This window comes from Runella sp. R5_40 (assembly GCF_057652295.1).
Genome location: NZ_JBYFCH010000019.1, coordinates 1 through 115343, shown reverse-complemented (window position 1 = coordinate 115343; position 115343 = coordinate 1). Strand labels below are relative to the sequence as shown.

The window sequence follows — 115343 nt, the reverse complement described above, 5'->3', positions numbered from 1 at the left end:
GACGTTGCGCCATCCCATGTCATTACTATGTGCGTCCATGTACCGCCAAATTTTGCGGCTTGAACACCTCCTTTGGTAGGTTCGTTGCGCGAGTCTTGCCAAGAGTCGTTCCCATTCACTTTAGTAACAACCAGTCCTTTCAACACCAAAGTATCAGAAGCTGCTTTTCTCCAACCTGTTTCGGCCATCAAGTTGATGTTTCCTGCCCATTCGTTGGGGCGAGTAAGTGTAAAAAATACCGATGGATTTGAACCGTTGTTTTTCACGTTAGCCCAAAGACTAATGGTGGCATTGGGAAGGCTGTTTAATGAAGCGATGGCATCGTATGCCAAATAACCCGCGGCAAAGTTAGCCGCTTGCCCTTTGATACCTGTCGAATAAGACACGTTTTGAGACTTGGTAGGAGCGCTTCCTGATTTTGCTTCTTTAGGGTCGCCATTAAGGCCCCAATACGCCACTAAGTTTGAGCTTGCTACTTCGTCGGCGCTGTTATAACCACCGATTGGCGGTAAAGCTTCTTCTTTGCTGCAAGATGTCAACATACTTCCTGTGATGATGGCACTTGCTAATGCTCCTAAAAGGATTTTGCTAGTTTTCATGTGATTTTTAGATGTGTTAAAAAAAAGTTGAAACAATGATTATAAAAGATTGAAAGTAAGATGCTTGATGTGTTTTTGGGTGCTTAGTAGCCGCTGTTTTGGATTAACTTTCCGCCACTTAGTGCAATTTGAAGCGCAGGAATTGGCAATAGCTCATGCGTGCCTTTGACGAACTTTTTGCCCGTTTTTTGCAATGTTTCAGCCGCACGGCCTTGGCGAACTAGGTCAAAGAAACGGTCGTGTTCCATGGCCAATTCAACGTGGCGTTCTTGCCAAATGGCTTCGCGAAGAGCCGTTTGAGCAGTAGAGGTAGCAACTTTTAGCCCTGCTCTTTGGCGAACCCGATTCAGCGGAGTAAGTGCTTCGCCGCTTCTGCCTAGTTCGTTGGCCGCTTCGGCGTGGATAAGTAAAACCTCGGCAAAACGCAGCAAGTGGACATTTTTTTGCTTGCGGTCGCGGTTGCCCAGCCAGCTTTCTACGTTTTTATTTTCGCTGTGGTACGCTTTGTAGTTGTATCTGAGGTTTTCAACGGAGTCGGCACTTGGGACACGGAAACCATCAAATAATACGGTGCCTTTGTACGTCCCGCTGTTATCGATAAAAATGATGGTTGCATTTTTTCTCAAATCACCTGCTTCGTACGAATTTGCCAAGGTCGTGGTGGGGTTACAAAAGCCCCAACCTAAGTCTGTCCAGCCGCCTTTTCCACCTACCCGTGGCCCTTGAAACATTGAATAGTTGCTGATTCCAAAATCTGAATTATTGAATTGACCCGTTTGAACTTCCAAAATAGCTTCTCTGCTGTTGTCTCCTACTTGTCGCCAGATGGTCGAATAGTCCGCCAGCAAGTCATATTGACCCGAATTGATTACTTCTTTGGATAAATCATACGCCTTCTGCCACTCTTTTCGGTACATATATACTTTTGCCAAAAGAGCTTGTGCTGTTCCTTTGGATATACGTCCCGCTTGGGTTTGGCTGCGTAGAGGAAGGGTGCTGACACCATTTTGCAAATCGTCGATAATCACTTGATAAATCTCTTCCGCAGACGCTCGGGTTTGGAAAACGGGGTCATTGTTGGCATCGGCGGCGTCTTTAGGCACCCGAAGAATTTTGGGTACCCCTCCAAACCAACGCACGAGGTTGAAATAATAATAGCCTCTAATAAAGCGCACTTCGGCACTTAAACGGGCTTTGGTGGCCTCGTCGAGGGTTGAATTACTGATGGCAACGAGCGATTGGTTCACTTTGGCGATTCCGTTGTAATAACCACTCCAGAGTGCTTGGACGAACAAATTGGTTGGGGTGTGGGTAAACTCATCCAAAACGCCTACAGTTCCAGCTTGGTCGCTGGCAGTGCTGCCTTTGTCGGCGTCGTCAGAGAGGATATTGGTCGCCGAAACGAAAGCGATACCGTGTACATCTCCTTCTGCGCCAAATGCTTCACCCAACATCAGGCTGTTATATACCCCAACGACGAGGTTTTGGGCAAAATTTGGATCCGTATCAGCCGTAGGTTTGCCTTGTAATGGAACATCTAAGAAGCTGCTGTTGCAAGCTGTAAGGCTCAATAGCAAACTCACTATACCTACCGAAATGTTATGCTTTTTCATGTCTTTTCTTGGTTGGAATACCACTGATTTAGAAACCTACATTGATACCTACCGCCAGCGTTTTTGTGGTTGGATAGGCATTTAGCTCAATCCCCGCTCGGGTGGGGTCCCCTGGGAGTTCGGGCGTAAAACCAGAGTATTTTTTTAACGTGAAGATATTTTGGGCAGTAATAAACACCCTAGCCGTGCCGATATGGGCTTTTTGAAGGGTAGCAGCTGGGAGCGAATAACTCAGCGTAACGTTGTTGAGACGAATGAAATTTCCTGACTCAATAAAGTAAGTAGAAGCAGGAAGGTTGCCCGCATTGGCAGCAGGTTCGGTTTGAATGCCACTACCACGGGTCCAACGGCCGTAAGCCATTGAGCGCTCAACATTGTCGAGCAATGCTTGGCGGAAGGCTTTTTTTCCGTTGTAAACTACATTCCCGAGGTTTCCGATGGCATCAGCGCTGAAATCAAAACTTTTGTAGGTGAAGCCAAGGTTGATTCCAAAAAATACCTTGGGTTGATACGAACCCGCAAACACGCGGTCAGCGTCGTCGATTCGTCCGTCATCGTTGGTATCTTGGTATTTAAAGTCGCCTGCCGAAGCGCCTGGCTGAATCACTTGTCCTTTGGAGTTTTTATAGCCCGATATTTCATCATCCGTTTGGAAAACCCCGAGTACTTGAAGCACGTAAAAACTTCCAACGGGGTGGCCATTATCGGTTTTGGTTGTGTATTGTTGGGCGGCTCCAATCCCTCCGTCAAGAATTGGTTGTCCGCCGTTAAGGCCAATCACACTATTTTTGTTGAAAGTGGCATTGGCTCCGATGCGGTACGAAACGGTCGAACTGATTTTGTCTCTCCAGTTGAGCATTGCTTCTAAACCCGTGTTGCGAATCGAAGCGGCATTGGTCAAAACGACGCCGTCTTTATCGCCCGTAACCGACGGAACTTTGACGTTGATGAGTAGGTTGCGGGATTTTTTATCATAAAAACCAAATTCTCCCTGCAAACGCCCGTTCATGGCGCTAAATTCTACGCCTAAGTCCATTTCTTCGGTGGTTTCCCACTTCAAATTTGGGTCTTTGATTTGGGTAATGGCCGAGCCTAACGTGGCAGTTCCCCCACCAAAAGCATAGGCAAGGTTCGGCTCAACGGTCACAAGGTAGCCATCCGAATCAATGCGGTCGTTGCCTACACGTCCCCAGCTTGCTCGCAGTTTGAGGGTTTCAAACAAGTGTTGACCTTTCATAAATGATTCTTCTGAAAGAACCCATCCAAGCCCCACCGAGGGGAAATATCCCCAACGGTTTTGAATAGGAAAACGAGAACTTCCGTCGGCACGTAAGGTAGCTGTTAATAGGTATTTGTCTTTAAAATTGTAATTAGCACGGCTGATGTAAGAGTTGCGCGACCATTTATCACCTTCGCCTGAGTTGGTGGAGGTGTTGGCATTTCCCGTGTTGATATACCAAAGGTTGGAAGCCGCAGGGACGTCTCTTCGGTAGGCACTGAAGGTATTCATCGAATAAGCTTCGGCAGTTGTACCTACCATTACGCCAAAGGTGTGGTCGTTCCATTGCTTATTATACGATACCGTATTGTCCCAAACCCAACGAAATAGGGTTGTTTGGCGACTGGTTAGGTTACTGTTGGGATTTCGTTGATTTCCACCAGGCTGAATAAACGTCGTGCCGTCGTTGTTGAACTGATAGTTGTAAACACGCTGGTTAGCGAAAATCAAATCGCCTCCCATGCTGCTGCGAAATGTCAGAAAAGTAAGGGGTTTAAACTCGACATATCCCGCACCTTGCAAACGGTTGTTGAGGGTTAAATCATCGTTGTTTTTGATGTCTAAAACGGCATTTCCTACGTTTTGATAGAGCGAGGTATTTCCATACAAACCATTTTCAACCGCAGGAATGATAGGAGCAGCCCGATAGGCATTGTTGTAGGCCGCTCCTAAGTTGACATTCTGATCTCGACTGTTGGCGTACGAGGTCATCAAGCCGATTTTTAGTTTGGGATGAAGTGTAAAGTCGTTGTTGAGGCGGGCAGTAAAGCGCTTAAAAATGTTGTTAATCACAATCCCTTCGTCGGTCAAATACCCCAAGCTCAAATAATGGGTTGCTTTTTCGGAACCACCCGAAATCGACAGGTTATGATTTTGCATCATGGCCGTTCGCAAAATTTGCCCATACCAGTCGGTTGAGACATTTCCTGCCTGAATTGGCCGCCCGCTGGCGGCGCTCAAATAGTTGGCATATTCGTTTGCATTGGCCATTTTGACCAAGTTTGCTGCTTGACGCGCCCCAATTTGATTGTTATAGTTGACCGATAATTTGCCCGATACTCCTTTTTTAGTGGTAATGATGACTACCCCGTTGGCACCACGCGAGCCGTAAATAGCGGTAGATGAAGCATCCTTCAAAATATCGACATTGGTGATGTCGGCTGTGTTTATGTTACTAATGTCGTCGGTCAAAACCCCATCAACCACAAACAGCGTGGCGGTTCCTGCCAAAGCTGTGCCTGTTCCACGGATACGGATGTTGGGAGAGCTTCCTGGGCGGCCACTACTGATGATTTGAACTCCCGCCACTTTTCCTTGAATGGCTTGGGTAGGCGTCATCACAGGCTGCTTGGCGAGGTCTTCTCCTTTGATACTCGATGTTGCTCCCGTAATATCAACTTTGCGTTGGGTGCCATAACCAACCACGACCACTTGCGCAAGCTCGTTGGCGGCTTCCGATAGGCTAATGTTGAGCGTTGCTTGTCCAGTATAAGCAACTTCCTTGGTTTCGTATCCTACACTCGAAATGACCAACGTGGCAGTTGAAGCAACGGCCAACGAAAATTGACCGTTCATGTCGGTGGTTGCGCCTAGGTTGGTTCCTTTGATGGCTATCGACACGCCTGGGATTCCTTCTTTGGTTTTTTCGTCAGAAACCTTACCAGTAAGTTTGTTTTGGGCCAAGGTCGCAAATCCTACGAACAGCAGGAAAAGCGTATTCGTAAGTGTTTTCATCGTTAGCTGTTGTAATGTCATCATCATAGTTTAGTATAGGCTAAATAAAACCGTCAATTGTAATAAAGTAAGATATAATGGTGTAATACGAAGGCAAAGGTAAGGCTGTTTGCGAATCGAATCCTAATTATTAGATACATCAATACCACATCATATCTTAGAAATTTTCAAATAAATGCGTATTTTGCCACATCATTGTCGATTTTTTGATGTGAATCACCCTCTTTTTTATGAGTAAAAGGTTTTTGCGTAGTATGTGCTGGCTTGGGTTTTGGGGATGCTTTTTTTTGACTAAAACAGCCCTCTCTCAAACGCTAGAATCGCTCTGTTTGCCTGCGCTGTATAACCATAGCCACCTGACTTATAAGGCCGATAGACAAAACTGGAAGATTACCCAAAGCCCCGTGACACAGTTTATGTACTTTGCCAATTCAAAGGGGCTTTTGGAGTTTGATGGCGCACGGTGGCGGGTATATGAGCTGCCAAATAAGCAAATTGTACGCTCGGTTTGGGCCGATACAGATGGGCTAATTTATACGGGAGCGCTTGGCGAATTTGGTTATTGGAAAGAAAACGCAAAAGGTGTTTTGCAGTATCATTCCTTGAAGAAATTGGTGCACGACCAAGCGTTTCAAAACGAAGAAATTTGGCACATCTTGGAAACTCCCGCGGGCATTCTTTTCCAATCTTTTGCTTTTATGTACTTGTACCAAGGGGGAAAAGTAAAAAAACTCACAACCCCTGGCAATATCTTGTTTACGTTTCAGGCAGGAAAGGCATTCTACCTTGAAGTCATCGACAAAGGCTTGTTTGAATTAAAAGGGGAGCGCTTTCAAAAAATAGCGGCCAGTGAGTTTTTGGGAAAGGAAGCGATTTATACCGTTGCTACTACTGCTATTCCTAACGAACTGCTGATTGGAACCAACAAGGGCCTGTATCGTTTTGATGGAAAACAATTTTCGGTGTTCAACCAAGAATTGCATGATTTTATCCGAACCAACCAGTTGAATGCAGCTACCCGACTTCGTAATGGCAATTATGTGTTTGGAACCATCCGACAAGGCTTGGTCTTGACCAACCAGCGCGGGGAGATTTTGTACAAGATTAACCAAAAAAATGGCCTTCAGAACAATACGGTTCTTTCGCTTTTTGAGGATGAAAAGGGCAATGTGTGGGTTGGGTTAGACAATGGTATTTCGATGCTTGCGTTGAGTTCGCCCTTTAAATATTTTGAAGACCTAGAAGGTAAAATCGGTACCGTGTATGACATCATGACGTTTCAGAACACGCTTTATTTGGCCACAAATCACGGGGTTTTTGCCAAATCACTCACTTCCAAAGTCGAGTTTCAGCTCATTCGGGGGCTACAGGGACAAGCGTGGGATTTGGAAGTGTTTGACGATCAGCTTTTGTGTGGACACAACAACGGAACGTATCGGATTGAGGGAGATAAGGCCGTTCAGTTGTCTGACATAACAGGTGGATGGCAACTAAGACGTGCGCTCCATAAACCGTCGATGCTGATTCAAAGTACTTACACCAAGCTATGTGTTTATGAAAAAGATGCGCAGGGAAAGTGGGTGTTCAAACATACGATGGAGGGTTTCTCAAATCCAACGGCGCAATGGGAGGAGTTGCCCGACGGTCGATTGATTCTTAACACTAAAAATGCGGGTTTGGTGTTGCTTCAACCTGCAAGTGATTATAAAACGGCCAAAAAGGTAACCAACCTGGGGCTGAGGGCAATCAACTTACTGAAACAGGACAAAATTTACGTTACGTCAGAGAAAGGTGTGCAGGAGTTTGACCAAAAGCAATCAAAATTTATACCATCAGCTCGTTTTGAGGAAAGTAAAGCACAAAAACTCTTTGCCTTTTCGGATAAAAGTTGGTGGGAGTTGACGATTTCGGGGGGGCTACGTTTATTGAAAGAACCCAACCAATGGCAAGTGGTACCGCTGCAAAACAATTTTTTGGTGGATGATTATGAGACCATTGTCTCGCATGATTCGGTTGCAAGAATTTTTGGTAGAGAAAACGGATTCGCTTTTTTGGCTTCCACCGACTTGTTGACCCAAAATAACGTCCGCCCGTTGATTCGAGGTTTGGAAGTAGAACAGTTTCCAGAACTAACGCAGTATTACTCCAAAAATGGCCGCTCGGGCGAAATAGCGCTGAAATACAACCAAAATAATCTTAGGTTTAAGTTTAGCTCTACTGATTTTGCTTCTAGTGTCAAATACAGTTATTGGTTAGAAAATGCGTCGAAAGATTGGTCAGATTTTTCTGATAATTCGGTGAAAGAGTTCAATAATTTGATGCCAGGGAGTTATACACTGCACCTCAAAACGAACACAGGTTTGCAAGAAGCAACCCTGAATTTTAGTATTTTGCCACCTTGGTACTGGAATTTGTGGAGTAAATTGGTTTATTGTCTATTTTTCTGCTTGATTTGTTTTTTCTTGTACCAATGGCACAAAAGACGTTTAGCGGCTGAAAATGAACGTTTGCAGCAGCAAAAAGCCCTTGAGTTGAAAGAACAGAAGGAAAAAAATCGACAGGAAATTATTAGAATTAGGAATGAACAATTGGAGCAAGACTTGGTGAGAAAGTCGGAGGAGTTGGCCAATTCTACCATGGAATTGATTAAGAAAAATGAGCTTTTTCAAGAGATTCAGGCCAAGGTAAGTGAGATGCAGGTTCATTCTAAACCCAATGATTTTCAGCAACTTTCCAAATGGATTGAAACCCACATTTCAACTGGAAAAGATTGGCAGGTTTTTGAACAAAATTTCAACCAAGTACACGAACAGTTTTTTAAAAAATTGATGGAAAACTATCCAGATTTGTCCAAAGGTGATTTGAAACTTGCGGCTTATTTGCGCATGAATCTTTCATCAAAAGAAATTTCTCAGTTGTTGAATATCACCTATCGAAGTGTTGAGCTTAAACGCTATCGACTGCGGAAAAAAATGAACCTTGGGCAAGACGAGAACCTTGCCGAATTTATGATGAGTTTTTAGAGCCTTTAATTACTTTTTTTGTGGAAATCACCTTGAAAATCGAACCTAGCTCCTTTATTGACCAACTTAATTTGTTTGGACTGACGGTACTGCCCACGGGTAGAATTCGTTTTGCCAATGCCTACACCACCCGTATGCTGGGCTGGAGCGTGGAGGAGTTGCAACGCTTCAATTTTTTTGAAGATTTGCTAACCGCCGACCACCGTAATGCAATCCAAACGTTTATCAATGAATCTATCGAACGGGGACGGGTGGCCGAATTTCGAGAAATACCACTGGTTTCAAAAAATAAGCACCTGCGAACGATTTTGCTTAACTCCTTGATTTTGAATAAAGATGAGGCAGGTCTTGTTGATTTTACCTTGATTGGAGACGATGTGACAAATAAGCTTCGCGTCGCCAATGCTCTCGATAAATCGAATGCCCAGTTGCAAGATTTGGTGGACAATACCAGTGATTTGATTCAGTTGGTGTCGTTGGAAGGTAAATTTTTGTTTGTCAATCGGGTCTGGCGCGAACGCCTTGGCTACGATTTGGAGGATTTGGCAACGCTTCAATTGAAAGATATTTTGTGGCCTGAAGCCGCCGATGCAACGCTTCAACTCCTGAAACGCATCCAAGAAGGTGAGCAAGTGCCTGATTTTGAGACTGTTTTTTGGGATAAACAACACAAAAAAATATACTTGACGGGCAGTGTAACTTGTCGGTATGAAAATGGAAAACCGACTGCTTTTCGTTGTATTCTTCACGATGCTACCAGCCGAGTACGGGCCGAACGCTCCCAGAGTTTGTATTACAGCATCGCCAATTGGATGATTAAAACGCAAGACTTGGATGAGTTTTATGAACGCGTACACGAAGAATTGGGAAAGGTAATTGATGCCAAAAACTTTTTTATTGCGCTCTACGACCCCACAAAGAGCTATATGTATTTTCCGTATTATGTCGATGAATACTTCAAAGGCAATGTGCGGTTTACAAAACGAAAAATTGGAAATGGCCTGACGGAATATGCCATTCGCGCCAATAAATCACTGTTTTTATACGAAAAAGACATTGAAGAACTCGCTGAAAAGCAGGGGCTTTATATGTACGGAAAAATACCAAAAGTGCTGCTGTGTGTCCCACTCCGCATTGGTGATCGGGTGACGGGCATCATTGGCGTAAAATCATACACAAACCCCAACCAGTACCGTCATCGTAACCTCGAAATGTTGGAGTTTATTTCGGGGCAAGTTGCCTTAGCCATCGCGAGGAAGCAAAACGAAGCCGAACTCAACCGCCAAACGGCCCGATTGAACGCCATCTTTGACAGTAGTTCGTACTTAATTTGGTCGGTCAACAAAGCGTTGCAGTTGACTTCATTCAATAAAAACTACGTGTCGTTTTTGCAGCAACACCTTAGAACAACGCCCGCGATTAATACCACAACCGAGCGATTGGGATGGCAGCTGATGACGATTGATAACCGTCGTTTGATGGAAGAGCGTTATCGTCAGGCATTTAGAGGGACGCCGCAGGGTTTTGAAATGAAAATTGAATCCAGAAATGGCGACATGGACATGTGGCTTGAGTTTAGTTTGAGCCCCATCCGTACCAACGGCAGCGCCATCGAAGAAGTATCGGGTATTGCACGCGACATTACGCCAAGAAAACTTGCCGAGCTTTCGATGCAGCAAAGCGAGGAGAAATTTAGGGGTATCTTTATCAACCTGCAAGATATTTACGTGCGAGCCGACCGTTCGGGAAGAATTACCATGATAAGTCCGTCGGTGCTTAAACGTACTGGATATACCATTGAAGAAGCCCTCAATACCAAAGTTGCCGATTATTTTGTAAACAAAAAGGATGTTCATAAAGCCCTGGTTCGCTTGTCACGGGATAAAAGCTTACGAAATTTTGAGGCCGAACTGCGAATAAAAGACGGGACCGCACGTCAGTTTATGTTTAACATGCTTTTGTTAAATGACGAGGACGGTGCGCCAATTTTTGCGGCGTTGGCACGCGATATTACGGAACTTAAACGTAATCAAGCCGAATTGGTCAAGGCCAAAGAAGAAGCCGAACGGTCGTTGAAGGTCAAAGAACGGTTCTTGGCCAACATGAGTCACGAGATTCGTACGCCTATGAACGGCGTGATTGGAATGTTGGATCTGTTGAACGGAACGCAACTGGACGTGGAGCAAAAAGACTACGTCCAAACGATGCGGCGTTCGTCGGAAACGTTATTGAATATTTTGAACGATATTCTGGACCTTTCTAAAATTGAAGCAGGAAAAATGGCGCTCAACGAAGCCCCTGTTTCGTTGGAAGAAATTTTTGAGAAATTAACGGCGCTTTTCTCGCAAGTTGCTAAAAATAAGAACAATACACTTGTTTGTAAGTTTGACGAAGGGCTGCCTCAGTACATCATTGCGGACCAAACGCGCCTGCTTCAAATTTTGTCAAACCTCACTTCAAACGCCCTCAAGTTTACTGAGAATGGGGAGGTAAAAGTGGACGTGTCGCTGGTTTGGTCAAAAGGTAAGTTTCACAAAATCAAGGTCGAAGTGCGGGATTCTGGAATTGGAATCACGCCCGAAAATCTCAAATTGTTGTTCAATGCCTTTACACAAGTCGATAATTCGTCACGCAAAACCTTTGGAGGAACGGGGCTTGGTTTAGTGATTTCCAAGGAGTTAACTCGTTTGATGAAGGGCGAAATAGGGGTGGAGTCTGAGCTTGGCCATGGAAGTATGTTTTGGTTTACGTTTGAGACCAAAGAGACGGTTATCAGCCCGATTCAGCAACAAAAATCGTCGTCGGAAGAAATTAAACTTGAGAATTATTTTAACGAGTATCGCCCCACTATTTTGCTGGTTGATGACAATTTTGTGAACCGAAAAGTAGCCAGTGAAATTTTGAAAAAAGCGGGTTGTATTGTCGATACGGCTGATAGTGGCAAAAAAGCGATTGAACTCGTTGCCGCTACATTTTCACCCGAAAAACAACATTATGATGTCATTTTTATGGACATCCAAATGCCAGACATGGATGGCATCGAAACCACCCAAAATTTGAGAAATCAGTTTGGGAAAACCCTGCCAACCGTAGTGGCCATGACGGCCTACTCAATGAAAGAAGATCGGGAGCGCTTTTTGAGTCAAGGAATGGACGATTATGTGCCCAAACCTATTCGTGCTCAGGTGCTTATTCAAAAAGTAAAAGAGATTATTGACGCAGGAAAATCCCTAAAAGACACCATTGCCCTTAGCCAAAAGCAAAAGGAAATAGCCCAAGAAATCAAGCTTCCTATCATTGATTTAGACATTGTGGCGCAATTGCGTGATTTGGGAGGAATGGAGCTAATTAGTTCTATTTTTGAAGACTTCGTCATCGAGTCCTCGGAGTTGGTAAGCGAAGCGGTGGCGGCTTTTGCTGAAAACGATATACCAGTTGTCAAAAGCAACATGCACACACTCAAAGGAAGTGCGGGCACGATTGGGGTGTCGCGGGTGGCCGAAATTGCCAGAATAGGAGAGGGCAAACTTAAAACAAACGATACCAGTACATTGGCAGTGGATTTGGCCAACCTCGAACGAGAGTTTAACGTGTTTTTAAAAGAATATCAACAGATTTTAGAAGAATTTGCTCAAAGTTAGCATTTAGATACCATGTCGCACCGCACTTTTTCTTACAGCCTTTTGAGGGCTTACGTTCGTTTTTGGCACAATACTATTTTTTATCGTCAAGTAGAAATTAAGAATTTTCCGTCGCATTTATCGCCAGATGCGCCGTTGTTGATTATTTCTAACCACCAAAATACCCTGATGGATGCTTTGGCGATTGTGCTCAACGTGGGCAAACGCCAACCTTACTTTTTGACCCGAGCCGATTTGTTCAAAAAAGATACCGTTCGGAAATTATTGATGTCGCTAAAAATGCTACCCGTGTATCGTTTGCGGGATGGGGTAGATGAAATGCAGCAAAACGACGAGATTTTTCAAACCTGTGTTACTATTTTGAGCACTGGAGGTACATTGGCGGCATTTCCTGAAGGAAACCATGGCGTTCAATATCACCTTCGGCCGTTTAAGAAAGGACTGGCGCGTATCGCTTTTCGGGCAGAAACAGAGCACGATTGGAAGGTAAATTTGCAAATCCTTCCCTGCGGATTGTACTATTCGCATTGTCAAAAAATGGGAGAGAGGCTAGTGCTAAATTTTGGTGAGCCCTTTAAAGTAAGCGACTATCGGGCTGATTATGAGCAAAATCAGCCACGCACATTGACCCAAATTACCCGTCGAATGTCGGACGAAATCAAAGCATTGATGTTACACATTGATGATTTGCCCCACCACGATACGATCAAGTGGCTAACCGACAAAGAAAGCCGTAAAGCGGGGGATATGTTGACCCATATTTTACAAAAATCGGAAGAACTTTCGAGTCTAAAAGCCAATGAACCAGAGGTATATGCTAAAAAAATAGAAGATGCATCGGCAGAGAGAAAGCGGCTTTCGAGCCAAGGAATTGAGGCTGAGATTGCGGGGCAACCCCAGCCTTCGTTTATTGCTTTGCTGTTGAAAACCTTGGGGATGATTGGCACGTTGCCAATTTGGCTTTATGGCACAATCAACAGCGGTATTGCTTACGGGATTCCTTTTTTGATGACAAAAAAACTAAAAGACCCGCAGTTTTCGAGCGCATTTCGAATTGTACTTTTTGCCCTTGTTACATTCCCTTTGGTATGGTTACTCCAAACAGGTATTGTGTGGGCATTAACTGATTTGAAAACCGCCGCAGTTTATGCTCTTTTGCTGGCACCTACAGGATATTTTGCGCACCGTTGGGCGCGTTGGTGGAGCGAAACGATGCAGCAGTGGAAACTTCGCTAGAAGTCGGTGGATGACTGGCTGATGTCCATTTTTTGAATCCAAATATTTCGATATAGCACGTCGTGGCCTTCGGCTTGTAGCTTGAGGCCACCAGGCGTATCGGTAATGCCTTTTCCGCCGTCGTTCCCTCCGTCAATTCCTGAGTTAGCCCCGCCCCACACTTGGTTAATGCGCTGATTTTTATGGACTTTCTTGCCATTAAAATACATCGTTACGAGGGCTTTTTCGACGAGTTTTCCGTCTTTAAAACGAGCTGCTCTAAACACAATGTCGTACGCATTCCATTTTCCAACGCCATTGTAGGCATAATAAGGGGAAGGCGTTTCGTTGATGACGGCTGCCATTCCGTGCGAAGTAGTGTCACCGTCAAGCACCTGAATTTCGTAGCGATTTTGAAGATAAACCCCGCTGTTTCCCCCAGGTTTTTGAATTAAAAACTCAATATGCAAACGAAAATCGCGGAATTTCTCCTTCGTCACAATGTCGGCCGAACCATATTTCCCACCAGCCGCTGCGGGGTCATTGGTGTTTAAGGCCGTTCCTTTATTGACAGGGTCATTGACGATAAACCATTTGATGGGCAGGGTAGCGGCTAGGCGTGGGCCATCCCAATACGTCCATTTCTCATCCAACATTTGGCGAGAACCATCAAAATAAACCTCCGCTTTTTTGGGAGCTTTAACGCCAACCCCTACTTGGGCCGCCGATTGGTAAGAAATAAAAGCAGTCAGTGCTGCGATGACGATGGGTTTAGAAAATTTAAAATTCATGTTGAGAGGTAGTTGAATTACTTTCAAAAGCGCCAAATCACGCTTTCTACTTCAAAGTGGCTTCATAGACAAACAGGGTAGAGGCGGCATCGTCGTCGGGGACAAAATAGGCGCTCAGGCCCTTTGCCGTTGATTCGATGAAAAATGGATTGTTGGTCATGGGCGCACCCGTAGGCGACCAAAGTAAAAGTGGAACCTGGAAAACGGGTCGATTGTCGGTCAAGTTGACAATCTCTAGTCCTCCCAAACTAAGCGTTGTCCCGTCGTTTTTTTTGAATTTTTGCAAACCGCCGCAGAGCATAAGGTTGGGGCTTATTGAATGGCAATCTTGGTAATCAATGTAAAAAGAAGGGTTGCTAATGCGCTGTTTTTCAGGGGTATTTGTGGGGTTAATTACTGCCCCGGTTTTATCTAAACTCCAGTGGTAAAAATGGCGAGAGCCCCAACTGGCACCCAACAGCGTTTGGGAGGAGGGCGGATGTACAATAGCGCCAATGTGGTCATCAAACCGCATTACTTCTTGGGCGGTTAGTGACTCGGGCTCTACTTTATAAATGATGGAGCGGCTGTTGGGGCGGTATTCGGCCACGGGCACCCAGAGGTACTTTCCGTCAAAATCAATACCACCAGGGTGATACATCGCGCCTTCGCCGAGGGTGATTTTGCCCAATAATTTACCCGTAGCGTCAAACTTAAAAAGGTGCCCAATTCCTTCGCCACCATCACTTGAATCGCGGCGTTTTCGGGTTACTTCGACCGAGCTCATGTAAAAAAACTCCCCAATTTTAACCATTCCTTGGGGGTGAAAACTAGGAAATTGGAGCCGAATCGCGGCGGTTTGCGACCATTCGGTGGCTGGGCGCAATTGTTTGATTTTTTCGACAAGGGAATGTTGGGCAAAAAGCGGGCTCGTGATGAGCCAAAAGGAGACTAGGTATTTCATGCGCGAAAACTTTACCAATGAAAGTATGTCGCCAGCGAAATCTTTGCACTATTTTTGGAAAAAATCAATCCAATGATTCCAGAAACAACCCTAGCACTTGCCCAGCAACTTTGGGACTATCACCATGTTAATCAGCATCTACAAAAATCAGACTGTATTTTGGTATTAGGAAGTCACGATTTGCGCGTGGCTGAGCGGGGGGCCGAATTGTATTTGCAAGGTTGGGCACCTTTGCTTATCATGTCAGGTGGGCTTGGAAGGCTTACCCAAGAAATGTGGTCGGAGCCAGAAGCCGATAAATTTGCAAAAATTGCCCTCGAAATGGGTGTTCCTGCGGAAGCGATTTTGATTGAAAACAAGTCAACCAACACGGGAGAGAATATTTTATTTACCCAGCAATTACTACAAAAAGAAAACCTTGCTCCAGAGCGGTTTATTGTCGTCCAAAAGCCCTACATGGAGCGCCGAAGTTTTGCTACGTTTAAGAAACATTGGCCAGAAAAAGAGTTGATTGTGACCTCCCCCCAACTTTCGATGCAAGCATATCCCACTGCCGAAATTACGTTGGAAGAAGTGATACATATCATGGTAGGAGATTTTCAACGCATCAAAGTTTACCCAGAAAAAGGATTTCAGATTGAACAAGAAATTCCCAAAGAGGTGTGGGAGGCGTTTGAAAAACTCGTTTCGTTAGGCTTCAACAGCCACCTTATTGGCAGTTGATTTACGATTTTTCCACTTCTTTTTTATCCGTTCTACCCAAATGATGTAAATGTCTTTATCAAACAATCGAGAATCTTTGAGGGCGCGGTCGGCAAAATACATGCCTACAAAAAATAGGATGGTGTTTGAAAACCAAGCCCCCACAGGTACCCAAACTAGGCCATCTTTGGCCCATTTGTCGCCCTGAAGGGTAAGTACGTAGGATAAAATAAACAACAAAACCGACACTAAAACGGGAATACCAAAGCCTCCTTTTTTGATAATAGCACCAAGCGGAGCACCGAGCAAAAACATGATGAAACACGACACGGCTTGGGTGTATTTGTGGTGCATTTCTAGGTCATAGCGGTACCATGCTTTCCCTTTTTCGGTGATGTAGGTTTTGTTACTTTCGGCGTAAGAGCGGATGTTTTGGGCTTGACTCAGGGCAGTCGCTACTACTTGTTCTTTCTCCGCAGGAAGTACAATGGCTTTTTTCTTTAACAAAGAGTCCACCCATTTGCCAAATTTTGGCGTGGTATTTTTCGCCATGGTTTCAGCACGGAAAGCGTAGCTAAAATATTGTTTTGACTGAGGCAGGAGGCCATCCCTACTTTTGCGGTATTCTTTTTTGAGCGAATCGGCTACTTTGCGAAGTTCCTTCGCGTCTTTCATGTACTCGTGGTACTGAAATTGATTCTCGTCGGTCCGTTTGAGACCAAACGATTCTAGGCTAACGACCATTTTATAGTGCCCAAAATGGGAACGGGTAAACTGGCCTCCACTATTGGGGGATGAAAAAGAGTTGGCAGTTTGGGCAGCCTCCGAGTATTGAGTGCCGTTGAAAAGCTCAAATACCAAGTAACTTTTGTCGTTGATGGTGTACATCAAGCCCGAATCGGCTAAAATCACTTCACGGTTACCTGCGTTGTAATCATTGACGTTGTGACGATACACGACCAATCCTTTGAGGCTTCGTTCGTTGGGCGCGGGGAATTTTTTGTCCACCTTAATATTATGTCCTGGAAGGTCATTGTAGAAAATACCTTCTTTAATATTAAGCGTAGCTTTGGCTGTTTTAATATCATAGAGCAGACTGTATCCTTTCAAATTGGCCCAAGGTGCTACCTTATTGTTGTACCAAAATGAAAAAAGGGTGATGGCAATCACCATGACCATGACTGAGCGCATGGCACGCCAAGTAGAAATGCCCGCACTTTTAATGGCGGTTAGCTCAAAAAACTCACCCAAGTTTCCGAAAGTCATGAGCGAAGAAAGGAGCACTGCCAAAGGAAGCGCGATAGGGATGGTTATGAGGCTAAAAAAGACGATGAGTTTAACATAGTTTAACAAATCAATGTCTTTGCCGACGAGTTCATTGAGGTATTGGGAAATGAGGCGCATCAAAAAAATGAAGACCACAATGCACAACGTCAACGCAAACGGCCCTAGAAATGACCGTAAAACTAGCTTATCAATCTTTTTCATGCACTTTTAACTGAACCTCGGCTACAGATACCTAGCTTCCTACAATTTCTTTGAGACTATCGATTAAACCATCCCAAAGGTCTTTTAGTTCTTCGCTGTCGGTGTTTGTAGAGTAGTCGGTAATGCGCAGATAGGTTGAACCCGTCAGGTCGCTTACCTCTACTTTAAATTCGATATAATTGTTATCGCGGTTATTATCGCTTGTGTTTAAGAACTCAAATTTGGCACTTTTATTGAGCCGAAGCGAGGTTTGTTCGGCGATGTGGCTTTCTTTATCCCAAATAAAATCGAAGCTATGGTTAGGTTTTACATTTACTTTTTCACAAAACCATTCAGAAAGTCCCGATGCTGTACTCAAGTACGGGAACAACATTTTAGGCGAGGCGCGGAGCTCGTATTCGTTTGAGTATTTGAATTTTTGCATAGCTTTTTTTTTTGTTCGGTCTTAAAGGTAAGAAAAGTCTTTTACTTAGGTAATTACCTTCCCCAACAAAGAGGCAAAATAGAAACTTCTCACAATTATTCAAAATGTGTTTGCGTAATTAAAATATTTATTCTACTTTTGCACCACCAAAACGATGGCGGGGTAGCTCAGATGGTTAGAGCGTAGGATTCATAACCCTAAGGTCGGCAGTTCGATCCTGCTCCCCGCTACGCTGATTGTCAGGCCGTTACGATGAAAATTCGTAGCGGCTTTTTTCTTTGGTACAACATAGGTACAACAATTTATTATTTTATTTTTATTTGGCTTTTGATGCCTGCTATTCTCCGCCAAGCTACGCAAAATATTATTTTTACAAAGAGAATTCACGGCAGTGAAAATGATTTTTGAAAGAAATCATTTTCTAATAAATTCGTACAATACTTCAAAAAGTTACGTACCTATGCAAGTCATCTGCTTAGAAGAAGCCGCCTTTTATGCACTCGTTGAACAGGTCGTTGCCCGTTTGAAAGAAACCCATGGCGAAGAAAAAGAAAAGTGGATTTCTGACCAGCAGGCCATGCAGTTACTTAATATCAAGTCAAAGACCACGCTGCAAAAACTGCGGGACGAAGGGAAAATCCGTTTCTCGCAACCCCAAAAGAAAATTATTCTCTACGACCGCGATTCCATTGATACGTATTTACAGCAAAACGCCCGTAACACTTTTTAATCATGGAAGACAACACCACTGTTTCGCCCGATTACCAAAAACGTTTTAACGAAGGCTACACCATCGCCAAATACATGCCCGAACTGGCACAGCAACTCACGGAGGCGATGAAAGACCGTGAAAATAACGGTTTTCAGGACGGCCGTCAGCAGTTTTTGAGCGAACAGGTCAAAGACAAACGTCCCGCTTGGCTCAGCGGTAATCGTCTGGCCAAAGCACCCCAATCACCCGACAAAACCAAAGGCCGTGACATTGAACCCGAACGCGATTAATCTTTGTCGGGTGATTTATCCTCTTTCCCTTTTGTCGGCGTGGGTTTCTCCGCTGATTTTTCCAATGCTTTGGTGTAGCTGAGCGATTGCGAAAACCGTTCCGACATCGACAGCCTTGGTTGCTCTTTCGCTTCCTCTTTAGGCGGTTCCTGCGAGGGCTTATCTGCATTACGCGCTCTAAAAACGTCGATTTGTCGCTGCATAAACTCCTGTGAATTGCCTAGCTCCTTGTCAGTCTGGTCTGACTCTTTTTGAATATCTTCGGGGGACTTGGGGTCTTTGGGCGTCCCTTCCCTAAAATTCTTTAATTGAACGCGCATGTAATCCTGGGAGCTGCTGATGTCTTTTTCTACTTTCCCCACCCGCTGCAATTCCTTTTCCCCCTTTCCTTCAAAAGGGTTAGGATACATTTTATCCATCAGCGTCTGACGAATTTGGGTGGCCGTCTCGGGGTCGGTCTCCAAAACGTGTATTTGCAGTTCTACACTTTCGTGAATATCCGCCTCAATCTGCGTTTTTTCGGCTTTCCATTGTTCCACCTGCCGTTCTTTATTGCCCGAAGGTCTTGTGGTAAAACCAGGCGGGGAATACTTGAGGGTGTGGTGGTTGGGCTTTGACGCATCTTTCGAAGCTGTTTGCAACTGCTTATCAATTTCCGCCCGACGGTTCAGCTTTCCTTTGATTAAATCATCCAAGTATTCATATCCTTCGGGAAAGGTGGGTTCCTTCTTTTTGCCTTGGTCGTCATTATCCCCTTTGTCGCTCATGTTATTGGTGATTTAAGACTTGATTTATGGATGGATTATGCTAAAATGATGAATCTTTTTGTTAGCGGAGGCTTCTCATGGAGTGGCGAGAAAAAACCATTCAAAACGTTTTTGGGGGAGATGAAAAACGCTTTGAACAGGCCTATCAAGAAGCCGTCAAAGAAGCCATTAGTGAAGCCATATCGTGGAAAGACTTGGCGCTGAATGCTACCGTACTCCCTGAGTGGGAAAGCGCGACCAAAGACCTCATCGAACGACGATTAGGGTACTTGCCTCATCCCGCTGTTAGTCTGCCCTTTGAGCCTTATCTGCGGGCTTTATTGCAACAATATCACCAAGGAGTATTATCGTCGGAAGCATTCACCCACGAAGCCGAAGCACACATTCAGCTCATTCGCAACGCCGACATGGCGCATTACGCTTCCACCGAAGCAGCACCTCACTTTGTACAAAGTTATCAAAAAATGGTCGAAATTTTTGGGCTAAAAGCCAAAGAACGATTAACGCGTTTCTTGGGCTATGAACCGCGTTTGGAACACTCACTGATGGCTGAACTTTGGCTGTACGACCTGATGATACGAGATACCATTCGTTTGCCAGCGCATCTGACAGCGGTTGACTTCAAAGCCCTGACTATCGTTCGTTACCGTGAACATTTACTTACTCAAGGCCAGGCCGCCGCTGAAGTCTCTCCCTTGTTGGGGGCCTTTTCCGCCGTTTGATAAATAAAATCTACGTTTTTGGGTGAATTGTTTGGTAGTCAGGCAAAAATGAATAAATTTGAGTACCATTTCTATGCCTTTTATTACCTATGGAGTTGTTCAATTTAGACCGCCCCATTATTGAACTGGCTTCCTCGCAAGAGCGCGGAAGTTGGAACGTGCGTCACGCCTTGGAAGGCGTACAAATCTTCGGTGGCATCGGTTCGGGGAAAACCTCGGGTTCGGGTCGGATGCTGGCGCTAAAATACCTCGCTCAAGGTTTCGGGGGCTTGGTACTGACGGTCAAACCCGACGAAAAACAGGCTTGGCAGGAGTACTGCCGCCTAACGGGGCGCGAGCGGGATTTATTGGTGCTTGAACCCAACGGAGCCCACCGCTTTAACTTCCTGCAATACGAATCCCAGCAATCCCAGCATTCCATCACGGAAAATATCGTGGAGGTCTTGAAAACGGTCATACGCGCGGGAGAAGCCAAAGACAGTGGTAAAAGCGACGATGCTTTTTGGGAAACGGCCCTGGACATGCTCATTTTTAACGTCATTGACCTGTGCCAACTGGCCTACGGCAAACTCTCCCTGCAACAAATGTACGACATTGTGCAAACCATTCCCAAAAGTCACGAACAGCTACAAACCTCAGCGAACGAAGGAGAAGCGAAAGCATTTCAACAGGCTTTTGAAGCGGCGCGTAAGCGCGTTACCGAAAACATGGACGAGTGGTTTAACCGCCTGCCCGCTCCCAAGCAGGCAGCCTTGCAAAATGAACCCGACTTTGAGGCCGAACTGCTCCAAGCATTACCCGAAGCGCGACTGCTGAAATTTCTCGACCAATTCTTCTTTGACAGCTTCATCAGTCTTTCCGAGAAAACCCGTTCTATCATTGATTTTACCTTCTCGGGTTTTTTGTTTCGGTTGCTGCGCGAACCCGTTTATTCTTTGTTCTGCCGCCAGGACTCCACCCTGACCCCCGAAGACTGCTGGCATGGCAAAATCATCCTGCTTAACTTGCCCGTTAAGCTTTACCACAAAGTGGGGCGCGATTGCCAAATTTTGTTCAAATACATTTGGCAACGAGCGATGGAAAAACGCCCCATCACGGCCAGTTCCCGCCCCGTGTTTCTGTGGGCGGACGAAGCGCAAAACTTCCTGCACGAACACGATTCCGACTACCAAGCCACAGCCCGTAGTAGCCGCATTGCCACGGTGTATATTTCCCAGAACTTGCCCAACTACTACGCCTGCATGGGCGGACAAAAGGCGGAGTATCGCGTCAAAAGCTTTTTAGGTACGTTGGGTACCAAAATCTTTCACGCCAACGCCGATATTGAAACCAATAAATACGCTTCTGAGCTATTCGGAGACGCCTATTTTGAAGAAGAGTCCCACAGCGTGACGGTTTCTCAAAACTTTGGACAAACCAAGTCCAAATCACTGAAACTGGAACGGATGGTGCGGGCTGAAGAATTCGTTCGTCTGCGAACGGGAGGCCCCCTGAATAATTTTCGGGTGGAAGGTTACGTACACCGCCAAGGCGACCCGCTCTTGAAGGGACTGAACCACACCAAAATGGTCTTTAACCAGCAGTATTGCACTTAAACGGGAATTACTCACTTATAAACTTAACGCTTTACGTCTATGAAAAAGAATATTTACTACCGCACAGTCTTTATGCGTACCAATGCCATGAAAGAACTAATTTTAGTGTTTTTTCTAGCTATTTGTTCTTGGCCTCGCTTGTTGCTTGAAGTATTTCTTCGAAAGAACATGGGAGAGCGCTACTTTTCATTTTCTACAGCGATTATTATGAGTGGTTTACTTGCCATTTTTCCATTGATTTATGCTGGAATAATGGAACGTCTTACGGGTCAATCTTATTCTGTTCACCTTATTGGCTACTATACGACCTGGTATGTTTTTCTGGCGCTATTTCTGTACACCTGCTGGGAGCGCTGGCAAGAGATTCAGCGACTGCCATCGGTGTTCGATTTTGGTCGTTTCAGTTTATCGTCTGGCGTTATTTCTTCTCGTTTTACTAGTCTCAAATTCAAAGGTAAACCTGTTGATGTACGAACAATTGAAACGGTTTTAGAACCAGGATTTTTTTTCATAGTGGGTTTTGTTTTATGGATGGCAGCTCAGCCTATTGGCCTTCTATTGGCAGTATCGGCTTTATGTTATTCCTTTAGCTATGTCGGGGCTTACCACCAAGGTGACCACTTTATCATGGATAAAATCGACGAAATGATTTGTAATGAAGAGATGGTTAATTCTTTTGTCGAGGGACGGGATGCGTCCCAAACTAGAGGGGTTAGCTTCTACGGACGGCGGCCCGCCGACCCCGATACCCGTCGTAAATTGGTGACCACTTTTATCGACGATGATACGGTCGAAGCCCTGTAAAAATACCGATTCAAAACCACCTAAGCTGTGCTTAGGGAAGATGTCTGATGGAAAAAGTTTAACCGTCCCCCCGTGCTCGTTCTGCACAGCTTGGGCACTGCCGAGCTTACCCGTGATGTACCCGCAGTAACCAAACGCAAAAGTGCCCCCAAGGCGCTCCAAACCCCCGTACACTTGGTGTCATGATCCGCATGATTCAAAGCAGCAGCGCTGCCCACGCCAAAGCCTATTTTTCCGAAGCCCTCGCCAAGGCTGATTACTACATCAACGACCAAGAACTTAGCGGTCGTATTGAGGGAAAATTAGCCGAGCGGTTGGGGGTGACAGGAAAGGCCACCAAGGAGGCCTTCTTTGCCCTGTGCGAGAATACCCACCCCCTGACGGGTGAGCCGCTGACGGCTCGCACCAAAGACGAACGCACGACGGGATACGACATCAACTTTCACTGTCCTAAATCGGTGTCGATTCTTCACGCCCTGTCGCAGGATGACCACCTGTTGGAAGCCTTTCGGCAGAGCGTACAGGCGACCATGCTCGACATCGAAGCCGACGCTAAAACCAGGGTGCGTAAAAATAATACCTACGATGACCGCGCCACGGGGGAGCTGGTTTGGGCTGATTTTATCCACCAAACCGCCCGCCCCGTAGAAGGTCATGCCCCCGACCCCCACCTGCACGCGCATTGTTTTGTGTTTAATGCCACTTGGGACGAAACCGAACGACAAATCAAAGCCGCCCAATTCCGCGACATCAAACGCGACATGCCCTACTACCAAGCCCGTTTTCACAAACGGCTCTCCGACCAACTGATGGCATTGGGCTACGAAATTCGACGGACAGAAAAGTCCTTTGAAGTGGAAGGCGTACCGCAGCGCGTCATTGACCTGTTCTCCAAACGCACCGATGAGATTGGGCGGGTCGCTCAGGAAAAAGGCATTACGGACGCCAAAGAACTGAGCGAACTCGGCGCAAGAACTCGCGCCAAAAAACAGGCGGGACTCAGTATGGCCGAATTAAAGTCGGATTGGAAACGTCAAATTCACTCCTCAGATACCCGTGAGCAAAACGAAGGCCAACGGGTGGTTCGCTACCCATCAGGGGACAAACGGCCTATCAAAGAAAAAGTACTTAACCCGCAGCAGTGCCTTGACCACGCCCTGCACCACGGTTTTGAACGGGCCTCAGTACTGCAAGACCGTCGTTTGTTGGAAACGGCCTACCGCCAAGGCATTGGTCATATGTCGGTTTCCTTGGCGCAGATTACCGATTGTTTCCAAACGGACGAGCGGCTGATTCACGTCAAAGAAGCGGGGCAAACCCTGTGCACGACCCGAGAGGTACTTTCCCAAGAGCAGCGCATGGTACAATTGGCGCGGGCGGGTCAGGGCAAATTAGTTCCCCTGTACGCCCAATCGCCCGAGCTTGCCCTGAGTGGTCAACAGGCTGAAGCCGTCCGTCACGTACTGACAACGACCAACCGTGTATGCATCATTCGCGGAGCGGCGGGGTCGGGTAAAACCACCTTGATGCAAGAAGCCGTCAAACACATGGAAGCAGCGGGCAAAAAAGTAACGGTGGTGGCTCCCACGGCCCAAGCCTCACGGGGCGTATTGAAAGAAGAAGGCTTTGAGCAAGCCGACACGGTGGCCAAACTGCTGGTGGACAAAGAAATGCAGCACCTGCTCACGGGACAAGTGCTGTGGGTGGACGAAGCGGGACTACTGGGTACCAAAGACATGAGTGCCCTGCTTGAGTTGGCAAGCCAAAAGAACGCTCGCCTGATTTTGGGCGGGGATACTCGCCAACACGCCGCCGTCGTGCGCGGGGATGCTTTGCGTATTTTGAACACGGTAGGCGGCATCAAATCGGCAGAAGTGAGTAAAATTTACCGCCAGCGGAATGAGAACTACCGTTCGGCGGTGGAGGACTTGGCACAGGGAGAAGTCAAGAATGCGTTTTCAACCTTGAATGCGATGGGCGCTATTCACCAAGTTGATGTCCTCAACCCCCACGAGCAATTGGTTAACGCTTATACGGCAGCCCTCAAAGCGGGTAAATCCGCGTTGGTGGTTTCTCCCACTCACCAGCAGGGCGAGGAAGTCACCCAAGCCATTCGGGAGAGACTGCGGGCATCCAAGCAGTTGGGCAAGAAAGAAATCACCCTTCCCCGTCTGATGAACCTCAATTTGACGGAAGCGGAAAAAAGTGATTGGCAGAATTTTAAGCCTGGGATGCGGGTTCAGTTGAACCAAAACCGCCCAGGGTTCAAACGGGGTAGCGTGTGGCAGGTGGAAAGCAGCAGCGAGAGCGGGGTTCGACTCAAAGACGAAAACGGTGAGACAGCGCTACTGCCCTTGCACCGAAGCGGAGATTTTGAGATCTACAAACAAAGCGAGATTGCGCTCTCCAAAGGGGATAGGATACGACTGACCCGCAACGGTTTTGACCAGCACAAAAAGAGGCTCAATAACGGCGAGTTACTCACGGTAAGTTCGGTGAACAAAAAAGGCGAGTTGGTGCTACAAAATCCCGTTAGTCGAACCAAGTTTCATCTGGACAAAGACTACGGGCATTTGGCCCACGCCTATTGCATTACCTCGCACGCTTCGCAGGGAAAAACGGTGGATGAGGTGTTTATCGCCCAACCCGCCGCGACGTTTCCCGCCACGGACGCCAAGCAGTTTTACGTTTCGGTGTCACGGGGTCGGAGTGGAGTGCATATTTATACCGACAACAAAGAAGAATTAATGCAGCACGCCCAGCGACTTGGTGACCGACAATCGGCCATGGAGCTGGTGGGCAAAAAGAACCGCACGCACGAACTGGCGGAACAACAGCTGCGAAACCAGCGTAGTAAGCTACCTGCCCTTGCTAAAAATAAAGCTACCCTGAAGGACAAGCCCTCACCGCACAAATCCAAAGACCGACACTATGAACCCGAACTTTAAGCTACGTTTTGACCAGATGAAAGAAAGCAATCCCGCAGATACTGCTTCCGAAAAGGAGGTGGGGGTTGCTTCCAACGAGTATGCCTTGGCTCGCCCGTTGAATTTGTGTTTGGCATGGCCCGACGGCAAACGCTTTTTTCTAAATTATTCTTACTTGGTGGCGGGGGAGCTGACGACCAGTGGAGCGCAAAACGAGGTCATTCTCTACTTTTCGGCCTACACGGTCAGGCTGAAAGGATACGAATTGGAGACGATGTTTTTAGCGTTGTCTGACCATGTCATCGCCCAGGTAGTGGTCACCGAAGCCCGCTACCTCACGACGAAAGAGACGGGAGTGCCCGTCGTCACCGAGATAAGGGTAGAATTAGTGGATAAATAAGAGGACGATCAATCGCTGCTAATAACCAATTTTTACGTTCTGTATTTCTTGTAGGTGGTTAATTATAGGCAAACTTTATTCTGAAAACAATCTACGATCAAAATACACCAAACCATTGCGCGATTTAAAGCAAGGTATCAGCATCCGCAAAGTGGCTAAGATACATGATTTATCCGCCGATACAGTGCAGCGGATAAAGAAGCTAATATAATATTGATACTTTGTAGCGATAACTTATACAAATTGTATAGCCTAATATTCCACATGATAGGCGGTTGCTTTCATGATATTTCCTGCGTGCCCTGGAGTCATCGAAACGTTTATATAAAGTATATTAGAAGATGTTATTGACGGAATCGCATAGTTCTGTACTTTTATTCGTGTAAAACCAACATTTCCAGAAGCGTTATATACCATAAGCTCTTCAGCAATAGTTGCGGCTGTTGTTGTAGTAGCTCTGATAGTTGCTCGATATACAAAACTTCCCTCTGCAATTGTCGCACTAACGGGTCCTCCATCTACCCCTGAAGATGTTGTTGCACCATAGCTAATACTTAGAGCTATATACCTAGAAGTACTTACATTAGTTTGACTATAGTTACCAAAAACAACTACTTCAAATGGTTTGGTGGTAGAAATGGCATTTGCAGGAATAGTCAATCCACCTGCAGCGCTAGGACTAACTGGGTTGATAACATTTGTTCCTGACCCCGTTAAAAAAGTCGAACCGCTGCTGACACCACTAAGCGATGTCCAAGCCGTGCCATTGCAATATTCCATGTTAGGGCTGTTATAGCGGATATAACCTGCATAGGTTGAGTTACAGGTTGGGTTACTATAACCAACGCCCAAAATACCATCAACAAACAGTTGAGCCTCATTATCGCCAAAGGCATACACGCCATCAGTATCATATGTACCATAGAAAGCACCGCCAATATTCATAAATCGAGAACTAGTATCTGTTAACCCACGTGCAGAGTTACCAATAAGAATGTTCTCCGTTGGTGCTGTGAGGGGTGTTGTCCCATTGGCAATATAAGACCCAGCTTGATGGCCTATGAATGTATTTGATGCACCAATAATATTATATCTACCAGCAGATGAACCAATAAACACATTCTGTCCCCCAGTAGTATTATCTCTTCCGCTAAAAGTCCCTATAAATGTATTGGCCATTCCATTATTATTTTCACCAGATAATGCCCCCACAAATGTACTAGCGCCCGCAGTGGTGTTATTACGACCACTACTTGCACCAACAAAGGCATTATTAGTTCCAGTGGTATTAGAAAGCCCACTTCCCCCGCCAATAAATGTATTAAAATTACCTACAGAACCAGTAGCTGTACTTGCTCCTGCTTGGTAGCCTATAATAGTGCTTTCCGTTCCTAAAATATACCCCGCACTAGGGCCCATTGCCGCACCCGTACCTAGCACAACACTATTAGTACCAGCTGTGTTATAAAGACCTGATTGGTGTCCGATAAAAGTATTCTGACTTGCAGTATTATTGCGTCCCGCATAAGCTCCTACAAAGGTATTTTGGCCTGCTGTTGTATTTTGTGTACCAGCTTCATTGCCTACAAAAGTATTAGCAGACCCCGTGGTATTTGATTGTCCGACCCATGAGCCTAAAAATGTGTTACTATTGCCTGTTGTATTGCCCATACCAGTTTGTACACCAAGAAATGCATTTGCACTACCACTAGTATTAGCTAAACCCGTTTGAAAACCCACAAATGTATTATATGAGTTTGTAGTAACAGTACCCGCCCGATAACCAATAAAGGTATTGCCAGTAAGAGTAGTAGCAGAATTGCCTGCTTCACGGCCTAAGAACACGCTTGTATTACTACCATCAGTGCTAAATCCCAAAAAGTTGTGGTTACTTCCTGTAATTTGGAAAACATCCCCGCCTGTAGCACTGGTCACACTTTGCGGCCACGAAAGTGAGCCACCACCCGTAAGCGATGTCCAAGCACTGCCATTGCAATATTCCCAAGTGGAACCACCTGCGTAGCGCAGGCGACCCGATCGCGCACTGTTACAAGTACTCGTATCATTGCCAAATTTTATACTTTCCCAGCCACTAAAATTACGCCCACTGAGGGTTGCATAGGCCGAACCATTACAAATTAATCTTTCACAAAATCCCGAAGCACAACTTTCATAGGCATTACCTGCATCGCCAGCGACTGCACAAGGCGGGTTTTGTGCGTGTGCCGCAGGGCTATATAAAACCGCCCACAAGCAACATAGGACAGCAAAAGCTATTTGTTTGTAGGTTGTGGTAATGCCCATAACGTCCAAACTCCTTTATGGTTACAATAGTGCCAAATGTCTTTTTGGGTGTGATAACGCCAAGAGCCAGTTTGGCATGTGGGATTGTTTTTTTCTTCGGCGATTGTTTTGAGTTCAATAGTTGGTTTTTGATAAATCCACGGCGATAAGGCAGGTTCTTTGGCATACCCAAAAGAGGTTGAACATAGTAACATCGCTAAACCGCAGAGATAACATAAGTAACGCATGATAGAAATCTCTAACTCCCTAAAACTTTGATTACTAAGTCATAAGCACTTTTTGAGATTTATCAAGCCTGCCTATGAGGTAGAATTATTGTAATGCTACGGCTTGGACGGATAGGTAAGTATTCATTCGAGGCATTTTCTACTTCATTTTTTAGCAATGGTTTTTCCAAGAGCAATGTACATTGTTTTTACCAACGGCTTATTTCGCTCATCATCTCAAGCAACGATACGGCAGTGACGTTTTTGGAAATAAGAAACTTTTCTGTCCCCGAATAAACGACAAATTGTTTGGTTGCCTGTAGGTCTTCACACCCTAAATAAAACCCTTTAGACACAGAAGGTGCCTGTGAGCGTTTTATTTCAATCGCATAACGTTGTTGGCTATTTTTTTCGATGACCAAATCAATTTCTGCTCCTGCGGATGTACGATAAAACCAGGGCGTTAGTCCTGGCGGCAACACGGATAACAGATTTTCAATGACAAATCCTTCCCAGCTGGCTCCAACCACAGGATGTCCCAATAAATCATCCAATGAGGTCAGGTTCAACAGTGCATGGGTCAAACCACTGTCTCGAATGTAAACTTTAGGCGTTCTGACAAGGCGTTTTCCGATATTACCCGACCAAGGACGCAGGGTTCGAATGAGTAGCAAATCTTCTAGTAGCTCAATGTAACGTTTGGCAGTCGGGGCTGCAATATCCAAATTGGCTCCCAGCGCAGCTACGTTCAACTGCCCTCCTTGGCTGTGGGCCAACATAGTCCATAAACGCCGTAAGGTAACCGCTGGAATGCGGGGACCAAATTGAGGCACCTCTCGTTCCAAGTAGGTATTGATAAAATTCAGTCGCCACCTCAGGCTGGCCGCATCACTTTTGGCTAGAAAACTATCGGGAAACCCGCCCCGTAACCATAGTTGGTCACGGGCGGCAGGGGTTACTTCAACTTCTGAAACGTTAAAACCAGAAAGCTCCCGATAGGCTATCCTGCCCGCGAGTGATTCCGACGATTGTTTCAACAAATCCAAAGAGGCCGAGCCTAAAATTAAAAACTGTCCTGTTTTCTGTCCTTGCCTACGTCGTCGGTCGATGACGCCCCGCAGAATGGAAAATAACTCTGGTATCCGCTGAATTTCATCCAAGATGATGAGTTGATGTTGATGTAATTCAAAATAAGCCTCGGGTTCGCTGAGTTTAGCGCGATCTCGGGGACTTTCCAAATCAAGGTAAACGGGCTGGGGGCTTATGGTATCAGCCAATTCCTGCGCCAGCGTGGTTTTCCCCACTTGGCGAGGCCCTAATACGCCAACGGCGGGAAATTCCTCCAGCAATTGCGCGATTTCTAAAGTAGTATTACGTTTAATCATCCTTGCAATTATAACACATTGTGTTTGATTTGCAAGGATAAAATTTAAAGGTTTTTATTGAGAATTGCCAAAATCGGCTTAAAAAAACGGGGTTTAGGGTATTGGAAAAGACAAAACGCCCTTTCGCATCGGTACTCGTCGGCCCCTCAATTGCAGAAATTTGCAGGGGTAGTGTCTGGTGGTATTCATCGGGCAAATAGGCTTCTAATTATCTTTCCAACGATTAATCATCGCTCTCTGCGTTCACTTCAAAAATTGAAATAGACATACCCACTAAATATCCCCTATGTCCTTGATAGGTAGTCTCATACCGTTTGATAACTTTATTACTACCCTAAAAAAATGCGTTGTATTTTTAGGGTAAAACTCTTACTCTTATGAAAATAGCTTCCTTCAACGTAGAAAATTTATTTGACCGACCTAAGGTATTTAATGAAACCCAAGCGGTAAGTGATCAAGTCAACGACCAAGTCACTCGGTTGAACAATCTTTTGGAATTAGACCGATATTCCGAGCAGGACAAAACACAAATAAAAGCCTTGCTGATTGCCTTAGGACTGGAAAGGTCAGACGAAAGTACCTTTGTTCTTTTGAGGCAAAACCGAGGTAAACTGTTGTCTCGTCCCACCAACAAGCCCATTGAAGTAGTAGCCGACGGGCGCGAGGATTGGATAGGCTGGTTAGAATTAAAAACCGCCCCAGTCAACCAAATCGCCATTCGCAACACGGCCCAGGTACTGCGTGACGTAGATGCAGACATCATGGTGGTCATCGAAGCGGAGAATCGAATTGCGCTGAAACAATACAGTGAAATTGTCCTCAAAAGTGTTGAGGGACACCCTTATGAGGAAATCATGATCATTGACGGGAACGACCCTCGCGGCATCGATGTCGGGGTAATGACCAAAAATGGTTTTACCATCGGACGAATGCAGAGCCACGTACACGATAAAGATGTCGCAGGGCGACTTATTTTCAGTCGTGACTGTCCTGAATACCTCATCAAGACACCTTCGGGAGAGTCCATTTGGGTGTTGCCAAACCACTTTAAGAGTAAGTTTGGCGGTGACGATGCCGCTTCGCGTCGGAAACGGTTAACCCAGGCCAATCGAGTCAAAGAAATTTACCAGCGGCTTACAGCCGAAGGAGAAACCAACGTCATTGTTTTGGGCGATTTGAACGATACGCCCACGAGTCAGGCACTGAGGCCATTGTTGGAAGAAACCGACCTACAAGATGTTTCAACGCACCCCGATTTTGATACTGGGGAGTTTGCTGGCAAAGGCACGTTTGGTTTGGGGAATGACAATAACAAAATAGACTATATTTTGCTTTCCCCCGCCCTTTTTGCCCGAATTACCGCTTGTGGATTATTTCGCAAAGGGGCGTGGCCAGGTAAATCGCCCAAACGTTGGACAGTGTATCCCGAATTGAAGGAAGAAATTCACGCGGCGAGCGACCACCACTTGATTTGGGTGGAACTTCAGTAAATAGCCTCAAAAAAAGCTGGGCCGAGGATAGCCTCGACCCAGTTCGAGCTTAGATTTCTTTGGGCTTATTTTTACGAACCACCAGCGAGACAGGTTGCCCCAAAACGGTCAGGGACAGGTTAAATCCGTCTTTATCGCCGTGTTCCCAAGCTACCCCAGTAATAATCCAATCTTGTTTTTCACTCCCTTCTTTGGCTTTCAGGTAGTAAGCCGTATGCGTAGGTGATTTTTTCGTAGTTTGGTTTTCAGTAGTCATCATCCATTCTCCTTTGTTGTGTGGTAGATGATGGAAGCAAAACGGGCTCAAAAAGAACCAGATAGCTCCCCGAAGTAACCATTAGTGTTAGATTATGGAAGTATTTTTAGCTTGTTGTTTTTCAATAGTCATGGGCACTTATGAGATGATCCAATTTAATCAATAGATTAGCTAAAAAAAATGAAGTTATAGTTGAAATATTTTTAATTTTCAAATTATTGTTATAAATTTTCGATTAAGTATTAAAGTATCACAACATTTTAAACAATAATAAGATGCCACGAAGCAAAAGTCGGTTTAAACGAAATAAATCCGAAAAAGAAAAAAAACGTTCTAAAGCAGAACTTCAGAAATCTGCAAGCCAAAAATCTATAAAAAATAATGGGTTTGAGATGGTAACTAAAGGAAATTTTGTACATCTAAAAAACACGAGAACAGCGGAGGAACATGAACGTATTCTGGAAAGCATGAGAGAAAACAGGCCTCAGATGCTTGTTTCAATACAGAATGAGATTCAAGAAGTTGTGAATATTTTTGAAGAGTATGATAATTTGAAATTGCTAGGTGGGCTAGCTTACAATCAACTTAAGGAACAGAATAATCCTGGTAGTGATGGCCTAGGAGAACTAATATTAGACTACGGACTTAGTTTTTCTACATCAATCCAAGGTACCCCACAAAAGGCTCCTACGATTCAAATAATTGAAACCTTGATTAAAAGACTTGAAGCTATTAGATTTTACTATCAATGGTATATATTGTCAGAAGGAGCAACAGATCAATATCTTCTGGTTGAACATAAACTTAGATTCAAGATGGTTGTGGAGTCTCTATTTATAAGAGGAGATGGATATTCAGAACATATTTATACACTTTATACAGAATTGTTTTCAGGCCATGATGATTTTTTAAAAGAGAAATATGGATTTACTTCAGTGGATATATTAGAAACGATACTTCAGCTTGAAAATTCTTTTGCGACTAGACTTACTCTGCCAAACAATATACCACATATAGCAAATTATAACAGGTTTATGGAATGGTCGGATAGTAAAAATGTAGATGAGGTTATAGCTTCAGGTGTGCATTTTATTGATGCTTTCGGTCACGACAATCCTGATATAGTTATAAAAGATTCCAAGGTTGTTTCATATCCATTAAACCAAATCAGTACTTATCCCGAGTTATTTAAGATTAGATTTAGAAAAAACATTCACCGACTAGTAGTTGATGCAATTTCACAAGAATTTGGCGATAACACTGAATTTTTGAACCCAAGCATTAAGTGTTTCCCACTTACCGATTCAAAAACTACAACGAAGCCAGTTATTAAAATGGGTAATGACTATTATTTGTTTTCTTTTACATTACCTACTAGAAACCTATTGAATATTACTGAATCACTAATAAAAGAAGCTGACATAAATTATTACAAGAATAAATATATAGGCAATGATTATAATAAATCAAGAGATAATTACTTGGAAGAAAAAGCCGCGATGCTTTTTAAAAAGATGATTCCAAGTTCACAGATATTTTCCGGCTTGAAGTATAGAGCACCTGATGCAACCGGTAAAACTGCTGAAACAGAACTGGATATATTAATAACTTCTGGTCATGCAAACTATCTTATTGAAGTTAAGGCTGGAGGATTGTCTGCTCCTGCCAAAAGAGGGGCTTTAGAAAGACTGACAGGGCAACTTAAAAAAGGTGTAGGAGTAGGTTATGGCGCATTCCAAAGCTTTCGTGCTCTAAATTACATTCTTTCTAACGATATGCCGATATTTAAAGAAAAAAATAGAACAATAACACCTGTTGATAAATCAAAAAAAATATTTCGAATAACAGTTACAATGGAGCACCTTTCTGGAGTAATTGCAAATATGTATGATCTTAAGGAAATTGGTGTAATCGATAATAACGTTGATTTTGCATGGACTTGCAGCATTTTTGATTTAATGATATTTTCTGAAATCATTGAATCTGAAGAAGATTTTATTGATTTTCTTGAGAAAAGAATGGAACTATATCATAGGCCAAAGATGGAATTTAATGATGAAATTGACATTCTTGGGCATTTTTTGAAACATAACCTTGAATTTGATGAAGATAAAATAGACCCTCAATCAACCATAATAATGAGTAAATTTTCTAGAGAAATTGATGCATTCTTTGAAAAAGGAGAGCAAAAACCAAAGAGAGCAATGAAAAAACAATAGCATCTATATTTGCACCATGTAAATGGTTCTATATGATTTGCCTGTGACTAAGCCGTCGCGTAGCGACGGGGTGACTTAGAATCCCACAAACTTCACATAGAGCCTATTTTATTCTAAGAAAATTCTTACTTTGATAAATAATTTTCTTGATTTTGTCAGATTCAAGTTATAAGTGTGTCAAATTAAAACCCAGTTGATTTTCGACACATATGAAGTTTATTAAAGCTATTACTGAAAAGATTGCGGTAAATAAAGGTTGTTTTGCTATCAACTAAAAAATAGTTAAAAATTTGTGCAGCAAAACAAATTCAATAGACCCTAATAAATGCATTTTTTCTTAACAACATTCATCAATATAGTTGCAAAGAGAGATATTGTATGAACGTTTCATCAGTTACTTACGGAGCTGGGAGGGTGTGAATGTACTCCATGGCTTTTTGGGCATGGGAAGCGGCGGAGAAAATAAAACGCTTGTCGTTTTGCAATACTTGCAACCACGATTGAATGTAAGCGGAATGCTCTTGCTCGGGAATAGGTTCAAAACCTAAATCGACTGCTAAGAAACACGCCCCTAATTCGGCCACCAATTCTTCTTTGGCGTAGCCTTCATCGCCGTACTGTTTGCGGCCTAAATCACGGTTTAGGCGAGAAGGATGCTTGGTCCAGTGGGTCAATTCGTGCGCCAATGTTCCATAGTAGGCCACGGCACTTTCAAAACTCTCCAGCGGCGGCATTTGAATGCGGTCGGTCAACGGATGGTAAGCGGCCTTCGTACCCGTGTAGATGTCCGCTTTGGTTTGAGCAAAAAAATCTTCCAACGTTTGTATGCGTTGCGGCGCGTTGTCAGGTATGATGGTTTCAGGAACCGCATAGTAAGAAGTGGGTAGCCCTTCGATTTGGGCGGCGTTGAACACCGTGTAAGTTTTGAGGAAAGGAATTTGACGGGAATTGGTTTCGCCATCGGGTGTTTCTTTATCCCGAACTATTTTATCGGCATACACTACTTGCTCGCCCTTCTCACCCTTGCGAACGTTGGCTTTGAGTTCAATGGCCTGATTAAACGTCATCCAATGAGGTAATTGATAGCCTTTTTCGGCGGCGGTTCCCCACAGCACCAAGGTGTTAATACCCGAATAAGGAATGTTGTTCCAACGCAGCGGGCGCATCACCTGCCCCGCCATTTGCTGAGAATTCCACGGCTTGCGCCAGGTCAGGTGTCCCTTCTCCAAATCGGCGAGGATTTTATTGGTGACGCGGGCGTAAATATCAGGTTGTGATGTCGTTGCTGGTTTCAAGGAAGCCTCCGTAAAAGTTGGGTAAAAAGAGCGGGTTGGTTGTTAGTTTTCAGGAGTTGATTTCCTTTCTTTTCCTGGGAATGACGGGGATTGCCTTCCCGACGTAAAAGCGAAGAAGCCCACTTGAATTTTGGTTGGGCGGGGAATGCGCCAGCAGGCGAAAATTATGGTTGGCGGACTGAGTGGCGTCGGGTACATCCCCTTGTTGCATTCAGAGGAATAGAAAGGTGATAAAACAAAAAACAAACGGAGCGTTTCCAACGATCAACTGGGCATCAAACCATCATCTGCCAACGAACAATAACGGTGCGGCGTAACAATCAGGTGGTCGATGACGGAGATTTCCAGCAGTTTGCCCCCTTGCATTAATTTGCGCGTCAGGTCTAAGTCGGCTTCGCTGGGTTTGAGGGTTCCCGAAGGGTGATTATGGGCCAAAATGAGGCTACTCGCTCGGGTCTTTAGGGCGGTGGCAAAGATAATTCGAGGGTCAACCAGACAGCCCGTAATGCCCCCCGTGGCAATATCAGACACCCCCAAACAGGTATGTCGGCGGTCGAGCAACAAAATTTTAAACTGTTCGACGAGTTCAATGCGATTGTCGTCCCAACTTTGACGCAAAATGTCATAGGCCGTCGAAGAACTGGTAATTTCAATACGGTCTTCGAAGGGAATCCTGTTTTTATAAACGATCTCGACTTCGTTGACACGGTAAAGCGCTCGAATATCTTCCTGTGGCATGACAAACCCTCCCTACATGGACAAATTACGTTGGTGCATGTGCCAAGCATTGACATCTTTGTGTGGCGCATAAACGGCATTCATGGGTTGATGGGTGAGTCCTTGCTGCGTTTTACAAAAGTCAGCCAAGGTGGCTGTTGCTTTTTCACCCGCAGGGTCGTTGTCCATCCAGCTGTAGGCCAGTTGATACCCGTAGTTGTGGAGGTAAGGCAGGGCTTGTTTGAGGCACGCTAACGAATTGAGGACAATGGCATCGCCATTCAGTCGGTGGTGATTGGTCTGGGCAAGGGCCGACAAGTAATCCATAAACCCCTCAAAGAGGTGGATGCTGTTGGGCTTGGGCGTTGTCCCGCGAATAAAACTAATTGCCTTGGGGCGCAGGCAGCCTTTGAAAAAAGGGTTTCTGAGCTCAAAACCGCCCTCTTCGTTTTCAAAACCCAAGGCAAAAAAGCTTTTTTGGGTCTGTGGATTGCGAAGGTGAAGTTCTTTGAGGTGCTGGCGGGCGAGTGCCAGCGCTATCCCGCGTTTTTTGAGGTAATTAATGAGCCCCAAATGTTGAATGGGTTTCTTGGTTTTTAGCAGGAGAGCGGGATCGGGTGGGTTTTCTTCTGGAAAGGCAATGGGAGTGATTTGGTAGGCGGCTCCCACCATGTTTTTAATCCAGCGCAGGGCATCGGAAACGGTATGGTCTTGGCGGTGGGATTTGAGGTAGAGGCACACAAAATGCACCAAGTCGCCCCCGATACCCTCGCCGAAGTCGTACCAAAGGTTGGATTTTAAATCGACTTGAAAACTGGCCGTTTTTTCTTGGCGCAAAGGCGAAAGATACCACGCTTTGAGTTGCGTGACGCGTCGGGGAGGTGTTCCAAGCCTGTCCAGAATTTCAGTCATGGGAATGGTTTTGGCATCGGCTATGTTCATAGCGGTGCTCCGTTCAATAAGGGATGGAGGGGAGTAGAAGAAAAGTAAGCGCGGTCAGCTGCTGAGTCGTTGCTCAATGAACTTGTCTAAGTCGGAGCGACGGTAACGCACGGCGCGTCCGATTTTGATGGGCTTGAGGTCGTAACGTTTGGTACAATCCCAAACGGCCAATGTACCAGGGGATACCCGAAGGTACCGAGCTGCACTTTTTCGATCCAGTAACGGTTCGTTCGTATTCTGCATACACCCTCCTCGTGGTTCAAAACCAATTACCTGCCTGACGCGATTTCCGTCACAGGAATATAGTCATCTTACGATAGGAAGATATTCACAGTCAATGGATAAAGGATTCCATTAATGATAAATAAGAAGGGAACGGTGACGATGGCAACAAGATTACCCATTCGGGTAATGCTGTCCTATCGTACTTTATCAATGTAATCCGCGTATTCTTGCATCATTTGGATACGTTGGGGCAAAAACTGGGCTCGGTCGTAGGCTCGGTCAACGCTGCTTTTGGGTACGTGTGCCAGTTGCCTGTCCGCAATTTCGTGCGAATAGCCCAGTTTTTCTTTTAATATCCCCAACGCCAAAGCTCGGAATCCATGCCCCGTCATTTTGCCATTGTACCCCATTCGTTTGATGGCAACGAGCATGGTGTTTTTGGACATGGGTTTTCTCGGGTTGTAATACCCAGTAAATATAAATTCTCGACCAGCATTGATTTCTTTTAGCTCCTGAAAGAGGGCCAGTGCCTGCCGTGATAACGGCACAACGTGGGGGAGGTTCATCTTCATGCGTTGGGCAGGAATAACCCACATGGCTTTTTCAAAATTTATTTCTTCCCATCGTGCTTCCACTAGTTCGCAGGTGCGAACAAACGTTAAAAGCAGTAGGTGGAGGGCTAAAAACGTTTGCCGATGAATATGGCGTTGATAATCGTTGAGGCACGTTAGAAATTCGGGAAACTCATCGACCGAAATAGAAGCATAGTGTCCTCGTTTAAATTTTTTAAGGGCGGCTTCTAAACCATACGTAGGGTCATTCTCGGCCCTGCCCGTCGCAATGGCATATTTAAAGACGTGGCTACAGGCGGCCTTCATCCTGCGGGTTAAGTCAGGCGCTGTTTTCTCCATCTTTTGCAGGCAGTTCAGCATCTGCAAAGGTTTTATCTCTGTCAGTGGAAAGTGACCTAAAAACGGGAATACGTATTTTTCAAAGCGGTGTTTGATGATTGTTGCGTGTTTTGGTTTCCACAAGGGAACTTGTTTCCAGTACCATTCCATTGCCATCGACTTAAAGTCGAGCTGTTGGTTCAACGCATTTATTTGAGCCGTCTGCTGGCGTTTTAAAACGGGGTCAATGCCCGCCTTGATTTCTTTTTTTATTTCTTCTTTGGCCTGACGAGCTCCCACGATGGAGACATCGGGGTAGGCACCAATCGAAATCCGTTTTTCTTTGCCATAAAGTCGGTATTTGAGCCGCCAGAGTTTGGTGCCCGCTGGGGTGACTTCAAGGTACAAGCCTTCCCCGTCTGCGATTTTATAGGATTTGATTTTGGGTTTGGCGGCCTGACAGGCCCTATTCGATAAAGCCACTTTAAACCTCCTGATTCTTGATAATGAGGCTGCAAACAGCCGCCACGACCAGCCATTTCATGCCCCCAATCATGCCCCCACTTTTGGTTAGTGTGGGTCTATGACAGGTAGTGAGGGTTAAACCAAGGATAGCTTTAACGTACTGCGAAAATTGAATAATTTTCGCAGCAGTAATGAGAAATAATGTCAGTAAAAAAAAGAATGGTGCCGGATGTCGCATCGCCATTTTCCTTTGAAGTACTTGAATTGAGTATAATTATGATGGGCATTTCGGTGGGATGCCCCCAATCATGCCCCCAACGGCTGTTAATGCCCGTCTAACATAGATTATCATTGCCCTATTGTTTGTGCAACTAAAGCTTGCGATTTGGGTGTTATTTTTGATTCGTTTGAAAATCTGTCGCCTTACAGAGGTAATCTTTAAACATTTATTTGTCCAGTTTTTTTACTAATAAACTGGACAAATCTAGTATGTTTGTGATAATATATTCTTATGAAAACATCTGATTACATAGTGTCTGCAATAGACAGATTGCCCAAGGGCTATGTTTTTACCTACGCTGATTTTATGGCGGAGGTAAGTCAAAAGGAAGCGGTGATAAAAGCCCTCAACCGTATGGTTCAGGCAGGCAAAATCGCTAAACTCTCAAAAGGCAAATACTATAAGCCCGAAAATACTGTTTTTGGTCCGCTGCTTCCCAACCAAAATCAGATAGTCAAAGACCTGCTCGAAGAGGATGGAAAGATTACGGGATACCTGACGGGTTACAGCATTTATAATCAATTGGGTTTAACTACCCAAATCAGTAATACCATCCAAATCGGCAAAAGAGATATTCGCCCAGCTTTTCAAAGGGAACGTTATACGATTTCGTTTATGAAGCAGAAAAATACGATTACCAAAGAAAATATTCCTCTACTACAAATTTTGGATGCCATTCGCACGATCAAAAAAATTCCTGATGCCAGTTTGCAATCCTCGGCAAAGCGCCTACTCGCTATCTTGAAAGGACTGTCAGACAACTACTTAAACACCCTAGTTCGTCTGGCGTTGAAATACCCCCCTGCGACCAGGGCCTTATTGGGAGCACTTTTAGATGAATTAAAGAAGGAATCACTGACCCTTTCTCTGTACAAAACATTGAATCCCATTACTAAATATAAATTACCTGGCTTGAATAAGTCCCTAAGTACCACCGAAAAATGGAATATCGTATGAGATTGCACGAAAATAAAACCCTTTTCAGGCAGGCGGTGCAATTCACAGCTGACCAAATGCAAATAGCAGCGATTTATGTCGAAAAAGACTATTGGGTGACCTATGCGTTATACGTTATTTTTCAACACTCCATTGGAGAAGATACTATTTTTAAAGGTGGCACCGCCTTGTCCAAATGCTTTAGCATGATAGACCGCTTTTCCGAAGATATTGATTTAGTCGTATTGAGAAGAGAGGGAGAAACGGATAGCAGACTTACTACCAAGCTTAAAAAAATTGGATCGGTCGTCAACGAAATCCTACCCGAAACAGAAATTGAGGGACTCACTCATAAAAGAGGGATGAACAGAAAAACAGCCCATGCTTTTCAGAAAGAATTTAACGGGATTTATGGACAAATAAGAGACGTCATTGTTTTAGAAGCTACTTGGCTAGGCTATTTCGAGCCCTATACATCCAAAAAGCTGAATTCATTTATCGGTAAAATGATGTTTGACAACCGCCAAGAGAATATTGCCGAAGAATACGGGTTGCTTCCCTTTGAAGTGAAGGTGATGGAACCTATTCGGACGCTCTGTGAAAAAATAATGAGCCTTGTCCGTTTCTCCTACGCAGAGAATCCCATCAGCGACTTGAAAAAGAAAATTAGGCACACCTACGATTTACATCAGCTACTGCAACAGCAAGAGTACGCTGCGTTCTTCTACTCACCTTCATTTGATGGAATGCTTTTAAAAGTAGGGCAAGATGATGTCACCAGTTTCAAAAATAATAATCAATGGCTGGCCTTTCACCCGAAAGATGCCTTGATTTTTTCAGATACAGAAAATGTCTGGAATGAACTCAAAGGGGTCTATAATGGCGAATTTAGAAATTTGGTGTACGGAGCTTTGCCAAAAGACACGCTGGTAGCAGAAACCTTAAAAAAGATTGCCAAAAGACTTTCGGAAGTGGAATGGCATATTGAGTTGCCCCCAGCTGTCCACTGAAATCTGTATTTTTAATGATAACTCATTCTTGTGGCAAAGCGACAGCATGAGTATGTCTCACAAACCACCGAAAGTCCCTGGAGACTTTGATGTTATGTTGATAAATATCCTTGGCTTTTACTTGTAATCGCAACGTAGCTAGTTCTGCCCTCACTTGGGCTTGAGCGCTTTCCTCGTGTGGCTCAAACATCATTCCCTGATTTTTTAGCAACTATTATGGCTAATTAACAATATCGTTTCCAAAGTGATGAGGCTAAGAAAGAAATGGGCTACCTTTTCAGTCCTGCATATACATGTCTCACAGCGTTAGATAATACATTCGTTGGACATTTTCTTCATATTATTACCACAATAGTGCGAAAGCTTCCATTGCTAAAAGTCATATTAAATATCTGAGTTAAGACATTTTTTGCCGCTTAATAACTTTTTTGCAAGGTTCCCTTTAAATACTTGGCAGCTACATTATTTGTTTCTAAGATTGTAAATCAAATACTTTATTATAAATTTTTATTGCAAAACAGCATAACACACCATGATCCTCAGTGATAACGAAACAAAAGTCGATCTACTTAACAGTGAGGCAATTGCCCAAACCATTGTCAAATTAATCAGAGAACGTCCAGAGCGTCCAGTAACCATTGGAGTTCACGGGGATTGGGGAGCAGGAAAATCAAGCGTTCTTGAAATGATTGAAGCAGGTTTGGAAAATGATAAGAAGGTTCTGTGCATTAAGTTTAACGGCTGGCGTTTCCAAGGTTTTGAAGACGCTAAAATTGCATTAATTGAAGGAATTGTTACTGAACTTGTCGATAAAAAATCATTATACAGCAAGGCAAAGGATGAAGTTAAAGACATTTTTAAACGGATTGATTGGTTAAAGGCTGCAAAAAAAACAAGCGGTTTGCTACTTACCGCATTTACGGGAATTCCTTCCTCTGAACTTGTTGAAACGTTAGTGACAGGAGTACAAAATATCGTATCGGACCCAATGCAATATGCTACAAAAGAAAACCTAGATGCTTTAACTGAACAGGCCAGCGCACTGCTTAAAGAGAAAGAAGATGGGAAAAATATCCCAAAAGAGATTAATGAATTTCGAAAATCGTTTGATAAGCTTCTAAAAGCTGCAGGTATTGAGCAGTTGGTAGTGCTTGTTGATGATCTTGACCGATGTTTACCGGATACTGCCATTGAAACATTGGAAGCCATTCGGTTATTCATTTTTACGGATAAAACAGCCTTCGTAGTAGCGGCAGATGAAGGAATGATTGAATATGCCGTCCGCAAACATTTCCCTGATTTTCCTGATACATCCCTGCATCAGGCATATACAAGAAATTACTTGGAAAAGTTGATTCAAATTCCTTTCAAAATACCTATTTTGGGAGAGATTGAGACAAAAATTTATGTGACATTACTTTTAGTCGGCTCAGAAATCGGTGAATGCTCTGAGTTTGATAACTTGATTAAAATAGCACGTGAACGCCTTAAAAAACCATGGGAAAGCCTGCCGCTGAATTCTGAAATTATAAGAAGCACTCTCGGAGATAAAGCATCAAAGGTTCAAAATGCTTTATTGCTTAGTGATCAGGTAGGACCAATTTTAGCCAGCGGAACCAAAGGTAACCCCCGACAAATCAAGCGGTTTTTGAATACTTTACTATTGAGGCACCTTACAGCGGAAGCCAGAGGGTTTGGTTCATCCATCAGTTTACCGGCTCTGGCAAAATTAATGATTGCTGAGCGTTTTATCCCTCGTCTTTTTGAGCAAATTGCCTCGATAGCGGCGAGCGCTCCGAAAGGAATTTGTAAAGAACTCAAGCTTTTGGAAAATCTTACGCTGGAAGTGACAACAGAACCTAATCCTAAATCTGCTCTTGAGTCGGACAATAAACAATTCGCTGCAAAGAAAAAAGAAAAGTCGCCGGAAGAGACCGAAAAATCACAGCCTGTCAATCCGATTGTGTTGGAATGGTCAGCATCTGATAATATAAAAGAATGGTCTAAAATTCAACCTTCTTTGGTAGATGTGGATTTGCGCCCTTATTTGTTTGTTTCTAAAGATCGGAAAGACTTTTTTGGGACCTCTACCTCTTTAGGACACCTTACACTACTGGTTGATAAATTGTTTGGAAGTAGGTTTTCCGTACAAACGTTAGAGGTGGACATCAAAGCCCTTCCTAAAACCGATGCTCAACGCATTTTTGACGAGATGCGCTCCCGAATCATCAGTAGTTCCAGTTTTATGACAGAACCGGACGGTATCGCCGGCCTCACCTTAGTCGTGAAATCACATCAAGAGCTTCAGGACAAATTGGTTGATTTCTTAGAAGGGTTACCAAAACAAAATTTAGGAGCTTGGGTGGTTAAAGGCTGGGATGGAATTATCACCGGAGAGGCTAAAAATCGATTTGATATATTACTTCAAACATGGGCAAAGAGTGGAGACATTGTTTTAAAAGCTGCAGCCGTTAATGTTCAAAAAATATCTAAAGTAAAATAATGGGCACATCAAATTCATATGGCGGCCCAGGAAGAAAAACACCTCTTGTTCCAACGTGGCTCGGAGGAGATTTAGGGCCTCTTCCAGTTCCGCCGCTGGATGAGAATCCACTCAATAAGCCGGACAATACTTCGGGCAAAGAAGAAAATAAGCCTGTTCCTGACCAAAGCAAGCCTTCGATTTCTCCTTTAGATCAGGTTTCCTCTCCGACTTCATTACCTCCTCCCTCATCTGACCGCTACAGGCAGCCCCGTATAAATTTTAACCGATTTGCAAAGTCGGGCAGCAATTCAGGCGGTTTCTTGGGGAAAGCCGTTTCCGGGTACATCTCTAAATCTTCCGGCGGTCCGCGAACGGCAGCAAAAAAAATGGGTTCTTCCCGGCGAACAACCGTCGGATTGGTTAATTTCCTCAATACAGTTAGAACTCAGGGAGAAGAAGCGGCCTTATCCGGCTATAATTTAGGAAATCTGGTCGGTCAATCAATAGAAAATATTTTTCTTGGTCTGATCGATTATATATGTCCTGCAGGAGGAAACGTTGACGAAGGGATTGCACGAAATGCTTTTATTGAAACCATAGCTGATCTTGCTGTAGAGGGAATTACGGATCTAAATGGACTTACAGAAGAACAACTGCGGTTGATTGTTGAAATATATGCTACGCATGCCATTGAAGCTCGGCTTTGCAACGATATCGGAACCAAAATTTGTATCGCTCCTGATAATATACCCTTGGTAGAACGCGCTCAGGAACAATTGCATGATTTTATTCGTCGCGGAGTAGCTGATGCTTTAAATACTATGCAGAGTGATTTCACTAATTTGACCGCAACTGATACGGCAAAATTTGTGGAAGAGATTTATATTGAGTCATTTACTATGTTACAAACGTTAGGGGAAATCGAAAGCGACGCAGAATGAAAAAACACATAGTCATCGGTGTCTTCGGACAAAAAGATAATTTTACAGTTTCTCCGACCTTCGGTGAGACCATCACCCTATTTCCGCTGATTGTAGGGGAAAATACCCTTAACTTCGGTATTTCAGATGCACTAAAAGACTTAATGGACTTAGGAGTTTTCCCTGAAGAAATTGGCCTTGATCTGCTTATTGTGGCCGCCCATGTTTATGCGGCTGATACACGTATTTCAAGGAAAACAGAATCGCAGGACACTTGGACGCGGGAAATACGCCTGATCATTCCGGTTAGCGATATTTCGATTTGGAATAAAGTTTTTACATTGCTCGTCGAGTTGTTAAACTTTTTAACCGGAGATATTTGGGAAATTGAATTCAGACAAAGACCCGAAACGTTTGTCTCAATCATTCCTCAAAGACAGGAAGATCAACCCAAACCGCCTTTCACTAAACTACAACTTTTTTCAGGAGGGCTGGATAGTTTAATCGGAGCCATCAATAATCTTGAAGAAAAAAACACAGTTCCTTTACTAATTAGTCATGCCGGTGAAGGGGCAACAAGTTCCGCACAGAAATTCTGTTATGAAGCACTGAAAACACATTATTCTTCGAAGCCTTTTCAGCGACTGAGACTATGGATGAATATTGCCAAGGAGTCGTTTAAAGGCATTGAATCAGAAGATACCACTCGTGGGCGGTCGTTTTTATTTTTCGCATTGGGTATATTTGCAGGAACCGGACTAAAGCGCCCATTTGTGTTAGAGACACCCGAGAACGGACTCATTGCGCTGAATGTGCCGCTTGATATGCTGAGATTAGGCTCACTAAGTACCCATACTACTCATCCTTATTATATGGGTTTGTGGAATAGTATTCTTAGAGAATTAGGTATAGACGGCCAGATTTTAAACCCTTATGAACAAGAGACAAAAGGAGAAATGATTGCTCATTGTACTAATCCTAAGTTACTTGAAAATATTTTGCCGCATTCATTATCCTGTTCTTCCCCTTCAAAAGGCAGATGGAAAGGACTTAGTATAGGTCACTGCGGCTATTGTCTGCCGTGCCTGATCAGAAGAGCCTCTGTCAAAGGTGCTGCTTTATTTGAGGATAATACCGTATACGCGTTAGCGGACCTTACGGCACAGAATTTGGATCCTTCTCAATCGGAGGGACGTCAAATAAGATCATTTCAATTAGCCATCCGAAGAATTAAAAGAAACCCGGGAATTGTAAAATTACTGATTCACAAGTCAGGGCCATTACCTCAGGATGCCTCCACCCTTATAAAACTTAGTGAAGTTTATCGAAAAGGGATGATGGAAGTTGATGCATTGCTGACTGGGGTAGTAACTCAGCCGAAAGAATAACCAATGAATATACCTTTAGTCGATTATCACTGTCATTTAGATCTGTACCCTGATTTTGAACAGATAATAACAGAGTGTGAAAATAAGCAAATTCATACTTTAACCGTTACAACTGTTCCTGCAGCCTGGCCAAGGAATTTCGCACTTACAAAAAGCTTGAGTTTTGTTCGCGCAGCTCTTGGTTTACATCCTCAGTTAGTAGAACAGTATGGACAACAATTATCCTTATGGGAGCAATACTTGCCTCAGGCAAAATTTATTGGAGAAATCGGTTTGGATGCTGGGCCAGGATATTATAAATCTTTGGAAAGACAAATTGCAATCTTTGAGCAAATAATTAGACAATGTGCTAAGCAAGGCGGAAAGGTTTTAACGATACATAGTATAAGATCCGCGTCTCAAGTCCTGAATATAATTGAGAAGAACAAATTGCTTGAAAATAATAATGCAGTTCTTCACTGGTTTAGCGGAAGCATAAGAGAGGCAAAACGGGCGATTGATATGGGATGTTACTTCTCCATCAACTTAGAGATGCTTTCTAACCCTAGAAATGTAGAGTTATTGAAAATGATACCTCGTCACCGTATCCTGACCGAAACAGATGGCCCTTTTACAACCATAAATGGGCACGTTCAAAGACCAGAAAATGTTTCATTATGTATCGAAAAGATTGCTTCATTTTGGAATTGTTCAACCAATGAAGCTAAAGTTTTTATTGTTAATAATTTAATTGTTGTAGAAAGTATTTAGGCGGAGACAGTTAGTGAATGTCACTACCCTTAGAAATTGAATTGCTCTAAATTTTCCCATCCGTCATATACCTAGAAAACCAATCCAGACTTCTCTTCAAAGTGAATTGGTTATCGTAAATATCACGATAATGCACACGCAACGTGACAAATGCCAATTCTCGACGAACAGTCTCTAGTTGGGACTCTTCCTCAAACGGAGCTAATTCGGCAGCAAATACGTCAAGTGATGCGTTAGGGAGAATTACCTTTTGTAGCGTTTCGTTGACGGGAATCCGTTGGTAGGAACGCGAATCCAACGTCAGGCAATCTTCAATTTTTGTATAGGAATTCCCTTCCTTAAAAAAGGTCAAGCGATTGATAATCATCGGCCCCGTACCGTTATTGACTACTCGGACCGAAACCTGATTGTTGATATCGATTAAATCAATCTGCCCTAACGGTCGGAGTGATTTTTCGTTGTGAACACGTTGAAGATATAATTGATAAAATGTTGCCAAGAGTGCCAGCACTGAAATTGTAATTGCCAAGGGTCACCTGCCATTATCGAAGTGTTCAAAGGCAGAATGCCTTCACCTGATTACATCATTCCGTAATCCCGTAGCAATTTCAACCGTTCCCTCGCCTGAAGCTCATAAATTCGAGGAATAAAAGTATGATACAGGCTGCATTGCGGGTCTTTGCCATTAACTCGGTAAATCGGGCAACCGCTTGTACACACGGCTTTGTATTTGCATAATGAGCAATCTTTGGACTTTACATCCTCATAGTGACTGCCCTGCTGAATCATATCGACCAAATCCAAGTCATCTTCAAATATAGAGTGAGCGGGTTGAGCGGTGTCTCCCGCATGGACGTGACAGTAATTTAGCGTGCCATCGATATAGATAGCCCCGCCCGAGAATCCCGACGCACAGGTCTGAAACCCCAATTCATTTAGTTTAAGGTCACAGAATTGATGGCGACTTGAAAACGACCATCCTGTTTGAATGGCTTCTTCCATGATTGTGTAAGACTCCGATAAGTATTTTTCCAGTTTCTCTGCGTCAATGGCTTCCCCTTTGACAATGGAATAACGAAACGGTACATCCAACGCAACCAAGTAACGGGTCAAATCAGGTAAGCCTTCCAGATTTAGGTTATTCACCACAGTATTGACCGACAAAGGAAGTCCATGGCTTACTAATGCCCGAATATTTTGATGAACTTTTTCAAAGGAACCGCCACCATTTCGAAGTTTTCGGGAGGCGTCATTCGTTTGCCCTAACCCGTCCAACGAAACCCCGTAGCTGATGTTATGCTCCTTGGAGAAAGCAATGATTTCATCCGTCAGGATGGTCAGATTGGTGATAAAGGCAATGTCTAACTTACACCCCAATGCCTTTAGTGCTTCCTTCGCTTCAGGAATGAAGCTCTTCCAGGATTTGAATTGGGTTAAGGGTTCGCCACCTGCCAACCGAAACTTGATGTAACGAATGCCTTTCTTTGTGACCGTTTCTATCAGTTTTCTCAGCAATTGCTGCTTTGTGTCTTTTGACATACCACCAGGTGTATGTAGTGTCGATATATAGCAATAACTGCACGAGAGATTACACCGATTGGTGGTATGAATCCAAAAATTCAGTGACTCAGGAACCTCTGGTTTTTGGGGAAGACTAAAATCGGTATCAAACCGAACGATTTCTGTGGCGCTCAACATTTTCAAATACGCATCTAACCTATCAGACCGAACGGAAAGCCTGTTAGAAATCTCAGTGGTATTGGTTTGTCCGTCTATTGCGCTGAGAATATTGTATTGGGGTTTTGTCAGAATTCTCAGCGAATTCGGATAAGCGCAATTAACAACATAAAAGTGCTCTTCATCAAGAGGTCGTAAGAGCAAGTGGGGTGATTGGATTGGGGTCACAGTCTTCATCGTTGGATGGTGAAACGTAAGAAGTACAATCGCAATTAGTATTAACAGAAGAGATGTTGAGTGCACCTGCTCCGAGCCTATTTTCTAACAGGGCAATGTCATCAAAAAGAAGGTCATTTTCAGTTGCGTAAATCATGATAATGAAGGTTAAGTAATTGTATATTTCAATCGATTCATCAGAATCCCCACTGTGCTCGGATGCCAACGACCATCTCCGCGAAAAGTAGGGATATGCCTTTTATTAAGTTCTCGGCAAACGGCTCTTACAGAAGTGATTCCCTTATTTTTTAATCTTGTAATCATCGGGGATAATTTTTGTGCAAACTCTTCGGCCGCTTTTTTATTGGCGATGGCAAGCACTGTTCCATTTTTCCCCAGAATCACCCCTCGCCGTTTGGCCGCACTCAGCGCCTCTTTCGTATTTTCACTGATGCGTTGGCGTTGGTCTTCCGCCACCGCTGCCAGAATATGAATGGTAAATCGGTTGGCGTGTGGATTATCGGTTACAACAATTTCTACGTTCGATTTAACGATGCCAGCAATTTGCTCTACGTCCCGACCCAGTCGATCAAGTCTCGCAACTACCAGTATCGCATTCGTCTCTCGGCACATGTCCAGTGCCTGCAATAAACCGGTTCTGCCTTTACGGGTTGATTTTACCTCTATAATTTCATGAATAACCTCATACCCGCTAAGATTACAGTAATTCAGCACGGCCATTTGTTGCGCCTCCAGTCCAAGACCGCTTTTACCCTGTCTGTGAGTAGAAACTCGATAGTATGCAATGACCTGTTTCATAGACTTTTCCCCCTCATCTCGTCCAGCGGTTAACCATCGTTTATATTTGAACAGATTCAGCTTAAAATCCCGTTACGCGGTCAAAACAAAAGGCTGTAATACAAGGACTTCTGAGGGGTATAATTTTTGAAAAGAATAGTTTTTGTCCATGGGCAGACGATGGTTTACTCCTAAACAAATTTTACAGCAGGAATATTTTTGGCGTACTTTATCGACCTAAATTTTATTCAAAAAGCTTTCCTTGAGCAATCGGCTTGCCATGAATCCAAAAATCAACTAGGTCTTTTTCTCGGTCGTAGAGTCTGCTTAGTCGGCGAGGCATACCGTAATAGGTATCATTGATATTGTAAGTTGACCATTTGGAGCTTGGCTGCCATTGGCCTTTTTCATTCCATTGATATTCAGTACAAAGACGTTTTTGACCTTCCACCAATCCGCCGTATATCACATACTCTTTTATCACCAATCGCCACAGCGTTTTTCCGATTTTCATTGGGGAGCTTATGTAGTGGATTTTAGGATAGGCTATATTCATTACGTTTTCCTTTTGGCTATGGGTTGCACCTATGCAACCCTGGCTCCCGCCGAGGGTGGGGGTAGCAAACGCAAGGGCGGCCAAGACGGAGGGGAATCACCCAACCTGCACAAAACACCGTGAAGGAAGGTAGGGGACACGGTCAGGGCCGTTTATCGGTGACCCTTGTGGCGCGAGGGGAAAGCCCCCTTAGACGAGTTTATTTCTCATTAATCAAACACCTCTGGCCCATTCTGTTTTGCAGAGCTAGTTTATGCTGAAAGTCGGTTTTTTTTTGATAAAGGTAATTACCTCATGTCCCGACTTATCCCCGCTGAACTCCGCGAAAGAATGATTGAAAATGCACGGGACGTGCTCAAAGGACGAGCAGAAGACCATCCACCCGTTGTTAAATTATTTTCTGTAGCTGGCAGTGCTACTTGGCTTTTGAGCGAATTAAATCCTTTTGAGCCTACTATTGCCTTTGGTTTGTGTGATTTGGGAATGGGCTTTCCTGAATTAGGTTACGTGTCGTTGGAAGAGCTTGAAGGTATTCAGCACCCTTCTCTTCCCATCCCACTGATTATACGAGACGAACATTTTGAGGCAGAGTACCTGATGAGTGTATATGCAGAAGCGGCACGTCAGCATCAGTGTATCACTGAAAACCCGGTACATTTGCAACAGGCGCATCAAAAACTGCAACAATCATTGAAACTACACTAATAACCATTTGTTGCCTATTTATTGGTTTACTCTTATTAGATAATACAACAAAAGCCGTTTAATAAATTTTAAACTATTTATTTGTCCACTTATAGAAACTATACTACTTTTCAGCCCAAAATCTATATAACTATTTGACACTTGACGTTAGCTGCTACTCTCCGCCGCCACTGGTGCATCATTCGCGCCATCCAACCTCCGTTTGTTTATCCTTCAAAAGAAAAACTCTTTGACCTTGTCCGAGAAGAAGGTTTTTTGGATTATTCTGAAAGCTCTTTTGAACGAGATAAAAAAGACATCAATGAACAATATGGTATCTATGTCCGATACAGCAAGCTCCGAAACGGTTATTTTATTGATATCAGAGAAGCTGATGAAGATATTACTGATTTTAATGGATTTCTTGACCTACTTGAACGCCGAGAACGAGTCGAATTTGTCAATCAGACTCTTACTGGAGTACGAGAAATAGGAAAATATCTACAATTAGAGAAAAATCCTGATTTTTCAGGAATTAGCCATTTGCCTATACTCTGGGAAGCCATGCGTGCACAAAGAATCATTGCGTTTGGATATAGTGCTTACGCTCAAACTCCCGCACCTGCTCAACTGCGCTTGGTAGAACCAGGACTATTGTTCGAATACAAAAACCGTTGGTATTTGGACGGCTGGGACATCAATAAAAATGAGGTGCGGACGTTTGGCCTCGACCGCATGACGAGCCTTCAACTTACGGATAAGCACATTTCACAAAAACGAAACCATCAATACCGTGCGATGCGTCAACATGTCATTGGTGTTAACTCCGCACCCAACGACGAGCCCATGCGAGTAGTATTGCGCCTGACAGCTTTGCAAGCCAATTATCTCCAATCACTTCCGTTACATTCATCTCAACGGGTGCTTCCACAAATCTCCCCCCAATACGTCGATTTTGAGCTTTTCGTGGTATTGAACAAAGAACTTGAGATAGAAATTCTTGGCATGGGCGAAGCCGTGGAAGTGATAGAACCTGTGGAATTGAGAGAGAAGATAAGGGATAGGTTAAATAAGTGCCTATGTCTATATTTAAAATAGACTTGTATCTTCAGAATAACTTAAATTTTTTTAAAAAATCTTGCAAAGATTTAGGAGATACTCTAACTTTGCAAAAAGTTAATCCGTAAATATTTCATTGTAATTTTTTTAACAATTTAATTTTTTTTGAAAAATGTTTAAAATTTTCATTACATCCGACTTGCCTAGGAGTCTCAGTAGAGACTTAAGATTAGTTACCAAGTTCAGCAAAGCTAAAATCACTCATGCGAACAGTCTTCACTTGCAGCGAAGCTCATGTGATGAAATTCAAGCCTATCTGAAAAATAATAACTTCGAACTGATAATTACCAAGTCAAAGCAATTTTGTGCTAGCCCAGAAATAGAAGGGCCGAAAATTTTGTGCTTAAACGGAAATATTGGGAAAGTATCATTGAACAAAGTTATTTTGTTACATTCTAAGGAAATACTGACGTTTGTACAATCGCAAGATAGGGTGTTATTTTTGGGGCAAGATGTCAAAATTGTAGCTCTTTTACAATCAATCGCCCATGTTGGATAGTATCTGACATCATTTATTTTTACTTGAATATTACCAATTAAAACGATTGGCTGTATTCAAGCATACGTAATTAATCGCACTTAACGGTATTGAAATTAAATATTTCATTGTTGTAGTCAAACTTCTACTTTACTTCAATTGCACCCTTCGGGTATTCATTTTAAATTTTTCGAAATATTACCGATGACTCCCACGATTTGAAAGTCATCCCCTCTAATCTTTGACACATCAAAACTAAAAATGATATGCGAATACAATTGGTATTGAGTCCAAATATACAGCCTGTGCCTTTTTCTTATTTGCAGGATTTACGAACTGCACTACACAACTGGCTAGGTCCTAACGACATTCACGACGATTTAAGTCTTTACAGCCTTGGTTGGTTAAAAGGAAGCGAAAAAATTGGACAAAGGTTACATTTCCCACAAGGTGCGACTTGGGATTTGGGGTTTTACGACAGTGATTTGGGTTGGGCACTGGCCAAAGGTATTATCAAAGATAAGCACTTGGCCTATGGTATGACCGTTGAGAAAGCATTGGAAGTGCCGACTCCACGTTTTGAGTCGCCAATGCGGTTTGCGGTAGATGGAGCTGTTTTGATACGGGACAATCGTGCCGACGGTAGCCGCGAATGTGTACTGTGGAACGACATTCGCTCGGAGGTTTTACTGACTGAAAAGCTTATTCAAAAAATGAAAAAAGCAGGGTTAGCAGAAAAACATCAGCAAGTAAAAGTACGTTTCGACCGATCCTATTCCAAAGCTCGTGAGAAAGTAATGACAGCCAAACGCTTGGAAGGTGGCAAAGATATTCAACATAAAGGTAGTGTCTGTCCAATAATTGTAGAAGGAACTACCGAAGCTATTGAATTTGCATGGTTGGTCGGAGTAGGCGAATTAACTGGTAGCGGCTTTGGAGCACTCGTTTAATCTTTAACTTTCAAAAACATGGAAACCATTGATTTACAGTTTTTCTTAGAACCTCCTGAGTTGACGGTAAAAGGACTATTGACTATTGAAGCTTTGGCGCCGCTCTCTATGGTGGCAGCGCAACCTGGAAAATATTATAGAAGCCAACCACATCCGACTAATCATATGCTTTATGGATTATTGGAGAATGCCCTTGGCTGGCATCTGCACGATGTTATGCGTAAGCAAACAATAGATGGATTAAAGAAGCAACTCAAAAAGAAATTTAAAAAGGATACAAATTGGTCTGATTCTGAGTGGATTACATCGAGGCCAGAAACCTCTGAAGTAGGCTATATGAGCCTACTTCAATACCATGTAAAATTCAGGAGTACGATCATACAACCTGCCATAAGTAGTTATGATGACTTATGGTCACAGCAATTGCGAGACACTGGACGTTCTTTTTTTGGTGGAAGTAAACATTATGATGCTTCCCTTTCAGAACTTTTAAATCGGGAAAAACAGGGTCTCATCGAGTTTGGAGATAGAGCTGAATTTCAAAATTATACGGATGAAGAGTTGAAAAATCTGCCTGATGGAGCGAAAATTAAGTACACGGCTATTCGCTCAAAATTTCCACAGTACTACGTTAGTCCAACGGTGCGAGAATACGTAATACCGAATAGTCCCTATCTGATTGGTTTGGACACTACTACTACCATTTCAAAATTATTAAAACAGGCATTTGAAAACCCTGCCGCTCCTCTGTACTTAGGTGCAAACGATGGATGGGTAGAAGCAAACTATCAGGAGCTATGATAAACTTAGATTTTTTGCATCCCTATCCGCGATATGGGGTAGCAGCCGCCTTACTCGAAATGCGGGAAGAGTTTGAAATAACGGATTTAAAAGACCTAAAAACGATTGCTCGATTTGCTGCCGAAGCCATTGAGCGGGCGTTAAATCGCTATACATTACGTACTGAAAACAAACCGTTGGATGAAGCAACCACTATTTTGAAGTTTGATTATTTGGAAGGGAAAAAGGTAGATCCTGGGCAGAAAAGTGGTCAGACAGCAGGAAACGGTTATTACTTAGCACCCCATGTTATTACCAATGATAAGTCATCGGCTAATACAGTAGCGGAAGCGCGTAGTATTCGTGAATTACTTTTGAAAACGAAAGAAGAGGATTTGCTAAAACCACAGCAAAAGCTAAAAAGGTCTTTCGCTCCTTTAACTTCCAAAATCAACAATGGGAAACAATCCATGGCGGAACCGAAAGCTAACCTTTTGGAAACGGCATTTACGGTAATAGCAACACTCACAGAATTTAAACCAGCCGCTCAGGTCTTTGGCAATAAGGGAGCCTCAAATGCAACTATCATTCCTGATTTGCCTCTAATCGGAATTGATTCAAATCCATTGATTGATTTCGTTCGATTATTTGCTGATTTACAATACCAAATTGGTAAGAATTTCAATGGAAATACGTCGCCTTTTCACAGTGTAGTTGATCCAAAAGATAGGAAATATCGTCGTCCGCCCATTTTCAGAGGTAATTACCCAAATGCTCCGCGTGATGGTTCATTGGGGGTGGTTTCATTGGTAGCAGCGATTGGATCATGGGTAAGGATAGGAGAGTCCTTTCGAGGAGACAGCCGTGCCGCCTATGCTACCCGCGTATTGGATTTATTAGCTAGTCACCCTTTGTATATCGTTTCCTACGAGGAATACCGTCAAGAATCTTTTGGGCATCATCTGGTAAAAATTTCATTAGAAGAAAACTTACCAGCACTTGTTCAGTCGGCGCATCGTGCGAAATTGTTTGGGGTAGAGAAAATGGATGACCCCAAATTCAAATTATACAAGTTTTTCTTTGATCGTTTTTTACAACAATTTTCCCAACCCGCATTTCGCGATTTTTTGGCCACCCGTGCCGAATATCCCAATAATTTATCACCGTTAATCGAGCAATACATGGCAACTGAACACCAAAACTTATCCCCTGAGTTGATAAAATCAGCTCGTGCCTATGGGCAATCGCTTAATCGTGCGGCATTTAATGCAGCAAAAAAAGAGGAAACAGAGGATTTAAAGAACGGCAGAGCGGCCAAACCGTTGCAGGAATACAAAAATCGAATTTTGGTACAGTTTGAGAGTACAATCCTGAGCGCAAAAAGTCCCGTGGCTTTACTCTCGCAGATGAATATCATTTCAGGGCGTCTAACTGGTTTTGAAATTGGCAATGAGGCGGGATTATTCATGGAAACTGTAGCAGGCTGGCCACCCACAAAAGATAATACTTCATTGGCGCAAGAATTAGTAACCGCATTTATGCGCCTAAGTTCTTATGTGGCACATGATAAACCCGACAATGGCAATGAAAGCTCTACGTCTTCAGTTGAGAACGATCCTTTGAGTGATGACATACCTGGTGAATTAAACTGATTTACGAAATTTTAAAATGATAATACAATGAAAATCAAATCAATTACTGTCACTCTTTTAGCTCCAATGAATGACCATGCAGCCAACCGTGGTGAAAAATTGTTGGGAAATGCTTCATCTATCAAACGCCGTCGAGATGGGCGGGTTTATATTTCTGGTCAAATGCAACGCCATGTATTATTTAGTGCCATTGAGCGAATCAATGAAGATGACCCCAATGGTGCAGGTACTTATGTCGCCAATGGCGATGGAACCTCAACTAATGTAAAAAAAGATTTACGCAGCGATTTGGGCGGGTATTTAGACACAAATAAAGATGATTATTCGGGACGACGCACAGCCCCCGTTTCAGCCACACCTGCCGTCGCACTTGAAACAAGTGAGATTAGTCGTGATTTATTGGTACGTCTCAAAATGAACGAAGACAAAGATTCTGGACGCAAACAAGCACTGGCTACTAACGAGTTTAGTGAAAATGATTTGATGAATATGAGTTTTCATTTAGATGTGTCTGCCGTTGGGGTCACTAAATTATTTGAATATGGTGATAATGAATCGCATCTAAGCACGAGTTATTTGGATCATTTGGCAGATAACCCAAACGAACGCAATCGCCGTATTAACTTGTTTCTGGAAGCTACGCGTTCTATGACCGATTACGCCAATCAGGCACGTAACGCCACTACTGGTGAACCACAGAAAGTATTGATTGTACTGGATACTAAAATGAGTCGAAAAGCGAGCCGCTATTTTACAAGTTCATCGGATACAGAAAAACAGCGGATTTTGGAAGAATTAAAAAATAGAGATGCTCTTTATTTTCTGGGTGATGATACGGATTCCTCAGCGATGAGTGTAGATGAAGCCTATCGAAAAGCACATGAAGCCCTTACGGTGAACGAACTGTATAATCCGGCAAAGTAATTTCTGTATGGAACCTCTTGCCAAACCCTCTGGTATCACTTATCGAGAACATCGACAACATGTTTTCGATGAAGCCGAAAAGCTTTTATCCCCAAGTACTTTTTGGGTCAAAAAGTATAAAATGCTCACCCAGGGTGACCTCCAAAAGCAAGTCCGAAGGGCAGTATGGTGGCACGATGCGGGAAAATGCCATAAAAAATGGAGCGAAGCCTGCCGAAAAGATTATGAGTTATACCAAAAATGGCGGCAAGACACTGGCTTGCCGCCTAATGAGGTCAACGCTACGGATTTCAAACGCTTTGAATCAGAGATGCGTAAGAAAAAAATAAGTAGCAGTCCACACTTAATGAAGGCTAAGTTGAGGCATGAATTTGATTCCTTACAAAAAGCCATCACCTATTTCGAAAAATCAGAACCGCTGAGTCTTGCTGAAATGGTAGCCATTGCCGCGCACCATGGCAAACTGGGTATAAAATATAAAGAGCGTTGGGAAACTGACGGGAAAGGTAAAAATGACAAAAAAGGGCCATTTTCAGAATTGTGGGACAAACTGTACACCGAATCAAGTTTGCTCATTCCTGTAAATAAACAGGAGTGGGAGAAAAAAGTAATTGAGCGTTATAAAATTGCGGGAGTTAGGGCTTTACTTCGACTAGCCGATACACGTGCAAGTCGTTTAGAAAGTGGTGAATCTGTGCCTGATATAAAACAGTTTACCTATGAATTTATTCACCCTCAAAAAAATGGGGTTCAAAAAGTAGCAGAAGAAGTTGCAGCCAACCAAACGGTTAGCATTTTACGCGCTCCAACAGGGAGTGGTAAAACTGATGCAGCTTTGCTTTGGGCAAAAAAACAAATAGATAATGGTCATGCTGACCGACTTATCGTAGCTATGCCCACCCGTTTTACGTCTAATGCGTTAGCAATGAGCGTAGATAAAAACAAAAGTTATAGCTCAACTGGGCTTTATCATTCAAGCGCTTGGTACAATCGGTATGGTAATATTTCAGATTCTGAAAAAAGCAATGCTCGTGAGTTGCATAAGTTAGCGCAATTGTTAGCTACTCCAATTACTGTTTGTACCATTGACCATTTACTACTTTGCCTCACGGGAACGAAAGAAGATTATCATACAACCTTCTTTTTTTTGGCAAATAGTGCCGTTGTATTTGACGAAGCGGATTTCTATGACCCATTCATTCAAGCCAATTTGTTGGTTTTGTTAGAGACACTCAAAATCTTGCATGTCCCCGTATTAATCATGAGTGCGACAGTACCAGATTCTTCGCTGACTTTGTATGGTTTAAACGAGGTTACTGATAAAATTTTGGATGTTCCTGCTGAAGCAAAATCGCCTAATCGCTCTATTGTTTGGCGTGGCGAAGCTGAAACGCCCGAAGATGTCGAAGGTATTTTAAAAGGAATGGTTCGTCAGCGTACTGGAATCGTATATGCCAATACTGTGGATAGAGCCTATGCCTACTATGAGTGGTTCAAAAAGCAACATAGGCGAGGCGGGCCAAAGCCTATTCTTTATCACAGTCGCTTTACCGAACCTCATAAAAAAAATATAGAAGATGATTTGATTAAAGCCCTTGGCAAAGAGGTATGGCACAATGGGAAGGCGGAAGGAATCGCCATTTTGACCCAAATAGGGGAAATGAGTGTCAATATCAGTGCCCCAATAATGCTGTCTGATGTATGTCCGTGGGATAGATTAGCCCAACGGGCTGGTCGTTTAGATCGCTTCGGATTGTCGCCAAATGGGGGAATTTTGTATGTTGTTGAGCCAATAAAAAAAGGGAAAACTTATCCCGCTCCCTATGGTGAGCCTCAAGGGGGAAAAGGATGGCTTCCAGCTGAGGCATTTACACAGACACTCTGTGAATTAAAGGAATCATTCGATGAAGTACCTCAGCAAATTACCGCCCAAAACTTCGTGGACTATGTCAACGGTCTATACCCGACTCAATCTGAGTTTGAAGGTAAAATCAAGCAAAATCGGGATAGATTAAAACGCCTGATGCGAACTAATTGGATGATTGTTTCGGAGCAATATACAGACGAAGAAGACGCATCTGTTTCTGGAGAATGGAAAAGCCGTGATATACCTCAGCAAGAAACTGTTTTTGTTTCATTACCTGACTCAGCAGAAGGTTACCAGGATGATAAGAATGCCTACCCTTTTCGCAATTGGGATGATTTTCGATCTTATCAGCTTGAGTATGGTATTAGTTGTCCCATTTACACTATTGAAAAGGCTAAGAAATTAGGGCAACTAATTTCGTTCAAATACCAAATCGGTGATGATGATGAATTAAAAGTGCTATGGGTTGCGGCAACAGGGATTTATCAGCATGACACAGGGTTGGCCACATTAGGAAAAGGAGAAAAAACAGATAGAGCAGAAGGCGTTTTAGGTTAAAAACATGGAACAATTAACTACCCCCTCCCCCCGCATTGGCGGAATGCTCGTAGGGTACTACCAAATTTGCCCCCGAAAAGCGTGGTGGTCGTTGCGGGGGATTTGGATGGAACAAGAATCGGATACGGTAGCATTGGGACGGTTATTGGATGAAACTTCCTATGCTCGTGATGATAAACAAATACAAATTGAGGCCGAAGCCCCCGACGGTACCCATTTAGTCGGTAAAATTGACCGAATGAAACTCAAACAGGGTGTCTTACACGAAACAAAAAAAGGTCGCTCGTGTGAGGAAGCTCATCGATGGCAAGTGCGATTTTACCTATGGTTACTTTACCTCAATGGGGTTAAATGCTCCGATGGGACACCTTTTACAGGACAGTTGGATTATCCGTTATTACGCCGCACCGAAAACGTAGCACTTGAAGCGGAACACATTCAAGTACTAACCCAAACGGTTTCCAATATACGACACTTGGCTGAACAAGAATCGCCACCTGCGACACTTTCAAAGCGGGATTTTTGTCGAAAGTGTTCGTTTGAAGAATTGTGTTTTGGTTAACGCCATGCACCTTTTTGTTTCCATCATCACACTTGAATATGATACTTGCAGCATGATAACCACGTTTTAAAATGAAAAGACCTTATTATTTGTTCTCTAGTGGGCGATTAAAACGGCAGCATAATACCTTAGCTTTGGAGAAAATGACAGGAGACCGACTTCCCGACGATGCTCCTGGCGACGAAGCCCTACCATCGGCAGAAGCTGACGGGGTGCGAACTCCATTTCCCGTCGAAAGTGTAGATAGTTTATTTTTGTTTGGCGAAGTCGATATTAATTCAAAACTAATTACTTTTCTAGGACAACAAGGTATTCCCGCCTTTTTTTATGACTACTACGGCAATTACACTGCCACTCTCTACCCACGCGACAATCAACTTTCTGGACATTTAAAGGTACAACAAGCACAGTTTTATTTGAGTGCTAAAAAGAGGCTCGTTTTGGCGCAAGCCTTCGTTGAAGCAGCCTTATTTAATATTGAACGAGTTATCAAATATTATCAGCCACGATTGGAAGGGGAGGCACGCGCAGCTGTACAAGCAACGCTTTTGGCACTCACTCGCGACCGTGAAGCATTGCCGCAAACGACAGATATTCAAAGTCTAATGGCCGTCGAGGGCCGCATACGTGACCGTTATTATCGGTTATGGCCCTATTTTTTGGGTGAAAATGTGGCGCACCAATTTCCTTTTACCAAAAGAGAAAGAAGACCACCTTCCAATGAATTGAATGCCTTGATTTCTTTTGGTAATTCGATTTGTTACAATACTGTACTGCGTCAAATTTACCGTACTGCTTTGGACCCTACTATTGCTTTTTTGCATGAACCTGGTGAGCGACGTTTTTCATTATCACTAGATATTGCGGAAGTGTTTAAACCATTGTTGGTGGATAGAGCTATTTTTCGGCTTTTAAAAACGGGTGAAATTAGCCCCAAACATTTTGAAAAACATCTGGGTGGATGCTATTTGTCAGAAACTGGACGCAAAATTTTTGTAAAACATTGGGATGAACGTCTAAGCCAAACCGTTCAACACCGTACTTTGGATCGTAAAGTCTCTTACGAACGTCTAATTCGGATGGAATGTTATAAGCTTGTACGTCACTTTTGTGATTCCGTGAAAGAGCCTTATCAGGGTTTACACATGTGGTGGTAAAATGTTGAATATGAATTATCAATCAAGTTCATTGACGTATTGTGAAATCATTTTTGATATATGCCTTATTTTATTGCCGTCTATGATGTTAATCAAAAGCGAGTTGGAAAAATGTTGAAGTTGTTTCGACGCTACTTAACGTGGATTCAAAATTCAGTTTTTGAAGGCGAGTTGACAAACGCCCAATTTAAAGCATTGCAATTAGAGGCCGAAGAACTGATGCAGGAAGGGGATGGGGTTGTCTTTTACCAAATGCGAGATGAGCGTTACACAGAGCGAATTGCGCTAGGAGAAGAAAAAGGTCAACGAACTCGTTTCCTTTGAGTTAGGCTAATCCCATGTCGTCGTCCACGTTGTTTCCTATCATTGTTAGGGTTCAAGCTGCTGTTTCTTTTCAGTGAATTTTGTCTAAGTTTTTGTAAATGAGACAAGTAACTAAAGTCGTCAGCCTACAGTAATTTTTACAATTCTGTAGATTGACGACTTTTTTATCGTATTTTTGAAGCAAAATCGGCCTCAAAACGCTCTAATCAGCGTTTTTGTAGCGGCTTTCAATCGCACCTGAGGGTATTGAAACTACGTAATACACGCCGTCTCCTTCGCGATTTACAGTACTTTCAATCGCACCTGAGGGTATTGAAACTTGCTGCTACCGAACCGCCCGTTGCGGCTCCTGCACTTTCAATCGCACCTGAGGGTATTGAAACTGATTTTGCAAGCGTGATTGATTGCCGATTATTCACTTTCAATCGCACCTGAGGGTATTGAAACCGCGCGTATTAAGGCTAGTATTGTGGCATGGGAACACTTTCAATCGCACCTGAGGGTATTGAAACTAAAGAAAAACCCAACTGAATTTGAGTGTGTGAAAACTTTCAATCGCACCTGAGGGTATTGAAACTTCCGCTCCCTGTGTTGTTAGGTGGTTGGGTTTCTGGCTTTCAATCGCACCTGAGGGTATTGAAACTTACATACTTCGGTTCGGGTTCGTCCTCCGTACTTCTTTCAATCGCACCTGAGGGTATTGAAACAAGCCTTGAAGCTGATGCCATACGTGTCTTACGCTGACTTTCAATCGCACCTGAGGGTATTGAAACCGAAAAAGTGGACAGCTACAAGCCTGTTATTTCAGCTTTCAATCGCACCTGAGGGTATTGAAACACGCTTATCGGATACTTGAAGGACGGAAGAACAGTAACTTTCAATCGCACCTGAGGGTATTGAAACACATTGAACACGTATTCAGCCAAATCGAAGCACGTGGCTTTCAATCGCACCTGAGGGTATTGAAACTAACCTACGGAGCTGGCGGAAACGGCGGTATAAAAGCCTTTCAATCGCACCTGAGGGTATTGAAACAAATAAACGTGCTTTGTCCTGTGCGCTGTGCAATTGCTTTCAATCGCACCTGAGGGTATTGAAACTTCGAGATAACCAGCCAAGACATTCCTACCAAGCGCAGCTTTCAATCGCACCTGAGGGTATTGAAACTATGACTACCGCAGAAATGCCGCAAATTGCGCTCACTTTCAATCGCACCTGAGGGTATTGAAACTGATGCTTTAGCATATTATCATGCAACTTCTTTATCCTTTCAATCGCACCTGAGGGTATTGAAACTTCGCAATTTTGCAGCGGCGCCATACGCTCCAATACTTTCAATCGCACCTGAGGGTATTGAAACTTTTTCCTGTCGCTTTGAGGGTGTCGCCTACTTGACTTTCAATCGCACCTGAGGGTATTGAAACCGCTTGATTCGTCGCTATAACGAGGGCGGAGATAGACTTTCAATCGCACCTGAGGGTATTGAAACCCGCAATTCGATAGTCAGGCGAGGGGTGTAATATGACGCTTTCAATCGCACCTGAGGGTATTGAAACTTTGTGTCGCTTGCGTAAACGGTTGCAAACTTTTGCTTTCAATCGCACCTGAGGGTATTGAAACATGTCAGTTAAGGTGAACTCATCTAAAGCGCTTATTACTTTCAATCGCACCTGAGGGTATTGAAACCGATGGATGGGACTGGAACTGTTCAAACCATTATCACTTTCAATCGCACCTGAGGGTATTGAAACAAGTACTAGGCTACAAAGTGGCTGACCGCTTACTACTTTCAATCGCACCTGAGGGTATTGAAACATGAGTAATGCGGCAAGGCCATACACCAACGGCCACTTTCAATCGCACCTGAGGGTATTGAAACTTGTCACCATCGACGCCAGTGGCAAACGGTAAGTACACTTTCAATCGCACCTGAGGGTATTGAAACTTCCTATCGACCCCAACACCCAAACCCTCAGCTTTGACTTTCAATCGCACCTGAGGGTATTGAAACACAGTAAATACGTGCTTTATGCTATGTATGTAGCGACTTTCAATCGCACCTGAGGGTATTGAAACTAAACTCAACAAGCAAAGGCTTTCTCCCTCCACGCATCTTTCAATCGCACCTGAGGGTATTGAAACTAATCAGAATGCGCTAATGAAAGCACAAAACACGCCTTTCAATCGCACCTGAGGGTATTGAAACTACAGCGCCATGAAATGTTTGATTTTTCGCATAGCTCTTTCAATCGCACCTGAGGGTATTGAAACCTATTGTTAAGGGCTTCGAGAGTTACGGATGGAAGCGCTTTCAATCGCACCTGAGGGTATTGAAACCTGGGACTCATGGTAGTGAGACATCTCAGGCAGAAGCTTTCAATCGCACCTGAGGGTATTGAAACTCGCTTTGGCAGCACCAAGCATAATGTTGGTTAGACCCTTTCAATCGCACCTGAGGGTATTGAAACACGACGACGAAAGCAACGATGATACAGGACTATCACTTTCAATCGCACCTGAGGGTATTGAAACTTTGAAGGTTTTAAGGGGTTAGCAGAAACTGACACCCTTTCAATCGCACCTGAGGGTATTGAAACTGAAAGAGCTGCGTTTGTTCACGCTTGCAAAATCACCTTTCAATCGCACCTGAGGGTATTGAAACTCTTGAAGCGAAGCAACCTCTAGACCTCTGAGGGCTTTCAATCGCACCTGAGGGTATTGAAACTAGGCTAATTGTCCGAACTCCACCCTGGGCAGAATACTTTCAATCGCACCTGAGGGTATTGAAACATGATGAAATACGGATCCTGTGGATCGTATGGCACACTTTCAATCGCACCTGAGGGTATTGAAACCACACGGCTAGGTAGTAGTAATCCGCATCCAGTTCGCTTTCAATCGCACCTGAGGGTATTGAAACCATAACATCGCCGCCGCGCTTACGGCGGTTTTTAATCTTTCAATCGCACCTGAGGGTATTGAAACTTTTTGATTAGGTTTCTACCCACGTTTCGCAGGTTTCTTTCAATCGCACCTGAGGGTATTGAAACTAATTACCTCTATTCTGCTTTCGGCTTTGGTAACACTTTCAATCGCACCTGAGGGTATTGAAACTGTACCATTTTGTGGATTCTTCGGAGAAAAAAAATTCTTTCAATCGCACCTGAGGGTATTGAAACTATTAAAAAGTTTTTTGGTGTATAATTTTTTTTCATCTTTCAATCGCACCTGAGGGTATTGAAACCCAAAACCCACCGAAAAACCCCCAATCGACGGCCTTCTTTCAATCGCACCTGAGGGTATTGAAACTAAAAGCAGGGCAAACCATCACCAAAGCCCGCGCCGCTTTCAATCGCACCTGAGGGTATTGAAACATGCAGGCGCTCGGCCGTCATCAGAAGCTGCTCTTCTTTCAATCGCACCTGAGGGTATTGAAACTCGATTTTCCACAACGCACGAAGGTTCGTTTTTGCGGCTTTCAATCGCACCTGAGGGTATTGAAACTTTATGAACGAGATGATTCGCAATTGGAAGGTAAAACTTTCAATCGCACCTGAGGGTATTGAAACAAAGTCATGGCCGAAAATAACACTCCAGCTTCTGATTCTTTCAATCGCACCTGAGGGTATTGAAACACATCTACTTTGCGCTTGAGCTCGTGATACTGATTCTTTCAATCGCACCTGAGGGTATTGAAACTTTTCTAAATCGGGCAATGAGGTTGCCGCGCTGCCCGCTTTCAATCGCACCTGAGGGTATTGAAACTGTATTGCATTTCACCGGGTGGAAAGCCACTTTGCACTTTCAATCGCACCTGAGGGTATTGAAACTTTTGAATAATTGCAATAATAATTGCAACCAAACCACCTTTCAATCGCACCTGAGGGTATTGAAACAAGATGACCGCTATGGGTGGCCAGCAACTCGCCGAGCTTTCAATCGCACCTGAGGGTATTGAAACTCGTATTGAGCCAAATAACAGGGCGTTTCCCTGATTCTTTCAATCGCACCTGAGGGTATTGAAACTAGTTCCGTCACCCTTCGCGCCGTAGCTTTTAGGGGCTTTCAATCGCACCTGAGGGTATTGAAACTTTCCGTGAGAGCCAACGTTAAATTTATAACCAGTTCTTTCAATCGCACCTGAGGGTATTGAAACTCTTGTTGTACTGTTTCTTGGATGAAACCAAGCAGCTTTCAATCGCACCTGAGGGTATTGAAACCAGACCCTGAGATACTGAATGAAATTCCACTACCTCCTTTCAATCGCACCTGAGGGTATTGAAACTCAATTTTGGCGGGTGACAGCTTCGAGCGTTTCAAGGCCTTTCAATCGCACCTGAGGGTATTGAAACATAACTATTTAACATGGACGCGCTGGAAACGATTTTCTTTCAATCGCACCTGAGGGTATTGAAACATTGTACAGGGGCTAGGTGTCCTTATAAGTCTTGGCGCTTTCAATCGCACCTGAGGGTATTGAAACTTTTGCGGTTGAGCGAAAATTAGGCACTGGCGATTGGCTTTCAATCGCACCTGAGGGTATTGAAACGGTGTTGGAAAGATACCCAAACCCAGTCATCGCCAACTTTCAATCGCACCTGAGGGTATTGAAACTCGAAACGAAACACCCCGCGCCGCATCAGTTCAAAGACTTTCAATCGCACCTGAGGGTATTGAAACATGCGATATCAGCATTTTGTTGGGCTTTCCATGCCTCTTTCAATCGCACCTGAGGGTATTGAAACAGGGCAAAAGTTTGGCATCTAACGAATCTACGTTTGCTTTCAATCGCACCTGAGGGTATTGAAACTCGTGAAAAAACGAAGAAAAAAATAGAGTGCCTCCTTTCAATCGCACCTGAGGGTATTGAAACAATGTTTTATTCATAATGCACAATCCAAGCACAGCAGCTTTCAATCGCACCTGAGGGTATTGAAACACGCAACAAAGAGAAAGTTGAGCAAATGGAGTCATGCTTTCAATCGCACCTGAGGGTATTGAAACAATCTATGATATACTTGTCTTTCCCCAAGTGCGTCACTTTCAATCGCACCTGAGGGTATTGAAACTAAGGCATTACTTTTAACCATTCGCAAAAAAAATCCTTTCAATCGCACCTGAGGGTATTGAAACAAAGAAATCTACCAACGTCAACAAAATCACCCGAACTTTCAATCGCACCTGAGGGTATTGAAACCCCCTAGCCCTGCCAGCGAGGTAGCGGGTACGTATGCTTTCAATCGCACCTGAGGGTATTGAAACAGATTATTTTCTGCAACGACCAAGAATAAAAACACTCTTTCAATCGCACCTGAGGGTATTGAAACTTACGCTCCCCTTCAAGAACGCGAAGGGGGGCGGTTTACTTTCAATCGCACCTGAGGGTATTGAAACTAGGTAGTTCGTAGGTAGTCTCTCCATGCAGCAACGCTTTCAATCGCACCTGAGGGTATTGAAACTGTCGATTCCGATGTGGAGGTCATAGGTTTTTAATTGCTTTCAATCGCACCTGAGGGTATTGAAACTTACGTCGTCAGCAAGCGGCCACAAACAGCAAAGACTTTCAATCGCACCTGAGGGTATTGAAACATGATTAAATTTTTTATTCGCTTTGTGTAGGACAAACTTTCAATCGCACCTGAGGGTATTGAAACCCTTGGTTGTAATGCTCACGTAACGGCTTACTCAATTTCTTTCAATCGCACCTGAGGGTATTGAAACTGTAGCTTGTCAAATACCCTGCGAGTGCGTGGTTTCCTTTCAATCGCACCTGAGGGTATTGAAACTAGGGGCAATGCCCGCCATGCGGGTAGTGAAGTTGACTTTCAATCGCACCTGAGGGTATTGAAACTAGTGTTGGCCGTTGGGTCAGTGGCTACGCCTGCCACTTTCAATCGCACCTGAGGGTATTGAAACAAAAAGGGTGGCGGCCTCTGGATATTTCTATCAAGCTTTCAATCGCACCTGAGGGTATTGAAACATTATTTAAGCGAGTTGTTTCAAGCCAAACCCCTGCTTTCAATCGCACTGAGGGTATTGAAACCAACCATCTGCAAGGGAGTCTTTACCCTGCAAAAAACTTTCAATCGCACCTGAGGGTATTGAAACTAAAAACCCTACCTATGGTCAAGCCTATCAGACTGGCTTTCAATCGCACCTGAGGGTATTGAAACAAAAAGGGTGGCGACCTCTGGATATTTCTATCAAGCTTTCAATCGCACCTGAGGGTATTGAAACGTGTGTTTCCAGCTATACAGCGAGTAGCCCAAATTATCTTTCAATCGCACCTGAGGGTATTGAAACGTATGGTGTACTTTTTCATTGGCCCCTATGCAATGCTTTCAATCGCACCTGAGGGTATTGAAACCCGTTCTTAAACAACAAAAACAATCAACTAGATGAACTTTCAATCGCACCTGAGGGTATTGAAACCCGCTCATCTTCACGCACGTACGAATCAAGACACCTGCTTTCAATCGCACCTGAGGGTATTGAAACAAGCAGGGTAGCCACCTTTGTCTTAAAGGCAACGCTTTCAATCGCACCTGAGGGTATTGAAACCTGGGCGTTTGCTCAAACTTGCTATTCAAAGGCAGCTTTCAATCGCACCTGAGGGTATTGAAACAGGTTTCGCGGGTGAGTCAGTCAACAAAATGACCTTCTTTCAATCGCACCTGAGGGTATTGAAACTAGCTAACATTCCAGGGAGCGTAGTTCCCAGCGCGCTTTCAATCGCACCTGAGGGTATTGAAACCATGGGTTAAGTGCATCTCAAGGAACGTTTCTCGGACTTTCAATCGCACCTGAGGGTATTGAAACCAAATTCGCGTCATTAGGAATCCAGTAAACTATGTTACTTTCAATCGCACCTGAGGGTATTGAAACTCGCTGCCTCGTAGTACACCCATTCGGCGGTGCTGTCTTTCAATCGCACCTGAGGGTATTGAAACAAATCGGGGCGGAAGGCGTGTTTCATTCAACCCTAACTTTCAATCGCACCTGAGGGTATTGAAACTTTCGGACTAAGGCTTTTTCGTCGTCTGTCCCAAACTTTCAATCGCACCTGAGGGTATTGAAACTCACGTCTGCGATAATATGCCCATGACCCCACGGACTTTCAATCGCACCTGAGGGTATTGAAACCAAAAAAGAGATGAATCAATACTACAACTGGAGACAAGCTTTCAATCGCACCTGAGGGTATTGAAACAATACCAGCTCCCCCACACTTTCGCCTCGCTTCTTTCTTTCAATCGCACCTGAGGGTATTGAAACACCAGTCTTCGCTATCGAATCGCCACGAACCCATCTTTCAATCGCACCTGAGGGTATTGAAACTAGAAAACCCTTTACGGATTGTGAAAGGCTCAATTTCTTTCAATCGCACCTGAGGGTATTGAAACTACATTTGGCCTAATGCTTCTATAGTGGCATAGCGCTTTCAATCGCACCTGAGGGTATTGAAACCTGATTAATGCGGTCCACAATAAGGCTCGTGAGGTTGCTTTCAATCGCACCTGAGGGTATTGAAACTCAATCCAATATGGTATTTATATTTTGTCACCGACACCTTTCAATCGCACCTGAGGGTATTGAAACTGAAATTATGAAGTTTTATGGATGCGGCTTTGTTGACGCTTTCAATCGCACCTGAGGGTATTGAAACCAATAAAACCAATGATATTGCTTGTCGTTTTAATCCTTTCAATCGCACCTGAGGGTATTGAAACAAAATGATGACGAAAATTAGCAATGCTTCGAGCCAACTTTCAATCGCACCTGAGGGTATTGAAACCTCGACTCATCAACAAAGCTTTTCAACGCCCCAATACTTTCAATCGCACCTGAGGGTATTGAAACTGATTTGTTACGATATGCTCACCAATTGCGAGAACTTTCAATCGCACCTGAGGGTATTGAAACAGAATTCCACCAACCTATTCGCAGGGAGAGACGCCCTTTCAATCGCACCTGAGGGTATTGAAACCTGCGTAGGCTTCATCTGATTTGCGTTTGTACTCTGCAACTTTCAATCGCACCTGAGGGTATTGAAACACGGAATCGCCAGTTCTTCCAGTCGAAAGCACACCACTTTCAATCGCACCTGAGGGTATTGAAACGTGCAAAAGCTACCCCCTCAGAGAAAAAAGCGTATCTTTCAATCTCAACTGAAGGTATTGAAACTAGGCATAAGACTGGTTCTTACTCACTTGAAGAAGAGCTTTCAATCGCACCTGAGGGTATTGAAACACAGTAGTTCATGGTCTGACTCCAGCTCATCAGATACTTTCAATCGCACCTGAGGGTATTGAAACAGGCGAAGGCTTCACTATGCCACAGCGACAATTTATCTTTCAATCGCACCTGAGGGTATTGAAACTGGTAACTCCAGTAGCCTGAATTACAGCCCCACCACTTTCAATCGCACCTGAGGGTATTGAAACTGGGTACGTCGATAGTATCTTAGTGCAAGGTAACAACTTTCAATCGCACCTGAGGGTATTGAAACTCACTTGTTCGATGGGCAACTGCACCGCCAACTCACTTTCAATCGCACCTGAGGGTATTGAAACTTTGGACTGGTTTTCATCATGCCCAAGTCTCCCACGCGCCTTTCAATCGCACCTGAGGGTATTGAAACTGCTTGATTCAGAAAATAATAACGAGGTGGCCTTCTTTCAATCGCACCTGAGGGTATTGAAACTAGCAGGTTCAAGGTAGTGTAGGTGGCCACTTTCCTTTCAATCGCACCTGAAGGTATTGAAACTTGGGTGTTCAATCGTATCTATGGGTGTTGGAATTGATAATTTGGAGGCTCGAACAACACACTTTAACGGGGAAGGGTACTTTCTTAAACTCTTCTTTAACTTCCAATTACTGCTTCCAAGGCATCGTCAGCGGTTTTATTGATAAAGTTGGCTTGGTATCCAATGGTGGTTATTACACTGGAATGACGATACAGTTTTTGCAGCATCTGCACTGGAATTTTTTCGCCTGATATATTCCCAAAGGTGTGACGGGAAATATGCATGGTGAGTGGTTTGGTGATATTTGCCTGCTTTGCCACATGCAGCAAAGCTTTATTTAAGCGTTTAACGGCGTATGATATTTTACGTTGCACATTGTAGGTATCATTCAAGTCATTCAAGACTTTGAGTTCAGGAAAAATTAAATCGTTTTTCTTTTCTTGCATTCGATACTGGTTAATAATCCGCAATGCCTTCTCGGGTACTTTAAGAGACCCAGCCTTGAGGTTTTTACCCATCGCGTAGTAAAGTCGATCATTCTGCAAATCAGACCATTTCATACGTAATACATCGGATATACGAACGCCAGCAAAATAAAATGAGAATAGCCAAATATTACGCGCGTGATGAAAGTATTCGTTTTCGGATAAGTCTAGTTCTTCAATTATCTTTACCTCTTCGGGCGAAAGACCAATTTTTACTGACTCAGGAAATTTGATGGCTATTTTCCCTTTGCCAAAAGGGTAAGCTTTGTTATCGACTAAACCACCCTTAATGGCCTGATTGTAAATTGTACGAATGATTAGAAGGTGGTTGACAATAGTTCGCTCAGAAATGCCTCTGCTCCCTTTAAGAAATGCTTGATAGCGGTTAAGTAGTGGCACAGTAATCTCTGAGAAGGGAATATCTTTGCCCTTGAGAAAGTCCCGAAAATGATTTATGCGCGTTTGGTCTGTTTTTACTCGATTGTACTTACCCGCTTTGTGCATATTATCTATAAAAATAGTAGCTTGTTCAAAAAAGCTGGCTTCTGTGATAGGGGCCATCGTTTTACGCACTGTGCTTAAAACGACTTCCTTTGTCTGACTTTTTACCGTTAGTAAATTGTCACTAATTTCAGTTTTCTTTTGTAGAATGAAATGGTTTAAACGAACTGCATTAGGGTAAGATTTTTTCACTTTTTGATTTACTGCATCCCAATCAGATTCTTTTAAGTTATGCCCTAAATAAATATAGGTGGTTTTGCGATTAACCGTAACGCGTAGAGCCAACGGATAGGTGCCGTCATTGTTCTTCTTTTTGCGAAGCACAATTTTTAATGAAGATGCCATAAAAAAATAGAAATTTTGTTCGCAGGTTCTAAACTCAGTAAACAAAGATACAAAAAATTTGGTACAACATAGGTACAACAAATGGCATTTTTTTATGGATTCATCTAATATGATAGTTTTGTAAATTGCTGATAATCAGCACATATTGAAGTAGATGAATCCATATTAAACCATAATTTGTAGGATTCATAACCCTAAGGTCGGCAGTTCGATCCTGCTCCCCGCTACACTGATTATCAGGCCGTTACGATGAAAATTCGTAGCGGCTTTTTTTGTTAGTGTGACATAATTACAACATCGTGTGATTCCAATTTGTACAAATTTTACTCAGAATAAATTTATTTAAATGCTGAAAGTGAGTGCAACGGAGTCAAATTTTTTCAATTATTTTAACATTTCTAACGTTAAATCATCAAAATAAGCGGTTCCTTCACAATCACCAGAAGTGAAACCCAAACGACAAGTGATTTTCACGTACCCATCTCCTGAGTTGAAAGGAAGCTGTATCAATGTCCAGTTGTTGGTGCCTTTTAAATCTTTACTACGAGGAGGAAAACTAGGATTGCTTGTGCTTGTAACTACACTCAAATTAGCTCCCACGCCATTTGAATTGGTTTGCGTAGTGATGTCCTGAGTTTTGATCCAACCCTTCAAAATATAATTAGTATAGGGTATCACCCGAATGGTTTGATACACTTGTAGGTCATTACTTTGTACTGACCCATAGGCGGGGCCTGAATATATTTTGATGCAATTTGAGCCATTCCTCCCTTGCCCCCTGAGCCATGAAAATACGCCTTGGTCAATCTTCCAGCCTGCTTTTAACCAAGGTAGGGTTAAAGTACTACTCACAAAACTTACGGAGTCTTCAAAGCTATTATTGGAAAGTGGAGAAAAGTAGGGTTGTAAATTGACTGTTACTTGCGCTTGTGAGCAGGAGGAGGGATTGCTTCGATTGCAAATGGCATAAACAAAGCGATCGGTTCCGCTTTTTTCGTTGGAAAAGTAGTTGAGGCTACCATTTGGATTGACCGTTACTGTACCTTTGGTAGGGCTAGTTACAAGGGTTGGTAAGGAGATTTGAGTTAGATTCGTTACTGCTGTGCCATCGGGGTTTTGATCGTTAGTCAAAATAGAAATAGTTTGAGCTACCCCGCCCCCCGCATAACTATTGTCAATGTGGGCGATTGGCTCACTGCACCCTTTTAAAAGGGCTGTAAATGTACTTCTTCTTTGTGCCTGAAAGCCTGGCAACAACGTAACGCTATTGTTGGCTATGTACAATCCATTTGTTTTATCAGGTATATTTTGCGTGGAAATAAGCGTACCCGCTGTCCGCTCAATTCCTGATATGTTGGTGCCTGTAAGTGAAACAGTATCGGGAATGATTGACACTGTAAAAGGCTTACTTGTCAGACTGTTACAATCATAGGTACATGTGACGGAATAGTTGGTGGTAGCATTTGGAGTGACAATAATGGAAGAGCTAGTCTCACCCGTAGTCCATAAGTAGGTGCCATAACAACCAGAAGCCGTCAATGTAACCGACGCACCTGGGCAGACCTCAGGGATGCCACTGATTGTAGGGGCATCTACGCCGCAGGTATTTCCATAATTTCCGCTAATCGGACTCGAAATGGCCGACGCACCGTGCGCATCAGTTACCCGAATACGCGAAAGGTAAGGGCCTTGCTCAGGGATTATATAGTCGAAATAGTGAGTATTCAGCGGAGGTGTATCAAAAATACCATCATTGTTGACGTCGAATTCAACTGTGAAGGAGTCGCCGTCGGGGTCTGTGGTTGTCGTTGCGTCAAATCGAGTAAATGGCCCCGTGTTTGCAGTGGTAGGGTACAGAAGTTTTAAAAAGGGTTTAGGCGCCTGATTCCCCTCAGTCACATTGAGGGTAAAGGCAGAAGAAACCTTCCGATTCCCTTGCCGATCACACACTGAAATAGAAAAAGCATTGTTTTGCCCTGCCGTATAATAAGGGATTTTAAACGTGGCTATTATTGAGGTAGGATTTGAGTTTGATTTTTCAAATACCAATTCATCAATAACATTTCCTTGGTAGTCAAATAGTTGTGCGTAAGAAATGCTGTCAGCATCAGCTGCATTAAAACTTATATGGAGTAATCCATCAACTGGTGACAGGATAGTTGAAGTTAGTATAGTGAGGCTTGGGGCAGAATTTACGGTTTTGATACGGTTGAAGTAATGGCTTTCGTTGAGCTGAACCGATGAGCCATATTCCAATCTAGTGTATTCTTTAGGGTAAAGTGTTGGAAAAAAACTCCCACGTATTCCCCTTAATCCGTTATACATTAATCCTCCAAAGGCATTATTGTCGTGGCGAGCATCGTGACTGAGCCCGAAAGCATGTCCCATCTCGTGGCACAAGGCCCCTAAATAGGACGATGCTACTGAGCTGAAGGTTTCTCCTTCAAACCACATAAAAGAGGTATTTTGCACCAAGGGATAAGGCCCCCATTCGGGTACCGTCTGACCAGCATAAGGGGTGTTATCCAGTAGTCGTTGAGGGTTAAATAATTGTATAACGGTACTTCCTAACTGCATTAACCCCGAATTTTTTCCGCTTCCTCCCCCTCCTCCCAAAGCCAAACCGCCGTAAAAACTGCCATCTGGATTTTGTACGTGCGTTTCGGGAATCAATATCCATAACTCTCCCTCAAAATCTACGGTTAATCCTACATTTTTGGCAGCGATCTTTGTTCGTTCAAAAAGTACATTTCCATTTCCTCCCCACAAATAATCATCGGTTTCAGGGACATTGACTAGGTGAATTTTGGGTCTTGGAGATTCTTCTTCGGTTTCATAAATAAACGTTTTCGGCCCGAAACCATTTTGGAGCATGTTGTTACGGTACCACATTTGCGCCATTTCAACCGCGAATTGAAGATTTTCCTTATAGTGGGGTTGAGGAGTGCGGTTGGAGGGAACGACATACCCTATTCTAACTTTTGCAGGTGGTAGGGCTGGTACTCCAGTCCCGAAGGTTTTATCCATCGATAATGGCTGTTCTGTAGCAACGGTTCTGGCGGGAATTGTAACCGATTCGTGCCTTACTGAATCACTCAGCAAGGGGAGTTGCGCCATGATTACAGCTGTATTGTAAAGAGTAAGCAGAACTATAAACCAAATGACTATTCTAGGCGCCCAATACTTTTTCATAAATCCAGCATGTTTGTGAAACGGCGTGATACATCTTATGTTTTGTAAGAGAGTCTAAACTAAGAGAAAGTAAATCATGATGGTATGATGCAGGTCATCTTTGGATTAATGCCGTAAATTTCTGTACTGTATAAAACATGGGGCTTACGTTAGCAAAAGAGTCCATTAGTAGTGTAACTTTGAAGCGTTTTGAAGTATAGTTTACAATGAGACAAATACCACGAGTAAAAATTTGTTGTATCAGTAGCGTAGCCGAAGCACGCCTTGCGGTTGCGCATGGAGCGTCTGCGTTAGGATTGGTGGGAAAAATGCCTAGCGGGCCTGGCGTTATTACAGATGATCTTATTGCTGAAATTGCTCAGCAAGTGCCACCACCAATTTCAACGTTCTTACTAACGAGTGAGACGTCGGCTGCTTCCATTATTGAACACCACCAAAAAGTGAATACAACGACGATTCAGATGGTTGATGCCTTGGCAGAAGGAACGTACCGACAAATTCGGGCGCAATTGCCAGCGGTCAAACTCGTTCAAGTCATTCACGTGATTGACGAACGAACTGTTGAGGAGGCCATTGAAATTGCCCATCACGTTGATGCTTTGTTGTTGGACAGCGGTAATCCCAACCTTCAAGTAAAAGAACTTGGGGGAACTGGGCGGGTACACAATTGGGCGCTAAGTCGGAAAATTCGCGAAAGTATTTCAATTCCTTTGTTTTTGGCAGGGGGGATTCGGGCGGAGAATGTGCGTGAAGCGATTGAAACCGTCGAACCTTTTGGTTTGGATTTGTGCAGTAGTGTTCGTTCCAACGGTCAATTAGATGAACAAAAGTTGGCCACCTTTTTTGAGGCCGTTTTTGCGTCTAAATAGTTTTCATTTGGCGTAAAAGTTTACAGTACTGCCTGCTGAAAGCTGACTGCTAACTACTTATATGAAATGGGGGTAAATACTTTTTGAATTGTCTTTGCATTAAAATTCGTTGGAAAACGTTAATTTAGTGGTAACAAATTAATCTAATTAGCTATGAAAACCCGATTCACACTTTTAGCCACCTTTTTGGTGCTTGCTACCGTTTTAAGTAGCTGTTTTTATTCAGGAGGATATCGTTCGCGGTATTATGACCCTTATTATGCCCCCCGCCCTTACGTTCGGGTAGTGCCACCGCCGCCCGCGTATCGCCCTCGGGTTTACGTAGCCCCACCACGATACCGCCCTCCACATCGGTACGAAAGTCGCGGACGTTATCAATACCATCGGGGTAATCGCAGACGTTGGTAAATAAAAGACCGATTATAAATTTTTGACATGAAAAAGATATTTTTATTGATGTTTTTGGGGCTAATGCTTGAATTGCCAACCGCCCAAGCAAAAACAGCTTCGATTGCCAAAATGACGACCATTGAAGCTGCTTCTGATGCGAAAACGCTGCGTAAGAAGAGACGAAACCGCCAACGTAAAGGCTTTATGTGGGGGCTATTTCGTAAACGCAATGCCTGCGATTGCCCTAAACATTGATTGTTAACTCACTTTTTTTAGCCAAAATGTCGTGGTAGGCCCCTTCCCAAAGCGCGAGTCTTTGTTCTAAAGAGGCTACCACGGCTTCTTCGGCTTCTTCCCAAAAAGCGGCGTTTGTGCCACACAAATTTTCGGTCATTTGAATCGCTAAATGACTATGGTGGTCGCCATCTACTTCAATGTGACGTTCGAGGTAATACTTAAAAATTGAGATGTTGTCGGGAGCTGTTTGGTTTAAATCATTGACCATCGAAACAAACATATTCGGTATCAAATCTTCTCGCCCAAACGTAAAGACCGCTGCTTGAAGGTGGTCTTTTTTGCTATTGATGACATCAAACGTATGCGTCACAAAATTTGCGGCAGCGGCAGGTGTACCTGCAAGCTGAAACGCATTTGAAAGTTGCCCCGAAGTCAAAAAGTGTTGGATAAAATCTAAAACAGGTTGAGTGTCTGCTTTGGCTTGGTGCATGGCATCCAAATAGAGTTCAAAGTGGCTTTTTCGATTCCCTTCAAGGTCAACATCAGATTCTTCTCCTACCACAATTTCATTGATTAGAAAGCGGGTATCTGCCGAACCTTTCGGATACCAAGGGACAGTTGTGCAAGTCAGTGATTGTTGTAATGATTTTAGGAGCGACATAAAATCCCAAACGGCATAGACATGATACTGCATGAAGATTTTTAGGTCGTCGATGCTGTCGATAGCAGCATAAATTGGGTGGTTAATAATTTGTTGGCGTAGTGGCTGAATTCGTAAGTTGATTTGTTCAATGGAAGGATTCATACGTACATGAAAAATGGTTTATTCTTTCCTAACTACGTTTTTTACAGGAAGATGGTTTTAGAATTTTTGAAAAAATAAGAATAATAGAAACAAAGAATGACACAAAAAGGCATGAAAATAAGGTGTTGCTGATTTTTTAAGACAAGTGGAAATGTCTAAAATTTTCAATAAAAAGTGATACATTTGAGAAGACTAAAACCAACCTTTTTGATTTATGAGAACAATTGATTCTTGGCTGAATGAATACGGAGAAAGCCACCAAAACCCTACCAACAAGCTTGTACATTGGATATGTGTTCCTGCCATCTTTTTTAGCATCGTGGGTTTATTGTACGGAGTAAAGCTACCTTTTGCCATTACCGAAACGCTCCAGCTAAACCTGGCCATTTTGATTTTAGCTTTTGTAAGTATTTACTATTTCCGTCTGTCGGTAACTCTCGCAATTGGGCTTTTGTTCTTCTCAGGGTTTTGTTTGTATTTGGCACAACAGATAGAAAACCAAGGTTTTACGCTTTGGAAAGTATCAGTTGCTATTTTTGTGATAGCGTGGATAGGGCAATTTTGGGGGCATAAAGTAGAAGGGAAAAAACCCTCTTTTTTTAAAGATTTACAATTTTTAATGATTGGTCCCGCGTGGCTGATGCACTTCATCTATAAAAAAATAGGCATTCCCTACTGAGCAATCGTCTGACTTGTTGGTAAGTAAATCATTTGGTGAAAATGAATGGATTTGAGCGTCAAAAAAAGATATACCTCGACGGTGCATCGGGTTTGGTTTCTTCGATTCCTGTTGATAATACCCTTTTAGAAAAAAAAGCACTTGGTGCTATGTCGCCCAAAGCGGCTGCGTATATTGGGGGAGGAGCTGGTCACGGTAGCACCATGGCTCAAAACCGCGCGGCTTTTGAACGATGGCGGGTGTTGCCTCGAATGCTTCGCGATGTGTCGGTGCGAGATACCAGTATTAACTTGTTTGGCCGAAAACTACCTTACCCACTTTTACTGTCGCCGATTGGCGTATTGGAAATGGTTCATCCTGAGGCCGATTTGGGGGTAGCTAAGGCGGCAGCGGACCTAGGAATTCCATATATTTTTTCCAATCAAGCATCAGTACCAATGGAAAAATGCGCGGAGGCGATGGGTTCGCAACCGCGCTGGTTTCAGTTATATTGGAGTAAGTCGGATGAGCTCGTGGCGAGTTTTGTAGAGCGGGCTGAAAAATCAGGCTGCGAAGCCATTGTTGTTACCCTCGACACGACCCTTTTGGGCTGGAGAACCCAAGATTTAGAATTGGCGTATTTGCCTTTTATACACGGTCTCGGCATTGCGCAATATACTTCTGACCCCGTGTTTAGAAAGTTGTTAGACGAGCCAGATGCCACACCTGCGCCGAAACCAACCATCACTTTTGATGCCATTCGTACGCTTTTTAGCGCGATTAGCCATTATCCAGGTAGTTTTTGGCAAAACGCTACCTCGGGTTATCCCCGCAAAGCCGTCAAAAAATTCATAGATATTTATACACGGCCATCGTTGACGTGGGAAAACTTGGATTATTTACGAAAACGCACAAAACTGCCCATTTTGTTGAAAGGCATTCTTCATCCCGATGATGCACTGAAAGCCCTTGATTATGGCCTAGATGGGATTGTGGTATCCAACCACGGTGGTCGGCAAGTAGATGGTGCCGTTGCGACAATGGACATGCTGCCGCTGATTGCCGAGGCACTGCAAGGCCGTATGCCTATTCTTATCGACAGCGGTGTACGTGGTGGCGCTGACATATTCAAAGCGCTGGCCTTGGGCGCAACGGCTGTGTGCTTGGGGCGTCCGTACGTATATGGGCTTACATTGGGTGGAAGTGCAGGTGTAAAAGAAGTATTGTCAAATTATTTAGCAGACTTTGATCTTACCATGGCTTTGGCGGGCTGCCGTTCAATAAAAGAAATTGGGCGAGAGTCGTTGAGACACCAATAAATTTTTGCTGTAATTCAAAAACGGGGAAGTAAAGGCGACTTTGCTTCCCCGTTTTTATGTTTTTTAAAAGAAAAAATAGAGCAGTTTTCGCAACGTTTACATTGTAGGCATCGTATAGTCTATCTGAAAGCTTCTTGTGAGGCTAAACTCTTTTTTAACCTATGAATTTCAAGTGAAAAAATTAACCATTGCCGTTGGACTTTATTTGAGTTTTTTGTGCGGGGCTAATGCCCAACAAAAAAGCCTCGCGACGAACTCAAACTACCAAGTAAAAAAACTAAAATTAGAAGAAGTAAATTTGGTCTCAAGTTATTATCACCAAAATGGTAATAACTCTGCTGTTACTGGCGGTATTGGTACCGAAAAACTAACTGATTTTGGAAATACGCTGGATCTTAAATGGGTGAAAACGGATGCTAAAAAGCGCAAACACTCATTGACCGTGGACATGGGGGTGGATACCTACACGTCGGCTTCGTCGGATAAAATAAATCCAAATCCAGTAACGCAAGGTACCTTGACGGGCGCTTCTTCAAGTGGTTCTTCAACCAACATACAGCCTGTAACTCAGACCGTCACGTCGGCTTCGAGTAAAGGTGGAGGACGTTCTAAACCTTCGCGAACGACAAGCGACCCCAACGCGGTTATTTCGCTCACTTCGGCCTCTTATCGTGATACACGCGTGTATCCAACGATTGGTTGGTCGATGAAAGATGAAAAATCGAGAACAACCTTTGGGATTTCGGGTTCGGCCTCTACAGAATACGATTACAAATCGTTGGGGGGGAGCCTTAATTTTGTAAAAAACTCCCGCGATAATAACCGTGAATTTGGCGTTAAAATCAACGCATTTTTTGATACGTGGTCGGTTATTTTACCAGTAGAATTGCGTCCAGTAGGATATGGGTCTGGGGCCCAAAGCGACCCCAATCCGATTGACTACAAACCGCGACAATCTTTTTCAGCGGCGTTTTCTTGGGCCCAAGTTATCAATGCTCGCTTACAAGTGGCATTGATTGCCGAACCATCGTACCAACAAGGATTATTGAGTACGCCTTATCACCGTGTGTATTTCAATAATGGCTCCGAAGGGCTTGAAAAACTACCAGGGACGCGTATAAAGCTACCAATTGCGCTTCGAGCCAATTACTTTATGGGCGATAAATTTATTTTCCGTACTTCCTATCGTTTTTACCAAGATGACTGGGGGATGACGGCCCATACGGCCAGCCTCGAAACTTCAGTCCGAATGTCGCCGTTCGTTGTCATCACTCCTTTTTATCGTTTTAATACCCAAACGGCGATTGACTATTTCGCTCCTTACCAACAAAATTCGGCGTCGAGCGAATTTCATACCAGCGATTATGACGTTTCAGCCTTGCAGTCGCATTTTGTGGGTGCTGGGTTTAAGCTCATGCCGTTGAACGGAGTCATGAATTGGAACCACTTCAATTCGCTGGAATTGCGAGTGGGGCATTATATGAGAAGCACGGGGCTTGTTGCAAACAGTGTAACACTGGCAGCGAAGTTTAAATAAAAACAAACTTGTACTAAACATAGCGCTGGATAGGTTGACTACCCAGCGCTAGTTGTTATTCAAAAGCGATAGTTTTTCCCGACTGGCTACTTTCGAGGGCTAATTCCATCACTCGGGTGGTATTTCGAGCTTGTTGAGGTGTCACCTCTAATGGCACTTTATTGACAATCGCTTGATACACATTTTCGTAAAAAGGGGCATAATGCCCAGCTTGGCTCGGGATTATTTCCGCACCTGCCTCGGTATAAAGTGTTCCCCAAAGCTTTTCTGGTTCGCTTCCCCAGTCATCAGTGTTGGGTAGCGCATTTTTGCGAAGCGTTTCTTCCTGAACATCCAATCCTGACTTAAAAAAGCTGCCTTTATTGCCATGAATAATGTAGCGAAGGTCGTTTTGGAACACCATCAGACTGGCTTTCAAAATGACGCGTTTGTCTGTATAGTTCATTTGAATGTCAAAATAATCGTCCGTCTCTCCGTCAGGACGAATGGTTTTGATGGTGGCCGTTACGCTTTTGGGCGTACCAAAAAGCACGAGGGCTTGATCAATCAAATGAGGCCCTAAATTATAGAGATTACCCGCGCCCGCCGACGCCACTTCTTTCCAGGTACCTTTAGCTACTTCGGGGCGAAAACGGTCAAAATGAGCTTCGTATTCTACGATGTCGCCCAATTTATTTTCCCGTAATAACGCCTGAATCGTCAGGAAGTCGGAGTCCCAACGGCGGTTTTGATAAGCCGTAATTGTTAGTCCTTTCTCGGCCGCCAATGCAATTAAAATATCAGCTTCGGCAGTGGTATTGGTAAAAGGTTTTTCGATAACAACGTGTTTGCCAGCCTCCAAAGCCGCTTTTGCGTAAGGGAAGTGGAGGTCGTTGGGGGTACAAATAAATACCAAGTCGATTTCTGAATCGGCCAAAAGCGCTTCTGCACTGCCTACAACGGCAATAGTTGGGTCAAAATCGTGGACCGAAGTGGTGTTGCGGGTAACAACTTTTGAAAGTTTAAAATGTGGATTTGTGGCTAAAAAAGGGGCGTGGAAGTACCGTCCCGAAAGGCCAAACCCAATTAATCCGACATTTACAACGGGGTCAAGTGGTGAGTTCATGCGACTAAAAATGCGTTTTCTTTCTTACCGAAGCGTTTTTTACGACAAAGTTACTGTAAAGTTGGGGATAAAATACGTGCGAGCAGGACTGCGGGCGTAGGATTAATTTGTACCTTTGTGGGCTCATTTTGAACAGCTTTTTACGAATGCAATTTTTTGAAAAAAATAAGACATTGCTTGCCCGACTGGGCGTTTTTATATCGCTAGTGACGCTGTTGTTAGTGGTGCTTATCGGGGTTGAGTTTTTTGTGGGAAACGGTGATGGCGTTTGGTTTGACTACGATTTGCGCCTGATTGGCTTTCGCGTAGCCGCTTGGGCAGTGTCGTTGGTGGCATTGTCGCTACTTATCAGAAATTCATCACCTCTTTTGCAAAATATCCTACTTTCGGTGGTAACGATTGTACTCGTGATTTTGGGGGTAGAAACGGCCGTTGGATGGATACATGATGCGGGTCAAAAACAACCTACCACCCCAACGGGGCCTCAGTATGCTGGTCCTGCGTATGATTCGAGCTATGCTTTTGACGAATTTTTGGGACGTAAGCCCATTCCAAATCATACTTTTGTTTGGGCCAAAACGCTGGACGGAAAGCCTTTTATTCAAATTCCGATGAAGGTCGATTCGTTCTCGCGGCGGATTACGCCTTTTGCTGATTCTGCACAAACTGTGCGAAATAAATATGCGCTGTTTTTTGGGTGCTCGTTTACCTACGGAGATGCCGTGCGCGACAATGAAACCATGCCTTATTATTTCCAAAAAGACAACGCTGACGTTCAGGCGTACAATTATGGCTTCTTTGGTTATTCTCCGCGACATGCACTGGCTCGTTTGCAGCACCAAAATGTTGTGCAACAAGTGGCTCAAAAAGACGGTATTGGGATTTATACCTACATCGAAGACCACGTCAACCGAGCTATTCCGTCGGTAGGCTGGATTGGCATGTACGATGGCTATTTTCCCGATATTGATGAAAAAACCATGCAAACGCAAGGGGTCTATCGGTTTGCCCACCCTTTGAAATACCGTTTTGGAATGATGTTGTTTAAAAGCAAAGTTCGTCAGCATTTTGCGATGGATTTTCCTTTTGTGTATCGCCCGAAAGATTACGAATTGACGGCAAATCTGATTAAAGCAACGGAAGACGAGTACAAAAAGCAGTTTAAAAACGATAAGTTTTACGTGATTTTGTACCCCGATGCCTTGAAAAAGGATTCACCTATGCCTGCATTGTTGAAAGAAAGGGGGATAAAAGTGCTGGATTATCGTCAGCTTTTTCCCTATCCAGCAAAACAGTACCAGCTTACGTACGATGGACACCCAAATCCTGTGGCTCATCGGTTGTTGATGGAGCAATTGACCAAAGATCTTAAAAAACAAGGCGTACTTTAAAATGACATTGTTAAGCATCGAACGTTTTGGGTTAGAAGACATCGAAGAGGTGGCTGCCAAAGTCCTACAAGCTTGTGGGAACGAAACCATTTGGCTATTGAATGGAGCCATGGGAGCGGGAAAAACAACGTTTGTGAAGGCGCTAGGCAAGGTCATGGGGGTGATGAATAACGTTCAAAGTCCGACGTTTTCGATTGTGAATGAATATATCACCGCCGATGGGGAAACGATTTACCATTTTGATTGTTATAGACTAAAAAATACGGCTGAGGCGTACGATATTGGGGTTGAAGAATACCTCGATTCTGGCTATATTTGTTTGATTGAATGGCCCGACCGAATCGAAGAACTTTTACCAGAAAGTTACGTAGAAATCCATATTTCGAGCCTGCCAGATGGGTATCGGAAGCTGGAAGTTCTCAAAAAAGCATAAATCAACAAACGTAAATCGACTAATTTGGACATGATGGGTTTTGGCGAATTGGCGCAACAAACAGCTTTGTATCCGCAAGAAGCGCTTGTCCCGCTCAAAACAAGCCAGCAAAGCTTGTTGATTGGGCTTCCAAAAGAAATATCTCTGCAAGAAAACCGCATTGCACTGACGCCCGAAGCCGTGGCGATTTTGGTTCGAAATGGTCACCGAGTCGTTGTGGAAAAGGGAGCGGGAGAAGGGGCTCAGTTTCCCGATAATGAATACAGCGAAGCTGGAGCGCAGATTGTGTTTTCGCCCCAAGAGGTTTTTACGAGTGATTTAATCCTTAAAATTGAACCCCTTGTAGAGCAAGAGTTTGGAATCCTGAAAAATGGCCAAACCATTATTTCGGCGCTCAATCTTCCCACCCGCGACCGTTCATATTTTGAACACCTCAATCAGAAAAATATTACGGCACTTGGCTACGAGTACATCGAAGACCCTGCTGGTGGTCAGCCTGTGATACGTTCATTGAGCGAAATTGCAGGAAGTACCGTTATGCTCATTGCCGCCGAGTATTTGAGCAGTGCCAACAAGGGGAGAGGGATAATTTTGGGCGGAATTACGGGAGTTCCACCCACCAAAGTAGTCATCATCGGTGCGGGAACTGTGGCTGAATACGCCGCCCGTACAGCGCTGGGGCTAGGGGCAGAAATCAAAATTTTTGACCAACACATTTACCGTCTCCAACGGCTGAAATATGCCATTGGGCAGCACATTTATACCTCAATTATTGAGTCAGATACGCTTTCGGAAGCCGTGCAGCGGGCCGATGTCGTTATTGGTGCTCTGCGCCCCGAAGACGGCCAAAATATTTACGTTGTTACCGAAGAAATGGTCTCAAAAATGAAACCCAACTCGGTGATTATCGACGTGTCCATCGACCAAGGAGGCTGCATCGAAACCTCGCGAATTACGACCCACAAAGACCCGATTTACCGACAATACGACGTCATTCATTATTGTGTGCCCAACATTGCATCGCGGGTGGCACATACGGCTAGTGTTACGTTGAGCAACGTCTTTTTGCCTATGTTGTTGAAAATGGGCTCGTTAGGAGGCGTTGAGGAAATGATGTACGCACGTCGTTGGTTTAGTAAAGGAGTTTATACGCACCGTGGCACGTTGACAAATCCTTTTATCGCCAAGAAGTTTTCGATGCGTCACAAAGACCTTAGCTTGTTATTGGCAGCACGGCTCTAGTCAGATTGTATTCAATAATCTGAATTTTTACATTCGACATTCAAAAAACATGATTAACCACAGCAACGAAAATACCTTAATGGATGATGCTAATTCACCCGAAGTAAACAAACAGCTTTTGGGGATAGTATCACAAGATTTTGTCAAGGTTTCTGACCAGCTCAAAGAAGCTTCCTATCAAATTCGGAAGCGAGGCTTTTCCACCCACCCCATTTTTGTGGCGGTACAAAAAGAGATAGAACTTGGGGTATTGCTGATTGGAAAAACCGAGCTAGAAAACGAATGGTCGTACCGCGCTTCCATGTTAGACGAATTTATCCAACGCAATCTCGTAGGTCTTGAATCCATCGAATTGTTCAAAGAAAACTATAAAAACCCCGACGAATACTGCTGTCTATTTGTCATTCAAGGCGATTTTGCTGGCTTTATTTTCATTCCATACCCCGAAGACTAAATTATGAAAACCAATTCTGTACTTCTTTTTTTAGCGCTAGGTTTCAGTGTTTTATTGGTAAGTTTTATCCCAAACAATGAGGAAGGAACGTACCAAAATGAAATAAATCAGTGGCATCAAAAACGCATGGATGGGCTGAAAAGTGAAGAAGGTTGGTTGAACCTCGCAGGTTTATTTTGGCTGAAAGAAGGAGATAATACCTTTGGAAGCGACGAGAAAAATGACATTGTTTTTCCCAAAAAAGCATCAAAACAAGTAGGGACGCTAGTACTCCGTGATGGTAAAGTGAGTTTCAAGGCGCATTCAGATGCACAGGTAAAACTGATTGAGATAGAAACTTCTCCCGAATTTGTGTTTGAGGAGGGCAAAACAACTACCATGGAACAAGGCGCTCTTCGGTGGTTTATCATCAAACGTGGACCAAAATATGGCATTCGACTTCGGGATTTGGAACATCCCGCTTTGGCGCATTTTAAAGGTGTTGAGCGGTTTGTGGTCAATGAATCGTGGAAAATAAAGGCAAAGCTTGAAAAACCAGCTACTCCACGCACCATTGCCATTACTGATGTATTGGGATTGGTAAGCCAACAATCGTTGGTGGGTCATGCTGTGTTTCAACATAACGGAAAAACGTACCGCCTAGCTGCGACAGACGCAGGAGGTGGACGATTGTTTATTATTTTCAAGGACAAAACTACTTCCCACGAAACCTACGGTGCAGGGCGCTTTTTATACACAGATGTGCCCGACGAGGCAGGAAATGTCGTATTGGACTTTAACAAGTCTATCAATCCACCCTGTGCGTTTAGTCCTTACGCGACTTGTCCATTGCCTCCTGCCGAAAATAACCTCGCAATACGGGTAGAAGCGGGAGAGAAAGATGCTAAGATGCACTAGTCGAGAGGGGCAGATACTAGGCTTTCATAGAAATATAATACCTGTTTTTTGTACAGAAAGTAGCCCCTCGTAACGGCCGTATTGAAGTTACGAATGGCATCAAAAAGGACATTGATAGCTTCGTCGTCATAGCTAGGTTGGGTAAAATAATCCCACGTCTTTGAGAGGTATTTTTTGAAATTTTCCTTCATTTGAGGGGATAATTCCGTCTCAACGAGCGAAAAATCTAAAAGCTTTCCAATGTGTTGCTTAAAATCGCCTTCTATTTTGCCTACCGTTATTAAGTTTTCTCTAATCGTCTCGAAGGGCGTGGTTTCTTGTATAAATTGAAGTGAATCTGACAATTTGCTTGAAATTTCCATTGCTTCATCACTCCATCTGTCAAATTCGATAAATGAATGATAGACCACGTTAAACTGCTCAATTTCTCCTTTTTGGGTAGCCAAGTGATGAAAATAATGGTAAATCGCGTGGTCGTTTTCTTCAACTTTTACTTTTAATTCATCTAACTCTTTTTCCAATGAGGGCAGGAGTTGGGCTAGGTCATTGACAGTGTATTTGACCCCGTCATAGTCAAAGGTTTTGATACCTGTGTTATCTTCTGCAATTTGTTTAAGGATGATTAAATCATAGCTTAGTGCCATGGTGTTGTTGAGGGTTTCTAGCATTTTTGCCCCAAATAACTCATTTAAATTGCGGTTTGGCGCGAAGTTCGAAGGTTCATTGGGAAGTTGGGTAAGTAAATTTTGGCTGTCGAAGTATCCGTTAAAAAATGAGCTAAACCGACGTTTATGATAGTTCTCCGTATAATCCGTTGCGAATTTCTGGGCTGGAAGCTCAGTCGTTGGTTTTGAATAAACAACGGTAGAGAAAATCTTTTGTGTAAGAAGTTGCTGATGGGCTTCAATATGGCTGAATACGGCTGAAGCAGGTCGCAAATCTTCGTGAGTTGGCACAAGGTCAAGCTGTTCTAGCCGTTTAATCCTATCCTCGGTACTTGGGTGGGAGGCCCATTGATCAGTAATTACCAATTTTGACTTATTGTAACGATTGAGTTGTTCTAGTCCCACCATGGGTAATTGATTCACAACAGGGAGCCCATTTTCCTTGCCCAAAAAATTGAGCACAAAATAGTGTTGTGGGTAAATATTGTTAGTCGTAACGGCTTCGGTAAACCTTTCATCATAGTAACTGAGTACATTATTATAGGCCTCGTCGGCGAGGCTAAAACGTAAAAGCGAAGTAATTAAAGGTTTAGAACCTGCAATGTGAGCCGCTACTTCGTCGGCGTGAAATTCCATTTCACGAGAAAGGCTCATGTAACTGAGGTTGACGACCTCGTAAACTTTGCGGAGGATAAATTGAATACCTTGGATGATTTTAACCGCCACCATGACGAAAAAGCCAATAATCACGTGTATATCCGCAATTTTTTGAGCTAGGGTCCCGTACCAGTTGTTTTCATAAAGCATGTTATAAATAATTTGGTTAACGTTATACACGTAACTCCCAATCTTCATACTCCGTTGAGAAAAGTGCCCAAACTCATGCGCAAGTATGGCTTTAAACTCATGTACCGAAACAGAATTGACAAGCGCCAATCCTATTTGGAGGTTTTTGCGAATGGGTAAAAACATACTCCAAAAGCTAGAATCGTAAAAAACACAGGCATTGACGTCGGCAGAAAGATAAATTTTCTTTGGGAACTGAGTACCAACTTCTTTAACAAGGGAATCTATGAAGGCAAATAGATGAGGGTCGCTTTCTGCTGTAAGTTCGACTAAGTGAGAGCGGTCCACTATGTGTTTTTTGAACATGAACTTTAACAAAAATAAAAGAACAAGCAATCCCATAACGATAAGTCCAATGCCTACCGCAATGGTGAACCATTGTACCTTGAGGGTAATAAACATGATACCTAAGTAACTGCTTAAAAATGTGAGGCCAATAGCCAACACAATTAAAATTAGATACACTATAACAAAGAAGGAAATCGCCAAAATGGCTTTGGTCGTCATCTTTTTGAAGTCGCTTGTTAGCTGAATGTTAGGGGTAGGCATGGCAAAATGGCGTTTGTGGACATTTTAAGCTATAAAAACGTGTAGTTTGAGTATCAAAACTACAGTTCTTTTTTTATTTTCCAACTAAATGGGTCGTAATATTTGAGATTTTAGAATTAAAACACTACCTTTGCGGGCTCATTTTCAATGAGTTTATTTTTATACACATTTAACAATTCTCAGTATGTTCACAAAACAGTATGAGATGGTGTTCATTATGACTCCCGTTTTATCTGATCAACAGATGAAGGACACCGTTGATAAGTTCCGCAAACTCCTTACCGATAACGGCGCGGAACTCGTACACGAAGAGAGTTGGGGGCTCAAGAAATTGGCCTACCCAATCCAAAACAAAAACACTGGTTTTTATCACTTGATTGAGTTCAAGTCGGAGCCTAGCCTTATCCAAACGGTTGAGACTGAATTCCGTCGCGATGAGCGCGTTATGCGTTATTTGACAGTTGCTATGGAAAAGCACCACGTAACTTATGCTGAGCGTAAGCGCAGTGGATTAGTTGGAAAAAAACAAACTGAAAACAACTAAGGAGGGCCAAGACATGACACTTGTAAACGAACCAATCGAGCGTAACCAAAATCGCAAAAAGTACTGCCGTTTTAAGAAAGCGGGTATCAAATTTATTGATTACAAAGACCCAAATTTCTTATTGAAATTGGTAAATGAGCAAGGTAGAATTTTACCTCGCCGCCTTACTGGTACTTCTTTGAAGTATCAGCGCAAAGTGTCGCAAGCTATCAAGCGTGCGCGTCACTTGGCTTTATTACCGTATGTAGCTGACCAATTAAAGTAAAAAACGGAAGGAGAAACTGACGATGCAAGTTATTTTAAGAACTGATATTGCTGGGCTTGGTTATAAGAACGACGTCGTTGACGTTAAACCTGGCTATGGTCGTAACTATCTCATTCCGCAAGGATTTGCGGTAATGGCGACCGATTCAAACAAAAAACAATTAGCTGAAAACTTGAAGCAAGCTGCTCACAAAGCAGAAAAACTCAAGAAAGATGCCGAAGACTTGGCGGCTGCTATTGGAGATATTACGCTTAACATCGCTGCAAAAGTGGGTGAAAGCGGAAAAATCTTCGGTCGCGTTACTAGCATCCAAATCTCTGACGCACTTAAAGCAAAAGGTTTTGATGTTGACCGTAAGAAAATCACTATCGAAGATGTGAAAGTTGTAGGTACTTACAAAGCACAACTTGACCTTCACAAAGAAGTGAAACACACAGTAAGCATCAGCGTAGCAGGCGAAGAATAAGCCGTCTCAGCAGATGTGGATATACAAAAGGCGCGTTTCAAACGCGCCTTTTGCTTTTGTGCCTATCCTTGTGACGGTGGGTCGTTGGGGACGGCTTCGGCGGTAGGCGTTTTGCCTTTTATGCTGTCTAGCAGCTCTTGCAAAAGACGTTCTGCCTCGGGCGTATATTTCTTCAAAGCCTCAGAACCTTCCGTTTTGAGTTGTTCAAAATACTCAGGCATTTTATCCAGTGCTTGTTCGGCTTCTCCCTTGAGGTCGTTGGCCTTCGCCTTTAAATCCTCAAATGTCTTTTCACCTTCTTCGGTTTGTAGGTACTTGTGTAAAGCTACGCCAGCGGCGGCGCCTAAAATGAACGTTGCTAAGTGTTTTGCATTGACCATGACTATAGGTAGTTTTAAAGTTGTTGGCAGAAAGGTAAAGAATCCCCAAACTTAATACAATGACTTTCTACAGGAATGGTGCACCTTATTTGGCGGTCGGGTAAAATGCGGTATGAATTCATGCAGCGTGTAAGTCATGGTACATTTGCTCTCTTCCTTTTTTGTAGGCTTCCCAGTCAAATTTTTTCAAAAAGTCGGCGGCAGTTTGCGCTCCTTTTACAAAAAGTTGGCACTTTTCTTCGTCCGAAATGTTAAAATTGAGCCAATTAAATCCTCGAACGTCAATTCGGCCAATGGTTTTCTCAAAATCTCGGTTTTTTAGCAAAAATTCACGGTCGTAATTAAACCTAACGGTGTTAAACATACCCATGATAAAACTGCCAAATGTCTCGTATTCATGAATGGTAGTGGCATCGTCGTCGAGCTTAATCCCAAACGTAGGCAAACGAGGGGTTTTGAGGTTGGGGTTGAAAAAAACGTTGATGGGGAAATTGGAGACAATCCCGCCGTCAACAAACTGCACATCACTAGGAATATCACTGAGGTTTTCTACCAAAAAGAATTCTTTCCAAGCTTCTTTTACGCTGTTTTTGGGAATATTATTGATTTGGAATGCCTCAAAAAAAATTGGAACCGACATCGAAGAACGTACAAAAGCAGAGGGCTGAACTCGGGCTTCGTCGTCCCAGTACAATCGCCACATTTTGGGAAACTCCACTTTCACTTGTTTTGTAATGTCGCAGGCAATGATGGTAATAGAATCCTCTAGTTTGGGTTGATTGAGGTCAGTCACTTTTAAGTGGTCTTCGCGCGTTGGGCGGAGTTGAATGTGGGTCGCCGTTTTTTCAATTTTTTCACGAAAATCTTTCAAGGAAGAAATTCCATTGTTTTCTAAAATGCCTTGCATCCATTTTAAAAAAGCATTACCCTTGCTTATGCCAAATCGGCTGCGTTTGAAACGGTAATACAAATAATAAACGTAGCTGACAATCACGGCCGAACAAATAAGTAACACTCCGCTAATGGCATATAAAATGCTAACGAGGGCAGGCGTAGAGGGGGCGTCTCGGTAAATCCAGTAAAAAATACTACATACGACGGCAAGAATTAGGCTAAGACCAATCGCCGAAAACAACGCTTTGATTGTCAACTTGGGCTTATATTTCATAGCCCAAGCGATTATGCGCTTTACCACCCAAAAGGCATCCACAAAGTCGAAAAGATTGGTGCTGGACAAAATTTTAAGGGCTTCAGTCGATTTCTCTTCGTTGCGGTATCCGATACTGGCCAACAGCATGGTATTAATGGCTCCTGCGCTAGTCCCAGCCAGTTTCAGAAAACGAATGCCCATTTTTTCGAGCACATAGGTGTAGCCTACCAACGCCACTCCGAGTACGCCGCCACCTTCTTGCACGAGATTGACGTATTGATGTAATTCACCATCTATGACATCCGAAACCACAAATTCTTTGTTCTCAAAATGGGCTTTTAAATCCGTTAAAATCGGCGCAACGGCACTTTCATAGTCATTAAGGGTGAGCTTTTTCATAGGGAAGTTGAGTTTATTTAGAAAATGTCCAAACTGAATTCTGTTTTATTTTGTTGTCTTAACCAAAAGTCAAAAACTATTAGCAATAAATCAAACCGAATACTCAATTGTAGGTTGATTTTTGACTTGGAACTCACTTATCTGTGTTTATGCTAGATATTCAAAAAATACGCCAAGACTTTCCCATTCTCAATGAGGTAGTTCACGGTAAATCATTGGTTTACTTTGACAACGCAGCCACTACCCAAAAACCCCTTCCTGTTCTTGAGGCATTGGCCAATTATTACGGGCATTACAACGCCAATATTCACCGTGGTATTCACTTTTTAGCCGAAAAAGCAACCTCTGCTTTCGAGGCTTCGCGCCATAAAATCCAAACCTTTCTTAACGCACCCCGCGTAGAAGAAATCATTTTTACCTACGGAACGACCGACGGAATCAACCTAGTGGCTCAATCGTATGGCCGTACTTTTCTAAAAGAAGGGGATGAAATCATCATAAGCACCCTTGAACACCACTCCAACATTGTGCCTTGGCAGATGCTTTGTGAAGAAAAAGGCTGCGTACTTCGGGTCATTCCCATCAATGATGCAGGCGAATTGCTCATGGATGAGTTTGAAAAAATGCTTTCAGAGCGAACCAAATTGGTGTCGGTTGTGCACGTTTCAAACGCGTTGGGAACCATTAATCCCGTGGCTGAAATCATTAAAAAAGCGCACGAAGTAGGAGCAAAAGTGCTGATTGATGGCGCACAAGCTACGTCACACATTGACATTGACGTTCAGGCGTTGGATTGTGATTTTTACGTGTTTTCGATGCATAAATTGTACGGTCCTACGGGAATGGGTGTGTTGTACGGCAAAACAGACATATTGAACGCCATGCCGCCTTATCGTGGTGGTGGAGAAATGATAAAAGAAGTAACGTTTGAAAAAACGACGTACAATGATTTGCCCTACAAATTTGAAGCAGGAACGCCTAACATTGCCGATGTAGTAGCGACAAAAATGGCCGTTGAGTACGTAGAAGCGCTTGGAAAACAGGCCATTGCTGATTATGAACATGAGCTTTTGGTATATGGAACCGATGCCTTGCAAAGCATTGAAGGCTTGCGAATTGTGGGTACGGCTAAGGAGAAAGTAAGTGTATTATCGTTTGTAATGGAAGGCATTCACCCGCAAGATATTGGCGTCATTTTGGACCAACAAGGCATTGCCGTTCGGACGGGGCACCACTGCACACAGCCGTTGATGAAACGTCTTGGAATTGTCGGAACTTCCCGCGCTTCTTTTGCCGTTTATAATACAAAAGAAGAAATTGATAAATTAGTAGTGGGGTTAGAGAGAGTTAAAAAAATGTTGAGCTAAACAAAAATAACGAGTGCATGGCTCGTTAAAACATAAATGACAATTAACGAAAAACAGGACGCTCTTATCGAAGATTTTGACCTCTTCGATGACCAATTGGAAAAAACCCAGTATATCATTGACTTGGGAAAAAAACTGTCTCCGATTGCGGAGGAATATAAAACTGATGATAACCTCATCAAAGGTTGCCAGTCGCGGGTGTGGTTACATACCGAAATGCGTGGCGACCGGGTGTATTTTGAAGCCGATAGCGAACCTACTGCCCAAATTAGTAAAGGATTGGTGAGTTTGCTGATTAAAATCCTTTCGGGCGAAAAACCAGAGGACGTAGCCAATGCAGATTTGTACTTCATTGAAAAAATTGGCATGAGAACCATCATCACTTCGCGCCGCGCAGGTGGGTTGGCTTCAATGATTGTACGTATGAAAGACTTTGCCCAAAAACAACTTATTGCTTAACACTTACGTATTATGTCTGAAGCAGAACTGAAAGAAGAAGTAGTCAAAGCCATCAAGCAAGTATATGACCCCGAAATCCCCGTGGACGTGTGGGAACTTGGCTTGATTTATGACCTAAAAATATTCCCTGTCAACAATGTGTATGTTGAAATGACCCTCACGTCGCCATCGTGCCCTTCGGCAGGAACAATTCCTGTTGAGGTAGAACAAAAAATTCGCGAAATTGAGGGAATCAACGACGTGAGCGTTGAGCTGACTTGGGATCCGCCGTACTCTCAAGATATGATGAGCGACGAAGCCAGACTCGAACTTGGGTTTATGTAATCCAAAGGCGAATACTATATTTAAAACTGTCAACTTAAAAACTGTAAACAGATTATGTATCCTCCACATTTAGTAGCTCCTATGCGGGCTCAATTGACCGATAACGGTTTTACTAGCCTCGAAACGGCTGAAGCAGTGGATCAATTTATGGCCAATGCCAAAGGAACGACCTTGGTCGTTGTAAACTCGGTGTGTGGTTGTGCAGCAGGTGCAGCCCGTCCAGGCGTGTTGGGAGCGTTGCATTACAGCGACGTGAAACCTGATAACTTGGTAACCGTGTTTGCGGGTGCTGACCAAGATGCAACGGCCAAAATGCGTGAGTATTGCTTGCCATATCCTCCATCATCGCCAGCGATTGCGATTTTCAAAGACGATGAATTGGTGCACTTTATTGAGCGCCACCACATCGAAGGACGTAATGCCCAAATGATTGGCGAACACCTCATTACGGCTTTTGAAGAGTTCTGCGGCGAAAAAGCTTAATGTATAAATTCTCCAAAAGATCCTCTCCTCTTTGTAGCGAGAGGATTTTTTTATGGAGTTTGTAGTGGTTGGTTCTAAACTTCTATCTTCAATAATTTGTTACCCACATATTAACCCTTTTAGACATGATAGGTCATCGCTTTTCTGAATTTAAACCGTCTGAGCAATCAGGTAAAAACAAGTTTGAGGAGTTGTTGAATATCTTTCAACAATTGCTTTTGATGACTTCGGGCGATGTGTCGCAGGCGATGTCGTGGATGAATCAGTTGGACCGTCAATACAAACTGACAGATGACCAATACGGAATTGGTGATTTTTTCGACGATTTGAAACGCAAAGGCTACATTACTGAAGAAAATGAAGAGGGTCAAGTTATGATGACGCCCAAAAGCGAGCGGAGTATTCGTAAAAGTGCCCTTGAAGAGATTTTTGGAAAGCTCAAACGTTCTAAGTCGGGGGGCAATCACCGTACACCTTACACGGGCGTGGGAGACGAACTGAGTAGCGATGTTCGTAATTTTCAATTTGGGGATTCGTTGGAACAAATTTCGATGACGGAATCCATTAAAAATGCGCAAATCAACCACGGAGCCGAAGATTTCTATTTGTTAGAAAACGACTTAGAGGTCGTTGATAAAGAGCAGAAAACTAGCACGGCTACGGTGCTGATGATTGATATTAGTCACTCCATGATTTTGTACGGGGAAGACCGTATTACCCCTGCCAAAAAAGTAGCGTTGGCGATGGCGGAGTTGATTAAGACCAAGTATCCCAAAGATATGCTCGACATCATCGTTTTTGGAAACGACGCCTGGCAAATTCAAATCAAAGACTTGCCGTATTTGGAAGTAGGGCCTTACCATACCAATACGGTTGCGGGACTTGAACTAGCGATGGATTTGTTGCGTCGTCGTAAGACCAAAAACAAGCAGATATTCATGATTACCGACGGAAAACCGACTTGTTTGAAGGAAGGAATAAAGTACTATAAAAATAGCTTTGGCCTCGATCGCAAGATTGTAAGCAAAACGCTTACGTTGGCCGCGCAATGCCGTCGATTGGAGATTCCGATTACAACCTTTATGATTGCGTCAGATCCTTATTTGAAGCAATTTGTACAGGAATTTACGCGGGTCAACAACGGCCGTGCGTATTACAGCAACCTCAAAGGCTTGGGAGGTTTTGTGCTTGAAGATTTCCAACGTAACCGTCGTAAAAACTTAAAATAGTGTCCTCAAAAAAACTGTTTTACCTTTCTCTTGCTGTTTTTGTGGGAATTGTGGCGTATCAAGTCTATCTGAAAGCCACTGAAAAAGAAGTAGTACCACTCACTAAAAGCTGGGAAAAGGCGGTGCCACATCAGCAAGTTCCCAAGGGATTGGCTTCTTTGAACGCCAAACAGTGCGGAGCTTGCCATCAGGCACATTACGAAGAATGGCAGCATTCAACGCACTCTCACGCGTGGACAGACAAGCAGTTTCAGGCGGAGTTAAAGAAAGAATCTAGCCCATATTTGTGCATCAACTGCCACATTCCGCTTCAAAATCAACAAGAATACGTTGTTTCGGGGCTGCTCGACGGAGATATTTATCAGCCCGTAAAACAAAAAAATCCACATTTTGACCGCGAACTTCAGCAGGAGGGAATCAATTGCGCGAGTTGCCACGTGCGCGACAACGTTGTGATTGGTACAACAGGGACGGCCAAAGCCCCGCACGCCACTAAAAAAGACCCCGAATTTTTATCAGAAAAACTCTGTATTTCGTGCCACAATGCCAGTGCTGTCGTAACGCCAACGCTCGTTTGTACCTTTGAGACAGGCGATGAATGGAAAAAAGGGCCTTTTTACGGTCAAAAAACGTGCATTAGCTGTCACATGGAGCCTGTAGAAAGAGAAATTGTAACAGGCTATGGCAAGCGGCTAAGCCATTTACACTACTTTGCAGGGTCGGGCATACCGAAAGAAAAAGGCGCTAAAACCAAGGGGCTGAATGGGCTATCGTTTACGACTTCAAAGTTAGCTACTACTTACAAGGTTGGCGAGGAACTTGATTACCGACTGACGTTGAAAAATGAATTTGCAGGGCACCGCCTTCCAACGGGTGACCCCGAACGTTATTACTCGATTTTGTTGGAACTCGTAAATGCTGAAAACAAGGTTATTGCTTCAAAATCCGACCGAATAGGAGAAAAATGGGAGTGGTGGCCTGCTGCTAAAAAACTTTCAGACAACAACCTAAATCCTGGCGAAGAACGCTCTTTTGTGTTGAAACAGATTTTGAAAAGTTCTCAATCGTTGACACTCCGCGCCAAAGTAACCAAACACCGCCTCAATCAAGAATCGGCTACTTACAACAAACTAGACAGCAGCTATCCGTTGTCGATAACGGTGTTTGAGAAGGAAGAAAAGTTGGTGGTCAAATAGGCTTCCTTATATTCTCATTACGTTTTTGGCAACGAGCCCTTTGGGGCTTTCCGCTACCTCAAATCGAACTCTATCACCTTCGTGGAGGGTTCTGAACCCTTCGGCAATAATACTTGAGTGGTGTACAAATACATCAACTCCATGTTCGCGGGCAATAAACCCGATTCCTTTTGCATCGTTGAACCATTTGACTGTTCCTGTTTCCATTGTGTTGCGAATTTTGTTGAGTAAATGTTTGGAAAGCAAGATACACTAAGTTGGTGTTATTGAGAGTGATTCGCCTGATTTTAATTTATAATTTGAAAGCCATTACATAATCATTCTGCACTTCGGTGCCAAGTACAAAAACGTGCTCACCTATTTTCTCAAAGCCCATTTTGGCGTAAAACTGTAACGCGCGGGTGTTTTCTTCCCAAACACCTAGCCAAACGGTTTTAAAGCCCGAATTTTTGCACCAATCCAGACTTTCATTCATTAAGTGCTTTCCCAAATTTTGCCCGTGAAAGGCTTTGTCCACGTAAAATCGTTCTATTTCAATGGCGTTTTCAGACGATAGTTCTTTCGGAGCATGGTTTTTAACCAATTTGGTGAAGCCAATGAGTTGTTCTGTTTTTTTCAGAAGTAAGTATTGAACGGAGGAGTCCGAAAGTTCCGCTTGAATTTGCTCCAGGGTAAACTTCGTGGAAATGTGCTTTTCCATGTTTTCGGGCGTGTTATAAACGGCGTAGGTATCAATAAACGTTTGCTCGCTTAAATCTCGCAATGCTTGTGCATCGTGGAAGGTTGCTGGTTGGATTGAAACAGACATCAATGAAGCGTTTTCTGGTAAAAGACACTGTCAACTGCCATACGTGGAAACTCAATGGGTAATTCTTCAACGGGTACTTGAGCAAAGCCATTTTTTTCATAAAAGCGCATTGCAGCCTGTAAACGAGGGTTAGTCCCCAAATATAATCGGTCGATGTGGTGTAATTCACAGTGCTTTGTAAGCGTAGAAAGTAATCGAGACGCCACCCCAAACGCTTTTCCACGGAAATCATGGTGAACAAACATTTTACGGATAGCGCCCATGTTGTTGCCAATGTCGATGAGGGCAATTGTGCCTACCAACGTACCATCAAGGGTAGTTGCTACCCAAAAATTACCCGCATTTTTGCAATAAAACTCAGGGATAATCAACAAATCGGGTTGGTCTTCGAGGGTGATGGGGACTTTAAATTCAAGCTGTTGAATGTCTAAAATTAAGTCAATAATGGGTTCTTCATAGACGGATTGGTACTCCAAAATTTGTATCATGGCAGTATAGGTGGTGGTGAGTTTTAAAGTAATGGTGCAAATTAAATACGTGGTTTTAATAATTAGAAATGTTATTTTTTGATAGATTTATGCTGAAAACGTATAAGTATTTTCTTTTTATAAAATGGATTTCCGTCAACTGAATTATTTTTTGGGGGTTGCAGAGGAGTTGCATTTTTCGCGGGCTGCCGAGAAACTATTTATTGTTCAGCCTGCACTCAGCCGTCATATTCAGCAATTGGAAGAGGAGTTGGGGGTTGTTTTGTTTGAGCGTGACAAACGTAACGTAAAATTGACACCAGCGGGAAGCTATTTTCGAGATGAAATCAGTCGAATGCAGCTTCAGTTGAGGAATATCATTGAGCAAACCCAACGAATTCACGGTGGTTCGATTGGTACGATACGAATGGGACACCCTGGTTCGGCACTTTATTCTATTCTTCCCGAAGTGTTGTCGATGATGTACCAACGATTTCCCGATGTGAAGGTACAACTTACAGAAATTGCTGAGGTAGAGCTTATTGCAGCTTTGTCGAGCCACGAAATTGACGTGGGCTTTACCCGTGAAATTTCTACAGATGCGCAGTTTACGACACAATTATTGTTTGAAGAACATTTTGCCTTGGTTGTTCCAACCGATTATTGGCTCAATGAACATACCTTTACGGGCATTGAGCAGTGTTTGGAATCGGGCTTTATTTTGCCCAAAATCGAGATGGATGTCAACTATGGAAAGTTGCTGAACAATGTGTTTGAACAAGGTGGTTTTCGACCAAAAGTAGTCTATCACTCCAATTATGGCGCTACGATTTTGCGGTTGGTGGAGAAGAAACTCGGTTTGTCGGTGCTTCCTATTTCGTATCGTCAGGGTTCGTCGGCGTTGGGTGTACGCTTCATTAAATTACCAAATCTGACCCAATTATACTTAATTTGGCGCTCCGAAGACACCAACCCCGTGCTGCCACACATTCGCGAAATTGCGCACGAAGCCGTGGGGCATTTATCATTTGACCAGTTTTAAGGGTGTTAACCGTTATTTGTTATTCGTTCATAATCAACGAATTATGTTGATAACAAATGGCCTAAAATTTTTGCTCTGCTACTTAATAAAGTTGTTTAATAGGATGGAGATTAGAAAATCAACGCTAGAGGACTTGAGCCGAATCCAGCAATTGTACAAAACTGTCGCGCGGCGCTCGGGAGGAATTGCCCGCAAAGAACACGAGATTTTAGAAAGCTATATTTATAATTTTTTGAGTAAAAGCTTGGCGAATGGTTGCTCAATGGTGGCCGAAGAAGCGGGTGAGATTGTAGCCGAAGTCCATACCTATTCATTGGGGATTGAGTGTTTTACACATTTGTTTGGAGATACAACCATTTGTGTACACCCTGACTACCAAGGAAAAGGAGTGGGAAAGAGGTTGTTTACGGCTTTGTTGGAATACGTTCAAACGGAAAGAAAAGACATACTACGGGTGGAGCTTCATGCTCGCGAGAGTAACCCAACGGCGATTGAACTGTATAAAAAAATAGGATTTAAAATTGAAGGTAGGGCAGAGGGGAGAGTGCTTGACCCCGACGGGAGCATTGTGGCAGATGTGCCGATGGGTTGGTTAAATCCTAATTTTCAACGATCTTAAACGGCTCGCCCCGACAATATGTCGGGGCGAAAACGGTCTAGAGTCTCTGACGCAATTTAGGAAAAGAAGTTGGCGTAAAACGCTTAGAACAATTTCCGATTCAAGTCAAATTCCGAAAGGTAGTCGCTTACGCGTTTGACAAACATTCCTCCCAACGCACCATCTACCACGCGGTGGTCGTACGAGTGAGAAATATACATCATGCTACGAATACCGATGACATCGCCTTGGGGAGTTTCGATAACCACGGGACGTTTCTGAATGGCTCCAAACGCCATGATGGCTACTTGGGGTTGGAGAATGATGGGCGTTCCCATGATGTTTCCAAATGTGCCAATGTTTGAAACCGTATAAGTGCCTCCTGCAAGGTCGTCGGCAGTCAATTTGTTTTGGCGAGCACGGTTGGCCAAGTCGTTGACTTTTTTGGCAAGCCCAATCAAACTGTATTGGTCGGCGTTGTGAATAACGGGAACAATGAGGTTGCCACTTGGCAAAGCAACGGCCATCCCGACGTTGATGTCTCTCTTTTTGAGGATACTATCGCCTTCTACCGAAATATTGATTAACGGAAAATCTTTGATGGCTTTTACAACCGCTTCAATCAAAAGTGGGGTAAAGGTCAATCCTTCGCCCGTTTGGCGTTTAAATTCATCCTTGATTTGATTTCTCCAAAGTACGATATTGGTCATGTCGGTTTCCACAAACGACGAAACGTGCGGGGAAATACGCTTTGATTCCACCATTCGCTCCGCAATCAACTTCCGCATTCGGTCCATCGGCACCACTTCAATTCCTTTCGAAGTTTCGTGTTTTGGGTTTGCTGTTTCGGGTTTCGGGTTTGTCTGTTGACTATCAACCATGGACTGTTGACTATCGACTATGGACTGTGGACTAGAACTACGACTCGCCAGGTAGTCCAAAATATCCTTTTTGGTAACGCGATTTTCAGCTCCAGTGCCTGCGATTTTTTCGAGTTCTTGGAGGGACACACCTTCCATTTTAGCGATGGTTTGGACCAAAGGAGAATAAAATCGAGTACCAACTGCTTCGCTGGTTGTAGGCGTTGGAGAGGAAGGCTGGAGATTGGCTACCAACGATTGCGTAACCGTTTCGATTTCTTTTTCAAGGGTTTGTACTTCCTTCGACTCCTCGGCCACGGGAACAGCCACCGAACCATTGGTTTCAATCCGAATAATGGCATTTCCGACGGGAACGACATCGCCCTCTTTTACTAAAATTTCTGCAATGACGCCACCGTAAGGAGTAGGAACTTCCGTATCGACTTTATCAGTAGCCACTTCCATCACCGAATCGTCGGCTTCAACGCGGTCGCCTACTTTTTTTAAGATGCCAATGACGGTACATTCCATGACACTCTCACCCATGCGAGGCATCACCATTTCTACTATTGCCATTTTTGTTGATGTTTATCGATTCGCCAAAATCTGTTTTCTAAGTACATTCAAAAGGTAAATTCCTGTGTATTGGATGTTCTGCTCACGGAATTTGCCAAGTTGTAATTTTTGGGTTACGGTGCCTGAAGGCCCAGCGCACGCAATCCAGATTGTGCCAACGGGTTTTTCTTCCGAGCCACCATCAGGCCCCGCAATGCCACTTGCGGCTATGCCGTAGGTTGTTCCCAAGCGCTGACGAACTCCTTCCGACATTTCAATAACAGTGGCCTTGCTTACTGCACCAAACTCGGCCAGCGTTTCTGGTTTTACCCCCAATTGGTTTATTTTAACTTCGTTGCTATAACTCACGATTCCTCCCACAAAATAATGAGAAGACCCAGGGATTTTAGTAAGTAAGTGAGATACATATCCTCCCGTGCAACTCTCGGCAGTGGCAACCGTTTCACCGCGTTCCTTTAATAAACGCCCAACGACCGTTTCCATTTCATCGTCGTCAAACCCAAAAACGAATTCTTGAATCAACGGAAGTACTTTGTCCACTTGTGCTTGATTTTCAGCTTTGAGCTGCTCGGCATCGGTACCTGTGGCCGTGAGGCGCAACTTTACTTGGCCAAAGCTAGGCAAGTAAGCCAAACGGATGTGTGGAGGCAAAGCGTCTTCCCACGCTTCGATGCGTTCAGCCAAAAACGATTCCCCTATCCCCACCGTCCGTATCATTTTATGCTGAATGACGGGGGTTTCAAAAAACTCCTTGAGCTTGGGTAAAATGGCGTTGGTCATGAGGTTTTTCATCTCAAACGGAACCCCTGGCATGGAAATAAAAACCTTGCCGTTACGCTCAAACCACATGCCTGGCGCCGTTCCCCAATAATTGGCAATGTAGGTGCAAGCTTTGGGTAACGCCGCTTGTTGTCGATTGAGCTCCGTCATGGGGCGGCCCCGTTTTACAAAAAACGACGTGATGATTTCCAACGCGTGCTCATTGATAACTAGCTCCGTATCAAAGTATTTGCACATCGTTGTTTTGGTAATGTCGTCTTTGGTAGGCCCCAAACCTCCCGTAATTAGAATGACATCTGCCCTGGCTTCGGCTTCGGCTAATACCTCCAAAATAGCGGCCTCGGTATCACCCACCGATGACTTTCGGATGGGGCGTATGCCAATATTGGTAAGTTCGGTGCCTATCCATTGGGTGTTGGTGTCCGTGATTTGTCCAAACAATATTTCGTCGCCAATCGTGATTACTTCTGCTCTGACCATGTATTCTAATTTTTTTTCAAAGTTAGACAAAATTCTCTTTTGGTATGAACGTTGTACCAATGCTTTAGGTTTGAAAATATAAACGGAGCAATGATGTTACTACCTATAAACATTATTGTCCAAAGGTTAGACCAATTAAAACCCACATTTTTTGTCCATGAAATCTATTATTAGCGTTTGTGTGGCTTTTGTACTCGGAACGAGTGTGTATGCCCAAGATCAGCCAAAGAAAAAAAGTACGTTTGGGGATTTGTTAAAAAAAGCCGAAACGGCCATCAGCGACGTAACCAAGGGAGGTACCAGCCTGACCAACGACGAAATTGTCCAAGGACTTAAAGAGGCCCTTACAGTAGGGATTTCAAACGGTTCGGCGCAAGCTTCGGCGGTGGATGGTTATTACAAAAACACCCTCATCAGGATTCCATTTCCTTCTGATATTCAGAAAGTTGAAACTACGCTACGTAAAGCTGGCTTAGGAAATGAAGTCGATAAGTTTTTGTTGTCGCTTAACCGCGCGGCTGAGGACGCTGCCAAAAAATCTAAACCTATTTTTGTGAAGGCCATCACGTCGATGAGTATTCAGGATGCTTTGGGGATTTTGAAGGGAGATTCGACCGCCGCTACAAGTTATTTGAAACGTACTACGAACGCTGATTTGTACAAACAGTTTTATCCCGTGGTTGACAGTACCTTGAAGCTCAACAATACTACCAAGTACTACGCAGATTTGATTAATGCGTATAATAAAATTCCTTTGGTGCAGAAAATCAATCCTGATTTGAAACAGTACGCTACCCAAAAAGCCGTCGATGGTTTGTATGTACTAATTGCCCAAGAAGAACGCAAAATCCGTAAAGACCCCGTTGCTCGTGCTACCGAATTGTTGAAAAAAGTTTTTGGACAACAGTAGGGAAGGGTTTCAAAAGGCAAGTTGGCAAAAGGCAAATTAGCAAAAGGCAAGTAAGCAAGGGGCAAATTTGCTCTTTGCAAATTTGCCCCTTGCCTAATGTGCCAAAACCAGCTCTAAGCTCTTCATCACGACCTCGCCCATGCTTCGACACTGCAAAAAGCTGTTGTTTCGATAGTGTTGGGCGAGTTCTTTTTTTAACTGGTTTAAGTTATCAGGAAGGCAGATTTGGTCTTCCATCATCACATTCATCAAATCCTGAATCCGTGAACGCTCCACCCGAATCCTCCCCGCAATCAGCGAACGCTCTTCTCGCTGGTATTGGAGTACACTTTCGTTGGTCAAGCACTTCATTCCCAACTCAATGATGGCATTGTTTTGCTTAAAATACTGGGGCAAATACACCGCTTTTTTACCCTCGTACGACTGTTGGTCAAAATCAATGGAGCGGATACGGTAGTAAATCTCTTCAAAGTCGGGGGTAATGTCCACCACAAAATTGCTGGAGTGCATATCGCCCAATAGCCTTACGAAGCAGCGTTCGTTGAATTTGACAAACTCTTTACAAAAACGAATGGCGTTGAGGTTGGGCTCGTTGAGGTAGTTTTTGATAAACATATCCCCAGGAATCCCCGCAATGTGTTCTTCGACCAGTGTATCGCCGCTGGTCATGTAACTGATTCGGTTGGGCGAGAGAATGTGCTCTAATTCAAGGCCATAAATCCGCGACGAATCGGCATTTTTGATGTAAAAATAATCGAAGTTATCGTTCACTTTATTGACAATCCGCACCCGAAAAGGACGAGAATTACCGTACGAACAAACGTCCACGCGGTCCACGTACAAGTGCTTCATTACCGACAAATCACCGTCGGCACGGAGGTCGGCGTAAATGGTTTTGAGGGCATCGTAAATTTCATCAATCTCGCTGTACGAATAAAAAACCGTCTCCCAAAGTGTATCAGTTCCTTTTTTGTCGTAAAGCGGAATGGCGTTTTCGTATCGTAATAAATAGCTGTAATCAATAGGCAATGCTACCTCTCGGTTGTAGCTTTCGAGGTAGCTGCGTAGCTCTTTATTGATTTTAAACGGTTTTTTTTTGTTGGCAATAAAGGCCATATCTATGGAGGAAATTAGGTTCGCGACAGCGTATAAGGTCGCTGCGCGTCTAATTTAAGAAAAATAAACAACAGAATCGTAAAGGACCACATCGAAGAACCCCCGTAGCTAAAAAACGGCAGTGGGATTCCGATGACGACCATGAGTCCGATTGTCATGCCAATATTGACCAAAAAGTGGAAAAACAAAATGCCTGCCACGCAATAGCCATAAGCCCTTGCGAAGCGCGTTCGCTGCCGTTCGGCCAAAAATACGACCCGACACATGAGCCCAAGCAGTAATAAAACTACGGCTGCGCTGCCGATAAAACCGTGTTCTTCGCCGATGGTACAAAAGATAAAATCGGAGTGTTGTTCGGGGACAAAGTTAAATTTGGTTTGTGTACCGTCTAAGAACCCTTTTCCCCAAAGCCGTCCTGAACCGATGGCAATCTTGGATTGTGTTACGTTCCAACCGATACCAGTAGGGTCTAGTTTTGGATCGACCAATACTTTGATACGGTTGCGGTGGTGGGTTTGGAGGACGTTGTTGACCAAAAATTCCACACTGGTCGTAAAAAACATCATTAATCCAAAAATGACGACGAGGTTGATGGCCGTTTTTTTAGTGCGGTCGTACCGAGGAATGATGACGTAATAGACCAAAAATCCAAACAACGTCAACCCGAGAGAAATGTATAAAGGGGAGAAAAACAGCGACAAAATGAACAGCACAATGGCAACTAAGACAATGGAAGGGTAAATGCCAGGCAGTCCTTCACGGTAAAGTACAATCAGGAACGAGACAAATACGAGGGCACATCCCACCTCTTTGGAGGCCACAATGAGCACCATTGGTAATAAAATGATGCCTGCCGTCCAAGCAATGTCTTTCCAACGCGATAGGTTAATGTGGGGTTGGGTGATGAATTGGGACAGAAGTAGTGCCGTTCCTGTTTTGGCAAATTCGGCGGGTTGGAGCGAAAATGAGCCAAATTTAATCCATGATTTGGAGCCTTTGATGTCGGTTGCTACTACCAATACGACCAAAAGGAGCAAAATACAGGCGCCATAAATGAAAGGCGCGAAGACCTCCCAAAATTTGTGGTCGATGACCAAAATCGCAATGACAATAAGCGCAGACGTACCAATAAACATAAATTGGCGCCCTGCGTTGTTGGAAAGGTCAAAAAGCTTGGTTTGTTCTTCGGGGTCATACACGGAGGCATAGACGTTGAACAAACCCATTGAAACACAAGCTGCGTAAATCAAGACCGACAGCCAATCCAAATTCTGAATAATATTTTGTTCGTTACGAGCCATAATGTCGTTTCAAAAAATCAATAAAAAATAACCAATTGGGAGAATCCAGAGCAGCCTAAGGCGCAGGTGCCGCTGTGCTTTTGGGGGCTGTTTGGTGGACAATCGTGGCCTCTGGTTTGAGGGGCGTGGGAGCAACATTTTTGGGTTTTGGTTGTTGCGAACGGGGAAGAATTACGTTTTGAAGGAAGTTTTTATTTTTCCATTCTTGTTCGTAGGCTTTCCGTTGAACGTGCCCATTGAGGTAGCGTTCGATAGCCAAAGAAGCCACAGGAGCGGCTGCAAACCCTCCAAACCCTGCGTTTTCAACAAATACGGCAATCGCAATTTTGGGGTTGTCTTTGGGCGCAAATGCAATAAAAATGGAGTGGTCTTTTCCTTTTTTGTTCTGTGAAGTTCCTGTCTTACCGCACATCTGAATGCCTGGAATCATTGCCCCCCGCGCCACTGTACCACGAACGACGGCCATTTCCATGCCATTCACGACGGGTTCATAATAATAACGGGCAACCCCCGTTTCGTGCTTTTCGTTGTACTCGGGAAGTGGATTGTTGTTTTTCCCAACTCCTTTCACCAAGTGCGGAACTTTAAACCACCCACGGTTGGCAATGGTGGCGGCTAAGTTGGCCAATTTTAGCGGAGTAATGAGCAATTCACCTTCCCCGATGCTGAGGGAGTAAATTTGCCCAAAACGCCATTGGTTTTTGCCAATGCGTCTGTCATAGTATTCAACGCTAGGGAGCACTCCTTTCGCTTCGCTGGGTAAGTCCACGCCAAGTTTTTGTCCGAACCCGAATTTTTCGGTGTATTCGTGCCATTTTTTGAGGCCAATGGAGGAAGCCTTAAACGCATTTTTCTCGGCATTGGCATAAATCATCCGACGGAAAACGTGGTAAAAGTAAGGGTTACACGACAACTGAATGGCACTACTTACACCTGAAAGTGCTCCGTGACCGTGGCATTTCATGGGTGCTCCTGCGTGGCTAAACACACTTCCTGGGCCAATGACGCCCTCTTGCATGGCTACCAGCGCCTGCACGGTCTTAAACGTAGAACCAGGGCGGTAGCTTCCCATTACAGCGCGGTTATAGAGCGGGCGATAAGGGTTTTTTTGAAGTGCGGTGTAGTTTTTTGAAAAATCGCGGGTTGCAAACAGCGCAGGGTCGTAACTAGGTGCAGAAGTAATCGCAATCACTTCGCCAGAGGAAGGCTCAATGGCCACCACAGCACCTGCTTTATGTAGCATCAAACTATCGACATACTGCTGTAAATCTAAGTCGATACTTGTATAGAGGTTTTGTCCTGCCATGGCTACGGTATCCATTTCACCGTCTTTCCAAGCGCCCTTGGCTACGCCGTTCACATCTTGCATGACGTAGCGCACCCCTCGGCGACCGCGAAGTTGCTCTTCATAAAATTTTTCTAATCCACTTTGCCCTACCAAGTCTCCTTGACGATAGTAAGGGTAGTCTTGGTCATCAAGTTGTTTTTTTGAAATCTCGCTTACGTAGCCCAATGCGTGCGCAAGGGTAGGGGCGGAATAGGTCCGAATGGAGCTTTTTTGATAGTCGAACCCAGGGTAGTCCACCAGCGCATCCTGAATGCGGGCAAACTCTTGCTTCGAAAGCTGACGAAGAAAAAGGGAAGGCTTGCGGTAAGAAAATGTTCTGGCCGCTTGCATTAGGCTATCAAACTTGGGACGTGTTATTTTAAATAAATTGCAAAGCGCCAACGTATCGGCTACTCTCACTTTGCTTGGCGTCACGTATAAGTCATATACGAGGGTGTTGAAAACAATCAGTTTTCCGTTGCGGTCATAGACTTGTCCCCGCATCGGCACATCGGGAATGGCGCGGATGGAGTTACTCGCGGTTTCGTACGTATTGTCAAGAACTTGGAGGTACAATAGTCGAAATAGAAAAATTATTCCTACCACCACAAACAACCCATAAACATAAAATTTTCTACTCTCAGACATCTAACTAATGGTTTTAACGTATTATTCCCTCGCTTACTTCTTATTATATAGACAAGTAATTACTTTACAAAGTTCGTAGGTTTTAAGCGATTTACAAGAAATTTTGAGAAGATATTCAATAAAAAAAGAAGGCTTTTGGCCTTCTTTTTTTATTGCGATTTTTAAAGTTTTGTGGCTTACCAACCTGCTCCTTTTACCTTGGTTTTGATGCGGCACAGGTACATATCGGCGGTGATGTACAAGGTGCTGCCGTCGTCTCCCCAGCCGCAGTTGGCGGTGGCTTCACCCGTGTCGATTCGCCCCAACAACTGCCCCGTTGGTGTGATGATTAAGACGCCTCCTGGCCCCGTACACCAGAGATTGCCTTGTTGGTCGGTTTTGAGTCCATCGGGTAGCCCTGCTAATCCTTGTTTGACCATCGGCGTGGCGTCAAAAAGCACTTTCCCTGCGCCAACCGAGCCATCAGCAAGGACAGGAAAGGCCATAACGATGGCTTTTTCGGGGTCCGATTGGGCAACGTAGAGCGTTTTTTCGTCGGGCGAGAAAGCTAAGCCGTTGGGGCGGGTCATTTCTTTGGTGATTAAACTCACCTTGCCGTCGTTGCCCACGCGATATACCCCAAACCAGTCGATTTCGCGAGTAGGGTCGTTGTGTTTGAGGGGCATTCCGTAAGGTGGATCGGTAAAATAATAAGCCCCGCTCGAATGCTGCACCACGTCGTTGGGACTGTTGAATCGTTTTCCTTGAAAATTATCAGCAATGGTTCGTTTGCCTGCATTGGACAACGGCATGGCCGAAATCCGACGGTCGCCGTGTTCGGCTATGATGAGGCGACCTTGTTGGTCGAGGGTGAGGCCGTTGCTGCCAGGTTCATCGCCATAGGTGCCTGCCCCCGTAAAGCCCGAAGGTTTCAAGAAGGGAGTAAGTCCTTCTTTGGCGCTCCATTTGAAGATCGTGTTAGCGGGCACGTCCGAAAACAGCAAACAGTTTTGGGATTTGACCCACACGGGGCCTTCTGCCCAGATGAAACCCGAGGCAAGGACTTCGATTTTGGCATCAGGGGCGACCAAGGCATCGAGTCGTGGGTCGTTGCGGACGATTTTGCCAAGGGTAGGGTAGCTCGACTGCGCTAGAAGTTGGGGGCTGGCAAAAAGCAAGGCCGCCACCGCCCATCGTTGAAAGAAAGTCATGGTTGATAGGTTTAGAGTCTCAATGACCAGAAAAGCAAAAAACGGATGGGATTTAATGGTGAAGCACAATAGCGCGAGCGTCCCCTCTCGCGCTGACTATTTTTAGGCTTCTAGCCTAAGTTGTGGAAAAAGGCTGGGTAAGCCTTGTAATAGTTGTCACGAGCGGGGACGCTCGCGCCATCGGGAGACATACGTTACATCACTCATTTAGTTTACCAATTACCGTTTAATAAAATCTTGCTGAAATAACCTAAGTGGTTATTGGTTAGGTAGTTGTTTATTTCGTCATTTGTGAGATAACCCTTTTACTTTAGCTAAACCATGCCAAAACTATATTCCTTCATCGTCTTTATCTTGTTTGTATCTAGTCAGGCGTTGGCGGTGATTCGCTACGTAAAACCTATTGCCTCTGGTACGGGCGATGGTAGCTCATGGGCCAATGCTTCGGGCAACTTGCAGGCTATGATGAATATTGCTTCTCCCACCATGGATGAACTTTGGGTAGCGGCAGGTACGTATTTTCCCACAGCTTATCCGAGTGGCTGCGCCACGTGCGGTACGGCCAGTACAACCAACCGCAACAATACATTTCTGTTGAAATCGGGGCTTAGAATTTATGGCGGCTTTGCAGGAAATGAAACCAACCGCGCCACCCGAAATTCCCACCTCAACGAAACAATCTTGAGTGGCGACCTCGGTACCAAATACGAAACCAACGACAACGCCTACCATGTAGTAACGGCCATCGACTGCGCTAATAATACCATTTTAGAGCGTTTTACCATCAAAAATGGAAACGCCAATGGCACAACGAGTATTACAGTCGCAGGACGCACTTACTATCGAAGCTGGGGCGGAGGGGTGCTTTGTGTATTTTCGCAAATGAGAATAGCGTTGTGTGCTATCGTCGAAAACCAAGCTACTGATGGCGGGGGTGTACTCAACAACAGTTCTAATACGTACATCACCAACTCGGTCATTGCCGAAAATACAGCAACAGCAGGTGGTGGTGGCGTCTATAACCACGAGGGCTCGGCAGCCGATATGAGAAATTGTACCATTGTCCAAAATACCGCCAATGTAGCGGGGGGGGCGATGTACAACTATAACTCAGGGCCGTTCATTATCAATAACATCATTTGGGACAATAATAGCCCGAGCTTGGCGGGTATTGCTAACAATGGTAGTACCGTTACTGGCTATTCTTCCAATGTTCAAGGTGGGTATTCTACTTGGTGTAGCGATTGTACGAGCTCCGAGCCTCAATTTATGAATCCAGATTTTCCCGCAGGTATTGATGGAAAATGGGGCAGCCGCGATGATGGTTTGCGGATTACGTCATGCACACCTGGCAAAGACCAAGGCACGAATGGCTCTACCGAAGGGGTGGACATGGCCAATCAGACCAGAGAGGTTGATGTCCCTTCTATTCCCAATAATATTGCAAGTATCTCATTGGACATGGGGGCGTATGAATATCAAAATACCGCGCCATCCAATCAAACATTATACGTCAATGTCAACCTTTCAACGGGGCTAAACGATGGGAGCAGTTGGGCCAATGCGTTCAGAGGAGCTACTGCTTTTGGAACGGCACTGCTGTATGCCAACAACTGCGATAACAACACCATTTTAGTAGCCAAAGGCACGTACAAACCGCATCGACGGGCGTTTGGGGTCACGAGCGGATCAAATCGCACCTACACGTTTGCCTTGAAAGGCGGGTTAAAAATTTATGGCGGATTTATGGGTACGGAATTAGTTGCGGACTATTCGACTCAAAAAGCTCGTCAAAATGAAACCATTCTTTCGGGTGACTTTTCTGACAACGACATCGTGACGGGCGAGGGCGGTACATTGGCGATTTCAAACAACGCCGAAAATGCCTACCATGTGTTGAGAACCTATGATGGGGCAAGACAGGTGCTACTTAAAGGTTTTACCATCAAAGGAGGGAATGCGTTAGGGGCTTCTAACCAAAATGGCGGGGGGATTTATGCCTACAGCAGTTTTTCTTTTGAAATAACCGATTGTATCATAAAGCATAACAGTGCCGCTACTGGCGCAGGTTTTTATTTTCGTTTGAGTTCTCCTTTGGTGTTGAACAACAATTATTTTGATAAAAATTTAGCGTCAATTGATGGGGGTGGTTTTTACATTTCGGAAACTACGTTGAAAGCCAATAACAACGTTTTTGCAGGGAATAGGGCGGCTGCGGGGGTAGGTGGTGCGGTGCGCAATGACCTTTATACGTCAGAGTTTTTTAACAATACTTTTTATAACAATTCGGCACAAACTGCGGGAGGGGCGCTTTACACCTACGACCCAGGCATTGCTGGTGCTCCTATCGACATCAATAAAACGTACAACAATATTTTTTACAAAAACGCGATTGGAACAAACACGACGACCATCTATGCCGATTTCTTTATTGAACGAAATGGCCGAGATTTTAAAAACAATATTTTGCAGTTTGCCGCGTCACAATACCCCTTAGACAAAACGCCCAATGGCATTGGGGCTACGGCTTCCAACAATCTTTTTGCGGTCAATCCACTTTTTGTGAGTGAAACCAATTTGCTCGGTCCCGATTTGAGGGGCGGTACTACCGACGACGGCCTACGACTGCAACGAGCCAGCCCTGCCGTCGATGCGGGAACGTATGCTTTGGCTCCCTCTTTTGACATCCTGAATAATCTCCGTTACTTGGTTTTTGACATTGGTGCGTATGAATTTCAGCCCAAAGAAGCCTGTCCCGACAACCGTTACGTTACAGATGCGCCGATTGAGTCTGGAACTCACTACGCAGGCAGGAAGGATAGGTTTGGGTTTTTGCTTGGAGATGGGAACATTACAGCATTAGGAACGGTCGCTACGGGGACGAATGTGGTTTTTGATGCCAGCAAGAGTGTGACGCTATTGCCAGGTTTTGAGACGCAATCGGGCGCTGTTTTCCGAACAAACTTGCAGGGTTGTATCACTTTTGAAGCACCCCCTCTGCCTGCTTCATCTCAAAAGTAATCAGGCTAGAAGCCTTGTAATAGTTGGCACGAGCGGAGACGCTCGCGCCAACTAGACTAATAATACTTAAATAATTGGTTTAGATAGTTTGTTAAGTACAAACATAAGCCAATTATTGATAGGTTTATAAACGCTCTAAAAGTCCATTTTTTATTTGAAAAATCGTAATCTATCAGTTTTGAAATCGTGACGGCTGTTCCCATTAAAAGAAACCAAACAGAGAAAAATAATGAAAGTCTTCCTCGTACCAAAGTCGTGACTAAATCGTGAATAAAACCGCAGAAGACAAATGTCAAAACTAATGACAACCCAACTGGAAGTACTTTTTTGAGTGGTTTGAAAATTTTTAAACCTAAATAATAGCCAAAAATAGGGTTCCAAAAATTCCAAAAGGTAGAAAAGTTTTTGGCTCCAAGCGACCTTTGTAAATTATTTTGAAGTGAGCTTGAATTCCCAATTGGAACCCCATTTCTCTTTTTTACATATTCGGACAATTTCATTATTTAGTCTGCCGTTTGTTTTAGTGTTTGTCGCAAACTGATAAAGCCTAAAAACCCTGCTGTTAAAGAAGAAAGCAAGATTACTAATTTTGAGTTGTTTATGATTGTCTCATCGTCAAAAGCGAGTAGCGTAATGAAAATGGACATCGTAAAACCAATTCCAGCCAAAAGACCAACGCCAAAAATTGATTTCCAATGGAGGTCAGTTGGTAGTTTGCAAAGTCCCAAAGTCACGGCTAAAAATGTTACTACAAAAATACCCAGCGGCTTACCTACGATTAGTCCAAGCGCGATGCCTAAACTGTTGTTTTCTGCTAGAGTGTGAGTTATGTCACCACTAACAACGATGGCGGTGTTGGCTAACGCAAAAATGGGTAAAATAATAAATGCAACGGGCTTGTGTAAAAAGTGCTGCAAAATGTACGAAGTTGATTTTTCGTCTCCGTTGCCGAAGGGAATCGCAAAGGCCAATAAAACACCCGTAATAGTGGCATGAACGCCTGAATGAAGCATAAAATACCACATTGCAATCCCGCCAAGGAGGTAAGGAATTAGGTTTCTTACTTTTAGCCTGTTGAGCACCAAAAGCAAACCAAAAATAAATAACGCAATAAAAAGATTAATCCAAAGCAGTGTTTTGGTGTAGAATATTGCGATTATGATAATAGCACATAAGTCGTCAATAACTGCTAATGCTGTTAAAAATACTTTTAAAGAAGTTGGAACTTTATTGCCTAATAATGATAGAATCCCTAGTGCAAAAGCAATGTCTGTTGCCATCGGAATGCCTGCACCCGACTGTGTTTCAGTGCCATAATTAAACATTAAAAATATTCCTGCGGGTAATAATATTCCCCCAATCGCTCCTAATAATGGCAACAGAGCGTCTTTTATTTTTGAAAGTTCACCAATGTAAATTTCTCTTTCTAACTCCAAGCCGATGAGTAAAAAGAAAATAGCCATAAGGCCGTCATTTATCCAATGTTCAACGGATAAACCCGAAAATTTGCTATGGAAAAAAAGCTGATAATCTGTGCCAAAGGGTGAATTGGTAAGTACCAACGACACAATGGTGCAAGCAATTAAAACAAGTCCCCCTGCTTTTTCGCTCTCAAAAAACTCTTTAAACAATTTAGTTGCTATCATCGATTAGGTCTATCAGTTTGTGGTGGGGAACGTGGCAGGTAGCGGTTTGCCACTTGGTGTTGTAGTGGTAAATTTAGCACAAAAGTTTAACAGATGCACGGACGTTCAATCTGCTACTTCACAGTTCATCGAAGCAAGTTGCTGTTAGACAAGATATTAAGAAGTTGGTCTGCCTCAGAAGCTCCAAATTCTAACGCCAATCTAAGCTTGAGTGTACTCCACAAACGCACCTAAAGCCCACGCAGATACGGGCATTTGTCAAATCGAAGGTGTTTACGATGGGGATTTTGGGGGTGGGGGACGATAGCGCGTGATAGCGCGAGGTTCTGCCTCGTGCTGATTATTTTCAGGCTTCTAGCCTAAGTTGCGGAAAAAGGCTGGAAGCCTTGTAATCGTTGTCACAAGCGGGGACGCTCGCGCCATTGGGGGGCAGTCTTAAAACAAAAAGCAGGTCAAAAACCTGCTTTGAAAGTAGTGGCACCATCAACATAACTTTATAACAAAAGAAAAGGGTTTGGTGAGCTCTCACCGCTACCGAAGGCTTCGTTCAAGACTGGGCGTCCCCCATCGACTTCATGGCTTGGCCTTCGGCCACCACGAAAGCTTAGTTATTAGGTGCTGGCTTTCTAATTCATTAAAGTCAATTTTTAATTGCATTGGATTGTCAAAATTGATTTCTCCAGTGTCGTCTTCATTATATTGATATACACAAATATTTTCGTTCTCAGACTTCCATAAGTAAGGACAATTGCATTTCCAATCTATTTCGCTATTAATAATTCCTCTATCTCCACAATCTTGACAATGAATATAAATGGATTTACAACTACGGCATTTTCCGCCAAGCCACCAATTTATCAATCCATTAACCTCAAAAAAACCATTACTATCAAGAATTACACAATCATCATTACAAACCTGACACATAACCCATTTGTCATCTACTATTAGGTCAGTAGCTTCGTCAATTGTGAATATTCTTAAATCAAGCCCATTAAATTTAGCACTCAATTCTGCAGGTTTTGTCCACTCGTTATTTGTCACAATTATTGCTTTGTCAGCTTTAACAGCTTGAGCTAACATTATTATTTCTTCAACATCCTTCACATCGATTTTATCTTTTCTTTTTTTAGCGTCTATCAATATTTTGAATGTGTGATTTTTAAGTCGCATTTCCCACCAAACATCAATTTGCCTCGGCTGTCCAGTAACTTTATCTGGAATTGTAATGTTCTTGCTTACGACACCAAATTCTGCCATTTGTTCATAAAGTATTCCAATGCTTCCTGATATTCTTGCCAATTCATTATTTTGTTCGTTGTTACTTTTAAGCTTACACCTAACGTTTCGGGGCTTGGCGTTCGGTTGGGATTTTTAGCACAAACGCTGATACGAAGAACCAAAGTTCAAATATACGAAAAAGCGTCAAACGAAGCACTTTGCCCCGCCTGACGCCAAACCCTTGTTACCAGCACGGGCTTTTGTCTGTCGGTATTTTGTTTCTACTTTTTAGGCGACTGAATCAGCTCAATGAGATTTCCTTCGGGGTCTTTTACATAAGCAAAAAATGCTCCTTTTTGAACCGCAGGAGAAGGCTTGGAAACTTCTTTCGCTCCAACTGTAATCAGGTTTTCAAACGCTTCGTTTAAATTACTTACTTCAATGGCTAAATGTCCGTAGCCTTGCACGGAAGAAGCATTTAATGGGTCGGTAAATTCGTGTTCTTTTTTTGAACCTTTTAATTCAATAAGTTCAATTCTGAAACCATTTTTTGCCACAAGCATTACTGTTCTCACTTTGGGTTGTTCCAATTCAAAATGTTGCTCTTCCGTGAGTGCAAAATTATCGGAATACCATTTTTTTTGGCTGTCCAAATCATTTACAGAAAGTCCTGCGTGATGCAAGGTTGCCACAACAGCTTTTGGATTGGTTTGTGCTTTACACATAAAACCTGACAACACTACGGTTGCCAAGACGATTGCTTTTTTACTATTGAAACGTATCATACAATTTATTTTTTGTTCGGTGCAAAAGTAAACACAAAATGATATACATTTGATACCGATAACCTAAAGTATATCAGAAATGAAAAAGAAAGAACTTTCAATGATCGACAAAATAAAATATGTCCAAGACACCATATATGTCATTAGCGGAAAGTGGAAATTACCCATTTTAATGACGATGTATGACGGCAAAAACCGGTTTAGGGAAATTCAGCGAAGTATTCCGAAGATTACAACTCGTGTTCTTTCAAAAGAACTGAAAGATTTGGAAGCAAATAAACTGATAGTCCGAACGGTTTATGATGATTCGCCTGTGTCAATAGAATATACACTCACACCTTACAGCCATACGCTAAAACCTGTCGTTGATGAAATGGTTAATTGGGGTGAAAATCATAGAAAGAAAATTGCAGGTAAATAATTTATGGGGCGTTAGCTGTGAGTCTGAACGGTTGTCTGTCGGGATAATTTTTCTAAAAGTCAGCGAACGACTGTCATACACGGGGAGTGTAATTTAAACTCTGTCTTTTGTTCAAATTTGATTCAAATTTAATTTTTTCTTTCGATTTCAAATGCTTTTTGGGTTTGTTATTGAATTTGTCAAGGGCGGCTGAGGTACGAAGCCGTTTATATACCCTTGACAAATTCAATAACAGGCTATTTTTGCGTTTTATAATTGAAAGAAAAATTACAGGTCCATTCGCATTCGATTGCCAAATTTTATATGTAGCTGTTGCGCAGTAAGAGCCCAATTCTGCAACGGAGAAGTCCATTTTTGACTTATATTTTCAACAGCCAGATAAATTAATTTAAGCAACGCCATATCATTGGGAAAAGCGCCCTTTGTTTTGACGGCCCGCCGCAGCGGTAATTTTACGGACTTGCCTATGAAACCCTTCCACTGCATTAGTAGCGGCCGCCGCTGCGGTGTAAATAAGCCTTCTAATCTGCTCATCATAAGCGAAATACGTTGACAATTTGTGCCAATTATTCTGCCAGGATTTAATCACAACTGGGTACTTGCTGCCCCACTTATCATTAAGTTTATCTAGTTCCAATTCAGCTTTCTCCTTTGTGGGAGCCTGATAGACGGTTTTTAAATCCTGCATGAAAGTCTTCTGATCCTTGGAAGCCACATATTTAAGGGAATTCCGTATCTGGTGAATGATACAGGTCTGAATCTCAGATTGAGGGAAACAAGCCAATATTGCCTCTGAAAAACCAGTAAGGTTGTCCGTACAGGCTATCAAAATATCTTTTACCCCTCTGGATTTTAAATCTGTAAGTACAGATAGCCAGAAGTTAGCACCTTCACTTTCAGATACATACATGCCAATCAAGTCTTTATAACCATGCCGATTTACACCCAATACATTATAGACTGCACGGGTGACAACTCGGCCACCTTCTCTTACCTTGTACGGGGGCGCCCTTTAGGTTTGTACTATGGTAAAATTTCAAGATTGAGTATTTTTAACAAACAGTACCAGAGTGGGCTTCCCTA

At 43.6% G+C, this 115343-nt stretch carries 95 protein-coding genes, 1 tRNA gene, 1 pseudogene and 2 CRISPR repeat arrays (1 of these 99 running past the window's edge); of the genes and pseudogenes, 55 read left to right on the top strand and 42 right to left on the bottom strand.

The window, feature by feature from the left end; all coding sequences use genetic code 11:
• From AC23N5_RS24315 to AC23N5_RS24305, 3 genes are all read right to left on the bottom strand, one after another.
• Window positions 1-599 carry the 5' portion of a LamG domain-containing protein gene (locus tag AC23N5_RS24315; RefSeq protein ID WP_487757611.1) on the bottom strand. It extends 253 nt beyond the left edge of the window, so 599 of the gene's 852 nt are visible here — the first part of the coding sequence; it begins with the start codon at window positions 597-599; its stop codon lies off the left edge, out of view.
• Between the two features lie 83 nt (window positions 600-682).
• Complete coding sequence (locus AC23N5_RS24310) at window positions 683-2212, bottom strand: RagB/SusD family nutrient uptake outer membrane protein (RefSeq protein ID WP_487757610.1); 1530 nt, start codon at window positions 2210-2212, stop codon at window positions 683-685.
• Between the two features lie 28 nt (window positions 2213-2240).
• On the bottom strand, window positions 2241-5225 hold the full coding sequence (locus tag AC23N5_RS24305; protein ID WP_487757609.1) for a SusC/RagA family TonB-linked outer membrane protein: 2985 nt from the start codon (window positions 5223-5225) through the stop codon (window positions 2241-2243).
• A 230-nt stretch (window positions 5226-5455) separates the two neighbouring features.
• Here AC23N5_RS24305 and AC23N5_RS24300 point away from each other — a divergent pair, with 230 nt between their 5' ends.
• Genes AC23N5_RS24300 through AC23N5_RS24290 form a run of 3 tightly spaced genes read left to right on the top strand, consistent with a single transcriptional unit; the run spans window position 5456 to window position 13125 of the window.
• Window positions 5456-8248: a triple tyrosine motif-containing protein gene (locus AC23N5_RS24300; RefSeq protein ID WP_487757608.1), complete on the top strand. Its 2793-nt coding sequence runs from the start codon at window positions 5456-5458 to the stop codon at window positions 8246-8248.
• Window positions 8249-8274: 26 nt separating this feature from the next.
• The gene (locus tag AC23N5_RS24295) at window positions 8275-11889 is read left to right on the top strand and encodes a PAS domain S-box protein (protein ID WP_487757629.1); all 3615 of its coding nucleotides are present in this window, start codon (window positions 8275-8277) and stop codon (window positions 11887-11889) included.
• 12 nt (window positions 11890-11901) lie between these two features.
• On the top strand, window positions 11902-13125 hold the full coding sequence (locus AC23N5_RS24290; protein ID WP_487757607.1) for a 1-acyl-sn-glycerol-3-phosphate acyltransferase: 1224 nt from the start codon (window positions 11902-11904) through the stop codon (window positions 13123-13125).
• On the opposite strand, the gene AC23N5_RS24285 is transcribed toward AC23N5_RS24290, so the two are convergent.
• Complete coding sequence (locus AC23N5_RS24285) at window positions 13122-13895, bottom strand: 3-keto-disaccharide hydrolase (RefSeq protein ID WP_183976853.1); 774 nt, start codon at window positions 13893-13895, stop codon at window positions 13122-13124. The two genes, AC23N5_RS24290 and AC23N5_RS24285, sit on opposite strands and share 4 nt — an antisense overlap.
• Before the next feature lie 46 nt (window positions 13896-13941).
• Window positions 13942-14838 (bottom strand): DUF6454 family protein, encoded by an 897-nt coding sequence (locus AC23N5_RS24280; protein ID WP_487757606.1) that lies wholly within the window; start codon window positions 14836-14838, stop codon window positions 13942-13944.
• Between the two features lie 72 nt (window positions 14839-14910).
• On the opposite strand from AC23N5_RS24280, the gene AC23N5_RS24275 reads away from it, so the two are divergent.
• Window positions 14911-15561 (top strand): YdcF family protein, encoded by a 651-nt coding sequence (locus AC23N5_RS24275; RefSeq protein ID WP_487757605.1) that lies wholly within the window; start codon window positions 14911-14913, stop codon window positions 15559-15561.
• On the opposite strand, the gene AC23N5_RS24270 is transcribed toward AC23N5_RS24275, so the two are convergent.
• Window positions 15529-17028 (bottom strand): LptF/LptG family permease, encoded by a 1500-nt coding sequence (locus tag AC23N5_RS24270; RefSeq protein ID WP_183976847.1) that lies wholly within the window; start codon window positions 17026-17028, stop codon window positions 15529-15531. The genes AC23N5_RS24275 and AC23N5_RS24270 overlap by 33 nt on opposite strands.
• A 31-nt stretch (window positions 17029-17059) precedes the next feature.
• The gene (locus AC23N5_RS24265; RefSeq protein ID WP_028524527.1) at window positions 17060-17452 is read right to left on the bottom strand and encodes an START-like domain-containing protein; all 393 of its coding nucleotides are present in this window, start codon (window positions 17450-17452) and stop codon (window positions 17060-17062) included.
• Between the two features lie 156 nt (window positions 17453-17608).
• Between AC23N5_RS24265 and AC23N5_RS24260 the strand changes: the two genes are divergently transcribed.
• The 3 genes from AC23N5_RS24260 to AC23N5_RS24250 all read left to right on the top strand — a co-directional run bounded on the left by AC23N5_RS24260 (window position 17609) and on the right by AC23N5_RS24250 (window position 18454).
• Window positions 17609-17682: transfer RNA gene (locus AC23N5_RS24260), tRNA-Met, on the top strand.
• Between the two features lie 230 nt (window positions 17683-17912).
• Complete coding sequence (locus AC23N5_RS24255) at window positions 17913-18182, top strand: helix-turn-helix domain-containing protein (RefSeq protein WP_028524525.1); 270 nt, start codon at window positions 17913-17915, stop codon at window positions 18180-18182.
• Window positions 18183-18184: 2 nt separating this feature from the next.
• Window positions 18185-18454 (top strand): hypothetical protein, encoded by a 270-nt coding sequence (locus AC23N5_RS24250; RefSeq protein ID WP_487757604.1) that lies wholly within the window; start codon window positions 18185-18187, stop codon window positions 18452-18454.
• Here the strand turns inward: AC23N5_RS24250 and AC23N5_RS24245 are convergent.
• Window positions 18451-19221: a hypothetical protein gene (locus AC23N5_RS24245; protein ID WP_487757603.1), complete on the bottom strand. Its 771-nt coding sequence runs from the start codon at window positions 19219-19221 to the stop codon at window positions 18451-18453. The genes AC23N5_RS24250 and AC23N5_RS24245 overlap by 4 nt on opposite strands.
• Before the next feature lie 77 nt (window positions 19222-19298).
• On the opposite strand from AC23N5_RS24245, the gene AC23N5_RS24240 reads away from it, so the two are divergent.
• The 5 genes from AC23N5_RS24240 (at window position 19299) to AC23N5_RS24220 (ending at window position 25669) form a co-directional block, all read left to right on the top strand.
• On the top strand, window positions 19299-19943 hold the full coding sequence (locus AC23N5_RS24240) for a hypothetical protein (RefSeq protein ID WP_487757602.1): 645 nt from the start codon (window positions 19299-19301) through the stop codon (window positions 19941-19943).
• An 89-nt stretch (window positions 19944-20032) separates the two neighbouring features.
• Window positions 20033-21538 carry a type IV secretory system conjugative DNA transfer family protein gene (locus AC23N5_RS24235; RefSeq protein WP_487757601.1) on the top strand — a complete coding sequence of 502 codons (1506 nt, stop codon included), beginning with the start codon at window positions 20033-20035 and terminating at the stop codon, window positions 21536-21538.
• Between the two features lie 39 nt (window positions 21539-21577).
• Window positions 21578-22342 carry a hypothetical protein gene (locus tag AC23N5_RS24230; RefSeq protein ID WP_122929201.1) on the top strand — a complete coding sequence of 255 codons (765 nt, stop codon included), beginning with the start codon at window positions 21578-21580 and terminating at the stop codon, window positions 22340-22342.
• A gap of 182 nt (window positions 22343-22524) precedes the next feature.
• The gene (mobF, locus tag AC23N5_RS24225) at window positions 22525-25290 is read left to right on the top strand and encodes a MobF family relaxase (RefSeq protein WP_487757600.1); all 2766 of its coding nucleotides are present in this window, start codon (window positions 22525-22527) and stop codon (window positions 25288-25290) included.
• Entirely contained in the window at window positions 25274-25669 is a 396-nt protein-coding gene (locus AC23N5_RS24220; protein WP_487757599.1) for a hypothetical protein, read from the top strand. Before mobF ends, AC23N5_RS24220 begins: the two co-directional genes overlap by 17 nt.
• A gap of 252 nt (window positions 25670-25921) precedes the next feature.
• Here the strand turns inward: AC23N5_RS24220 and AC23N5_RS24215 are convergent, their stop codons facing one another.
• Together AC23N5_RS24215 and AC23N5_RS24210 are read right to left on the bottom strand one after the other, a co-directional pair.
• Window positions 25922-27973 (bottom strand): beta strand repeat-containing protein, encoded by a 2052-nt coding sequence (locus AC23N5_RS24215; protein ID WP_487757598.1) that lies wholly within the window; start codon window positions 27971-27973, stop codon window positions 25922-25924.
• Window positions 27974-28388: 415 nt separating this feature from the next.
• Window positions 28389-29564 carry an ATP-binding protein gene (locus tag AC23N5_RS24210; protein ID WP_487757597.1) on the bottom strand — a complete coding sequence of 392 codons (1176 nt, stop codon included), beginning with the start codon at window positions 29562-29564 and terminating at the stop codon, window positions 28389-28391.
• Between the two features lie 377 nt (window positions 29565-29941).
• Between AC23N5_RS24210 and AC23N5_RS24205 the strand changes: the two genes are divergently transcribed.
• Entirely contained in the window at window positions 29942-31054 is a 1113-nt protein-coding gene (locus AC23N5_RS24205; RefSeq protein ID WP_487757596.1) for an endonuclease/exonuclease/phosphatase family protein, read from the top strand.
• Window positions 31055-31103: 49 nt separating this feature from the next.
• Here the strand turns inward: AC23N5_RS24205 and AC23N5_RS24200 are convergent, their stop codons facing one another.
• Window positions 31104-31313: a hypothetical protein gene (locus tag AC23N5_RS24200; RefSeq protein WP_487757595.1), complete on the bottom strand. Its 210-nt coding sequence runs from the start codon at window positions 31311-31313 to the stop codon at window positions 31104-31106.
• A 272-nt stretch (window positions 31314-31585) separates the two neighbouring features.
• Between AC23N5_RS24200 and AC23N5_RS24195 the strand changes: the two genes are divergently transcribed.
• Complete coding sequence (locus tag AC23N5_RS24195; RefSeq protein WP_487757594.1) at window positions 31586-33529, top strand: hypothetical protein; 1944 nt, start codon at window positions 31586-31588, stop codon at window positions 33527-33529.
• Between the two features lie 398 nt (window positions 33530-33927).
• On the opposite strand, the gene AC23N5_RS24190 is transcribed toward AC23N5_RS24195, so the two are convergent.
• The 5 genes from AC23N5_RS24190 to AC23N5_RS24170 form a co-directional block, all read right to left on the bottom strand.
• Complete coding sequence (locus AC23N5_RS24190) at window positions 33928-34824, bottom strand: ArdC family protein (protein ID WP_487757593.1); 897 nt, start codon at window positions 34822-34824, stop codon at window positions 33928-33930.
• Window positions 34825-35088: 264 nt separating this feature from the next.
• Window positions 35089-35562: a JAB domain-containing protein gene (locus tag AC23N5_RS24185; RefSeq protein WP_487757592.1), complete on the bottom strand. Its 474-nt coding sequence runs from the start codon at window positions 35560-35562 to the stop codon at window positions 35089-35091.
• A 12-nt stretch (window positions 35563-35574) separates the two neighbouring features.
• Window positions 35575-36483, bottom strand: coding sequence for a toprim domain-containing protein (locus AC23N5_RS24180; RefSeq protein ID WP_487757591.1), 909 nt, complete (start codon window positions 36481-36483; stop codon window positions 35575-35577).
• A gap of 54 nt (window positions 36484-36537) precedes the next feature.
• Window positions 36538-36726, bottom strand: a complete 189-nt coding sequence (locus tag AC23N5_RS24175) for a helix-turn-helix domain-containing protein (RefSeq protein ID WP_028524510.1) — start codon at window positions 36724-36726, stop codon at window positions 36538-36540.
• Window positions 36727-36902: 176 nt separating this feature from the next.
• Window positions 36903-38081 carry a tyrosine-type recombinase/integrase gene (locus AC23N5_RS24170; RefSeq protein WP_487757590.1) on the bottom strand — a complete coding sequence of 393 codons (1179 nt, stop codon included), beginning with the start codon at window positions 38079-38081 and terminating at the stop codon, window positions 36903-36905.
• Window positions 38082-38595: 514 nt separating this feature from the next.
• On the opposite strand from AC23N5_RS24170, the gene AC23N5_RS24165 reads away from it, so the two are divergent.
• The 6 genes from AC23N5_RS24165 to qatD all read left to right on the top strand — a co-directional run bounded on the left by AC23N5_RS24165 (window position 38596) and on the right by qatD (window position 45832).
• Window positions 38596-39300: a DUF6088 family protein gene (locus tag AC23N5_RS24165; protein WP_487757589.1), complete on the top strand. Its 705-nt coding sequence runs from the start codon at window positions 38596-38598 to the stop codon at window positions 39298-39300.
• Entirely contained in the window at window positions 39297-40289 is a 993-nt protein-coding gene (locus tag AC23N5_RS24160; protein ID WP_487757588.1) for a nucleotidyl transferase AbiEii/AbiGii toxin family protein, read from the top strand. Before AC23N5_RS24165 ends, AC23N5_RS24160 begins: the two co-directional genes overlap by 4 nt.
• A 532-nt stretch (window positions 40290-40821) precedes the next feature.
• Complete coding sequence (qatA, locus tag AC23N5_RS24155) at window positions 40822-42792, top strand: Qat anti-phage system ATPase QatA (protein WP_487757587.1); 1971 nt, start codon at window positions 40822-40824, stop codon at window positions 42790-42792.
• Window positions 42792-43715, top strand: coding sequence for a Qat anti-phage system associated protein QatB (qatB, locus tag AC23N5_RS24150; protein WP_487757586.1), 924 nt, complete (start codon window positions 42792-42794; stop codon window positions 43713-43715). Before qatA ends, qatB begins: the two co-directional genes overlap by 1 nt.
• The gene (qatC, locus tag AC23N5_RS24145) at window positions 43712-45082 is read left to right on the top strand and encodes a Qat anti-phage system QueC-like protein QatC (RefSeq protein ID WP_487757585.1); all 1371 of its coding nucleotides are present in this window, start codon (window positions 43712-43714) and stop codon (window positions 45080-45082) included. The genes qatB and qatC overlap by 4 nt, the downstream gene beginning before the upstream one ends.
• Before the next feature lie 3 nt (window positions 45083-45085).
• Complete coding sequence (qatD, locus tag AC23N5_RS24140) at window positions 45086-45832, top strand: Qat anti-phage system TatD family nuclease QatD (RefSeq protein WP_028524501.1); 747 nt, start codon at window positions 45086-45088, stop codon at window positions 45830-45832.
• Window positions 45833-45878: 46 nt separating this feature from the next.
• Here the strand turns inward: qatD and AC23N5_RS24135 are convergent, their stop codons facing one another.
• The 5 genes from AC23N5_RS24135 to AC23N5_RS24115 all read right to left on the bottom strand — a co-directional run bounded on the left by AC23N5_RS24135 (window position 45879) and on the right by AC23N5_RS24115 (window position 49037).
• The gene (locus tag AC23N5_RS24135; protein WP_487757584.1) at window positions 45879-46331 is read right to left on the bottom strand and encodes a hypothetical protein; all 453 of its coding nucleotides are present in this window, start codon (window positions 46329-46331) and stop codon (window positions 45879-45881) included.
• Window positions 46332-46411: 80 nt separating this feature from the next.
• Window positions 46412-47530 (bottom strand): radical SAM protein, encoded by a 1119-nt coding sequence (locus tag AC23N5_RS24130; protein WP_487757583.1) that lies wholly within the window; start codon window positions 47528-47530, stop codon window positions 46412-46414.
• A gap of 163 nt (window positions 47531-47693) precedes the next feature.
• The gene (locus AC23N5_RS24125; protein ID WP_487757582.1) at window positions 47694-47882 is read right to left on the bottom strand and encodes a hypothetical protein; all 189 of its coding nucleotides are present in this window, start codon (window positions 47880-47882) and stop codon (window positions 47694-47696) included.
• A gap of 11 nt (window positions 47883-47893) precedes the next feature.
• The gene (locus tag AC23N5_RS24120) at window positions 47894-48544 is read right to left on the bottom strand and encodes a recombinase family protein (RefSeq protein ID WP_487757581.1); all 651 of its coding nucleotides are present in this window, start codon (window positions 48542-48544) and stop codon (window positions 47894-47896) included.
• Window positions 48545-48767: 223 nt separating this feature from the next.
• Entirely contained in the window at window positions 48768-49037 is a 270-nt protein-coding gene (locus AC23N5_RS24115; protein ID WP_487757580.1) for a hypothetical protein, read from the bottom strand.
• A gap of 336 nt (window positions 49038-49373) precedes the next feature.
• Between AC23N5_RS24115 and AC23N5_RS24110 the strand changes: the two genes are divergently transcribed.
• The 10 genes from AC23N5_RS24110 to cas2 all read left to right on the top strand — a co-directional run bounded on the left by AC23N5_RS24110 (window position 49374) and on the right by cas2 (window position 60134).
• Window positions 49374-49784: a DUF2958 domain-containing protein gene (locus tag AC23N5_RS24110; protein WP_487757579.1), complete on the top strand. Its 411-nt coding sequence runs from the start codon at window positions 49374-49376 to the stop codon at window positions 49782-49784.
• 141 nt (window positions 49785-49925) lie between these two features.
• A complete protein-coding gene (locus AC23N5_RS24105) occupies window positions 49926-50861 on the top strand; it encodes a helix-turn-helix transcriptional regulator (RefSeq protein WP_487757578.1) in 936 nt (311 codons plus the stop codon).
• Between the two features lie 765 nt (window positions 50862-51626).
• Window positions 51627-52310, top strand: coding sequence for a CRISPR-associated endoribonuclease Cas6 (locus tag AC23N5_RS24100; protein WP_487757577.1), 684 nt, complete (start codon window positions 51627-51629; stop codon window positions 52308-52310).
• An 18-nt stretch (window positions 52311-52328) separates the two neighbouring features.
• Window positions 52329-53111, top strand: coding sequence for a hypothetical protein (locus AC23N5_RS24095; protein WP_487757576.1), 783 nt, complete (start codon window positions 52329-52331; stop codon window positions 53109-53111).
• A complete protein-coding gene (locus AC23N5_RS24090) occupies window positions 53108-54742 on the top strand; it encodes a hypothetical protein (RefSeq protein ID WP_487757575.1) in 1635 nt (544 codons plus the stop codon). Before AC23N5_RS24095 ends, AC23N5_RS24090 begins: the two co-directional genes overlap by 4 nt.
• Window positions 54743-54769: 27 nt before the next feature.
• Window positions 54770-55666 carry a type I-PGING CRISPR-associated protein Cas7/Csp1 gene (cas7p, locus tag AC23N5_RS24085; protein WP_487757574.1) on the top strand — a complete coding sequence of 299 codons (897 nt, stop codon included), beginning with the start codon at window positions 54770-54772 and terminating at the stop codon, window positions 55664-55666.
• 7 nt (window positions 55667-55673) lie between these two features.
• A complete protein-coding gene (cas3, locus tag AC23N5_RS24080) occupies window positions 55674-58091 on the top strand; it encodes a CRISPR-associated helicase Cas3' (protein ID WP_487757573.1) in 2418 nt (805 codons plus the stop codon).
• 4 nt (window positions 58092-58095) lie between these two features.
• The gene (cas4, locus tag AC23N5_RS24075) at window positions 58096-58653 is read left to right on the top strand and encodes a CRISPR-associated protein Cas4 (RefSeq protein ID WP_487757572.1); all 558 of its coding nucleotides are present in this window, start codon (window positions 58096-58098) and stop codon (window positions 58651-58653) included.
• Between the two features lie 71 nt (window positions 58654-58724).
• Window positions 58725-59810 (top strand): type I-B CRISPR-associated endonuclease Cas1b, encoded by a 1086-nt coding sequence (gene cas1b / locus AC23N5_RS24070; RefSeq protein WP_487757571.1) that lies wholly within the window; start codon window positions 58725-58727, stop codon window positions 59808-59810.
• A gap of 60 nt (window positions 59811-59870) precedes the next feature.
• Entirely contained in the window at window positions 59871-60134 is a 264-nt protein-coding gene (gene cas2, locus AC23N5_RS24065; protein ID WP_487757570.1) for a CRISPR-associated endonuclease Cas2, read from the top strand.
• A 224-nt stretch (window positions 60135-60358) separates the two neighbouring features.
• Window positions 60359-66114: a CRISPR direct-repeat array (repeat unit 29 nt; unit sequence CTTTCAATCGCACCTGAGGGTATTGAAAC).
• A 98-nt stretch (window positions 66115-66212) separates the two neighbouring features.
• A CRISPR array of direct repeats spans window positions 66213-68901; the repeat unit is 29 nt; unit sequence CTTTCAATCGCACCTGAGGGTATTGAAAC.
• Between the two features lie 96 nt (window positions 68902-68997).
• Here the strand turns inward: cas2 and AC23N5_RS24060 are convergent.
• Both AC23N5_RS24060 and AC23N5_RS24055 read right to left on the bottom strand, forming a co-directional pair.
• Window positions 68998-70212 carry a phage integrase SAM-like domain-containing protein gene (locus tag AC23N5_RS24060; protein ID WP_487757569.1) on the bottom strand — a complete coding sequence of 405 codons (1215 nt, stop codon included), beginning with the start codon at window positions 70210-70212 and terminating at the stop codon, window positions 68998-69000.
• 384 nt (window positions 70213-70596) lie between these two features.
• Window positions 70597-73404 carry an Ig-like domain-containing protein gene (locus AC23N5_RS24055; RefSeq protein WP_487757568.1) on the bottom strand — a complete coding sequence of 936 codons (2808 nt, stop codon included), beginning with the start codon at window positions 73402-73404 and terminating at the stop codon, window positions 70597-70599.
• Between the two features lie 206 nt (window positions 73405-73610).
• On the opposite strand from AC23N5_RS24055, the gene AC23N5_RS24050 reads away from it, so the two are divergent.
• The 3 genes from AC23N5_RS24050 to AC23N5_RS24040 all read left to right on the top strand — a co-directional run bounded on the left by AC23N5_RS24050 (window position 73611) and on the right by AC23N5_RS24040 (window position 74918).
• A complete protein-coding gene (locus tag AC23N5_RS24050) occupies window positions 73611-74273 on the top strand; it encodes a phosphoribosylanthranilate isomerase (RefSeq protein WP_487757567.1) in 663 nt (220 codons plus the stop codon).
• Window positions 74274-74426: 153 nt separating this feature from the next.
• Window positions 74427-74681 (top strand): hypothetical protein, encoded by a 255-nt coding sequence (locus AC23N5_RS24045; RefSeq protein ID WP_183976842.1) that lies wholly within the window; start codon window positions 74427-74429, stop codon window positions 74679-74681.
• 27 nt (window positions 74682-74708) lie between these two features.
• Complete coding sequence (locus AC23N5_RS24040) at window positions 74709-74918, top strand: hypothetical protein (RefSeq protein ID WP_487757566.1); 210 nt, start codon at window positions 74709-74711, stop codon at window positions 74916-74918.
• Here the strand turns inward: AC23N5_RS24040 and AC23N5_RS24035 are convergent.
• Window positions 74908-75705: a DUF3050 domain-containing protein gene (locus tag AC23N5_RS24035; protein WP_487757565.1), complete on the bottom strand. Its 798-nt coding sequence runs from the start codon at window positions 75703-75705 to the stop codon at window positions 74908-74910. The genes AC23N5_RS24040 and AC23N5_RS24035 overlap by 11 nt on opposite strands.
• A 214-nt stretch (window positions 75706-75919) precedes the next feature.
• Here AC23N5_RS24035 and AC23N5_RS24030 point away from each other — a divergent pair, with 214 nt between their 5' ends.
• The 3 genes from AC23N5_RS24030 to AC23N5_RS24020 all read left to right on the top strand — a co-directional run bounded on the left by AC23N5_RS24030 (window position 75920) and on the right by AC23N5_RS24020 (window position 79219).
• Window positions 75920-76384 (top strand): Mpo1 family 2-hydroxy fatty acid dioxygenase, encoded by a 465-nt coding sequence (locus AC23N5_RS24030; RefSeq protein WP_487757564.1) that lies wholly within the window; start codon window positions 75920-75922, stop codon window positions 76382-76384.
• A gap of 41 nt (window positions 76385-76425) precedes the next feature.
• Window positions 76426-77682, top strand: a complete 1257-nt coding sequence (locus AC23N5_RS24025; RefSeq protein WP_487757563.1) for a lactate 2-monooxygenase — start codon at window positions 76426-76428, stop codon at window positions 77680-77682.
• Between the two features lie 172 nt (window positions 77683-77854).
• Window positions 77855-79219 carry a DUF3570 domain-containing protein gene (locus AC23N5_RS24020; protein WP_487757562.1) on the top strand — a complete coding sequence of 455 codons (1365 nt, stop codon included), beginning with the start codon at window positions 77855-77857 and terminating at the stop codon, window positions 79217-79219.
• 55 nt (window positions 79220-79274) lie between these two features.
• Here the strand turns inward: AC23N5_RS24020 and AC23N5_RS24015 are convergent, their stop codons facing one another.
• Entirely contained in the window at window positions 79275-80324 is a 1050-nt protein-coding gene (locus tag AC23N5_RS24015) for an oxidoreductase (RefSeq protein WP_487757561.1), read from the bottom strand.
• Between the two features lie 146 nt (window positions 80325-80470).
• Between AC23N5_RS24015 and AC23N5_RS24010 the strand changes: the two genes are divergently transcribed.
• From AC23N5_RS24010 to AC23N5_RS23990, 5 genes are read left to right on the top strand one after another with little or no spacing between them, the layout of a single operon-like run.
• Window positions 80471-81715: a hypothetical protein gene (locus AC23N5_RS24010; RefSeq protein ID WP_487757560.1), complete on the top strand. Its 1245-nt coding sequence runs from the start codon at window positions 80471-80473 to the stop codon at window positions 81713-81715.
• 1 nt (window position 81716) lies between these two features.
• Window positions 81717-82148 (top strand): tRNA (adenosine(37)-N6)-threonylcarbamoyltransferase complex ATPase subunit type 1 TsaE, encoded by a 432-nt coding sequence (gene tsaE / locus AC23N5_RS24005; RefSeq protein ID WP_487757559.1) that lies wholly within the window; start codon window positions 81717-81719, stop codon window positions 82146-82148.
• Between the two features lie 30 nt (window positions 82149-82178).
• The gene (locus AC23N5_RS24000) at window positions 82179-83390 is read left to right on the top strand and encodes an alanine dehydrogenase (protein WP_487757558.1); all 1212 of its coding nucleotides are present in this window, start codon (window positions 82179-82181) and stop codon (window positions 83388-83390) included.
• A gap of 49 nt (window positions 83391-83439) precedes the next feature.
• Window positions 83440-83844, top strand: a complete 405-nt coding sequence (locus AC23N5_RS23995) for a hypothetical protein (RefSeq protein ID WP_028524481.1) — start codon at window positions 83440-83442, stop codon at window positions 83842-83844.
• 3 nt (window positions 83845-83847) lie between these two features.
• Entirely contained in the window at window positions 83848-84741 is an 894-nt protein-coding gene (locus AC23N5_RS23990) for a DUF1684 domain-containing protein (RefSeq protein ID WP_487757557.1), read from the top strand.
• Here the strand turns inward: AC23N5_RS23990 and AC23N5_RS23985 are convergent.
• Window positions 84738-86801 (bottom strand): M48 family metalloprotease, encoded by a 2064-nt coding sequence (locus AC23N5_RS23985; protein WP_487757556.1) that lies wholly within the window; start codon window positions 86799-86801, stop codon window positions 84738-84740. The two genes, AC23N5_RS23990 and AC23N5_RS23985, sit on opposite strands and share 4 nt — an antisense overlap.
• A 184-nt stretch (window positions 86802-86985) precedes the next feature.
• Here AC23N5_RS23985 and rpsF point away from each other — a divergent pair, with 184 nt between their 5' ends.
• Genes rpsF through rplI form a run of 3 tightly spaced genes read left to right on the top strand, consistent with a single transcriptional unit; the run spans window position 86986 to window position 88076 of the window.
• Window positions 86986-87345: a 30S ribosomal protein S6 gene (gene rpsF, locus AC23N5_RS23980; RefSeq protein WP_028524478.1), complete on the top strand. Its 360-nt coding sequence runs from the start codon at window positions 86986-86988 to the stop codon at window positions 87343-87345.
• Between the two features lie 13 nt (window positions 87346-87358).
• Window positions 87359-87610 carry a 30S ribosomal protein S18 gene (gene rpsR / locus AC23N5_RS23975; RefSeq protein WP_028524477.1) on the top strand — a complete coding sequence of 84 codons (252 nt, stop codon included), beginning with the start codon at window positions 87359-87361 and terminating at the stop codon, window positions 87608-87610.
• 22 nt (window positions 87611-87632) lie between these two features.
• Complete coding sequence (gene rplI / locus AC23N5_RS23970) at window positions 87633-88076, top strand: 50S ribosomal protein L9 (protein WP_183976820.1); 444 nt, start codon at window positions 87633-87635, stop codon at window positions 88074-88076.
• A gap of 62 nt (window positions 88077-88138) precedes the next feature.
• Here rplI and AC23N5_RS23965 read toward each other — a convergent pair whose 3' ends face one another.
• Both AC23N5_RS23965 and AC23N5_RS23960 read right to left on the bottom strand, forming a co-directional pair.
• The gene (locus tag AC23N5_RS23965; protein WP_028524475.1) at window positions 88139-88456 is read right to left on the bottom strand and encodes a YtxH domain-containing protein; all 318 of its coding nucleotides are present in this window, start codon (window positions 88454-88456) and stop codon (window positions 88139-88141) included.
• A 118-nt stretch (window positions 88457-88574) separates the two neighbouring features.
• Window positions 88575-90005, bottom strand: coding sequence for a patatin-like phospholipase family protein (locus AC23N5_RS23960; protein ID WP_487757555.1), 1431 nt, complete (start codon window positions 90003-90005; stop codon window positions 88575-88577).
• Window positions 90006-90154: 149 nt separating this feature from the next.
• On the opposite strand from AC23N5_RS23960, the gene AC23N5_RS23955 reads away from it, so the two are divergent.
• The 6 genes from AC23N5_RS23955 (at window position 90155) to AC23N5_RS23930 (ending at window position 95063) form a co-directional block, all read left to right on the top strand.
• Window positions 90155-91372, top strand: a complete 1218-nt coding sequence (locus AC23N5_RS23955) for a SufS family cysteine desulfurase (protein ID WP_487757554.1) — start codon at window positions 90155-90157, stop codon at window positions 91370-91372.
• A 36-nt stretch (window positions 91373-91408) separates the two neighbouring features.
• Window positions 91409-91831, top strand: a complete 423-nt coding sequence (locus tag AC23N5_RS23950) for a SufE family protein (RefSeq protein ID WP_487757553.1) — start codon at window positions 91409-91411, stop codon at window positions 91829-91831.
• Window positions 91832-91843: 12 nt separating this feature from the next.
• Window positions 91844-92155, top strand: coding sequence for an SUF system Fe-S cluster assembly protein (locus AC23N5_RS23945; protein ID WP_183976814.1), 312 nt, complete (start codon window positions 91844-91846; stop codon window positions 92153-92155).
• A gap of 54 nt (window positions 92156-92209) precedes the next feature.
• Complete coding sequence (locus AC23N5_RS23940; RefSeq protein ID WP_487757552.1) at window positions 92210-92638, top strand: BrxA/BrxB family bacilliredoxin; 429 nt, start codon at window positions 92210-92212, stop codon at window positions 92636-92638.
• A gap of 125 nt (window positions 92639-92763) precedes the next feature.
• On the top strand, window positions 92764-93867 hold the full coding sequence (locus AC23N5_RS23935; RefSeq protein ID WP_183976808.1) for a vWA domain-containing protein: 1104 nt from the start codon (window positions 92764-92766) through the stop codon (window positions 93865-93867).
• Window positions 93867-95063 carry a multiheme c-type cytochrome gene (locus tag AC23N5_RS23930; protein WP_487757551.1) on the top strand — a complete coding sequence of 399 codons (1197 nt, stop codon included), beginning with the start codon at window positions 93867-93869 and terminating at the stop codon, window positions 95061-95063. Before AC23N5_RS23935 ends, AC23N5_RS23930 begins: the two co-directional genes overlap by 1 nt.
• A gap of 6 nt (window positions 95064-95069) precedes the next feature.
• Here AC23N5_RS23930 and AC23N5_RS23925 read toward each other — a convergent pair whose 3' ends face one another.
• From AC23N5_RS23925 to AC23N5_RS23915, 3 genes are all read right to left on the bottom strand, one after another.
• Entirely contained in the window at window positions 95070-95270 is a 201-nt protein-coding gene (locus AC23N5_RS23925) for a cold-shock protein (protein ID WP_487757550.1), read from the bottom strand.
• Window positions 95271-95355: 85 nt separating this feature from the next.
• Window positions 95356-95871, bottom strand: a complete 516-nt coding sequence (locus AC23N5_RS23920; protein ID WP_487757549.1) for an N-acetyltransferase family protein — start codon at window positions 95869-95871, stop codon at window positions 95356-95358.
• Window positions 95871-96359, bottom strand: a complete 489-nt coding sequence (locus AC23N5_RS23915; protein WP_183976800.1) for a GNAT family N-acetyltransferase — start codon at window positions 96357-96359, stop codon at window positions 95871-95873. The genes AC23N5_RS23920 and AC23N5_RS23915 overlap by 1 nt, the downstream gene beginning before the upstream one ends.
• Before the next feature lie 124 nt (window positions 96360-96483).
• On the opposite strand from AC23N5_RS23915, the gene AC23N5_RS23910 reads away from it, so the two are divergent.
• Window positions 96484-97380, top strand: a complete 897-nt coding sequence (locus AC23N5_RS23910; RefSeq protein ID WP_183976799.1) for a LysR family transcriptional regulator — start codon at window positions 96484-96486, stop codon at window positions 97378-97380.
• A gap of 103 nt (window positions 97381-97483) precedes the next feature.
• The gene (locus AC23N5_RS23905) at window positions 97484-97999 is read left to right on the top strand and encodes a GNAT family N-acetyltransferase (RefSeq protein ID WP_122930236.1); all 516 of its coding nucleotides are present in this window, start codon (window positions 97484-97486) and stop codon (window positions 97997-97999) included.
• Window positions 98000-98082: 83 nt separating this feature from the next.
• Here the strand turns inward: AC23N5_RS23905 and AC23N5_RS23900 are convergent, their stop codons facing one another.
• Both AC23N5_RS23900 and AC23N5_RS23895 read right to left on the bottom strand, forming a co-directional pair.
• Window positions 98083-99414 carry a dihydrolipoamide acetyltransferase family protein gene (locus AC23N5_RS23900; RefSeq protein WP_487757548.1) on the bottom strand — a complete coding sequence of 444 codons (1332 nt, stop codon included), beginning with the start codon at window positions 99412-99414 and terminating at the stop codon, window positions 98083-98085.
• A 12-nt stretch (window positions 99415-99426) separates the two neighbouring features.
• A complete protein-coding gene (locus AC23N5_RS23895) occupies window positions 99427-100674 on the bottom strand; it encodes a competence/damage-inducible protein A (RefSeq protein WP_487757547.1) in 1248 nt (415 codons plus the stop codon).
• Window positions 100675-100831: 157 nt separating this feature from the next.
• Here AC23N5_RS23895 and AC23N5_RS23890 point away from each other — a divergent pair, with 157 nt between their 5' ends.
• Window positions 100832-101584 carry a DUF4197 domain-containing protein gene (locus AC23N5_RS23890; protein WP_487757546.1) on the top strand — a complete coding sequence of 251 codons (753 nt, stop codon included), beginning with the start codon at window positions 100832-100834 and terminating at the stop codon, window positions 101582-101584.
• Window positions 101585-101677: 93 nt separating this feature from the next.
• Here AC23N5_RS23890 and AC23N5_RS23885 read toward each other — a convergent pair whose 3' ends face one another.
• The 4 genes from AC23N5_RS23885 to AC23N5_RS23870 all read right to left on the bottom strand — a co-directional run bounded on the left by AC23N5_RS23885 (window position 101678) and on the right by AC23N5_RS23870 (window position 107166).
• Window positions 101678-102700: a hypothetical protein gene (locus AC23N5_RS23885; protein ID WP_183976794.1), complete on the bottom strand. Its 1023-nt coding sequence runs from the start codon at window positions 102698-102700 to the stop codon at window positions 101678-101680.
• A gap of 14 nt (window positions 102701-102714) precedes the next feature.
• On the bottom strand, window positions 102715-104001 hold the full coding sequence (rodA, locus tag AC23N5_RS23880) for a rod shape-determining protein RodA (RefSeq protein WP_487757545.1): 1287 nt from the start codon (window positions 103999-104001) through the stop codon (window positions 102715-102717).
• Window positions 104002-104056: 55 nt separating this feature from the next.
• A complete protein-coding gene (gene mrdA / locus AC23N5_RS23875) occupies window positions 104057-105976 on the bottom strand; it encodes a penicillin-binding protein 2 (RefSeq protein ID WP_487757544.1) in 1920 nt (639 codons plus the stop codon).
• Between the two features lie 176 nt (window positions 105977-106152).
• The gene (locus tag AC23N5_RS23870) at window positions 106153-107166 is read right to left on the bottom strand and encodes an SMP-30/gluconolactonase/LRE family protein (protein WP_487757543.1); all 1014 of its coding nucleotides are present in this window, start codon (window positions 107164-107166) and stop codon (window positions 106153-106155) included.
• Between the two features lie 321 nt (window positions 107167-107487).
• Between AC23N5_RS23870 and AC23N5_RS23865 the strand changes: the two genes are divergently transcribed.
• A complete protein-coding gene (locus tag AC23N5_RS23865; RefSeq protein ID WP_487757542.1) occupies window positions 107488-110187 on the top strand; it encodes a 3-coathanger stack domain-containing protein in 2700 nt (899 codons plus the stop codon).
• 56 nt (window positions 110188-110243) lie between these two features.
• Here AC23N5_RS23865 and AC23N5_RS23860 read toward each other — a convergent pair whose 3' ends face one another.
• From AC23N5_RS23860 to AC23N5_RS23845, 4 genes are all read right to left on the bottom strand, one after another.
• Window positions 110244-110687 (bottom strand): acyltransferase, encoded by a 444-nt coding sequence (locus AC23N5_RS23860; protein WP_487757541.1) that lies wholly within the window; start codon window positions 110685-110687, stop codon window positions 110244-110246.
• Window positions 110688-110690: 3 nt separating this feature from the next.
• A complete protein-coding gene (gene nhaA, locus AC23N5_RS23855; RefSeq protein WP_487757540.1) occupies window positions 110691-111833 on the bottom strand; it encodes a Na+/H+ antiporter NhaA in 1143 nt (380 codons plus the stop codon).
• A gap of 573 nt (window positions 111834-112406) precedes the next feature.
• Entirely contained in the window at window positions 112407-113135 is a 729-nt protein-coding gene (locus tag AC23N5_RS23850) for a restriction endonuclease (RefSeq protein ID WP_487757539.1), read from the bottom strand.
• A 200-nt stretch (window positions 113136-113335) separates the two neighbouring features.
• Window positions 113336-113839 (bottom strand): VOC family protein, encoded by a 504-nt coding sequence (locus tag AC23N5_RS23845; RefSeq protein ID WP_487757538.1) that lies wholly within the window; start codon window positions 113837-113839, stop codon window positions 113336-113338.
• A 79-nt stretch (window positions 113840-113918) separates the two neighbouring features.
• Here AC23N5_RS23845 and AC23N5_RS23840 point away from each other — a divergent pair, with 79 nt between their 5' ends.
• Window positions 113919-114260 (top strand): winged helix-turn-helix transcriptional regulator, encoded by a 342-nt coding sequence (locus AC23N5_RS23840; protein WP_487757537.1) that lies wholly within the window; start codon window positions 113919-113921, stop codon window positions 114258-114260.
• Window positions 114261-114527: 267 nt separating this feature from the next.
• On the opposite strand, the pseudogene AC23N5_RS23835 reads toward AC23N5_RS23840, so the two are convergent.
• Window positions 114528-115260 (bottom strand): annotated as a pseudogene (locus AC23N5_RS23835) (IS256 family transposase); the annotation flags it as partial.
• Window positions 115261-115343 lie beyond the last annotated feature (83 nt).

Bases quoted from the DNA above. Each gene is read 5' to 3' on its own strand.
- AC23N5_RS24125 (WP_487757582.1), bottom strand. From the start codon at position 47,882: ATGATTTACGCAACTGAAAATGACCTTCTTTTTGATGACATTGCCCTG.
- AC23N5_RS24255 (WP_028524525.1), top strand. From the start codon at position 17,913: ATGCAAGTCATCTGCTTAGAAGAAGCCGCCTTTTATGCACTCGTTGAA.
- AC23N5_RS24235 (WP_487757601.1), top strand. From the start codon at position 20,033: ATGGAGTTGTTCAATTTAGACCGCCCCATTATTGAACTGGCTTCCTCG.
- AC23N5_RS24120 (WP_487757581.1), bottom strand. From the start codon at position 48,544: ATGAAACAGGTCATTGCATACTATCGAGTTTCTACTCACAGACAGGGT.
- AC23N5_RS24265 (WP_028524527.1), bottom strand. From the start codon at position 17,452: ATGCAAAAATTCAAATACTCAAACGAATACGAGCTCCGCGCCTCGCCT.
- AC23N5_RS24035 (WP_487757565.1), bottom strand. From the start codon at position 75,705: ATGAATCCTTCCATTGAACAAATCAACTTACGAATTCAGCCACTACGC.
- rodA (WP_487757545.1), bottom strand. From the start codon at position 104,001: ATGGCTCGTAACGAACAAAATATTATTCAGAATTTGGATTGGCTGTCG.
- qatA (WP_487757587.1), top strand. From the start codon at position 40,822: ATGATCCTCAGTGATAACGAAACAAAAGTCGATCTACTTAACAGTGAG.
- qatB (WP_487757586.1), top strand. From the start codon at position 42,792: ATGGGCACATCAAATTCATATGGCGGCCCAGGAAGAAAAACACCTCTT.
- AC23N5_RS23945 (WP_183976814.1), top strand. From the start codon at position 91,844: ATGTCTGAAGCAGAACTGAAAGAAGAAGTAGTCAAAGCCATCAAGCAA.
- AC23N5_RS23890 (WP_487757546.1), top strand. From the start codon at position 100,832: ATGAAATCTATTATTAGCGTTTGTGTGGCTTTTGTACTCGGAACGAGT.
- AC23N5_RS24210 (WP_487757597.1), bottom strand. From the start codon at position 29,564: ATGATTAAACGTAATACTACTTTAGAAATCGCGCAATTGCTGGAGGAA.
- AC23N5_RS24055 (WP_487757568.1), bottom strand. From the start codon at position 73,404: ATGAAAAAGTATTGGGCGCCTAGAATAGTCATTTGGTTTATAGTTCTG.
- cas3 (WP_487757573.1), top strand. From the start codon at position 55,674: ATGGAACCTCTTGCCAAACCCTCTGGTATCACTTATCGAGAACATCGA.
- AC23N5_RS23915 (WP_183976800.1), bottom strand. From the start codon at position 96,359: ATGATACAAATTTTGGAGTACCAATCCGTCTATGAAGAACCCATTATT.
- rplI (WP_183976820.1), top strand. From the start codon at position 87,633: ATGCAAGTTATTTTAAGAACTGATATTGCTGGGCTTGGTTATAAGAAC.
- AC23N5_RS24160 (WP_487757588.1), top strand. From the start codon at position 39,297: ATGAGATTGCACGAAAATAAAACCCTTTTCAGGCAGGCGGTGCAATTC.
- AC23N5_RS24045 (WP_183976842.1), top strand. From the start codon at position 74,427: ATGAAAACCCGATTCACACTTTTAGCCACCTTTTTGGTGCTTGCTACC.
- AC23N5_RS24050 (WP_487757567.1), top strand. From the start codon at position 73,611: ATGAGACAAATACCACGAGTAAAAATTTGTTGTATCAGTAGCGTAGCC.
- mobF (WP_487757600.1), top strand. From the start codon at position 22,525: ATGATCCGCATGATTCAAAGCAGCAGCGCTGCCCACGCCAAAGCCTAT.
- AC23N5_RS24230 (WP_122929201.1), top strand. From the start codon at position 21,578: ATGAAAAAGAATATTTACTACCGCACAGTCTTTATGCGTACCAATGCC.
- AC23N5_RS23870 (WP_487757543.1), bottom strand. From the start codon at position 107,166: ATGACTTTCTTTCAACGATGGGCGGTGGCGGCCTTGCTTTTTGCCAGC.
- AC23N5_RS23995 (WP_028524481.1), top strand. From the start codon at position 83,440: ATGATTAACCACAGCAACGAAAATACCTTAATGGATGATGCTAATTCA.
- AC23N5_RS24275 (WP_487757605.1), top strand. From the start codon at position 14,911: ATGATTCCAGAAACAACCCTAGCACTTGCCCAGCAACTTTGGGACTAT.
- AC23N5_RS24200 (WP_487757595.1), bottom strand. From the start codon at position 31,313: ATGATGACTACTGAAAACCAAACTACGAAAAAATCACCTACGCATACG.
- AC23N5_RS24025 (WP_487757563.1), top strand. From the start codon at position 76,426: ATGAATGGATTTGAGCGTCAAAAAAAGATATACCTCGACGGTGCATCG.
- qatD (WP_028524501.1), top strand. From the start codon at position 45,086: ATGAATATACCTTTAGTCGATTATCACTGTCATTTAGATCTGTACCCT.
- AC23N5_RS24110 (WP_487757579.1), top strand. From the start codon at position 49,374: ATGTCCCGACTTATCCCCGCTGAACTCCGCGAAAGAATGATTGAAAAT.
- AC23N5_RS23840 (WP_487757537.1), top strand. From the start codon at position 113,919: ATGAAAAAGAAAGAACTTTCAATGATCGACAAAATAAAATATGTCCAA.
- AC23N5_RS23985 (WP_487757556.1), bottom strand. From the start codon at position 86,801: ATGCCTACCCCTAACATTCAGCTAACAAGCGACTTCAAAAAGATGACG.
- cas1b (WP_487757571.1), top strand. From the start codon at position 58,725: ATGAAAAGACCTTATTATTTGTTCTCTAGTGGGCGATTAAAACGGCAG.
- cas4 (WP_487757572.1), top strand. From the start codon at position 58,096: ATGGAACAATTAACTACCCCCTCCCCCCGCATTGGCGGAATGCTCGTA.
- AC23N5_RS24010 (WP_487757560.1), top strand. From the start codon at position 80,471: ATGCAATTTTTTGAAAAAAATAAGACATTGCTTGCCCGACTGGGCGTT.
- AC23N5_RS24220 (WP_487757599.1), top strand. From the start codon at position 25,274: ATGAACCCGAACTTTAAGCTACGTTTTGACCAGATGAAAGAAAGCAAT.
- tsaE (WP_487757559.1), top strand. From the start codon at position 81,717: ATGACATTGTTAAGCATCGAACGTTTTGGGTTAGAAGACATCGAAGAG.
- AC23N5_RS23935 (WP_183976808.1), top strand. From the start codon at position 92,764: ATGATAGGTCATCGCTTTTCTGAATTTAAACCGTCTGAGCAATCAGGT.
- mrdA (WP_487757544.1), bottom strand. From the start codon at position 105,976: ATGTCTGAGAGTAGAAAATTTTATGTTTATGGGTTGTTTGTGGTGGTA.
- AC23N5_RS23895 (WP_487757547.1), bottom strand. From the start codon at position 100,674: ATGGTCAGAGCAGAAGTAATCACGATTGGCGACGAAATATTGTTTGGA.
- AC23N5_RS23845 (WP_487757538.1), bottom strand. From the start codon at position 113,839: ATGATACGTTTCAATAGTAAAAAAGCAATCGTCTTGGCAACCGTAGTG.
- AC23N5_RS23900 (WP_487757548.1), bottom strand. From the start codon at position 99,414: ATGGCAATAGTAGAAATGGTGATGCCTCGCATGGGTGAGAGTGTCATG.
- AC23N5_RS24040 (WP_487757566.1), top strand. From the start codon at position 74,709: ATGAAAAAGATATTTTTATTGATGTTTTTGGGGCTAATGCTTGAATTG.
- AC23N5_RS24060 (WP_487757569.1), bottom strand. From the start codon at position 70,212: ATGGCATCTTCATTAAAAATTGTGCTTCGCAAAAAGAAGAACAATGAC.
- AC23N5_RS24215 (WP_487757598.1), bottom strand. From the start codon at position 27,973: ATGGGCATTACCACAACCTACAAACAAATAGCTTTTGCTGTCCTATGT.
- AC23N5_RS23925 (WP_487757550.1), bottom strand. From the start codon at position 95,270: ATGGAAACAGGAACAGTCAAATGGTTCAACGATGCAAAAGGAATCGGG.
- AC23N5_RS24300 (WP_487757608.1), top strand. From the start codon at position 5,456: ATGAGTAAAAGGTTTTTGCGTAGTATGTGCTGGCTTGGGTTTTGGGGA.
- rpsF (WP_028524478.1), top strand. From the start codon at position 86,986: ATGTTCACAAAACAGTATGAGATGGTGTTCATTATGACTCCCGTTTTA.
- AC23N5_RS23950 (WP_487757553.1), top strand. From the start codon at position 91,409: ATGACAATTAACGAAAAACAGGACGCTCTTATCGAAGATTTTGACCTC.
- cas2 (WP_487757570.1), top strand. From the start codon at position 59,871: ATGCCTTATTTTATTGCCGTCTATGATGTTAATCAAAAGCGAGTTGGA.
- AC23N5_RS23905 (WP_122930236.1), top strand. From the start codon at position 97,484: ATGGAGATTAGAAAATCAACGCTAGAGGACTTGAGCCGAATCCAGCAA.
- AC23N5_RS23940 (WP_487757552.1), top strand. From the start codon at position 92,210: ATGTATCCTCCACATTTAGTAGCTCCTATGCGGGCTCAATTGACCGAT.
- AC23N5_RS24130 (WP_487757583.1), bottom strand. From the start codon at position 47,530: ATGTTGAGCGCCACAGAAATCGTTCGGTTTGATACCGATTTTAGTCTT.
- AC23N5_RS23865 (WP_487757542.1), top strand. From the start codon at position 107,488: ATGCCAAAACTATATTCCTTCATCGTCTTTATCTTGTTTGTATCTAGT.
- AC23N5_RS24185 (WP_487757592.1), bottom strand. From the start codon at position 35,562: ATGCCACAGGAAGATATTCGAGCGCTTTACCGTGTCAACGAAGTCGAG.
- AC23N5_RS24305 (WP_487757609.1), bottom strand. From the start codon at position 5,225: ATGAAAACACTTACGAATACGCTTTTCCTGCTGTTCGTAGGATTTGCG.
- AC23N5_RS24030 (WP_487757564.1), top strand. From the start codon at position 75,920: ATGAGAACAATTGATTCTTGGCTGAATGAATACGGAGAAAGCCACCAA.
- AC23N5_RS24015 (WP_487757561.1), bottom strand. From the start codon at position 80,324: ATGAACTCACCACTTGACCCCGTTGTAAATGTCGGATTAATTGGGTTT.
- cas7p (WP_487757574.1), top strand. From the start codon at position 54,770: ATGAAAATCAAATCAATTACTGTCACTCTTTTAGCTCCAATGAATGAC.
- AC23N5_RS23990 (WP_487757557.1), top strand. From the start codon at position 83,848: ATGAAAACCAATTCTGTACTTCTTTTTTTAGCGCTAGGTTTCAGTGTT.
- AC23N5_RS24240 (WP_487757602.1), top strand. From the start codon at position 19,299: ATGGAGTGGCGAGAAAAAACCATTCAAAACGTTTTTGGGGGAGATGAA.
- AC23N5_RS24000 (WP_487757558.1), top strand. From the start codon at position 82,179: ATGATGGGTTTTGGCGAATTGGCGCAACAAACAGCTTTGTATCCGCAA.
- AC23N5_RS23960 (WP_487757555.1), bottom strand. From the start codon at position 90,005: ATGAAAAAGCTCACCCTTAATGACTATGAAAGTGCCGTTGCGCCGATT.
- AC23N5_RS24245 (WP_487757603.1), bottom strand. From the start codon at position 19,221: ATGAGCGACAAAGGGGATAATGACGACCAAGGCAAAAAGAAGGAACCC.
- qatC (WP_487757585.1), top strand. From the start codon at position 43,712: ATGAAAAAACACATAGTCATCGGTGTCTTCGGACAAAAAGATAATTTT.
- AC23N5_RS24310 (WP_487757610.1), bottom strand. From the start codon at position 2,212: ATGAAAAAGCATAACATTTCGGTAGGTATAGTGAGTTTGCTATTGAGC.
- AC23N5_RS24270 (WP_183976847.1), bottom strand. From the start codon at position 17,028: ATGAAAAAGATTGATAAGCTAGTTTTACGGTCATTTCTAGGGCCGTTT.
- AC23N5_RS24290 (WP_487757607.1), top strand. From the start codon at position 11,902: ATGTCGCACCGCACTTTTTCTTACAGCCTTTTGAGGGCTTACGTTCGT.
- AC23N5_RS24180 (WP_487757591.1), bottom strand. From the start codon at position 36,483: ATGAACATAGCCGATGCCAAAACCATTCCCATGACTGAAATTCTGGAC.
- AC23N5_RS24100 (WP_487757577.1), top strand. From the start codon at position 51,627: ATGCGAATACAATTGGTATTGAGTCCAAATATACAGCCTGTGCCTTTT.
- AC23N5_RS24095 (WP_487757576.1), top strand. From the start codon at position 52,329: ATGGAAACCATTGATTTACAGTTTTTCTTAGAACCTCCTGAGTTGACG.
- AC23N5_RS24115 (WP_487757580.1), bottom strand. From the start codon at position 49,037: ATGAAAATCGGAAAAACGCTGTGGCGATTGGTGATAAAAGAGTATGTG.
- AC23N5_RS24175 (WP_028524510.1), bottom strand. From the start codon at position 36,726: ATGCAGAATACGAACGAACCGTTACTGGATCGAAAAAGTGCAGCTCGG.
- AC23N5_RS24205 (WP_487757596.1), top strand. From the start codon at position 29,942: ATGAAAATAGCTTCCTTCAACGTAGAAAATTTATTTGACCGACCTAAG.
- AC23N5_RS24090 (WP_487757575.1), top strand. From the start codon at position 53,108: ATGATAAACTTAGATTTTTTGCATCCCTATCCGCGATATGGGGTAGCA.
- AC23N5_RS23955 (WP_487757554.1), top strand. From the start codon at position 90,155: ATGCTAGATATTCAAAAAATACGCCAAGACTTTCCCATTCTCAATGAG.
- AC23N5_RS23885 (WP_183976794.1), bottom strand. From the start codon at position 102,700: ATGGCCTTTATTGCCAACAAAAAAAAACCGTTTAAAATCAATAAAGAG.
- AC23N5_RS23910 (WP_183976799.1), top strand. From the start codon at position 96,484: ATGGATTTCCGTCAACTGAATTATTTTTTGGGGGTTGCAGAGGAGTTG.
- AC23N5_RS23965 (WP_028524475.1), bottom strand. From the start codon at position 88,456: ATGGTCAATGCAAAACACTTAGCAACGTTCATTTTAGGCGCCGCCGCT.
- AC23N5_RS23860 (WP_487757541.1), bottom strand. From the start codon at position 110,687: ATGAAATTGTCCGAATATGTAAAAAAGAGAAATGGGGTTCCAATTGGG.
- AC23N5_RS24250 (WP_487757604.1), top strand. From the start codon at position 18,185: ATGGAAGACAACACCACTGTTTCGCCCGATTACCAAAAACGTTTTAAC.
- AC23N5_RS24195 (WP_487757594.1), top strand. From the start codon at position 31,586: ATGCCACGAAGCAAAAGTCGGTTTAAACGAAATAAATCCGAAAAAGAA.
- rpsR (WP_028524477.1), top strand. From the start codon at position 87,359: ATGACACTTGTAAACGAACCAATCGAGCGTAACCAAAATCGCAAAAAG.
- AC23N5_RS24280 (WP_487757606.1), bottom strand. From the start codon at position 14,838: ATGAAATACCTAGTCTCCTTTTGGCTCATCACGAGCCCGCTTTTTGCC.
- nhaA (WP_487757540.1), bottom strand. From the start codon at position 111,833: ATGATAGCAACTAAATTGTTTAAAGAGTTTTTTGAGAGCGAAAAAGCA.
- AC23N5_RS24285 (WP_183976853.1), bottom strand. From the start codon at position 13,895: ATGAATTTTAAATTTTCTAAACCCATCGTCATCGCAGCACTGACTGCT.
- AC23N5_RS23920 (WP_487757549.1), bottom strand. From the start codon at position 95,871: ATGTCTGTTTCAATCCAACCAGCAACCTTCCACGATGCACAAGCATTG.